The organism is Pseudomonas sp. PAGU 2196 (genome assembly GCF_022179005.1).
Taxonomy (GTDB): domain Bacteria; phylum Pseudomonadota; class Gammaproteobacteria; order Pseudomonadales; family Pseudomonadaceae; genus Aquipseudomonas; species Aquipseudomonas kermanshahensis.
On sequence record NZ_BNTL01000012.1, the window covers coordinates 46018 to 134172 of the forward strand.

Sequence of the window (88155 nt, forward strand, 5' to 3'; positions counted from 1 at the left end):
CAAGGCTGCTCCTACAGGGCGCGTGTTCCGGCGGTGAGGTCAGACCAGCACCGTCCACAACGCAAACGCGGCGTACCACAGCACCGCGCAGCGCAGCAGCAATTCCCAAAGGCTGTCCAGCCGGCTTAGGCCACGCTGGCTGTCTTCTTCCTCGGGGATATCGTCGGCAATGCGCCCAACCCTGGCCACTAGGTGGCCGGCGCTGATGTGCCAGTTAAGGAGCTCGTGCAGCATCACGCGGGTCACCGCGACGAAGTTGCCGACCAGCGCGAAGCTCAAGGCCATCACCCGCACCGGAAGCCAATCCATGATGTGCCGCAGTTGCTCGGCACGCGCTTTGAGCGCGGGCTGCTTGCTGTGCTCGCCGCACAGCGCCAGCAGGCGATAGGCCAAGGCAGCGCCTGGGCCGAGCACGAAATACCAGAAGATCACGGCGAAGAAGCTCTGGTAGGCCTGCCACAGCAGGTAACCCTGCACCCGCACCAGCAGGCTGTGAGGCTCGTCGGCCACCAGGCCCAGGTCGCGCTCGGCCACGTGCAGGGCGGCCTGATCGTCACCCCGCCGCCAGGCATCGCGAAACGGCCCCAGCGCCGCTTTCGCATCGCCGCGGCCCAGGCTGTAGATCAACACCAGCAGGTGCACCGGCAATGCCAGCAGGCCATAGGCGACGGGCTCCAGCACATGCAGCAGCAAGGCCAGCACCGCTACCGGCGCCAGCACCAGAATGGCCAACGTCCACCACGGCTGCACCTTGCCGCTGCGCTCCAGGCGCACCAGTTCACCGAGGAAAAAACCATCGCGCTGTATTCGATGGCGCAGTGCCGAGAACTTCTCGACCCACAGCGCCAGCAGCAAAACCAGAAAACTCATGAGTTGTCCTCGTTATCCTTCACGGTTTGGCGATAGCGGCCCCAGTCGAAGGCCGGACCTGGGTCGGTTTTGCGCACCGGTGCTATGTCGCTGTGGCCCTGGATGCGTTCAAGGCTGATGACCGGCCAGGCGTCGCGGATCTGCCGGGTCAACTGCGCCAGCGTGGTGTACTGGGCATCGGTGTATGGCAGGTCGTCAGTGCCTTCGAGTTCGATGCCGATGGAGAAGTCGTTGCAGCCCTCGCGCCCGTCGAAGCACGAGACACCGGCATGCCAGGCGCGGTCGAGCAACGACACGAACTGGGTGACGGCGCCATCGCGCTCGACGAACAGGTGCGCCGAAACCGTCAGGTGGCAGATGCTCTGGAAATAGGGATGTTCATGGGCGTCCAGGCGGTTCTGGAAGAATGCCTGAACCTTGCCGGTGCCGAAACACGCCGGCGGCAAGCTGATGTTGTGAATCACCAGCAGGGAGATCGACTCGCCCTCGGGGCGCGCGTTGAAGTTCGGCGACGGGCAGTGGGTGATTCCGTGGAACCAGCCGGTGGCACGGTCCAATTGCATGGGGCAGATCCTGAAAAAACGCCGGGTACAGAGCAGCAGTATGCCCTGCGTCCGCGGCCGTTTGCATGTGAATCATTGTAATGATGACTCAATGGACCTGCTGTTGCCGCAGCCCTTCGAGCACCGACTCCAGCGCCCGCTCGAACAGCGCGCCGTCATCGAGCACCCGCACCTCTCCCCGGTGCAGCGCCTGGGCGAGGCTGCCGGTGTTCCACTCACGCACTTTCATGCCCGTGCGATTGGCGAACACCAGCCGATCGTTGCTGTCGATGCGTGCCACCAGCTTGCAGCGCAATGGGTCGTCTTCATCGAACACCTCGACCCAGCTGCCGATACGCAGGCGCTGCACCTGGCGCAATGCCGAGGCATTGCCGTCGACAAGGTGCAGGGGGGCGCAGGCGGGCTCTTCGGCAAGGGCCAGCACGATGTCCTCGTCCACCAGCACCTCGTCGAGCACGGGCGGGCCATCGGCCCTGTGCCCTTCGGACGCCGAGCAAGCGCGCAGGTGCAATTGCTCAAGCTGCTGGAAGAAGTCACGGGTGGCGGTGGAGTCCAGCGCCACGCCTGCCAGGCCTTCGCGCAAGGCCTTGAGCAGGCCGGGCACCTGTTGCAGCAGTTGCTGACAGGCCTGCGGGTCGTGGTGCGGGGCGATACTGGCGAGCAGCGTGTCCAGGGTGGCCAGGGCGTTGCGCCATGCCTCGGACCCTTCGCCCTGCTTGAGCCAAGCCAGCAGCAGCACCTGGCTCCAGGCCTGCACCAGCATCTGCACCACCACGTGCGGCAGCACCCGCCCGCGCAGACGCTGGTTGAGCACCTGCTGCACCTGCTGCCGGGCCTGCAGGGTTCGCGCCCGGCCCTCTTCGGCGTCGCGGGTACGCTGTTCGAGTAATTCGTGGCGGCGCCGCTCGTCCTGGCTGAAGGCGAGAAACTCGTCGAGCAGCTCGGCGAACAGGCAGGCGTCATCGGTGAAGTCGTTGAGCAGACGCTGAACGATACGCTCCACCCGTACATGCAAACTGTCGCGCAGCCCTTCGGCGCTGCTCTGCCAACCGATCGCGGCACCCGCGATCTCGTTGAGCAAGCGCCGGGCCGGGTGGCTGGGGCGGCTGAACAGCCCCTTGTCGAGCAGCGCGACCTTGAGCAGCGGGATGTGCAAACGCGCGATCAATGCCCGTAGGCTGGCGGGCAAGTTGTCGTCGTTGTGGATGAAATCGAACAGCAGGCCGATCAGGTTGATCATGTCTTCGTCGGCCGTAGCAATGCGCCGACGCGTGCCACTGCGCACACTGACGCGCAACAACAGTTGTTCCAGCTGTTGGCCAAGCGCGAAGTCATCCGCCGCCTGCGTGGCGGGCACATAGTGCTGCAGGTGCGAAAGCAGGCGCAGCAGGTCGGCGGTGCTGATCGGCTGGGCAGCAGCCACCCGCTGCAAACGCGGCGCGATTTGCCCGCGCGCGGGGGCCAGAAGCGTTTGCAGTGAAGCAAAATACGCTTGCCCGGCACTGTCCGCACCCAGCGCCCCTTGCGCCTCCAGGCTGGATGGCCGGCGCCCGGCGCTCAGGCACCGATCCTCGGCGCGCCGACGCGGCGCAGGCTGCAGTTCGGGCAGCACACCGGCCGCCGCCAGCAGCTGGTTAGCCTCTGCGTAGAGCACCTCTACATCACGCAACACGTAGCGTTCAAACAGCTTCAAGAGGATCAGCTTGACCCGCAGGCCGACCCCCAGGTTGCGGCCCGCTTCGAGGAAATAGCCGCACAGCGCAGCGGGGCCCAGGGGGTTTTGCTGCTCGCCCACCGGGCGATCGAGCAATGCCTGCAAGCGCAAACCCAGTTGCTGCAGGGCAAGGCCGTCACGCGAGAGCACCCGCGCGACCATGCCGTCGATGGCGGATGCACGCTCGCGCTGCGCCTTGTTGCCTGAACCCTGCGCTTCACCCAGGCCGCCCAGAGGGTCTGCCCGGCCGAGGCTGGCGAAGGTGTGATGGAAGGTGTCGAGAAAACCGCGCTCGATGCTTTTGCGCTTCAGGCGCACGTCGCGCATCGCTTCGAAATACAGGTTCTGGTCGCAGCGCTCAGCGGCCTTGTCGGCCATCTCGAAGAGGGTGACGTCGGTGTTGTCGAACAAGGCCTGCAGGCCTTGGCGCAATTGCAGCGCGGCTTTGTCGCGCACTTGCAGGAGCAATACCGGAAGGCAAGGCAGAGGCGTGCGCGCCCCTCGGTCGATGGCTGCCGCCAGGGGCACCACCTTGCCTTCTTTATGCATCCCTAACTCCTTGCAGGCTTGCTTGCCCCACGGGCAACGAATCGTCAAAGCTATGACGCCAAATACTGGTCACTATTATCGGCAAAAAAACGGACAGCTGCCAGCGCCGTTTCGCTTGCTGGGAAATGACCCTGTATTCGGCCCGATGCTCAGACGGGCCGACCAAAGGTCACCGGCCATGGCCCTGTACACACCGCTCCCCTGCCCTATAATCGCGGGCATCTAGCTTGTGGAGCCGACCATGCCGAACCTACGCCTCGCCGACCTGACCGCTGAAATCGAAGCCAACGTGCGCCGTGCACTGTTGGAGGACATCGGCAGTGGCGATATCACCGCGCAGTTGATCCCGGCCGAACGCCTGGCCAAGGCGACCATCATTACCCGCGAGGACTGCGTGATCGCTGGCACCGCCTGGGTCGACGCCGTGTTCCGCCAGCTCGACCCGCGGGTGGCGGTGCACTGGCAAGTGGCCGATGGCGACCGCGCGCTGGCCAACCAGCCGCTGTTCCACCTGGAAGGCCCGGCACGCTCGCTGCTCAGCGGTGAGCGCAGCGCGCTCAACTTCCTGCAGATGCTGTCGGGCGTCGCCACGCGCGCACGCTTTCTGGCCGACCTGGTCGCAGGTACTCAGGTACGCCTGCTAGACACCCGCAAGACCCTTCCCGGCCTGCGCCTGGCGCAGAAATACGCGGTCACCTGTGGCGGTTGCGACAACCACCGCATCGGCCTTTACGATGCCTTCCTGATCAAGGAAAACCACATCGCCGCCAGCGGTGGCGTGGCCGAGGCAGTGGCGGCAGCGCACCGCATCGCCCCTGGCAAGCCGGTGGAAATCGAGGTGGAGAGCCTGGATGAACTACGCCAAGCCCTGAATGCGGGTGCGGATATCGTCATGCTCGACGAGCTGACCCTGGACGAAATGCGCGAAGCGGTGCACATCACTGCGGGCAAGGCCAAACTCGAGGCCAGCGGCGGCGTTAACGAGAGCACCTTGCGGGTGATTGCCGAGACCGGCGTCGACTACATCTCCATTGGTGCGATGACCAAGGATGTGAAGGCCGTAGACCTTTCGATGCGTTTGAGCCTCTGAGAGGACGCGGTGCTTGTACCGCCCTCTTCGCGGGTAAACCCGCTCCCACAGGATCACCGCAGGCTTGAGTAATGTGCGCCCTCTGTGGGAGCGGGTTTACCCGCGAAGAGGCCCGCACAGGCGCAGCAGATCTCAGGCATAAAAAAACCGGCCAGATGGCCGGTTTTTTTCGGGCGTGGATCAGAACGCGGCGTTGGCCAGGCCGTCCAGGTAGCGCTCGACGTCCAGTGCGGCCATGCAGCCTGCGCCGGCCGAGGTAATGGCCTGACGGTAAACGTGGTCGGCCACGTCGCCCGCAGCGAACACACCTTCGACGTTGGTGGCAGTGGCGTTGCCTTCGCGGCCGCCGTTGACCACCAGGTAGCCGTCCTTGAGGGTCAGCTGGCCTTCGAACAGCGAGGTGTTCGGGGTGTGGCCAATGGCGATGAACACACCGTCGACCTTGATTTCATCGCTGCTGCCATCGTTGTTCTTCAGGCGCGCACCGGTCACGCCCATGTTGTCACCCAGCACCTCGTCCAGGGTGGCATTGAGCTTGAGTTCGATCTTGCCTTCGGCCACACGGGCGTTCAGCTTGTCGACCAGGATCTTCTCGGCGCGGAAGGTCTCGCGGCGGTGAACCAGGGTCACTTTGCTGGCGATGTTGGCCAGGTACAGGGCCTCTTCAACGGCAGTGTTGCCGCCGCCGACGACTGCTACCGGCTTGTTGCGGTAGAAGAAGCCGTCACAGGTAGCGCAGGCCGAAACGCCCTTGCCCATGAAGGTTTCTTCCGACGGCAGGCCCAGGTAACGAGCGCTGGCGCCGGTGGCAACGATCAGTGCGTCGCAGGTGTAGGTGCCACTGTCACCCTGCAGGGTGAACGGCTTGTTGGCCAGGTCGACAGCATTGATGTGGTCGAAGACGATCTCGGTCTCGAAGCGCTCGGCGTGCTCTTGCATGCGCTGCATCAGGGCTGGGCCGGTCAGGCCATGGGGGTCGCCCGGCCAGTTGTCGACTTCGGTGGTGGTGGTCAGCTGGCCACCGGCCTGCATGCCAGTGATCAGCAGCGGCTTGAGGTTGGCACGAGCGGCATAGACTGCGGCGCTGTAACCGGCAGGGCCGGAACCGAGGATGATGACGCGCGAATGACGTACTTCAGACATGTCGAACTCCTGTCGAGCCGGCCGCACGGGGCCAGCATCGGTGTGCCGGCGGTGCCAGCTGGAATTTAAAAAGGACCCACGCAACCTTGGGGAAGGCTACAACGCGTCGATCCAAAACCTAAAAGTTGAGCGCACTGTAGCGAGGTCGCAAAGATTAAGGAAATATCCTTCGACAATCCACCTCATAGGCATCGTCTATCCAGCAATTTCATTCACGAAAAACGCCCTGGCGCTTTTGTTACAGCCGGTTTCGCCAACATCGCCCGCCTTTCGTCGGCGCGACAAACTCGGTAAGGTCAGCGCGTTTTCCTTCTGTTCGGAGTGTCTCGATGCAAGCCCCTGTCCTCTCTGGCCCCCAGTATCTGCGCGAAGGCCTGAAACTGGTGCTGAGCCCGAACCTGCGGTTGTTCGTGCTGTTGCCCCTGGCGGTCAACCTGCTGCTGTTTGGTGGCCTGATCTACTTTGCCGGCCATCAGTTCAGTGTATGGGTCGACGCCCTGATGCCAACCCTGCCCAGCTGGTTGAGCTTCCTCACCTACATTCTGTGGCCATTGTTCGTCGCCTTGGTGGTGCTGATGGTGTTCTTCACCTTCACCCTGGTGGCCAACGTCATTGCGGCGCCGTTCAACGGTTTTCTGGCCGAGAAAGTCGAAGTGGTGGTGCGCGGCCAAGACAACTTCCCTGCCTTCAGCTGGGCCGAGCTGGTGGCCATGGTGCCGCGTACCTTTGGTCGCGAGATGCGCAAGCTGGGCTACTTCCTGCCACGGGCCATCGGCCTGTTCATCCTGTCGCTGATCCCGGTGGTCAACGTGGTCGCCGCGCCGCTGTGGCTGATCTTTGGTGTGTGGATGATGGCTATCCAGTACATCGACTACCCGGCGGACAACAACAAGATGAGCTGGCAGGACATGCTGGCCTGGCTGCGCCAGAAGCGCTGGCAATCGCTGGGCTTTGGCGGCATCACCTACCTGGCGCTGATGGTGCCGGTGGTGAACGTACTGATGATGCCGGCCGCGGTGGCGGGGGCTACGTTGTTCTGGGTGCGTGAACGCGACTAAATCCAAACGCAGCCCTGTGCAGGAGTAGCCTTGCGCTGCGAAGAGGCCAGTACTGACAATACCAATCTGTGGCTAGTACTGGCCTCTTCGCTGCACCAGGCTGCTCCTACCGTTACTGACCTAATCGGCTGGAAAACTGCCCCACTACATCCACCACCCGCTTCGCCCCCTCCTGGATTTCGACGATCACGTTGCCGGTTTCATCGGCCAACGACAGCCCCTGCTCGGCCTGGCGCTTGCTGGTGTCGATGATCGCCACCGCAGCCTGGGCCAATTGCTCGTTCTGCTGCACCACCCGGGCAATCTCCTCGGTGGCCGTGCTGGTACGCGAGGCCAGCTGGCGCACTTCGTCGGCGACCACGGCAAAACCACGCCCCTGCTCGCCCGCTCGGGCCGCCTCGATGGCAGCGTTGAGCGCCAGCAGGTTGGTCTGCCCGGCAATGTCACTGATGGTCTTGATGATCGAGCCGATCACCCGCGACTGGGTGTCCAACGCCTGAATGCCCTCGGCGGCGTTTTGCATCGACGACTCCAGGCCACGCATGACGTTTACCGTCTGCGTGACTACGTCGGTGGCCTTGCGCGCGCTGGCGTCAGTGCTAAGCGAGGTGTTGAAGGCGATGTCTGCCGCCTCGGCAACCGCCTGCTCCTGGTTGACCTGGTCGGTGATCACGGTGGCGAACTTGACCACTTTATACAGCACATCATGGGCGTCGAAGATCGGGTTGTAGGACGCTTCCAGCCAGATTACCCGGCCATGGGCATCGATACGCTTGAAGCGCTCAGCCACGTATTCGCCACGGCGCAGCTTGTCCCAGAACGCCTGATAGCCCGACGAATTGGCCTCTTCGGGTTCGCAGAAAATACGGTGATGCTTGCCGCGGATCTGTTCTAGGCGATAACCGACCGACGTCAGAAACCGTTCATTGGCGGTCAGGATGGTGCCATCAAGGCCAAATTCGATGACTGCGGTCGAGCGCATCAGGGCCTTGATCAGGCTCTCGTGCTCACGGGAGGTCTCGATGGTGCGGGTGAGGTCGCTCGAGTGCAGGGTGAAATACTTGATGCGCCCTTCGCTGTTCTTGACCGGCTGCAGAATCGAGCGCAACCAGGCTTCCTGGCCATTGCCGCGCAGCAGGCGGAACGCCCCGTTGAGGTGCTCGCCCCGGCTGATCGCGCTTTTCATACGCTGGTAGAAGTCGAGCGACTTCACGTGGGCCGGGACAATGTCCTCGAGTTTGCGTCCAAGCAATTGGTCGGCACGGTAGAGCATCTCGCTCTCGAAGTTGCCGTTGACCATCTCGATCCGTCCCTGGGGGTCGAGTTGGAGCACCAGCATCTCGCTGTCGAGGCTGCACTTGACCTGTTCGACCGACAGCAGGTCTTCGCGCAATTGCTGGATTTCTTGCTTGAGCTTGTTGTTGAACATCACCGCTCTCCTGGAGCGCAGCACGTAATCGAATGCATCTTCATCGGCTGCCACTGCCAGGTTCTTGAGCGCCGCCCACGCAAATATTCACACAATTGAAACAGCCGGCAATCAGGCGTCATTTGCACGTCACAAGGCCGTCACATCGGCGCAATGATGCGAGCGGAAACTTTTTGTCATGAATACACCCGCCCTACGCATCACCCTCGTCAGCGAAACCTTCCCCCCCGAGATCAATGGTGTCGCCAACACCCTTGGCCGCCTCAGCGAAGGGTTGCGCCAACGCGGGCATGACATCGAGATCGTCCGCCCCCGCCAAGCCGGCGAGGAGCCTGTGCTCAACGATCAGCAGCTGATGCTGTGCCGCGGTTGGGCCTTGCCCGGCTACCCCGGCCTGCAATGGGGCGAAGTGTCGATGCACCGGCTATTGCGCCGTTGGCGCAGGCAGCGACCGGACGTGCTGTACATCGCCACCGAGGGGCCTTTGGGATTGAGCGCATTGCGTGCGGCACGGCGCCTGGGGGTGCCGGTAGTCAGCGGGTTCCATACCAACTTCCCGCAGTATTCCGGCCAGTACGGCTTGGGCTTGCTGGCACGCCTGCTCACCCATTACCTGCGCTGGTTCCATCGCCGCACGGCAATCACCCTGGTGCCCAGCGTCAGTCAGCGCCTGGAGCTGGAGCGCCGTGGTTTCGAGCGCCTGGACCTGTTGGCCCGCGGCGTCGACGCCTGCCTGTTCAACCCGGCCCGGCGCAGCCAGGCACTGCGCGAAAGCTGGGGGGTCGGCCCGGACGATATCGCCGTGCTGCATGTCGGCCGGCTGGCGGCGGAAAAAAACCTAGGGGTACTGCGCCCGTGCCTGGACGCCCTGCAGAAGACTTATCCACACAAGCGCTTGCGCCTGATCGTGGTCGGTGACGGCCCACAGCGCGCCACCTTGCAGCAGCAGGTGCCTGATGCCGTGTTCTGTGGTGCCCAGCGGGGCGAGGTGCTGGCCGAGCACTATGCCAGCGGTGACCTGTTCCTGTTCCCGAGCCTGACCGAAACCTTTGGCAACGTGGTGCTCGAAGGCATGGCCTCAGGCTTGGCGGTGGTCGCCTATGATGAGGCAGCGGCTGCCCAGCACATTCGGCATGGCCATAGCGGTGCGTTGGCGATGCCCGGCGACCAGGCGGCCTTCATCGATGCCGCTTGCTGGCTACTGGAAGAGGAAGAAACCCTGCGCCGGGTGCGCCTGAACGCACGGCAGCACGCCAGCCGACAGGGCTGGCCGGCGATTGTCGAGCAGTTCGAAACCTACCTGTGCAGTGCTTGCAAACAACGCACAGGCGACACGCAAAAAGCTTCAGATGCTGCACTGGCGATCAAGCCAGGTTCGACAGCGCATCGCGGCTGACCTTCAGCCGCCGCGCGCGCCCATGCTTCAGCCCAGCGCCTTCTCGATGGCCTGAACCACGGCTGGATCATCCGGCGCAGTGCGCGGCGAGAAACGCGCCAGCACGCGCCCATCCTTGCCCACCAGAAACTTCTCGAAGTTCCAGGTGATGTCGCCTGGAAACTCAGCACCTTCCCCCGCCAGCAGGCGATACAGCGAATGGCGGTGCGCCCCGTTGACCTCAAGCTTGGCGCCAAGCGGGAAGCTGACACCATAGTTGAGGCTGCAAAACTCCTGGATCTCTTTCTCGCTGCCGGGCTCCTGGCCGGCAAACTGGTTGCACGGCAGCCCCAAAACGCTGAAGCCTTTGCCCTTGAACTGCTGATGCAGCGTCTCCAGCGAAGCGTATTGCGGCGTCAGGCCACACTTGGAGGCAACATTGACCACCAGCACCACTTGGCCCTTGAACGGTGCGAGGGGCAGTTCCCCGCCGTTCAGCGCCTCCAATTTCAGGTCGTGAAAAGCACTCATGATGTAATCCCCTCTCAGGTTCCCGATGGCCGCAGGGCGAAATCCGCCCAATAAAAAAGCGCTCGTCCAAGCCGTCCACCTCCCGTTGGGAAGGCAAATCGGCTTGCCCGAGCGCCTGGCGACTCTCTGAGCTTAGCGCAGAAAATCAGTGGTGATGGCCACCCTCACCGTGGATGTGACGGTGCGCGATTTCTTCTTCGCTGGCGTCACGCACGTCGACAACCTTGACCTGGAAGGTCAGGCGCTGGCCGGCCAGCGGGTGGTTGCCGTCAACGGTGACGTCGTCGCCGTCGATGTCGCGAATGGTGACGATCTGCATCTGGCCATCCGGCGCCGACGCGTGGAACTGCATGCCGACTTCCAGCTCGTCGACGCCTTCGAACAGGCTGCGGTTCAGGGTGCTGACCAGCTCGGCCAGGTATTCACCGTAGGCATCTTCTGGTTCGATGGAAACGTTCAGCTCGTCACCGGCCTGCTTGCCTTCCAGGGCCTTTTCCAGGCCCGGGATGATGTTGCCGGCACCGTGCAGGTAAACCAGCGGCGCGCCACCGGCGGAGCTGTCGATGGTCTCCCCGGCGTCGTTGGTCAGGGTATAGTCGATGGAGACAGCCTTGTTGGCGGCGATCAGCATGGGGCAAGACCTTTTGCAAAAGTATGTAGAGCGGACAAGTGTAACCAAGCCATCGCCCGATTGCGAACGCGCCTCGGCCGAGGAACAGCCCATCAGTCGGATCACCGGCTTCCATCAGGACGAAGAAGGCCACTGGGTGGTCGAGTTGTCGTGCGGCCACACCCAGCACCTTCGTCACCAACCACCCTGGCAAGCGCGCCCTTGGGTGCTCGATGCCGAGCAGCGCCAACAGCGCATCGGCGAGGCTTTCGCGTGTGGCTGGTGTGCACAGGCAGCCGATAGCGCTACCCTTGGCCGTTGATTCCTTGCACCGCTTTAATTCGAGAAGCACGCATGCAAACTTTTTTCATAGCGCCGACCGACTTTGGTGTCGGCCTGACGTCGATCAGCCTCGGCCTGGTACGCACCCTTGAGCGCGCAGGCCTGAAGGTCGGCTTTTTCAAGCCGATCGCCCAGCCCCACCCAGGTGACACCGGCCCGGAACGCTCCACCGAACTGGTCGCACGCACCCACGGCATCAAACCGCCCATGCCGCTGAGCCTGGCCCACGTCGAGCGCATGCTCGGCGATGGCCAGCTGGACGAGCTGCTGGAGGAAATCATCCGCCTCTACCAGCAAGCCTGCATCGGCAATGACGTGGTCGTGGTCGAAGGCATGGTGCCTACCCGCCACGCCAGCTACGCGGCGCGGGTCAACCTGCACCTGGCCAAGAGCCTGGATGCCGAGGTGATACTGGTTTCGGCGCCCGAAAACGAGGTACTCAGCGAGTTGTCCGGCCGCGTCGAACTGCAGGCCCAGCTGTTCGGCGGCCCCCGCGACCCGAAAGTGCTCGGGGTGATCCTCAACAAAGTACGCACCGACGAAAGCATGGCGGACTTCGCCACACGCCTGCGCGAACACTCGCCACTTCTGCGCGGCAACGACTTCCGCTTGCTCGGCTGCATCCCTTACCAGCCCGAGCTGAATGCCCCACGCACCCGCGACGTGGCCGACCTGCTGGGGGCCCAAGTGCTCAACGCGGGCGATTACGAGCAGCGGCGCATGAGCAAGATCATCATTTGTGCACGCACGGTGGCCAACACCGTGCCGCTGCTCACCCCTGGCACCTTGGTGGTGACCCCGGGTGACCGCGACGACATCATCCTTGCCGTAAGCCTGGCGGCGATCAATGGCGTGCCCCTGGCCGGCCTGCTGCTGACCAGCGACAGCAAGCCCGACGCACGCATCCTCGGCTTGTGCCGCGGCGCCTTGCAGGCCGGCCTGCCGATTCTGTCGGTGAGTACGGGTTCGTACGACACGGCCAACCAGCTCAATTCGCTGAACCGCGAGATCCCGGTGGATGACCGCGAGCGTGCCGAATTCATCACCGACTTTGTCGCCAGCCACCTCGACGCTGCCTGGTTGCACCAGCGCTGCGGCACACCACGCGAGTTGCGCCTGTCGCCTGCGGTGTTCCGCTACCAACTGATCCAGCGCGCGCAACAGGCCAACAAACGCATCGTTCTGCCAGAAGGTGCCGAACCGCTGCTGGTACAGGCGGCGGCGATCTGCCAGGCCCGTGGCATTGCGCGTTGCGTGCTGCTGGCCAAGCCGGAAGAAGTCGAAGCGGTCGCCCGTGCGCAGGGCATTACCTTGCCTGCGGACCTGGAGATACTCGACCCTGAACTGATTCGCGGGCGCTATGTCGAACCGATGGTCAACCTGCGCAAGAGCAAGAACCTCAACGCCCCGATGGCCGAGCAGCAGCTGGAAGACCCGGTGGTGATCGGCACCATGATGTTGGCCCTGGATGAGGTCGACGGCCTGGTGTCGGGCCTGGTGCACTCCACCGCCAACACCATCCGCCCTGCCCTGCAGCTAATCAAGACCGCGCCAGGTGCCAGCCTGGTGTCCTCGGTATTCTTCATGCTGTTCCCCGAGCAGGTGCTGGTGTACGGCGACTGCGTGATGAACCCGCACCCAAGTGCCGCTGAACTGGCAGAAATTGCCCAGCAGAGCGCCGAATCGGCACACACCTTCGGCATCGCGCCGCGGGTGGCGATGATCAGTTATTCAAGCGATTCGGCGAGCGATGAAGAAGTCGACAAGGTGCGTGAAGCGACCCGCTTGGCGCAAGACGCCGCGCACGATCTGCTGATCGATGGGCCCTTGCAGTATGACGCGGCGGCCAACCCGGCCATCGCCCGCGAGCTGGCACCGAACAGCCCGGTTGCCGGGCGTGCCACGGTGTTCGTGTTCCCTGATCTGAATACCGGCAACACCACGCACAAAGCGGTGCAGCGCAGCGCCGATGGGGTCAGCCTGGGGCCGATGCTGCAGGGTTTGCGTAAGCCGGTGAACGATTTGCCGCGGGGGGCTCAGGTGGATGACATCGTCCATACCATCGCCCTGACGGCGATCCAGGCCAGCGTCGTACGCTGAATCCAGGGGCTGCTGTGCAGCCCCTGTTTTATTGCCTTACTGCTGAACTTGGCCCTGGTCATACTGCTGGCCAGGAATCGGCTTCAGGTTGACCTCGACACGACGGTTTTGCGCACGGCCGTTAGCATCGGCATTGCTGGCGATCGGCTGGTCCGGGCCCATGCCACGTGCCGAAATACGCGAAGCATCGACACCCTGCGAAGTCAGGTAGGTGCTGACCGCTTGCGCACGGCGCTGGGACAGGTCCATGTTGTGCTGGCGGCTGCCGGTGCTGTCGGTGAAGCCAACCACTTCGATGGTGTTCTGGTTGAACTGCTTGAACGAGCCGGCCAGGTTGTTCAGCGGCGAGTAGAAGCTTGGCGCGATGTTGGCCGAGTCGGTGGCGAAGGTGATGTTGCCGGGCATGATCAGCTTGATCTGGTCACCCTGGCGCTGCACTTCGACGCCGGTATTGGCCATTTGCGCGCGCAGTTCGGCTTCCTGCTTGTCGGCGTAGTAGCCGTAGCCTGCGGCGGCGGCACCCACTGCGGCAGCGCCGATCAGTGCGCCTTTACCGCGGTTGTTGTGGTCGATGGCGGCGCCGGCGATGGCACCGGCCAGCGCGCCCAGGCCGCCGTACTTGGCGGTCTTGCTCATCCCCGTGGAGCCCTGCGCCTGACCCTGGTTGTCGTACGGGTTCTGGCTGGCGCAGCCCGTCATCAGGGCAGCGGCGGTTGCGACGATAATCAGACGACGCATGGTGAACATGGACAAGCTCCTACTGAAATTCATAAATGCGGCAGACCGCGAATGGATCTATGCCAGCCTTGGATTGCCCAAACGGCAAAAAATTCCATGAACACCTTTTCATGCAGGTTCATGCCCGCACGAACGGGTTCTCGCGCATCTCGTCACCCAGGCGGGTGTCTGGCCCGTGGCCGGTGACCACGATGGCCTCTTCATCCAGCCGGTACAGCCGCTCCTTGATCGAACGAACGATAGCCCGCTGATCGCCACCCCACAAATCGGTGCGGCCAATACCGCGACGGAACAGGGTGTCGCCGGCAATCAGCAGCTTGGCATCGGCAAACCAGAAACTCATCGAACCCGGCGTGTGCCCTGGGGTGTGCAAGGCCACGCCACAACCACAGGCCAGCGCCTCGTCATCACTCAACCAGCGGTCTGGCGGCGGCACCGGGGTGTAGGGCACGCCGAACATCTGGCATTGCATCTCCAGGTTGTCCCACAGCGACTGGTCGTCCTTGTGCAGGTGCAGCGTCGCGCCGGTCAGCTCCTTGAGCTTGCCCGAGGCGAGGAAGTGATCGAAGTGCGCGTGGGTGTGGATGATGCTCACCAGGGTCAAGCCATGGGCCTGCAGGCGCGCGAGGATCTTGTCGGGGTCACCGCCTGGGTCGACGACGATGGCCTTTTTGGTCAATGGGTCGCCGATCAAGGTGCAGTTGCACTGCAGGGGACCTACGGGGAAGGTTTCGCGGATGAGCGCTGACGGTGTCATTTCCATGGGTGAACACAAGAACCAGTTAATCGAAGAGGGTTTGTACCCGAGCCAGCGCATCGAGGACGACGACTTCGGGAACGGTTTCAACATGCTTGGCACTTCTGGCTTCAAGATCCACAGTGCGAATCTGGTTGCAGAGCATCACACCTTGCGTCTGCGTGCCTGCACCGCTGAGGGTAACGGCAAACCCTGCATGCCTTGCGAAATCGCCACCTTGGGAGATAGGAACAATCACCGCAAGGCCCGCAGCGTTGAAGGCTGCCGGCGTGAGCACCAATGCCGGTCGCCCGGCGCCCTGCTGCTCTCGGCCGACGGTGGGGTCGAGGTTGACGCGAACGATGTCGCCTCTAGCGAACTTGGCCCGCTTCACACTTCCCGCCCCACTGGGCGCATTGCGTTCCAGTCGGCCATGTCCGCTGGCTCCGGTGCGGTCAGGTCGCACTGCGCCATCAATTCTTCAAGGGTGTATTTGGGTTTGGTTCTGAGCGGCTTGAGCACCAGCGTTTCGCCGGCCGTGTCCAGGCTCAGCGTCGAGCCGACACCCAGTTGCATCTGCTTGAGCACCGCTGCGGGCAGACGAATCGCCGCGCTGTTGCCCCACTGCTGAATCTTGATCTGCATAAGTATCTCCCAAGGTAGATACATAGTAGAAACCCTCCAAGTGATTGCAAGTGAAATGTAGAAACGTCGTATCTACACTGTCACTCGCCTGGCTTTAACAAAAGCCCTGTAATCACAAGAAGGAAATGCCTCACATCGTCTTGGGAATCGACGCTGAGGCAGCATTATCAGGTAATACCTGATCAGGTGAACTGGCCGCGCAGAAGCTTACGGCAAGAACAACCTGAACAACCCGCCCCCCAGCGCCCCGCCATTGGAAATTTCAATCCGCCCCCTCACCCCATCGCTCTCATGCAGCGCCGCGATCCGCGCAGCGAAATACAGGCCCAGGCCCGTACTGCCACTGTGTGAATCGATACCCTGGATGAACTCTTCCTGGCGCTCGAGCATGCGCTGTGGATAACCCGGGCCGTCATCGTTGACGCAGATGACCAGTTGATTTGCCTCTTCCTCGATGCTGATCAACAACGCATGCCCGGCAAACCGGGTGGCGTTGGTGATCACGTTGGCGATCACCGATGCCACCAGCTCGCGGTCGAAGAAGCCCAGCGGGTTGTCGGTGTCGATGCGCCAGGTGGCGAGGATGTCGTTGTGCTTGAGCACTTCTTGATGGGCGGCCAGTTGGGCTTCGATGAAGTCATCCAGCTCATGGTAGTCCGGGCACACCGGCAGCTGGTTCACGCCCAGTTTGTACAACCCCAGCAGTTGCACCAGCATACCGTTGAGGTGCCGGAACTCATGTTCCATCACCCCTTGCTCGGTACCGCCGCGCAACTCTTCAGGCAAGCGCGCCAGCCACTGGTCATGGGACTGGATCAGCGCGGACAGGGAGTTCTTGAGGTCGTGCACGGTGGAGGCGATCACCGTGGAAAAATCCAGCCCCTGATTGTCTTGATTCATGCGCCGAACACTCGGATGTGCAGTTTGCCATAGCGGTCGTAGCGGTTGTCGCTGGCAGGGATGCCGGCCACGCTGGTCAAGGCGTCGCGGCATTCCTGCATGATCGCAGGCTGTGGGTCATCCCCCCCGATGCGCAGCAGCGCCTGGGCGGTGTTGAGGGCGATGCTGATGTTCTTGGGTTGCAAGGCCAAGGCCTTGCGGAACAACTGCAGCGCTTCGTCGAGCTGACCTCCCTGGTAACTACGCACTCCCTGGCGGTTGAGGGTGACGGCCTCGGTGATCGCATTGAGCACCGCCGGATCATCCGTCAGCTTGGCCACCCTCTGCATCACTTTGGGGTCGTCGCCGTAACTTTCAACGCAGCTTTTGAGCACGCCGAGCGCGGCCGCTTCCTGCCCTGACGCCTGCAGCTGAGCCGCCACCGTCAACGCGGCATCGACCGAGAAAAACTGCTCCATCTTGTCCAGACGCTGCATGGCCTGCTCGGTGAGCTTGGCGGCCGTCTCGGCATCGCCGGCCTGCTGCAGGCTGGCGGCCTTCATCATGCGGGCGCGTACCTGCAGGCCCTGATCTTCAGGGTATTCCTTGGCCACTTCACTGAGCACGGTGTTGATCTCGACGCGGGTACGGGCGTCCAGGCCAAAACCTGCGTTTTTGTTCATCAGCGCCTGAACCAGGCCAAGGTTGTTCTCGGCATCCTTGTAGCGCGAGCTCTGCCCCTGGTTCACGGCATGGCGGAACGCCTTGGAGGCACTTTCGAAATCTTCGTTGCCCAGCGCCAGCTTGCCCAGCGTGGACTGCCGGCGTACCGACAGCGGCGACAGGCGCACCGCTTCTTCCAGCATGTTCTGCGCGCGCTTGGTTTCGCCCTGCGCCACCAGCACTTCAGCCATGCCGTCGTACAGGCCAGGCATGATCGGGAAGGCCTTCAGGGCCTGTTCATACACACCCTGGGCCTGGGCATTCTGGCCACGCTTGTGCATCAAGCTGCCCAGCGCCGAATACACCCACGGCTGCGGGCGGCTGGCGAGGATGGCCTTGAGAAACTTTTCCAGCTCGTCGAAGCGATTGAGCCCGCGCAAGGCATCGGCGCGGTAGCGCAGGCACAGGGGCGCGAAACGCGGGTCCTTCTTGCACAGCTCGGCACACGCTGCCAGGACTTCGGCCGGGCGGCCGCGGTCCAGCGCCTGGAGGATCGGCTTGAGCAAGGTCTTGCGCTGGAACAGCTTCTCGACGCGCTGGGCCAGGCCCACCCGGTTGAACGGCTTGGTCAGGTAGGCATCGGGCTCATGCTCGATGGCACTGAGGACGATGGCCTGGCTGCTCTCGGCGGTCACCATGATGAACACGCATTCATGGCTGATGTGCTTGTCGAGGATCAGGTCCTCGAGCACCTGCTGGCCGTTCTTCTTGCCGTCGCCCAGGTGGAAATCCTGCAGGATGAAGTCATAACGCTTCTGCGCACACATGCGCAGCGCCTGCTCGCCGCTGTCGGCCGTGTCCACGTCGCGCACACCCAGTTCGCGCAACATGGAACGGGTCGACGTACGAAAGTCGGTAAAGTCGTCGACGATCAGAAAGCTCTTTTGCCCGTACTGCAGCATCAACACGACCTGTATTGGGATGATTGAAAAATCGCGCAAGGCGATGCATACCACCGAATGCTGTATCGGCAGCCGGCCGGGAAAGATGAGGATAGAGCACGCAGCGCGCTAAACAACGGCCCAGTAATAGCCTCAAGCCATTACTTTAGCGGTCAAACCCCTGGTGCGGCTACTGTCAGGCCAGCAGGCCCAGCGCCTTCGCTTTGGCCACCGCCTGGGTGCGGCGCTCGACGCCCAGTTTGCTGTTGATATGGCTGGCATGGGTCTTCACGGTGTGCAGCGAGATGAACAGCCGTTCGCTGATCTGCTGGTTGGAACAGCCTTGGGCGATCAGCTCAAGCACAGCCCGCTCCCGCCCACTCAATGCCTCGCCACTGCCACTGCTGACGGCAGGTAACGGAGGCAGGCGCTTGAGCAGTTCGATCTGGACCGGGCAAGCCGAGCGCGCTGCAAGCTGCTCGTGCAGCCACTGCGGGTGTTTTTCGAGCAAGGGTTGGAACGGTTGCAGGACACCGCCTTGGGCGGCCTCGAGTGCCTTTGGCAGCAGCCCGGCAGCCTGCGCGTCTCGGCCTTCAGCGAGCAGCAGGGCGAGCCACTGGCACAGTGCACTGACGGCCAGCAGCATGCCGCCACTGGCCACGCCACGTTCGACCAGCCCTGACAGGCGCTGAACCGACGCCTCGGCGCGCAACTGGATACGCTCGAGCAATGCCTGCTGCAGTTCGATATGCAGGGGTAATAGCGGGTGGAACTCCGGCGCTGCTGCCGGTTGCTCGCCACCGTAGGTCTGCCCCAGCCGCAGCAACCAGGATTCGGCGAGATCGGTGCGCCCCTGTGCCAGCCACAGTTCGCACTTCACCAGGGTAATCATGGCCAGGTAGTAGATCGGTGGAACATCCCAGATGTGCATCAGCCGCTCCGCCTCGGCCAGCTCGGCGAACGCTTCGGCGAAGTGGCCCTCGCGGCCATCGAGCGTGGCAATGACGCAATGGCCGATCAGCACGCTGATGTCCCGGCAGGCACGCGCTTCGCCAAGCCCCGCACGCAAGCGCGCACGGCCTTGGGCTGATTGCAGGCGCGACACCAGCAGGTAACCCTCGTAGAGCGTCAGCCTGGCCCGAACGGCGTACAACCGCTGCCCCGACAGCCCCTGCAGGCGCTGCAGGCCCTGGCGCACTTCGTCCAGCGCCCGCAACACTTCACCCCGGGCATGCAGCACCCGTGCTCGATCGTAATGAGCCAGGGCTTCGAACAGCGGGTTGCCGACGCGCTGGGCCAGCTCCAGGGCTTCGCGGTTCCAGCCGCGTGCATGCCAGAAGTCGGCATCGGTGATGGCCAGGTTGGACAGTGTCGACAGGCACACCAAGCGCTGGCCGTAGCGCTTGCACGGCAAGCTTTGCAAGGCTTCGCCACAGTAGGCCAGGGTACGCGCGCGATCCCCCCGACCCCGCGCGATCACCCCACTCAGGGCCAGCCACTGGGCCAGCATGGACTTCTGTGCGGTCGCCGAGGGCGCAGGCAGAAAACGGCTGAGGTAGCTTGCCAGTTCTTCGGCCGCATCCAGCTGGCACGCCAGCCCCAACGCCCAGCTGTACAGCACGATCAGGCGAGGCGTGCTGATCAGCAAGCTGTCGGGCAGGTCCATCTTCCAGCGCAGCAACATGCCAACGTTCTGCTCGGCCAGCAGTTGCTCCTCGGAGAGGCTCTGCACCAGGTCGGCCGCCACGTCGAGGTGGCCGGCCCGCAGCGCCTGCTCAACCGCCTCGTCCAGCAAACCCTGGGCCTCGAACCAGCGGCACGCCCGCAGGTGCAGGCGCGCTGGCGGTTCGCTGGCCTGGCGGCTTCGCAGCAGGTCGGAGAACAGGTGATGGTAACGAAACCAGTGGCCGTGCTCGTCCAGGGGCACCAGAAACACTTGATGGGCCTGCAGGAAGCGCAGGATATCGGCGCTGTCCTGGCGGTCGCGCAGGGCATCGCAAAGCTGGGCACAGAAGCGCTCCTGGCACGCCGTGTCGTAGAGAAAGGCCTGCACGGCGGCCGGCAGGATCTCGATGACTTCTTCCAGCAAGTAGTCGCGTATCAACCCCTCGCCACCGTGCAGTGCGTGGGGCAAAGCCTGCTCATCACCGGACTCGCTGGCGGCCAACTGCCAGAAGCGCAGCCCGGCCACCCAGCCGTCACTGCGCTGGATCAGGTTATCCAGCGCCTGGCCGCGCAAGCCGGTGGGCTGGCGGCCGATTACCGCCAGTGACTCGTCGGGTGTCAGCCGCAGCTCTTGCTCGTTGAGTTCGACCAGTTGCCGCGACAGGCGCAGGCGCGCCAGGTGCCAGTCCGGGCGCTGGCGGCTGGTGATCAACAGCACCAGGCCACTGGGCAAGTGATTAAGGAAAAACTGCAGGCAGCGGTCGAGTACGGGCCCTTGGGCCAAATGGTAATCGTCCAGCACCAACAGCAGAGGCGTATCGGCTTGCAGGTATTGGGCGAGTTCATCGAGCAGGCCGTCAATCCACTCCTCGAACGCGAAGGGCTGGTGGCGCTGGCGCATTTTCAGCAGGCCCATGGCTTGGCCACCCAATGCAGGGCAGTACTGCTGCAGGCCTTCGAGCAGCCGCTCGAGAAAACGGCCGGGGTCGGCATCGCGCTGGCTCAGGCCAAGCCAAAGGCTACGCCAGTGCTCCGGTAGGGATTCGCAGAATTCGATGGCCAGCGAGCTTTTGCCAAAGCCCGCCGGTGCGTTGACCAGCAGCAACCGCCCATTGAGGCCGGCGTGCAAACGCTGACACAACCGCGCACGCGGCACATGGCCGTCCGGCAGCGGCGGCCGGAAGAAACGCCCGTCCAGCAGGCCTAGGGCCTGGCTGGCGAATCCATGCGTACGGGACAGATCTGTCATGGCCGGCTCGTTCTGAAGGGAAGACAACGGCGGTACGGATGTTTGCGAGACTAGCGGGTAATGCAGCGCATTTGAAGATGATGGGCACAATAGGGCTGTAAAAGACTACGACAAAAAGCAACAACCCTGATGGACTGGGGCTGGAGCGGGGGTTTGGTTGGGTATTCAGCAGTTTTATTGCCCGCGCCCACAGGTATTTCTCAGCTTTCAAGGCCAGTGCAATACCTGTAGGAGCAGCCTTGTGCTGCGAAGAGGCCGCTGATAACAGCCAATATCACTGTGTTATCACCGGCCTCTTCGCAGCACAAGGCTGCTCCTACAGGGCTTGAAACCATCGCCGGAGCCGGAAAAAAGAAACGCCCCGGCAAGCCGGGGCGCTCTAGGGATCACACGGAGTTGGCGTTTAACGGTTCAACGTACACCTGCCTGGCGCAGGGCCGCGGGCTGGAAATCAGCCTTGCTGGCACTGAAGCCGAAGTCGTAGGCACGCTTCTCTTCGTTCTTCATGCCCAGCGCCAAGTAACGACCCGACTGCAGGTCGTAGATGGTTTCCAGGGTGTACCAAGGCACCTCTTTGTTGTAATACGGCTGGGAATGGGCTTCGGAAACGCGCCACAGCTGGCCACGGCCGTCGTACTGGTCGATCACTGCGGCCTGCCAGGTGTCTTCATCGATGTAGAAGTCACGCTTGGCGTAGATGTGCCGCTGGCCCGGTTTGAGGGTTGCGACCACGTGCCAGACGCGGCGCAGCTCGTAGCGCGACAAGTCTTGGTTGATGTGCCCGGCCTTGATGATGTCGGTGTACTTCAGCTTGGGGTCATCCAGCTTGAAGGCGTTGGAGGCGATGTACAGTTCCTTCTTGCCTTCCAGCTTCCAGTCGTAACGGTCTGGCGCACCGTTGAACATGTCCAGGTTGTCCGAGGTACGCAGGCCGTCGGCAGCGGTACCGGGGCCGTCGTACGACACTTGCGGTGCCTGCCGTACACGACGCTGGCCGGCATTGTAGATCCACGCCTTGCGCGGCTCCTTCACCTGGTCGAGGGTTTCGTGCACCAGCAGCACGGTCCCGGCCAGGCGAGCGGGCGCGGTCACTTCCTGCTTGAAGTAGAACAGGATATTACCCGGGTTGCTTGCGTCGTAATCCTTCATCTTGTCGCGGAAGACGAACTGATCGGAGAAATACACCGGGTTGAAAGAGCCGTTCTGCTGTGGCGTAGCCTGAGTAACCAGGCGGCTGACACTGCCCCCTCGGTAGCGTGTGATGTGGTTCCAGATCACTTCCAGGCCGCTTTTCGGGATCGGGAACGGCACGGCCGTATCGAAGTTGTTCAAGCCGTTGCCGCCTTCCACCAGTGTGGTCTGGGTGGCGTTTTTCTTGATGGCGGCGAACACGTCAGCAGGTACCGTGGAGCCGCGGTGGGTCTTGAAAACCGGGATCTTGAAGGTGTCTGGGTAGCGCTTGAACATTGCCACCTGGCCCGGCGAGAGCTTGTCCTTGTACTGGTCGACGTTCTGCGCGGTGATGGTGAACAGCGGCTTTTCGCTGCCATACGGGTCGGAAAGGAACCCCTTGGCATCGGCGCTGCCCGCTGTTTTCGACAGCGGTTGCCAAGCACTGATCGAGCCATCGGCGTTACCGGCCTTTTCGGCGCCCATCGGGGTTAGGGTGCTGCCCAGCTTGGCCGCCTCATCGGCAGACACCGCTGCCATGACACTGGTCGCCAGCAGGGACAGGCCCAGCACACCGGCTTGCAGCAGACTTCTGGTCTTGTTCATGTCGTGTCGTCCTGGATCAGTTTTCTTAGAAGTTCACGCCGAAGCTGAGGGCGACGAAGTCGCGGTCATCCACGGTGCTGTACTTGCCGTCGAAGAAGTTGGTGTACGACAGGCTCGCCGTGTAGGTGTTCTGGTACTCGGCGTCCAGCCCCAGGCTGACAGCCTTGCGGCCTTCTTCAAAGTTGGCGCCAGGGCCGGGCGAGTAGCCTGAAACGTCATGCGACCAGGCCACGCTCGGCTTGAGGTTGACCCCGGCGAAGACGTCGTTGTAGTCCCAGATGACCCGGCCGCGGTAACCCCAGGAAGTGCTGGTGGTGTAGCCGTCGTTCTCGCACTTGCGATTCAGGTTGGTGGTCGATGCACCGGCACCCGCGCCTGCGATGGTGCTGGCGTTGAGCGCCTGGCAGGTGTCCGCGCCACCTGTGGCCGGCAGTGGGCCGGGGCCGAATACCGGGTCGCGGCCGTAGCGGGTTTCGTGGGCGTTTTCCAGGCCGCCGACATGGGTAACCCCCACCTCGCCCACCACGGTCATGCGGCTGGCGCCCATCACCTGGTCGAAGAAGTGCGTCAGGGTGGTCTGGAACTGGGTGATTTCCTTGCGACGGTAGCCGTGCAGGTCCTGGCCAGGGGTACCGGAGAGCAGCGAAGCGTTGCTCAGGGCGCCACCAATCGGGCGTACACCGGAGAACAGGATGTCGGTGGTATTGAGCTGCACAGGCGCGTTGGGGCGGTAGCTGACTTCACCACTCCAAGCGGTACCGGTAGGCAGCGTGGTGGAGAAGCTCAGGCCGTACAGGCGGATGTCCTCTGGGTACTCGACGAAGTACTCGGAGTTACCGGCCACGATCAGCGGTGCGAGCGCGCGCAACTGTGCCGGCAAGGCACTCAGGCCAGCGAACACGGAGGGCGGAGCACCGGTGGCACTGAAGATCGGCGCACGGCTGTGGTAGTTCATGAAGTAGGCACCGAACTCGGTGTCCAGCGGGTCGAACATGTAGCGCAGCGCCACACCGAACTGGCCGCTGTCACGCGCATCACGGTCGGCCCCGCGGCGCACCATCACGCCTTCCTCGTTGATGTTAACGCCCTGGGTGGCGAGGAACTGCTGGGCCGCGCCCGGTACTGTGCGGCTGCTGTTGAGCACGCGCAGGTTGTCGGTACAGCCGTCGGCAATGATGTCCGGCTGCGAGAAGAACGTGCCGCAGTTGTCGACGACGGTCTGGTCCCATTCGATCTGGTAGAAGGCCTCAGCCGACAGGTTGTCTGTCAGGCTCTGGGAGATGTAGAACATGTTGACCGGGATCAGGCCTTCCTTGATCTCGGCCCCAGGGCGGCGGAACGCGGACACGTCGATCGGGTTGATCGAGTTGATACCACCGCCGATGAAGGTACTCTCACCCCAGCTGACAACCTGCTTGCCCAGGCGCACCGAGCCTGGCATGTCGCCAATCGAATAGTTGTGGTAGACGAACGCATCGAGCAGTTCGGCGCCGGACGACTTGGCGCCTTCCTTGCGATTGGAGTCGCTGATGTCCTTGAACTGGCGGCTTTCGTCCTTGAGCTCGAAGTCATACCAGTACTTGCCACGCACGAACACCCCGGTGTCGCCGTACTTGAGCTCCAGGTCGTGGATGCCCTTGAAGATCTTGGAGAACGTCTCGCCACGCTTGAAGTTGAGGTGGCCGTCATCGGAGGTCTGCGACAGCCCCTTGCCGCCATTGTTGACCCCGATCAGGTTCTTGTTCGGGCTGGCGGTCGACCAGCTGGCGCCAACGGAGAGCGACGAGTCGAACTGCCCTTCGATTTCACCTATGTTGAAACTGACAGCGAAAGCAGGACTTGCGAGCGTGGAAGCAAGGCTGACGGCCAAGGGCAACTTGGCCCGGCGCCAGAACAGGTTTGCAGATTTCATCGACGCTACTCCATGTACTTTTTTGTTATGGCAGTGAGTCCTTTCAGAAACGGTCCGTGGGACCGGTGTGCAGGTTTGCACCTGCGGCAACACGGCTTGCGCGTGTCGCCCTCCCCCATTCCTGAAAATCTCCTGGCCTCGACTATAGCCAGCAAGGCACAGGCGCTTGATCCCTCTAAAGTGTGATTTGCGCTCCGTGCCGCCAACTCGCTACGAGGTTTTTCGGGTTACGTGCTGGCCGTGCTGAAGCATGGCGCATTTTTCCTGTTTGGCAAGGCGCCGAGCTCTCTAGCCTGCGGGTCGTGTTCTGTCGTCCACGACCCGCAGGGGGTTTACAGGGTAGAAAGGAACGCACTGTTACTGGCCTGCCACTGGACGATGTCCTGGCGGATGCGTTTCTTGTCGAGTTTGCCGACACTGGTCTTGGGAATTTCAGTAACAACGGCGATCTGGCTTGGAATCGCCCATTTATTGATGTGCCCTTCTTCGACAAAAGGCTTGAGGTGGTCCTTGAGTGACTTGGCATCGATGGCCTGCCCATCACGTACCACCAACAGGGCAAACGGCCGCTCGCCCCACTGCGGGTCGGCGACCCCCACCACCGCCACTTCGCGCACGGCCGAATGACGGCTGATCAAGTCTTCGAGGTCGAGCGAGGATATCCACTCCCCGCCCGTCTTGATCACGTCCTTGATGCGATCGCGGATATCGATGTAGCCCATGCCGTCGAGGGTCGCGACATCACCGGTGTGCAGCCAGCCGCCCTGCCACAGCTCCTCGCTCTTTTGCGCCTCCTTGAAGTAACCCATGGTCAGCCAGGGCGCGCGCAGCACCAATTCCCCCTGGGTCTCGCCATCGGCTGGGAGGAAATTGCCCTCGCCGTCGACGATCGCCGCCTCGACCAACGGCACCGGCACACCGGCCTTGATCCGGTAGGTGACACGCTCGTCCTCGCTGCCCGCCTGCAATTCATCGTTCAGGTGCGCTGCCGAGATCAGCGGGCAGGTCTCGGACATGCCGTACGCGGCAGTCAGCTGGATGCCACGCGCCAGGGCCGCCTGATACAGCGAGCGGTTGAGCGCGCTGCCGCCGATGATGATCTTCCAGCCTGCGAAGTCCTGGCCCTGGGCGGTCGGGCAATTGAGCAACATCTGCAGGATGGTCGGCACGCAATGGGAGAAGGTGACCTGCTCTTCACGCCACAGCTTGACCAGCATGTCCGGCTCGTAACGCCCTGGGTACACCTGCTTCATGCCCAGCATGGTGGCGGCGTATGGGATGCCCCAGGCATGCACGTGAAACATCGGGGTAATAGGCATGTACACATCATCGCTGCCAAGCAGGCGCACGCTGTCGATACTGCCAGTGACCGACGTTTCGGCCAGGGTATGCAGCACCAGCTGGCGATGGGTGAAGTACACCCCTTTTGGGTTGCCGGTGGTGCCGGTGGTGTAGAAGGTGGTGGCCACCGAGTTTTCGTCGAAATCCGGGAAGTCATAGCGCGGGCTGGCGGCGGCGAGCAACTGCTCGTACTCGCCGACCAGGTTGGGCAGCTCGGCGGTCTTGTCCGGGCCGTCGGTCAGCAGCAAGGTCTTGTCGACAGTGGTCAACTGCCCGGCAATCGCCTGGTAGAGGCCGACGAAGTCGCTGTTGACCAACACCACGCGGTCTTCGGCGTGGTTCATGGTGTAGAGGATTTGTTCTGGCGACAGGCGCACGTTGATGGTGTGTACCACCGCGCCGATCATCGGGATGGCGAACATGCATTCCAGGTAGCGATGGCTATCCCAGTCCATCACCGCCACCGTGTCACCGGCCTTGACCCCGGCCTCAGTCAGCACATTGGCCAGGCGCGCGATACGCTCGTTGAGCTGTGGATAAGTCAGGCGCAGCTGATCGCGATAGACGATTTCGCGGGTTTTCTCGTAGCGGCTGCCGGACATCAGCAGGCGTTTGATCAGCAGGGGGTAGGCGTAGGCGCCTTCGGCGGGTTTGATGATGCGGGTCTGCAACATGGGTATCCCTTTTCTGAAAAACGGGCCGGACAAGTCTGGATCTACTGTAGTAGCTGAATGTGACGGTCAAATCAGCCGAAGGAATGATTTGGACCGGCAAGGTATGAGTGGCAGGCGTTGACGCGCGGTAACCGCGGGCTAGACACTGCGCTCAACCGCTTCGGACAGTGCCCCGAAGTTGATGGCCCATTTCCCGTCCCGCCACCGGAGAACCCCATGCCCAGCCCGCGTCGCGCCGTGTTTCTCGATCACCAGTCACTGGACTTGGGTGACCTCGACCTGTCCCCTTTGCGGGACCAGTTCGACGCATTCGAGCTGTTTGCCGCCACCCGTCCGGAGCAGGTCGCCGAACGCCTGCAAGGCGCCGTTGCGGTAATCAGCAACAAGGTCATGCTGGATGCCGCGACCCTTGCCGCCAACCCGCAGCTCAAGCTGATCCTGGTGGCCGCCACCGGCACCAACAATGTCGACCTGGCGGCGGCCCGCGCCCAAGGCATCACCGTGTGCAACTGCCAGGGCTACGGCACGCCGTCGGTGGCCCAGCATACCCTCGCCCTGCTGCTGGCCTTGGCCACGCGGCTGTGCGACTACAACCAGGCAGTGGCCGGCGGCCAATGGGCCAAGGCCAGCCAGTTCTGCCTGCTGGACTTCCCCATCGTCGAGCTGGAGGGCAAGACCCTCGGCCTGCTCGGCCATGGCGAACTGGGCGGCGCAGTGGCGCGGCTGGCCGAAGCCTTCGGCATGCGCGTCTTGAGCGGGCAGATCCCCGGCCGCCCGGAGCGCGCCGACCGCATGCCCCTGGAGGACCTGCTGCCGCAAGTGGACGCGCTGACCCTGCATTGCCCGTTGAACGAGCATACCCGGCACATGATCGGGGCCCGTGAGCTGGCCTTGCTCAAGCCCGGCGCCCTGGTGGTGAATACCGCACGGGGTGGCTTGATCGACGAGCAGGCCTTGGCCGACGCCCTGCGCCAGGGCCGCCTGGGTGGCGCCGCTACTGACGTGCTGAGCGTCGAGCCACCGGTCAACGGCAACCCGCTGCTGGCAGGCGATATCCCGCGCCTGATCATCACCCCGCACAGTGCCTGGGGCGCAGTGGAGTCGCGCCAGCGCATCGTCGGCCAGCTTAGCGAGAATGCCCAGGCCTATTTCGCCGGTCAGCCACGCCGCGTGGTCAGCTGAGCGCAGCGTTAGCCTCTGCTACACTGCGCGACTTTTTTTACAGGAGGCGTCGTCCATGGACCCGCGCAGTGAAGTGTTGCTCCGCCAAGCGGACCTGTTCCAAGGCCCGCTGCTGCTCGCCGGCGCGCCCGCCGACGACTTGCTCGGCCACCTGCCCATGGCCCATGGCTGGACCTGGCATGCCGGTGACCAGGCCATGCTCGAGGGCCGCTTCGCTGGCCGCTGCCATTACGGTGTCGAAGCCCCCCCCGTGGCCTTCGACAGCGCCGTGCTGTTCCTGCCCAAGTCCCGCGAGCTGGCCGCCTACTTGCTCAACGCCCTGGCCTCGCGCCTGGCCGGGCGCGAGCTGTACCTGGTCGGCGAGAAACGCGGCGGTATCGAAGGCGCGGCGAAGCAACTGCAGGCCTTTGGCAAACCGCGCAAGCTCGACAGCGCCCGGCATTGCCAGTTGTGGCAGGTGACCGTTGACCACGCGCCAGCGGCCACGCCGCTGGAAAGCCTGGCCGAGCGCTTCGAACTCGACCTCGAGGATGGCCCACTGCAGGTGGTCAGCCTGCCGGGCGTGTTCAGCCACGGCCGCCTCGATCGCGGCAGCGCCCTGCTACTCAAGCACCTGGATGGCCTGCCAAGCGGGCATGTGCTGGACTTCGGTTGCGGTGCCGGGGTGCTGGGCGCCACGGTGAAACGCCGCTACCCGCAAAGCCGGCTGACCCTGCTCGACGTGGACGCGTTTGCCGTGGCAGCCAGCCGCCTGACATTGGCCGCCAACGGCCTGGAAGGTGAAGTGATCAGCGGTGATGGCATCGACGCGGCCCCTGCCGACCTGAGCGTGATCCTGAGCAACCCGCCGTTTCATACCGGGGTGCACACCAACTACCAGGCTTCAGAGAACTTGCTGAAAAAATCCGGCGTTCATCTGCGAAAAGGTGGCGAAATGCGCCTTGTTGCCAATAGCTTCCTGCGCTACCAGCCACTGATCGAAGGGGCCTTGGGTAACTGCCAGGTACGCGCCGAGGCGGACGGTTTCCGGATCTACCAGGCAACACGCGGTTAAAAACAGCGCTTGCCGAAACCGCTTCGGCTAGGCAGAATCCGCACCGTCCTAGGGGAGTAGTCTCCCGCGAGCACCCAGCTCGCCCGGCACGCGTCAACATACTTGGCCCACAGGCCATGGCGCGTGCGACCCACTATGCAGAGCCTGCATAGAGAGATCCGCACAGACGGATCCGCGGTTTGACAAGACCTATGACACGCACACCTTACCCGGGGCGGGAAGGCTGTACGTGTCATAGCCGTGTCGACCCGCCCCCGTAGGAAACCTGATGCTGGAATCCCTGCTGGTCCCCACCGCCATCGTTGCCCTCGCCGAAATCGGCGACAAGACGCAACTGCTCGCGCTCATTCTCGCCGCTCGCTTCCGCAAGCCTTGGCCGATCATCGCCGGCATCATCGCCGCTACCCTGGCCAACCATGCCGCCGCGGGCGCCGTGGGTGCGTGGGTCGGCGGGTTCTTCAGCGACTCGGCGCTGCACTGGATCCTGGCCGCCAGCTTCACTGCCACGGCGCTGTGGACACTGGTGCCGGACAAGATGGATGACGATGAAAACCCTGCGCGCCGCTTCGGCCCGTTCCTCACCACGCTGATTGCGTTTTTCCTCGCCGAGATCGGCGACAAGACCCAGGTGGCGACAGTCATGCTTGCCGCGCAATACCCGCACCTGATCATGGTCATCATCGGCACCACGCTGGGCATGCTGATTGCCAACGTGCCGGTGGTATTGGCGGGTAACTTTGCGGCAGACAAACTGCCGTTGACCCTGATTCGCCGACTGGCGGCTACCGCCTTCTTCGTGCTGGCGGTGGTGGCGGTGTATTCGGCGATGAAGGCCAGTGGCTGGGTGGGCTGATAGTCGCTGGGTAGGCTGACCTGTAGGAGCAGCCTTGCGCTGCGAAGAGGCCAGTGACAGCACAGTAGACCTTCGGCGCTGTCACCGGCCTCTTCGCAGCACAAGGCTGCGCCTACAGGTGACGCAGATTACTTCTTGGCAGCCTGATACAGCGGCATCACCTTCGGAATCGCGGCCTGCAACGAGGCAATACGGCTTTCGGACGCCGGGTGAGTGCTCATGAACTCAGGCGGCGCGCCTTCGGAAGCCTTGCTCATCTTGTTCCACAAGGTGATCGCGGCATTCGGGTCATAACCGGCACGTGCCGACAGCTCCAGGCCGATCAGGTCCGCCTCGTTCTCATTGGCACGGCTGTTGGGCAAGGTCATGGCGTAGTTCACCACGGTGTCGGCCATGGCCATGCTGCTTTGGCCTAGGCCGAAGATGGCACCCGCACCCTGACGGGCCATTTCCACGCCATAGGCCTTGGACATGGCTTCGCGGCTATGCTCACGCAGGGCGTGGGCGATCTCGTGACCGACCACCGCAGCAATCTCGGCATCGGTCAGCTTGAGTTGGTCGATCAAGCCGGTGTAAACGATGATCTTGCCGCCAGGGCCACAGTTGGCGTTGAGCTCGTCGCTCTTGATCACGTTGACTTCCCAGTTCCACTGGGCGGCATCCGGGCGAAACTTCGGCGCCTGGGCGATCAAGCGGTCAGCGATGACCTGCACGCGCTTGGCATCGGCACTGGACTTGTCCAGCACGCCCTTGTTCGACGCCTCACCGAGGGTCTGCTGGTAGGACTGGGCGTACATCTGGTTGACCTCATCGGTCGAGAGCATGCTGAACATGTACTGCTTGCGCTCGACACCGACGGCTCCGCCGCTGGTGGTATTCACCGCCTGGCAGCCTGCCAGCAAGATACCGGCACTCAACACACTGACAACAAATGACTTACGCATGAAAACACTCCCTTTTACATGCGGCGTATCCTAGGCTTAGTCGCCTGGACCCGCCATAGCCGCAGGGAAGAATTTTACCGGCTGCACGGCCGCGCGTTCTGGCCGGCGTCAGGCCGGCGTCAGGCACTCCGGTGCATCCAGTTTCGGGTCGTTGACAAAGTTTGCCAATGCCCGCTCACGCAGCGTAGCCGGGGGGCTGGCCAGCAGTTCCTGCAGGCGTGTGATCGGCGTATCAGGGTCCAGCCAGGCGGCTTGCCCCGCCTCGTCCAGAATCAACGGCCGGCGCTGGTTCATGGCGGCCTGGGTCACCACTGCGCAGCTCAGCCAAACCTGGTCCTGCACCGGATAGGCCTCCCACACCGCCGCAAAATACAGTGACGACCCCTCCCCTGGGGTCAGCCAATAGGGGCGTTTGCGCACCGTGCCGCGCCATTCATAAAAGCCATTGGCCGGCATCAGGCAGCGGCGCTGGCGAAACGCTTCGCGGAACATCGGCTGTTCGGCAAGGGTTTCTGCTCGGGCATGGGCAGGCGTGCGGGAAAGGTCAGTGAGCCAGGCTGGCGTCAGGCCCCAGCGTGCCTTGGCCAAGCCATGCTCGCCGTCAACCTGGCGCTGGATCAACACCGACGCACCGGGCGAGATATTCCATTGTGCCGGCTGGCCGACGGGAAAGCCCGGCAGACTGGCAAGGGCCTGGGGCCAGCGAAACAGGGCGTAACGTCCACACATGGGCGAATTTTTTACCTAGCAGATCAAGGTACCGGGATAGCTCTCCGGTTCGTCACCAACCAGTGGCTGGGCATCATTGTACGCATCGATCAGCTGCCGTGCGTACTCGGCCTGCTCGTCGGGCACGGCAAGCCCCAGCAAACCCTGCATCGGCAGTTCACCGGCAGCACCCACCAAGTCGCGGCCGACCAGGTGCACCGAGATGCCCTCACTGGCCAGCATGCCCACCAGCATTTCAGCCTCCAGCAGGCTTTCCGGTTCGTAGATCCGCTGCATCAGGCATCGTCCTCGCGTCTGACTTCGAGCATCCATTCGTCACCGTGCACCTGCAGGATGAACACCACTGGCTGGCAACAGACCTGGCAATCCTCGGTATAGACCTGGTCGCCACTGGAGATATCGACAGTGGTTTCCACCCGTTCGCCACAATACGGGCAATCATAGAAGTCAGTTTCCAGCATCGCGGCCTCCACGGTGACTTATGCGTATAATTGCCGGTCTGATTACAGGGCCTGTGCGTGTTCGAGCCGTTTTTCGAACCCCGTCCCTACCTATTACCCTAGCCGTTTCCAACAAGAGAGCATGATGGGCGAATTCGATGCCATCCGACCGTACGACGACGCTGAGGTCCCTGCCGTGTTGGCACGCCTGCTCAGCGACCCGGCATTCCTCGATATCCTCACCCACTTCCGCTTCCCGCGTGCTGCCGCCCCACTCGGCTGGCTGCTCAAGCCACTGATCGCCCGCCGCCTGCGCAAGGAATTCGCCGGCGTCACCTGCGTGTCGACCTTGCAAGACAAAGTCGAATACTACGTCGACCAGACCATCGAGCGCGCCACCGACGGCGTTACCTATTCGGGCGTCGAGCAACTCAAGGCCGGCACCGCGTACTTGTTCCTGGCCAACCACCGCGACATCGTCATGGACCCGGCCTTCGTCAACTACGCCGTGTACCACGCCGGCCTGCCGACCCCGCGCATCGCCATCGGTGACAACCTGCTGCAAAAACCCTTCGTCAGCGACATGATGCGCCTGAACAAGAGCTTCATTGTGCACCGCTCGCTCAGCGGTCGTCGCGAGAAGCTGGCGGCTTACCAACTGCTCTCGGCCTACATCAACCACTCGATCCGCAACGATGGCGCATCGATCTGGATCGCCCAGGCCGAAGGCCGCGCCAAGGACGGCGACGACCGTACCGACTCGGCGATCCTCAAGATGTTCCACATGAGCCGCAAGGACGAGCCGTTCGGCGCGGTCATTCAGAGCCTGAACCTGACGCCGGTTTCGATCAGCTACGAGTACGACCCCTGCGACCAGGCCAAGGCCCGCGAGCTGTACATCCGCGCCACCACCGGCACCTACAAGAAGGCGCCGGGCGAGGACGACAACAGCATCGCCAAGGGCATCACCGGCTACAAAGGCCGGGTGCACATCAACTTTGCCGCGCCGGTGACCGAGTACTTCGAGGACACCAAGCAGCTGGCAGCCGAAATTGACCGGCAGGTCCTCGGTGGCTACCGGTTGTTCCCGGTGCACTACCTGGCCTACGCGATGTGGGACGAGAAAGATGAGGCACTGCAAGTGCCGAGCGCCGAGAAGGTGTTCCCAGGCGAAGAGCTGGCGCGCGCCAAGGAAGAATGGCAGCGTCGCTTGGAGGCTTGCCCTGAAGAGCAGCGGCCGTACCTGGTGTTGCAGTACGCAACGCCGGTGCGCAACCAGTACCAGGTCAAGCAGCAAACGCCAGTTGCCTGATCAACCCGGGGCTGCTTTGCAGCCCCAAGGGTTCACACCCAGGTACTGAACCAGGACAGCAACAGCGCCATGGCCAGGCACGAAAAACCGAGAATATAGAAGTAACGCGGTACCCTCAGGTCAAACGCATCCACCACCCCCTCATCCACCGCCAGGCTTTCCCGCGTGACAGCCTCGCGCCGCCGTGCGCTGTGCAGCAGCATCCCGCCGGGGCACGTCATCAGCAACGCCAGCAGGTTGATCAGCTTGGTGGGATGGGCGGCCAGAAACCCCCAGAGCACTTGCAACGACATTACACAACCTCGGTTTGAAGGACGGCAAAGGCCGGCATTCTACCCAAGTCCGGCGTGGGCGCTCGGGCTCGGCGACAAAGTGTCACTAAATTTCATCTGTCACAGGTTCGTCATCAGAACAGGCCACTCTGTCGGCCTTATCCCGATCCGGAGCTCGTTCATGCTGCACGCCGAAAACCAGGACCGCCTCTATCTCGTAGCCCAGAGCGACGAACAGCAGGCGTTGATCGACGGTTTTGCCATCAATGTGCAGGACCGCCAGTGGCTGGTCTATTGCGCGCTGGGTGGGCACGCGCATGAGGACTTGCCGGAGGTGGATGTGGCTACCGGTTTCAGCCTGCTGGACTTCCATATCCAGGCGGCCTGAAGCCCCCCAAAAAAACAAACCCGCTGCCTGTCAGCCAGGCAGCGGGTTTGTTTTAGCAGGGCTGAACGCTTATTCGCCCAGTACTTGCCCGATGGTCGGGTCTTTGAACAGGCGGGTCAGGGCGTCGCTCAGCACGTCGCTGACCAGCTTGGTGTTGGTTTCCTGGTTCGGCGCCATGCCGAAACGCTGGTCCAGCGAAGCACCGTAACGGCCGCTGTAGCGGCGGTTGGCGTTGGCCACGTCGGCACGGAAGGTGGCACCGATGGTGGCCTCGGTCACGTACAGGTTGTCCTTGGGCGACTGGTACTTAAGCTCGGCCAGGGTCACGGTCAACTGCGGGGCATTGTAGGCATTCGCCGTCGGGGTGAAACCGAGCAGGCGCACAGCGGCTTCGGCCTGGGCCTGCAGCTTGGGCAGCACATCATTGCCACTGACACTGATGGTGCTGGTCTCGGGGTACATGCCACCGCGCGTGCCCAGGGACTGCGAAGCCCGGCCATCAACCACCTTGACCACCACCGGCTGACCGTGGCCGACAGGTGCGAGCTGGGCGGTGAGCTTGGGCTGCGGGCTGAGTTGTTGCGGGCTGTGGGCACATCCGACCAGGCTGAGGCTGGCCACCGCGATCAAACCGAACAACAGACGTTGCAACATGCGCGTTTCTCCAGAAAATGCGGCTAAGGCGCACAGTATACCTAGCGGCAACCTACAAGCGGCAAGCCACAAGAAAAAGCAGTACGCAGCGGTAGCCGGCTTTATATTGCCGGTTGCAGCCAGCCGCCCACTGCCCGCCAGCGCCCGGGTTTGCGCCCGCGCAAACACCCGTTGGCATCAACACAGCCTGCCGGCCTGACAAACGCTGCAATAAAAACCACGAATAACGACCTTTCTGCCTTCGACATCGCTATAATCTCCCCCCGATTATAAGGACGTCTCCTGATCGGGCCCCGCATTTGCCGCTTGACCCCGGCACCTTCACCGCTTCGCCCACAGAGAGCCTTCCACTCAGGTCTTGCATCGGCTGTCGTGCCTGCTTTTCCGGCCCTTCGCACTGCATGAACCTGTGGGTTGCCATCGCGCAGTCCCCTTTTGAGGTTCACGTCTCCAAAAGAGCGTGAAAAAACGGTTTTTCACAACTTCACGAGAGTGTGGCGAGCAAATGAACAGTCTGGCATGTGCAAAAGCGGCAGATGTGTCCCGAACAGCCCTGAACAGGCGGCAACTGCGCTCATCCCGGATGAGTGTCTGAGGCCGTTCCATAACGCACGCACGACACCTTGACCATAAGTCGAATTGCCGCACCCGTGGCAATCGGGGTTCAATACCCGAACCCGAAGACTGATTGGCGGTGTCCGCGGAAGTTGCAAGAACTGCGAAAAGTCGGACATGGCGATCCTGGCGAACCCAGGGATCCTATGCTGTCAATTAGGTAGCTGTAGATTGTGGAGACGCGTTAAATGGCGCAGAACGAATCGGTTGATGTAGTACTGGTAGGCGCGGGCATCATGAGTGCCACCCTGGCCGTACTGCTCAAGGAGCTCGACCCGACCCTCAAGCTGGAGGTCGTCGAGGCGATGGACTCCGGGGCCGCGGAAAGCTCCAACCCCTGGAACAACGCAGGTACCGGCCACGCTGGCCTGTGCGAGCTTAACTACACGCCCCAGGCCGCCGATGGCAGCATCGACATCAAGAAGGCCGTGCACATCAATACCCAGTTCGAGGTCTCGCGCCAGTTCTGGGCTTACCTGAGCAAGAAGGGTAACTTCGGCTCGGCGCGTGCCTTCATCAACCCTGTCCCGCACCTGAGCTACGTCGAAGGTGACAAGGGTGTTTCCTTCCTCAAGAAGCGCTTTGAACTGCTCAAGCAGCATCACGCCTTCTCCGAGATGGAATACACCGAAGACAAGGCCGTGATGAGCGACTGGATGCCGTTGATGATGCCCGGCCGCCCGGCCGACCAGCACATCGCCGCCACCCGCGTGGCGAAAGGCACCGACGTCAACTTCGGCGCATTGACCAACAAGCTGCTCAAGCTGCTGGGCGACTCGCCCGACGCGCAGGTCAAGTACAGCAAGAAAGTCGTCGGCCTGCGCCGTAACGGCAACGGCTGGACCGTGAGCATCAAGGACGTCAACAGCGGCGGCAGCCGTGAAGTCGACGCGCGCTTCGTATTCCTCGGCGCCGGTGGTGCGGCCCTGCCGCTGCTGCAGCTGTCGGGCATCCCCGAGAGCAAAGGCTTCGGCGGCTTCCCGGTCAGCGGCCAATGGCTGCGTTGCGACAACCCGGAAATCGTCAAACAGCACCAGGCCAAGGTTTACAGCCAGGCTGCGGTCGGCGCGCCACCGATGTCGGTGCCGCACCTAGACACCCGCGTGGTAGACGGCAAGACCTCGCTGCTGTTCGGCCCGTACGCAGGCTTTACCACCAAGTTCCTCAAGCATGGTTCGCTGATGGACCTGCCGCTGTCGGTGCGCATGGGCAACATCGGCCCGATGCTGGCCGTGGCCCGCGACAACATGGACCTGACCAAGTACCTGGTCAGCGAAGTGATGCAGTCGATGGAGCAGCGCCTGGAATCGCTGCGCCGCTTCTACCCGCAAGCCAAAGCCGAAGACTGGCGCCTGGAAGTGGCCGGCCAACGTGTGCAAATCATCAAGAAAGACCCGAAAAAGGGCGGCATTCTGCAGTTCGGTACCGAGCTGGTCTCGGCCCAGGACGGCAGCCTGGCCGCGCTGCTCGGCGCATCGCCGGGCGCTTCGGTAACCGTTTCGATCATGCTGGAACTGATCGAGCGTTGCTTCCCCGAGCAGGCCAAAGGTGCCTGGGCTGCCAAGCTCAAGGAAATCTTCCCCGCTCGCGAGAAGGTCCTGGCAACCGATGCCGCGCTGTACAACAAGATCAGTGCCGACAACGATGCCGCGTTGGAACTGGTGGAAGACAGCCCGGCCAAGCATTACGCCTGAGCTGGCTGAAACAAAAAAACGCCCCTCGGGGCGTTTTTTTGTGCCTGCGTTTTGGCCTGTGCCGGCCTCTTCATGGGCAAGCCCACAGGTTTTTCACAGATCTTGAGAGCGGTGCAATACCTGTGGGAGCGGGCTTGCCCGCGAAGAGGCCAGTACAGGCCTAACAATCAGCCGCGGGCTTTATCGATGATCTCGATGTACTCAGGGGCATTGCGCTGGTCGGCGATCTGTTCGACGAAGGTCTTGCCGTGCTCGTCCTTGCCATCCAGGTCCAGGCCCGCTTCGACGAAGAAACCGACGAAACGCTCGAAGTCGTCGACACGCAGGCCACGGTAAGCCTTGACCAGCTTGTGCAGCGACGGCGAAGTCACGCCATCGGCCGGCTCGAACTGAAGGAATGACTTGATGTAGTCGTCGCTGATTTCGTCACCGATTACCTGTTTCTTGTCTTTACGCATTGCCGACTCCAACTGGACCATCACGGAATTTCGAAGGCCGGCAGTTTACCCCCCGCAGGGCGCGCGCCTCAACGCGTACGTACGGTGCCAGTGTGCAGGTCAGCCCAGATATGGCCGTTGCCGTAGGTCAGAAACTGCACGTAGAGGGTTTCGTTGCGCAGCAGGTCCATGATCACGCGGTAATCACTGACCGGGTAGTTGAGGCTCAAGGTGCGGGTTTTCTCGTCATAAACGGGCTTTTTCAAGCTTTTGCCGGCTTCACCATCGAAGGTCAGCAGCACCTGGGCGATGGTGGCGCCCTTGCTCAGCGGCTTGCCCTTGAGGCGCATTTGCAACGATGCGGTGATGGGGATTGGTTGCTGGTCGGACTGGCGCTGGGCACCGACCACCACCGCATAATCGGTCACTTGCAGCAGTTGCTGACCGGTCGGCGCTTCCTGGCGCAGGGACAGGTCGTCAGGCGGCAGAAACTGGCTGTGCAGCGGTGCGGCACAGATCGGCAGGCTGACCGCCAGCAGGAGGGGAAGAATCGCACGCATGTGAGGCTCCTTGGCTTGAACAGGCACTCTAGCATGCTGTGTTCAGCCTGTACCGGGAGCCCGCGATCAATCGAACTGGGCGCGCATCCAGGCCTGGTACTCGGCCACGCCGGCCTCGCCTTCACGCGGCGCCCAGTGGGCATGCTCGCCCTCGCCCACTGGCCGGTACGGCCCGGCCTTGCATTCGAAGAGGATGCTGTCCGGTTCCAGTACCACCAACCCGTGGTAGGTACCGGGCGCTAGGTCTACACCCAGGCAGTCGCCGCCGGCCTGCAGCACCCGCTTTTCAATCACCGCACCGCGCTCATTGAAGATCAGCAGGCCAAGGCACCCCTTGAGCACGATCAGCGCTTCGGCCTTGTCGTCGCTCAGGTGCCGATGGGGTGGGATGTAGGTCGTCGGCTGCAGCCCGACTGCCATGCGGTGGCAAGGCTCTTCCATCTCATGGAAGTTATGGTGCTGCCGCCCGCGAGGGTTGGCGGCAGCCTTCTGCGCCAGCTCGGCGAACAGCGATTGGTCGATGAACGCAGGCTGGCGCATGGTTACAGCCCCTTGACGGCGAAGATGCCGTTAGCGTTGCGCCAGTAGCCCTTGTAGTCCATGCCATAGCCGAAGATGTAGCGATCGACGCAGGGCAGGCCGACGTAGTTGGCTTTAAGGTCTGGGCTGGCTTTGCGGTCGTGGTCCTTGTCGATCAGCACCGCGGTGTGCACCGAGCGCGCACCGGCGTGCTTGCAGAACTCGATGATGGCGCTGAGGGTGTGGCCTTCGTCGAGGATGTCGTCGACGATCAGCACGTCACGGTCGATGAACGAGACTTCTGGCTTGGCTTTCCAGAACAACTCGCCGCCGCTGGTCTGGTTGCGGTAGCGGGTGGCGTGCAGGTACGACGCTTCCAGCGGGAACTGCAGGTGGGTCAGCAGCTTGCCCGAGAAGATAAGGCCGCCGTTCATCACGCAGAAAACCACCGGGTTCTTGTCGTGCAGGTCTTTGCAGATCTGCTCGCCGACTTTGGCGATGGCCGCTTCGACTTCGGCTTCGGTGTACAGACAGTCTGCTTCGCGCATGACTTGACGGATGTGCTCGAGATCGGCGGGCATTGCGCTCTCCAGGGGGGGTATTTTGGAAAAGCGGGCAAAGGTACGCATCCGCTCGCCACAGATCAAGCATTTATGGACTAACGTCCAAAAGGACTACACGACAGCACAGGCTGAATAGATTAATCTAGCGCGGTTTTTTTGCCCGCCTTTCGGAGCCCCCCCTATGCCCACTCGTGAGATCCGCCATCCGCTGATCCGCCACAAGCTCGGCCTCATGCGCCGTGCCGACATCAGCACTAAGAATTTTCGCGAACTTGCCCAGGAAGTCGGCGCGCTTCTGACCTATGAAGCCACCCAGGACCTGCCACTGGAAACCTACGAGATCGACGGGTGGTGTGGCAAGGTGCAGGTCGAAAAAATCGCCGGCAAGAAGATTACCGTCGTCCCGATCCTGCGCGCCGGCATCGGCATGCTCGACGGCGTGCTCAGCCTGATTCCGGGTGCCAAGGTCAGTGCCGTCGGCGTCGCGCGCAACGAAGAAACCCTCGAAGCCCACACCTACCTGGAAAAGCTCGCGCCGGACATCAACCAGCGCCTGGCCCTGATCATCGACCCGATGCTGGCCACCGGCGCCTCGATGGTCGCCACCATCGACCTGCTGAAAAAAGCGGGCTGCAAAGAAATTCGCGCCATGGTGCTGGTCGCCGCCCCCGAAGGCATCAATGTGGTGGAAAAAGCCCACCCGGATGTGCAGATCTACACCGCTTCGATCGACCAGCGCCTGAACGAGCACGGCTACATCGTGCCGGGCTTGGGTGATGCCGGCGACAAGATCTTCGGCACCAAGCAAAAGGACGCCTGACCATGCAGGACGGCTTCAACGACCCGCTTTGGCGCCAGGTCGTTTCGGGCGCGCAGATGCTCTTCGTGGCATTTGGCGCGCTGGTGCTGATGCCACTGATCACCGGCCTCGACCCGAACGTCGCGCTGTTCACCGCCGGTATCGGCACGCTGCTGTTCCAGCTGGTCACCGGCCGTCAGGTCCCGGTGTTCCTGGCATCCAGCTTTGCCTTCATCACCCCGATCATCCTTGCCAAGGGCCAGTTCGGCCTAGCCGAAACCATGGGCGGCGTAATGGCCGCAGGCTTCGTCTACACCTTCATGGGGCTGATGGTAAAAATCAAAGGCACCGGTTTCATCGACCGCATGCTGCCGCCTGTAGTGATTGGCCCAGTGATCATCTCGATTGGCCTGGCCATGGCGCCCATCGCTGCCAACATGGCCATGGGCAAAGGCGGTGACGGTGCTGCGCTGATGCCTTACAAGACCGCCATGCTGATCTCGATGCCGGCACTGCTGACCACATTGATCGTCGCGGTCTTCGGCAAGGGTATCTTCCGCCTGGTGCCGATCATCTCCGGCGTGCTGGTGGGCTTTGCCCTGGCGTTTGCCTTTGGCGTGGTCGACACGGCCAAGATTGCCGCTGCACCATGGTTGGAGATCCCCAACTTCACCGCGCCGGCGTTCAACTGGCAGGCCATCCTGTTCATCGTGCCGGTAGCCCTGGCACCGGCGATCGAGCACATCGGTGGGGTGATTGCGGTGGGCAGCGTCACCGGGCGCGACTACCTGAAAAAGCCTGGCTTGCACCGCACCCTGCTGGGTGACGGCCTGGCGACCACGGCTGCCGGCCTGTTCGGTGGCCCACCCAACACCACCTACGCCGAAGTGACCGGCGCGGTGATGCTGACCAAGAACTACAACCCGAAGATCATGACCTGGGCGGCGGTGTTTGCTATTACCCTGGCCTTCATCGGCAAGTTCGGCGCGCTGCTGCAGAGCATTCCGGTACCGGTCATGGGCGGCATTCTGTGCCTGCTGTTCGGCTCGATTGCGGCGGTGGGCATGAACACCATGATCCGCCACAAGATCGACCTGGCCGAGGCGCGCAACCTGGTGATCGTTTCGGTGACCCTGGTGTTCGGTATTGGCGGCGTGTTGATCGGCAGCGGTGACGGCCCGGACGACTGGGGCCTGAAGGGCATCGCCCTGTGCGCCGTGGTGGCCATTGCCCTGAACCTGATCCTGCCGGGCAATGATGGCTGGAAGAACAAGAAGCTGGATGATCAGCTGCCTTGAGTGACACGGGCTCCTGCCGGAGAACGCCTCTCCTGTAGGAGCAGCCTTGTACTGCGAAGAGGCCGCCCCCACAAGGGCGGACTCATTCAGGCTTTCTCGCACATCCCCGCCAGCACCTTCACCCACTCTGGGTGATCATTCAGGCACGGCACCAGCAGCAATTCCTCGCCCCCGGCTTCGATGAACTGTTCTTTGCCGCGATCGCCGATCTCTTCCAGCGTCTCGATGCAATCGGCAACGAACGCCGGGCACATCACCAGCAGCTTCTTCACCCCCGCCTTGGCCAACTCGTCCAGCCGCGTCTCGGTATAGGGTTCGATCCACTTGGCGCGCCCCAGGCGCGACTGGAACGACACCGACCACTTGCCATCCGGTATGCCCATTTTCTGCGCAAAGGCCTTGGCCGTGGCCAAACACTGCCCGCGATAACACACGGCGCGCATTTCGGCACTGGCGTCCTTGCAGCAATCGGCCGCCTGAAAATCATGCTTACCGGTGGGGTCGAGCTTTTTCAGGTGCCGCTCCGGCAGCCCATGGAAACTCAGCAACAGGTGGTCGTAATCCTGCTGCAGGTAAGGCTTGGCGCTGGCCACCAACGCCTCGATGTACTCGGGATGGTCGTAGAACGGCTGCAGCACGCGCATCTGCAACGGCAACTGGCGCTCGCTGATCGTCTGTTTGGCCAACGCCACCACGGTGGTCACCGTACTGTCGGCGAACTGTGGATAAAGCGGTGCCAGGGTGACCTTGCGCACGCCCTGAGCTGCCAGGCGCTCCAGCACTTCGGGCAACGCCGGCTGGCCGTAGCGCATGGCGATTTCCACCGGGCCATGGGGCCAGTGCTCGACCATCGCAGCCTGCAGGCGGCGGGTCAGCACCACCAGTGGCGAGCCTTCGTCCCACCAGATCGACGCGTAGGCGTGCGCCGACTGTTCCGGGCGCTTGATCAGAATCAACGACACCAGCAAGCGCCGCACCGGCCAAGGCAGGTCGATCACGTACGGGTCCATCAGGAACTGGTTGAGGTAACGGCGCACATCGGCCACCGAAGTGGAGGCCGGGGAACCCAGGTTCACCAGCAGCAGGGCGTGATCGGTCATGCAGCGTCCTATGTCAGAGGCGGCTGGACAAGTCGTCCAGGGCCGATTGCAGATCGTTGAAACGGAAAGCGAAACCTGCCGCCAGCAAGCGCACCGGGCGCGCCCGCTGGCCGCCGAGCAACAGCGTCGACAGCTCGCCGAGCCCTGCCTTCAGCAAAAGCGCAGGCACAGGCAGCAGCGCCGGCCGGTGCATCGCACGGCCCAGCCGCCTGGCGAACTCACGGTTGCGCACAGGCTCTGGGGCGCAGGCATTATAAGGACCGCTGGTGTCCTTATGCTGCAAGAGAAAATCAATCAGGGCGACCTGGTCGTCTATATGGATCCACGGCATCCACTGCCGACCATCGCCCAACGGCCCGCCCAGCCCGAGCTTGAAGGGCAACCGCAGGCGCGACAAAAAGCCGCCATCGCTGGCCAGTACCAACCCGGTGCGCACCAGCACCACGCGGATGCCTTGAGCTTGCGAACGCTGGGCAGTTTCTTCCCAGGCAATACACAACTGGCTGGCAAAATCTTCGCGCACCGGCTGGGACGCCTCGGTGAGTTCACGCTCACCGCCGTCCCCATACCAACCCACCGCAGAACCGGAAATCAACACCTCAGGGCGCTGCTCACGCGCCCCCAGCCATGCCAGCAGTTGCTCGGTGAGGGTGATGCGGCTGGCCCACAACAGGTTGCGCCGGGCTCCGGTCCAGGGCCGGTCAGCGATCGGCGCACCCGCCAGGTTGATGACCGCGTCGAGGTGATCGTCCGCTTGCAGTTCGTCCAACTGGGCGATACCGCGCACCCCGCTACCGCACAGTTTGGGCACCTGCTCCGGTCGGCGGCTCCAGACCGTGAGGCGATGGCCCTGGCCGAGCCAGAACTGGCACAGGTGCTGGCCAATCAAGCCAGTGCCGCCTGTCAGCAATATATGCATGGCTGTGTCCTCGCAGAATGCGGCTGTGGTCTATTTTTAAGATCAAGGCACTTTTTTGACCCGACGCTCTCGGATAAACATAGGCCAACCTGCTCTATAAAGCGGAATAACCTTATACAAAAGTTGTGCATTGTACAGGTTTGCCTGACAGCGTAGTCTGCTCACAGCAAGGTTTGAAGAGGCCATCATGACAGTACCTATTGCCATCATCGGTGCCGGTATCGCCGGTCTGTCCGCCGCCCAGGCACTGCAAAAGGCCGGGCAATCCGTGCACCTGTTCGACAAAGGCCACGGCAGTGGCGGGCGCATGGCCAGCAAGCGCAGCGAGGCTGGCGCGCTGGACCTGGGCGCCCAGTACTTCACTGCCCGTGATCGGCGCTTCGTCGAACAGGTCCAGCAATGGGTAGCCGCCGGTTGGGCCGAGCAGTGGAAGCCGCAGCTGTACAACTACCGCGATGGCGAACTCACCCCCTCCCCAGACGAGCAAACACGCTGGGTTGGCGTGCCCCGCATGAGCGCCATCACCCGTGGCCTGCTCAAGGATGTGACCGTCAACTTTGGCTGCCGCATCGCTGAAGTGTTCCGCGGCAAACAGTACTGGCACCTGCAAGACACCGAAGGCTGCAGCCACGGCCCATTCAGCCGCGTGGTAATCGCCGTGCCGGCGCCACAGGCCACGCCGCTGCTGGCCTCGACCCCCAAACTCGCTGCGGTGGCAGCAGGCGTGCAGATGGAGCCCACCTGGGCGGTTGCCCTGGGCTTCCAGACCCCACTGGACACCCCGATGCAAGGCTGCTTCGTGCAGGACAACCCGCTGGACTGGCTGGCCCGCAACCGCAGCAAGCCAGGGCGGGACGAGCACCTCGATACCTGGGTGCTGCATGCCACGTCGAACTGGAGCCGGCAGCACATCGACCTGTCGAAGGAAGAGGTGATCGAGCAGTTGTGGGGCGAGTTCGCCGAACTGGTCGGCTGCGTGGTACCGGCCCCCACCTTCGCCCTCGCCCACCGCTGGTTGTATGCACGCCCCACCAGCAACCACGAGTGGGGCGCCTTGGCCGATGCCGATCAAGGCCTGTATGCCTGTGGCGACTGGTGCTTGTCCGGGCGTGTCGAAGGCGCGTGGCTGAGCGGCCAGGAAGCGGCCCGACGGCTGCTGGAACACCTCGACTGAGCGGGCGCTGAACCTGTACAAAAAAACTTGTTTGCATAACTCCGTAGCTGTGCTGGAATAAACTTGTACAAATTTGATTTCACGTACAGGTTTTCCGGAGACAGCCATGCAAGCCGCCACCGCCCACAGCAAGCCTCGCATCGCGATCAGCGCCTGCCTGACCGGCCACAGTGTGCGCTACAACGGCGGGCACAAGGCCTCCGACCTGTGCCGCACACAACTGGAAGCGCATTTCGAATGGGTGCCCGTTTGCCCAGAAGTGGCTATCGGCCTCGGCATTCCACGCGATCCTATCCGCCTGGTCGGCAACCCTGAGCAACCCGAAGTGGTCGGCACCCGCAACCCCGGCATGGACCTGACCGGCCCGCTGCGCACCTATGGCGAGCAGATGGCCGGCGAGCTCGATGATATCTGCGGCTACATCTTCATGCAGAAGTCGCCCTCCTGCGGCCTGGAGCGGGTCAAGGTCTACCAGGACAACGGCCACCCCGCCTTCCATGGCGGCCGCGGCGTTTATGCCCACGCTTTCTGCAGCCTGCGCCCGGACCTGCCGGTGGAAGAGGAAGGCCGCCTGCACGATGCCGTGCTGCGCGAAAACTTCATCAGCCGCGTGTACGCCTATGCCGATTGGCAGCGCCTGTTGGCCGAAGGCCTCAGCCGCGGCGCGCTGGTGCGCTTTCATGCGCGCTACAAGTACCTGTTGATGGCCAACAACCCCCAAGCCTACCGCACGCTGGGGCGGCTGCTCGGCACCATGAGCCGCGATGACGACCCACAGGAGATCGGGCCACGTTACTTCAGCGAGCTGATGCAAGCGCTGCGTCGCTGTGCCAGCCGTGGCACGCACTGCAACGTGCTGCAGCACCTGAGTGGCTACTTCAAAGATGCCCTGACCGCACAGGACAAAGCCGAATTGCAAACCCTCATCAGCCAGTACCAACAAGGCGTGGTGCCGCTGGTCGTGCCTCTGACCTTGCTCAAGCATCACCTGCGCAAACACCCAGACCCTTACCTGATGCAGCAAGCCTACCTGCAACCACACCCCGAGAGCCTGGGGCTTCGTAATGCCGTCTGAAAGCCTGCTGCCTATCGGCGAGCTCGCCCGCCGCACCGGCGTCAACCCCGTCACCCTGCGTGCCTGGGAACGTCGATACGGCCTGCTCAAGCCGCAACGCACCGCTAAAGGGCACCGTTTGTATTCCATCGAGCAGGTCGAACGGGTCGAAGCGATCCTGGCCTGGCTGCAGCGCGGCGCGTCGGTGGGCCAGGTGCGCGAGCTGCTCGACAAACCCACCAGCAGCGCCCCGCAAAGCGACTGGCAGGCCCGGCAGGCGCAGTTGATCGAGGCCATCGCCAACCTCTCGCAACGTGCACTCGACCAGCAACTCAACCAGGCCATGGCGCTGTACCCCGCTATCACCCTGTGCGAGCAACTGCTGCTGCCCCTGCTCGACAGCCTGGAGCTGCGCTGGCGCAACTATTTCAATGCCCGGCTTGAACAGGTGTTTTTCCATACCTGGCTGCGCAGCAAGCTCGGCGCTCGGGTGTACCACGACAACCAACTGCTACAAGGCCCAGCGGTGCTGCTGGCCGAAGACAGCGAGCAGGCCGTCGACCCCGCTCTGTGGCTATGCGCCTGGCTGCTGAGCAGCAATGGCATCCCTGTCGAAGTGCTGGAACAGCCGGTTGGCGGCCCGCAGCTGCAACGGGCGATCGCCGCACTGCAGCCGCGCGCCCTCCTGCTGCACCTGGGGCCACGCATCGACAGCAAAGCCTTGCAGCGCCTGTTGCAAGGCATACCTGGGCCAAAACTGCTGGGTGGCGCCACGCTCGCCCTGCATGAGGCCCACTTGAACGCCCTCGACCTTCCCGAGCTCTTCCTGTTCGATACCCCGCAGTCGGCATTGCGCGTGCTTCAAGGCAATGGCCGCCGGCCTGTAGAGATGAATGCGCCATGCAACTGATCTGGCTGCGCAGCGACCTGCGCATCGATGACAACACCGCCTTGAGCGCAGCCTGCGAACGCGGCCCGACACTTGCCCTGTGGCTGGTCAGCCCCGGCCAGTGGCAGGCGCATGACGACGCAGCCTGCAAAGTCGACTTCTGGCTGCGCAACCTGCGCACGCTGCGTCAGTCGCTGGAGGCCCTCAACATCCCGTTGCTGATCCGCACCATCGATACGTGGGATCAGGCGCCACAGGCCGTGTTGGACGCCTGCCGTCAGCACCGGGTCGAGGGCGTGCACTGGAACGAGGAGTACGGCATCAACGAAGAGCGCCGCGACCAGGCTACGCGGGCACTGCTGGAGCAGTCAGCCATCCAGGCGCACAGCTACCTCGACCAGTTGTTCTTCCGCCCAGGCACGGTCCTCACCCGCAGTGGTGACTACTTCCAGGTCTTCAGCCAGTTCAAGAAAAACTGCCTCGAACACTTGCACCGCAGCCTCCCGGCGTTAGCCCCTCGAGTCAAACCGCAGTCGCCCCTGAACATCGCCAGCGACCCCATACCCGAGCAGATAGAGGGCTTCGACACACCGCCGCGCACCTTGAGCGACCACTGGCCAGCAGGGGAAGCCGAGGCGCAGAGCCGCCTGACGCGCTTTCTTGATGAGGCGATTGACGACTACCATCACCTGCGCGACCTCCCCGCCAAGCCGGGCACCAGCCAGCTCTCGGCCTATCTGGCCGCTGGGGTGATCTCACCCCGGCAATGCCTGCACGGCGCCCTCGCCTGCAACCGTGGCGAGTTTGACAGCGGCAGCACGGGCATCCAAACCTGGATCAACGAGTTGCTCTGGCGAGAGTTCTACAAGCACATCCTGACGGGTTATCCACAGGTCTCGCGGCACCGCGCCTTCCGCACCCACACCGAAGCCTTGCCATGGCGCGATGCGCCTGAAGACCTCGCGGCCTGGGAACAGGGGCGCACCGGCTTCCCGATCATCGATGCCGCCATGCGCCAGTTGCTGGACACCGGTTGGATGCACAACCGCCTGCGCATGATCGTCGCCATGTTTCTCAGCAAGAACCTGCTGATCGACTGGCGCAAAGGCGAACGGCATTTCATGCGCCACCTAATAGACGGTGACCTGGCGGCCAACAACGGTGGCTGGCAATGGAGCGCGTCCACCGGGACCGATGCAGTGCCCTACTTCCGCATCTTCAATCCGGTTTCGCAGTCTCAGCGCTTCGACCCGCAAGGGCGATTCATTCGTCACTGGGTACCGGAATTGCAGGGCCTGGATGAGAAAGCCATTCATCAGCCCGTGAAGGTTGCGGATCTTTTTGCTACTAATTCGTATCACAATCCAATCGTCGATCTCGGCAGCAGTCGCCAGCGTGCATTGGAGGCCTTCAAAGGCCTTCCGCGCCGGCAGGATCAGGGGGCAGTATCGTGAACAGCGCTCGCAGTTTCTGGGTAACAGGGGCCAGTAACGGATTAGGGCTGGCATTGGTTGAGCGGTTACTCGAGCAAGGGCATCGGGTGGCCGCCAGTAGCAGGGAATGTGAGGCGCTGGATACCCTGGGCGCGCGGTTCGCCCAGCAGTTGTTGCGCCTGCCGGACCAGTTGCAGGTGCTGGAACAGGTCGATGCAGCCAGCACAGTGTTGTTGAATACTTGGGGTTCGCTGGATTGCCTGATCATCAATGCCGGCACCAGTGATTACCTGGCCGACGACGTGGCCGATGATGAGCTGTTCGAGGCCATCGCCAGCGGCAACCTGGTGGCCAGCGAACGTTGCCTGGCCAGTGCCTTGCCGCTGCTGACGAAGGGTGATGCACCTCAGGTAATGGCCATCCTCAATCGCTACTCGGCCACGCAGCTGTTTGCACCCACCCAGGTTGCCAGCGGCTTCAACAGCACTGCCCAGTGGTTTCGCGAGCAACGCCAAGTACTGGAAAAGCTACAGATCAGCTTGACGGTAGTGGGACCGCAATCGTTGAAAACACCCGTGACAACGGCGCAAGCGATACCCGAGGCCTGGACGCCTGAAAGCGCTGCCGAGGAACTGTTGCGACGGTTGCCGCAACGCGAGCCGGAATTGGTACTGGAGACGCTGGACCTGAGCAGCTTGTGGCCACTACGACCCTGATCTTGTAGGAGCAGCCTTGCGCTGCGAAGAGGTCGGTGAGACCACAAAGAATCTCTGCTGCTATTACCGGCCTCTTCGCAGCGCAAGGCTGCTCCTACAAGGGTGCGGGGCAGCTTAGAGTGCCATGCGGTAATGCAGGCTGTAGCTCTCTACACCGTCGTTAGGTTGCTTGATGCCAGCATTGGAATAGTGAATGGCCCGTACACCAATTTCATGCCCGCCCGCAAAGCGCAGTCCAAAACCGATTCGGTCTTCGAACTGGAACGCCGAGCCCAGCTCATTGCTTTCAAGCTCGGTGCTGGAAAAGGCCGCGACGCCAATCCCGGCCTCGATATAGGGCTTTACCGAATCCCCCGCAAACTCATAAACGAATACCGGTGCGAACGACAGGCTGTGGTTGCTCGCGGTCTTGTCGCCATCCCAGTAGGTGTAAGCCCCATCCCAATACCCGGTCAGGCGGCCAACACTGGTCTGCCACCAGCTCGCGTCCCAGTTCGATTGCAGACCCAGCCGGTAGACCATGGTCGAGTCACCCGTCTGCCCCACCGAAAATGAAACATCGGCCGCCTGCGCCGACACTGCTTGCCCCAAGGTAAAGACGGCAGCCGCCGCCAAGCCGAGCAGTTTCCTCATAAGAAACATCCTTCTTTCTAATGCTGTTGTTAGTGTTTGCCTCGTGTCAGGCAAATCTGTAGAAATCGGCAGTGGTACGATAGTTCAGCTAATTTTCACGTTTTTTTCACAACGTAAAGCGTTGCACACTGTCGGACTTCTGCCACAGCAACGGTAGGATTTTTCTCAGGGATTGTGGGTCGGAACTGGTCCAGAAGCGGGTATCCACTGCCGGGCCCTCAGCCAGCAGGTCGCTGGCGCTCAGCAGACGCTGCAGTTGACGCGCCACGGCGGCGCCGGTATCGATGATGGCTACGTCCGCCGGCACCATGTCGGCCAGCAGCGTGCGCAGGAAGGGGTAATGCGTGCAACCCAGGATCAGCGTGTCGCAGCCAGCCGCCAGCAGCGGCTGCACATAGCCGAGCAACAACTGGCGCAAGGCCGGGCTGCTCAGGTCGCCGGTTTCGATCCGCTCGACCAGGCCGGGGCAAGGCTGGGTGACCACGCGCACATCGCTGGCGAAGCGGTCGAGCAACGCCGCGAACTTGGCGCTCTGCAAGGTGCCGGTCGTGGCCAGCACGCCGACCACGCCGGAGCGGGTGGCTGCGGCAGCCGGCTTTACCGCTGGCTCCATGCCCACCAGCGGCCATTGCGGGTACAGCTCGCGCAGGTCGGCAACGGCCGCCACTGTCGCGGTATTACAGGCCAGGACAAAGGCCTTGGCGCCTTGCTGCTGGAAGAACTCGGCAATACGCCGGCAGCGCTGGCGGATGTAATCCGCCGACTTTTCACCGTAAGGCACGTGCCCGCAATCGGCCACATACAGCAGTGATTCGTTAGGCAGCAGGCGCTGGATCTCGGCCAGTACCGACAAACCGCCGACACCCGAATCCATTACGCCAATCGGCGCCGAACGCTCAGCCATCGCGCTTGCCACAGACCGCGCAACCCGGGTCGCGCTTAACCCGCAGCTCACGAATGCGCGTGCCGAGGGCATCGATCAGCAACAGGCGGCCCACCAGCGGCTCGCCGAACCCAGCCAAGAGTTTCATGGCTTCCAGGGCCTGCAGGCTACCTACCAGCCCCACCAGCGGGCCGATCACGCCGGCTTCGCTGCAGGTCAGTTCAGCCTCGCTGCCATGGCCATACAGGCAGTGGTAGCAAGGGCTGTAGTCACGCCGCGGGTCGAACACCGACAGCTGGCCTTCGAGGCGGATTGCCGCGCCACTGACCAGGGGTTTACCGGCAGCAACGCACGCAGCGTTGACCGCCTCGCGGGTAGAAAAGTTGTCGGAGCAGTCCAGCACCAGGTCGACCGCCGCCACCGCAGCGGCCAGCGAGTCCTCGTCCAACGCCTGGCGATGAGCGACCAGGCTGATCTCTGGGTTGATCGCCTCCAGGCGCTGCAGCGCCGAGTCCACCTTGCTCATGCCGACGCTGGCGCTGTCGTGGATCACCTGGCGTTGCAGGTTGGTCAGGTCAACGGTGTCGAAGTCCGCCAGGTGCAGCTCACCCACGCCCGCCGCAGCCAGGTACAGCGCCACAGGCGAGCCCAAGCCACCGAGGCCGACGATCAGGGCCTTGCTCTGCTTGAGCCGCAGTTGGCCGTCGATATCGATCTGTGCCAGCAAGACCTGCCGGCTGTAGCGCAACAGTTCCTGATCACTCAGCATGGCAGGCGCCCCAGGGTAATGCGTTCATGGCGGCCCAGGTCCGTGCGGCTGGCCACCTCGCTAAAGCCGTGTTCAGCCAGCAAGGCGCGCACCGCTGCGGCCTGATCGTAGCCGTGCTCCAACAACAACCAGCCACCTGGCAGCAGGTGGCGTGGCGCCTGGGCGGCAATCACGCGCAGGTCGTCCAGGCCATCGGCGCCCGCCACCAGCGCGCTGCTGGGCTCGAAGCGCACGTCGCCAGCGACCAAGTGCGGGTCTTCAGTGGCGATGTACGGCGGGTTGCTGACAATCAGGTCAAAGCGCGCATCGCCCAGGCCATCGAACCAGTGGCTGACACGCACCTGGACGTTAGCCAGCCCCAGGCGTTGGCGATTACGCTCGGCCAACGCGACCGCCTCCTCCACCCGGTCTACCGCCGTCACCTGCCAGGCCGGGCGATCGCCGGCCAACGCCAGGGCAATGGCCCCGGTCCCGGTGCCCAGGTCGAGCACCTTGGCCGGGGTTGCTGGCTGAAGCTCAAGGGCAGTCTCGACCAGCAGCTCGGTGTCCGGACGCGGGATCAGTGTATGCGGCGCCACTTCCAGGTCGATGTTCCAGAACCCTTGCTGCCCGAGGATATAGGCGACCGGCTCGCCACTACGGCGGCGCTGCAGGTAACCGGCGTAGGTGTCGGCCGCTTCGCTGCTGACGATGCGCTCGGGCCAGGTATGCAGGTAGCTGCGCGACTTGCCGATGGCCGCAGCCAGCAACAGTTCGGCATCCAGCCGCTCGGTGGGCGATTCGGGCAACTGCGCATTGCGCAGCAAGCTGGCGATGATGGTCATCAGTCCCCCAGGGCGGCCAGTTGATCGGCCTGGTATTCGGCCAACAGCGGTTCGATCACGGCGTCTACGCCACCGGCGAGGATGTCGTCCAGCGAATACAAGGTCAGGTTGATGCGGTGATCGGTGACCCGGCCCTGTGGATAATTGTAGGTGCGGATACGCTCGGAGCGGTCACCGGAGCCCACCAGCAGCTTGCGCTCACTGGCAATGGCGTTCTGTGCGGCGCTGGTCTGCATGTCGTTGAGCTTGGCCGACAGCCAGGACATGGCGCGGGCGCGGTTTTTGTGCTGCGAACGTTCTTCCTGGCACTCGACCACCATACCGGTTGGCAAGTGGGTGATGCGCACCGCCGAGTCGGTTTTGTTGATGTGCTGGCCGCCGGCGCCGGAGGCGCGGTAGGTGTCCACGCGCAAGTCGGCCGGGTTGATTTCGATCGCGGCCTGCTCGTCGGGCTCGGGCAGCACCGCCACGGTGCACGCCGAGGTGTGGATACGGCCTTGGGACTCAGTTTCCGGCACGCGCTGCACGCGGTGTGCGCCCGATTCGAACTTGAGCTTGCCATACACGCTTTCGCCTTCGACGCGGGCAATGATTTCCTTGTAGCCGCCGTGTTCGCCTTCGTTCTCGGAAAGAATCTCCAGGCGCCAGCCACGCTTCTCGGCATAGCGCGAATACATGCGGAACAAGTCGCCCGAAAAGATCGCCGCCTCGTCGCCACCGGTGCCGGCGCGAATTTCGAGGAACACGTTGCGCCCATCGTTAGGGTCCTTGGGCAGCAGCATGCGTTGCAGCTGGGCTTCCAGCGTCAGCAATTGCTCCTTGGCTTCGCGCACTTCTTCCACGGCCATTTCACGCATGTCCGGGTCGCTGTCCTTGAGCAGCGCCTGGGCGCCTTCCAGGTCGTCCTGGACTTTGCGCCACGCTTGATAGGCAGCGTAGACCGGCTCGACTTCGGCGTATTCGCGGGAATAGGCGCGGAAACGCGTCTGGTCGGAGATGACTTCAGCGTCACCGAGCAGTGCGGTCAGTTCTTCGAAGCGGTCCTGGATGATATCCAGTTTGTTCAGCAGCGACGCTTTCATTGCGAGGATTTGTCCGTCGAGCCCTCGTTGAGGGCAAAGAGTTCCTGGGCCATGGCCAGCGCATCGAGGCGGCCCTCGGCCGAGAGCTTTTTCAGCTGCACGCTGGGGGCGTGCAGGAGTTTATTGGTCAGGCCCCGGGCCAGTTGGGCCAGCACGTCTTCGGGGTTGCCGCCGTTGGCCAGCAGACGCTGGGCTTTTTGCAGTTCTTCATCACGCAGCCGCTCGCTTTGCTGGCGGTAGGCCTTGAGCACGTCCACCGCAGCCAGCTCGCGCAGGCGCACCATGAAGTCTTCGGCGCCCACCGACACCAGCTCTTCGGCGGCCTGGGCAGCGCCCTGGCGGCTCTTGAGGTTTTCTGCGACCACATCGTGCAGGTCATCGACGGTGTAGAGGTAAACGTCGTCGAGTTCGCCGACTTCGGGCTCGATATCACGCGGGACGGCGATGTCGACCATGAAGATCGGCTTGTGCCGGCGTTGCTTCAGCGCGCTCTCGACCGCACCCTTGCCGAGGATCGGCAACTGGCTGGCGGTGGAGCTGATGACGATGTCGCTGTTGGCCAGCTCTTGCGGGATATCGGCCAGCAGCACGGCATGGGCGCCAAACTGCTCGGCCAGGGTACTGGCGCGCTCCAGGGTCCGGTTGGCCACGACGATACGCCGCACGCCTTGCTCGTGAAGGTGGCGGGCGACCAGGGTGATGGTCTCGCCGGCGCCAATCAGCAGCGCCTGGCTGCGGCCCAGGTCACTGAAGATCTGCCGCGCCAGGCTCACCGCGGCGAACGCCACCGAGACCGGGTTCTCGCCGATCGCGGTGTCGGTGCGCACCTGCTTGGCGGCACTGAAGGTGGCCTGGAACAGGCGCCCGAGCAGCGGGCCGACAGTGCCGGCCTCACGCGCCACGGCGTAGGCAGACTTCATCTGGCCGAGGATCTGCGGCTCGCCAAGCACCAGCGAGTCAAGGCCCGAGGCCACGCGCATCATGTGCCGTACAGCGTCGTGCTCTTCATGGATGTAGGCGCTGGCGCGCAGTTCATCCAGGCTCAGGCGGTGATAATCGGCCAGCCAATGCAGCACCGCGTCGGCAGACAAGTGGTCCTGCTCTATATAGAGCTCGCTACGGTTGCAGGTCGACAGGATCGCCGCTTCACGGCTGGCGGTCAGTCGGCAGAGCTGCTGCAGGGCGTCCACCAGCTGCTCTGGGGTAAACGCCACGCGCTCGCGTACGTCTACCGAGGCAGTCTTATGGTTGATACCAAGTGCAAGAAAGGCCATGCAAGGTCGCTGGTTATGACGAGAAGCCGATAATTGTCCTCTTTCGCAGGTTCCAGAACAACCACCGTTCGCTATTGTCGTGATAGCGCCGGAATATCCCCTGTCAGCGCTCACCCGGAACCTGCTTGCCCCTGCCATGGTCGCAGTTAACCAAATGCTTCGCAGGTGGGTTTGCCACCGCGCTTGTGTCATCATGCTCCGACCGCCGGTGAGTCCTTTTAAGCCTTTTTATGAACAGACCCTACGCACTGCTGCTTGCCTTCGCCCTGCTCCAGGGTTGCCAGAGCCTGGCCCCGCAAAAAGCCGAGCCTCCCGTTGCCGAGGCCGGCGCAGGCGCAGGCGAGGCCGAAAAACCCGTGGTGTACGGTTCGTTCAAGCAAGACACCCTTTATAGCCTGCTGGTCGCGGAGCTGGCCGGCCAGCGCAACCGCTTCGACATCGCCCTGGCCAACTACACCGACCAGGCCGAAAAGACCCAGGACCCAGGCGTCTCCGAGCGTGCCTACCGTATCGCCGAATACCTCGGCGCCGACGAGCCGGCCTTGGACAACGCCCTGGTCTGGGCCCGCAACGACCCAGACAACCTCGACGCCCAACGCGCCGCCGCCATCCAGCTGGCCCGTGCCGGGCGCTACGACGATGCCATGGTCTACATGGAAAAAGTCCTGCAGGGCCAGGGCGATACCCATTTCGACTTCCTCGCCCTGTCCGCCGCCGAGACCGACCAGAGCACCCGCGACGGCTTGCTGCAGAGCTTCGAACGCCTGCTGGTCAAATACCCGGACAACGGCCAATTGGTGTTCGGCAAGGCGCTGCTGCTGAACCAGGACGGCAAGACCGAAGAAGCGCTTGAGCTGCTCGAGGCGCACCCGCCGCAAGACGGCGAGATCGCCCCGGTCCTGTTGCGCGCCCGCCTGCTGCAGGCCCTCGACCGCGGCAAAGAGGCCCTGCCCTTGCTGCGGGGTGCGATCCGCGACAACCCGGATGACAAACGCCTGCGCCTGACCTACGCCCGTACCCTGGTCGAGCAGGACCGCATGGCCGATGCCAAAAGCGAGTTCATCAGCCTGGTCCAGCAGTACCCCGAAGACGATGAGCTGCGTTACTCGCTGGCCCTGGTATGCCTGGAAAACAAAGACTGGGATGAGGCCGAAGGCTACCTGCAGGAGCTGATCGAGCGTGACAGCAACGTCGATGCCGCCCACCTGAACCTGGGCCGCATCCGCGAAGAGCGCCACGACCCCGAAGCCGCCTTGCGCGAATACGCCCTGGTCGGCCCCGGCCCCGACTACCTGCCGGCGCAACTGCGCCAGGCCGATATCCTGATTGCCAACGGCCGCGGCAGCGAGGCCTCGCGCCTGCTCGCCGAAGCCCGCGAGGCGCAGCCAGACGTCGCCGTGCAGCTGTACCTGATCGAGTCGGAAAGCTACAGCAACAACAACAAGGATGCCCAGGCCAACCAGGTGCTGCAGCAGGCCATCCAACGCTACCCGGACGACCTCAACCTGCTGTACACCCGCGCCATGCTGGCCGAAAAGCGTGACGACCTGCCGCAGATGGAAAAAGACCTGCGCGCCATCATCGCCCGCGAACCCGAAAACGCCATGGCGCTGAACGCCCTGGGTTATACCCTGGCCGACCGCACCACCCGCTACGCCGAAGCCAAGGCGCTGATCGACAAAGCCCACCAGCTGACGCCGGACGACCCGGCCGTGCTCGACAGCCTGGGCTGGGTCGCCTACCGCCAGGGCAAACTCGACGAAGCCGAAGGCTACCTGCGCCAGGCCCTGGCGCGCTTCCCCGACCATGAAGTGGCCGCTCACCTGGGCGAAGTCCTGTGGGCCAACGGCAAGCGCCGTGAAGCCCGCCAGGTCTGGGCCAAGGCCTTCGAAGCCCAGCCCGACAGCCCTATCCTGCGCAAGACCGTACTGCGCCTGACCGGATCAGAGACCCTTTAACGCCATGTTCCTGCGCCATTTAATCACCTTCACCCTGATCGCCCTGCTCGCGGGCTGTGCCGGCTTCGGTAGCCGCGAAGCCCTGCAGGGCCAAGGCGACCCGCAGCAGTGGCGCCAGCACAAGGCGCAACTAAGCACCCTGGATGGCTGGCAGATCAACGGCAAGGTCGGCATCCGCGCCCCGCGCGACTCCGGCAGCGGCACGTTGTTCTGGCTGCAACGCCAGGACTACTACGACATCCGCCTGGCTGGCCCATTGGGCCGTGGCGCCGCCCGCCTGACCGGCCGCCCCGGTGGCGTGGTGCTGGAAGTGGCCAACCAGGGCCGCTACGAAGCGACCAGCCCCGAGGCCCTGCTGGAAGAACAGCTGGGCTGGCAACTGCCGGTATCGCACCTGGTCTGGTGGGTGCGTGGCCTGCCCGCGCCCGACAGCAAGAGCAAGCTGACCCTGGACGGCGACAGCCGCCTGGCCAGCCTCGACCAGGATGGCTGGCAGGTCCAGTACCTGAGCTACACCGAGCAGAATGGCTACTGGCTGCCCGAGCGCCTGAAACTGCACGGCAAGGACCTCGACGTGACCCTGGTGGTCAAGGATTGGCAGCCACGCCAGCTGGGGCACTGATCGATGAACACGCTCACCCTGCCGGCCCCGGCCAAGCTCAACCTGTGGCTGCACATCATCGGCCGCCGCCCTGACGGTTACCACGAGCTGGAAACCGTCTTCCAGTTCCTCGACCACGCCGACGAATTGACCTTCGCCCTGCGTGAAGACGGCGTAATCCGCCTGCACACCGACATCGAGGCGGTGCCCCACGACAGCAACCTGATCGTACGCGCCGCACGCAAACTGCAAGCGCAATCCGGCACAACGCTTGGCGCCGACATCTGGCTGACCAAGGTCTTGCCCATGGGCGGTGGCATCGGTGGCGGCAGCTCGGATGCCGCGACCACCCTGCTGGCGCTGGCGCACTTATGGCAACTGGGCTGGGATGAAGACCGCCTGGCGGCCCTGGGCCTAAGCCTGGGCGCCGACGTGCCGGTATTCGTTCGCGGCCACGCGGCATTCGCCCAGGGTGTCGGCGAACAACTGACCCCGGTCGACCCCGACGAACCCTGGTATGTCGTGCTGGTGCCGCAAGTGTCTGTCAGTACTGTAGAAATTTTTTCACATCCGCAGTTGACACGTGATTCCCTCCCCCTTAAGATGCGCCCCGTTCCCGAGGGAAACAGTCGAAATGACTGCCAGCGGGTGGTTGAGCAGCGGTATCCAGAAGTTCGAAACGCATTGAATTCTCTGGGTAAATTCACCGAAGCTAGACTAACCGGAACTGGAAGTTGTGTGTTTGGGGCCTTCCCAAGCAAAGCCGAAGCTGATAAAGTTCTGGCCCTTCTTTCAGCGACCCAAACAGGGTTTGTGGCGAAAGGAAGCAATATTTCGATGTTGCATCGCAAGCTACAAAGTCTGGTCAAGAAGTCGAGTGCATAGCGCTCGCAGCAACAGATACAGGGGCGTCGCCAAGCGGTAAGGCAGCAGGTTTTGATCCTGCCATGCGTTGGTTCGAATCCAGCCGCCCCTGCCATTTTCCTTATACTCATCCAGGTATACCCTCAGCCTTCAGGTACTGCGCGTGTCCAAGATGATGGTCTTTACGGGGAACGCTAACCCCGATCTGGCTCGGCGTGTCGTACGTCAGCTGCATATCCCTCTCGGTGACGTCTCTGTCGGTAAATTCTCCGACGGCGAGATCAGCACTGAGATCAATGAAAATGTCCGCGGTAAAGACGTCTTCATTATTCAGCCGACCTGTGCCCCGACCAACGATAACCTGATGGAACTGGTAGTGATGGCCGACGCCTTCCGCCGCTCCTCAGCATCCCGAATCACCGCCGTGATTCCTTACTTCGGATACGCCCGCCAGGACCGCCGTCCGCGTTCGGCACGTGTTGCTATCAGCGCCAAAGTCGTCGCTGACATGCTCACTGTCGTAGGTATCGACCGTGTACTCACCGTCGACCTGCACGCTGACCAGATCCAGGGTTTCTTCGATATTCCTGTCGACAACATTTACGGCTCGCCCGTATTGGTCGACGATATCGAAGACCAGCGTTTCGAGAACCTGATGATCGTCTCCCCGGACATCGGTGGTGTCGTGCGCGCACGCGCCGTCGCCAAGTCCCTGGGTGTCGATCTGGGTATCATCGATAAACGCCGCGAAAAGGCTAACCACTCCGAGGTTATGCACATCATCGGCGACGTCGAAGGGCGCACTTGCATCCTGGTAGACGACATGGTCGACACCGCCGGCACCCTGTGCCACGCGGCCAAAGCCCTGAAAGAACACGGCGCTGCCAAGGTTTACGCCTACTGCACGCACCCTGTCCTGTCGGGCCGCGCGATCGAGAACATCGAGAAGTCGGTACTGGACGAGCTGGTGGTGACCAACACCGTTCCGCTGTCCGCCGCTGCTCAAGCCTGTGACCGTATCCGCCAGTTGGATATCGCACCGGTTGTCGCTGAAGCGGTACGCCGCATCAGCAATGAAGAATCGATCAGTGCGATGTTCCGCTAAGCGGAACACGTGTTGATGTGAAGCGCCCCGCCCCAGCATGTGTTGGGGCGGGGCTTTTTTGCCCACCCCGTTTGGCGCTGGTCGCAAACGCCTGCGGGAGATGGCTATTTTGGAGAAGCAAAATGACTGATTTCATCCTGAACGCCCAAAAGCGTACTGACCTGGGGAAAGGTGCGAGCCGCCGCCTGCGTCACTCGCTGAGCATCCCTGCCGTTGTCTACGGTGGCGGTAAAGACGCCGAGTCCCTGACCATCGTGTCGAAGGAAATCGCCAAACTGTTCGAAAACGAAGCTGCCTACAGCCACGTGATCGAGCTGAACGTTGACGGCGTCAAGCAAAACGTCATCGTCAAGGCCATGCAGCGCCACCCAGCCAAGCAATTCATCATGCACGCTGACTTCGTTCGCGTCGTTGCTGGCCAGAAGCTGACCGCCAAGGTTCCGGTTCACTTCATCGGCGAAGAAGCCCCGATCAAGAAAGGCGGCGAGATCTCGCACGTTGTTTCCGAGATCGAAGTTTCTTGCGAAGCCAAAGACCTGCCTGAGTTCATCGAAGTTGACCTGGCCAACGCCGAAGTCGGCAGCATCATCCACCTGTCGGACCTGAAAGCTCCGAAAGGCGTAGAGTTCGTCGCTCTGGCCCACGGTGATGACAAAGCTGTTGCCAACGTTCACGCGCCACGCGTTGCTCCAGAAGCTGAAGGCGCTGCCGAGTAATCCACTCGCACGCCGGTGTTGATCGGGTTACAGTGCCCCGCGCCCTGTAACCCACCAACTCCAAGGAAGAGCCCCTGACGTGACCGCCATCCAGTTGATCGTTGGCCTGGGTAACCCCGGCCCCGAATACGAACAGACCCGGCATAACGCAGGGGCTCTTTTCGTTGAACGCATTGCCAGCGCCCAGCGCGTCTCCTTGACCGCTGACCGCAAGTATTTCGGCCTGACGGCTAAATTCAGCCATCAGGGCAACGACGTTCGTCTGCTCATTCCCACCACCTACATGAACCGTAGCGGCCAGTCCGTGGCGGCCTTGGCCAATTTCTTCCGCATCAAGCCGGAAGCGATCCTGGTGGCGCATGACGAACTCGACCTGCCTCCAGGCGTCGCCAAGCTCAAACGCGGCGGCGGCCATGGTGGGCACAACGGCCTGCGCGACATCATCGCGCAGCTCGGCAACCAGAACGACTTCCACCGCCTGCGGCTTGGCATTGGCCACCCGGGCGACGCCAAACTGGTCTCCAACTTCGTCCTGGGCCGCGCGCCGCGCGCCGAGCAGGAGAAGCTCGATGCCAGCATCGATTTTGCCCTCGGCGTGCTGCCAGATGTCCTCGCTGGCGATTTCGCCAAGGCGATGCGCGAACTGCACAGCCAGAAGGCCTGATTTCCTAGAGAGGGAATACCCATGGGTTTCAATTGCGGCATCGTCGGCCTGCCCAACGTCGGCAAGTCCACCCTGTTCAACGCCCTGACCAAGTCTGGCATCGCGGCGGAGAACTTCCCTTTCTGCACCATCGAGCCGAACAGCGGCATCGTGCCGATGCCCGACGCGCGCCTGGCTGCACTGGCGGAAATCGTCAAGCCTAACCGCATCCTGCCGACCACCATGGAATTCGTCGACATCGCAGGCCTGGTGGCGGGCGCTTCGAAAGGTGAAGGCCTGGGCAACAAGTTCCTCGCCAACATCCGCGAGACCGATGCCATCGCCCACGTGGTGCGCTGCTTCGAAGACGAGAACGTGATTCACGTTTCCAACAGCGTCGACCCCAAGCGTGACATCGAGATCATCGACCTCGAGCTGATCTTCGCCGACCTCGACAGCTGCGAGAAGCAACTGCAGAAGGTTGCCCGCAACGCCAAGGGCGGCGACAAGGAAGCCCTGGCGCAAAAGGCCATCCTGGAAAAGCTGATCCCGCACTTCACCGAAGGCAAGCCCGCGCGCAGCCTGATGAAGCACATGGCTGACGACGAAAAGGCCGTCATCCGTGGCTTCCACCTGCTGACCAGCAAGCCGGTGATGTACATCGCCAACGTCGCTGAAGACGGCTTCGACAACAACCCGCACCTGGACGTAGTCCGTGCCATCGCCGAAGAAGAAGGCGCGGTCGTGGTGCCGGTCTGCAACAAGATCGAAGCCGAAATCGCCGAGCTGGACGACGGTGAAGAGAAAGACATGTTCCTCGAGGCCCTGGGCCTGGAAGAGCCTGGCCTGAACCGCGTGATCCGTGCCGGTTACGAGCTGCTGAACCTGCAGACCTACTTCACTGCCGGTGTGCAGGAAGTCCGCGCCTGGACCGTCCGCGTCGGCGCCACCGCGCCACAGGCCGCCGGTGTTATCCACACCGACTTCGAAAAAGGCTTCATCCGCGCCGAAGTGGTAGCGTATGACGACTTCATCCAGTTCAAGGGTGAAAGCGGCGCCAAGGAAGCCGGTAAATGGCGCCTGGAAGGTAAAGACTACATCGTCAAAGACGGTGACGTGATGCACTTCCGCTTCAACGTCTGATGGGCGCCGTGGGATTCCACGGTACTTGAAAGACTTCAAAACCCCCGTGATCGCCAAGCGATACGGGGGTTTTGTGTTTTTGGGCCACCATTTTCATCCATTGAGATCCGAGCGTTCCTTGACTAGTCTTCCGGGTACGACGCCCATAACCCGATTTCAAAAACCGGGTATGGCGAAAACCGGAGATCAGACGATGCTTACTGATACCCAATGCCGCACCGCGAAGCCCAAGGACAAGCCTTACAAACTCACGGATGGAAAAGGCCTGTATCTCGAGGTCAAACCCAACGGCACCAAAGCGTGGCGTTACCGCTTCAGCATCCGTATCACAGACACCGCCAAGGAAAGCACCTTCGCGGTGGGTGACTATGCCATTGCGCCCCGTGGTGAGAGTGATGAGGACGCCTTGGCACGTCGTAAAGGTCGACGCTTCACACTGGCAGAAGCACGCGAAGAACGCCTCAAAGCCCGAGACCTAGTGAAACAAGGTATCAATCCCGCCAGACATCGACAACTGCTGCGCATCAAGCAGCAGCAAGACAACGCCACTACATTCGAGGCGGTCGCGCGGGAGTGGCTGGCACTCTAAAGACTGGGAAGACATCACAAAGGTCAAGCGCCTAGAAATGCTCGAACGCGTAGTGTTTCCGAAGATTGGTCCGTGGTCGATCAAAAGCATCACCCCCGCCCACATCCTGGACGCGCTCACCACCTCAGTGAAGAAAAACGGTCTGACGGTCGCTGCGGCGGCCAAACGGAACATGTCCGGTATTTTTGAACTCGCCGTCTCGACGCTGCGAGCAGATACAGACCCGGTCTATCCAGTGCGCCGCGCCCTGCCCGCTAACAAAACGCAGCACAAACGTCCGCTGACGACCGATGAAATTGGCCAGCTTTTACGCGACGTGGAAGGCCACTGCGGGCGCCATGAAACCGAAGTCGCCTTTCGCCTGATGTGGCTAACGTTATGCCGCCCAAATGAAGCGGTCGAAGCCCGCTGGGAAGAGTTCGACCTAGACGCGGCTCGCTGGCGTATCCCGGCTGAGCGAATGAAGAAGCGTAAAGAGCACAACGTGCCCCTGCCAACTCAGGCTGTCGCAGTGTTACGAGGCTTGCAAACCGTCACTGGCAAATACGAGCACCTCTTCCCCCATCGAGATGAACGCTCGAAACCCATGGTCGCGGCGTCGTTTCGCCAGATGCTGAAATCCCTGGGCTGGAGTGGGAAGTACAGCCCTCATGCCACCAGGACCACGGGGAGCACCCGCCTCAATGAATTGGGCTATCCGGGAGACTGGATTGAGCGTTAACTTGCCCATGCTGAACCGAACGCGGTGCGACGCACCTACAATCAGGCGGAATACTTGGCAGATCGCACAGTCATGATGCAGCAGTGGGCAGATATGCTCGACGCATGGATGCGCGGGGCAACGAATATTACGCCGATCACCAAGAGCATGGCCCGATAATGACGCGTCCACGGTGTGGCGACAGCGGCGACACTGGCGACATCCCACGTGCGACTTGGCCGGCAGCAGGCGACATCGGTGGCGACTGTCGCCGTGGTACGACGTGAACGACGGCTTTTCAGTCAAAGTCCCTGCGCATAGAAAGGCTCCGCATTCCCATGCACAGGGGCTCGCATCAAGAAGGCGACAAACGGCCCATCGTCCACTCACCACCACTCACGGTTACCTCTTTCCGCTATTGAATTTTGGCGCAATGAGCAATGCCTAACTTGATTGACCCAGCCATCCCACCGGCGCTAGAAAGAAGCCTCGAAGCGCTGCCGCTGGCAGCACCCAGGTGACCCGAACCTTCAAGGTCACGCCGCGTTATGCGGTGATTCTCCCAAGGGCGATTAGCATCCGGCAGCTCGCCCGGTCACCTTCCAGGTGATGGGTGCTCGCCCTCGTGCGCCAGCTACACCGTACTGCGCTGTCCTGCAGCAACCTAATCGCTTGGCCGATTCTTGCGCCAACTTGCGCCCGTTTATTTTTCCAGAAAAGAGACGGGCGCTCCTGACACCGCTGCAGCCCTGATCGCACATGGCTTTGCGGCAATCCACCTCGTGACAATCGGCGTGACAAACGCCGATGTCACCAGCAACAGCGCTGTAGATGATGGCGCCGCAGCCCAAGGAATGGACTGCACCTGACTGACAGTCAGGCATGCCCCGGTCATCGCATTGCTGCTTGCTTGTGGCTCAGGATCTCGCGGCGCTGGTCTCGTCAGTCAGTGCAGCCTCCACCCGCCCACCGCTATCGGTGATCAGGAGGCCAGATCATGAGATGCCCTTGCTCTTGGTCGTAAAGAGCCGCCAGTCCCGCGTCAGTGGACACCCTCACAGGTCGCAGGGGCCTTGATCCCTGATAACACTCAGCATTCTTGGCGGGATGACGTGAGGATGGACTTCAGGCTAGCTAAGAGAGGACACAGATCATGGCTGTAGTTGAAACGCGAGGTGGGTGGAAGGTCAGTCCCAAAACTAGCGAAGCCGGCCCCGTTCAAGCTTCACGAAAACCTGAAGTTGGACACCTCGTCATCGCAAGGGCTATTGTTTGGTAACCTCTACGCTTACCGGTTCACTGAGGATTGTAGCGAGAGGCTACAAGCTTCACCTGGGACGTAGAGGCTGAAGACGGTGATAGATACTAGCCTGGTGGCGAAGCTAAAGGCTGAGAACGCAAGATTGGTCGCCTTGCTGGATGCGCATGGCATCGATTGGCGTCTGCCGGCCGAGCCAGTCAAGATTGAGGTTGTTCAAGCAGAACACACACAACAATTTGGCACAGAAGCAAAGCTTGCCCTATTCCGGAGCTTGTTTCGTGGTAGGACAGACGTTTATCCAATTCGCTGGGAAAGCAAGGCAGGCAAATCAGGATACACTCCCGCCTGCGCAAATGAATGGAAACCTGGCGTTTGTGAAAAGCCCCGAATTAAATGCGGGGACTGCGGTAATCGTCAGCTACTTCCTCTCACCGATGAGGTCGTTTATCGCCATCTCGCTGGTGAAGTGGTTATTGGCATCTACCCTCTACTCCCGGATGACACCTGCTATCTTCTGGCGGTCGACTTTGATGAAGCCGAATGGCGTGATGATGCACGAGCCTTCGCTCAGTCGTGTCATGAACTGAACGTACCAATGGCACTGGAAATATCCCGTTCAGGTAAAGGCGCTCATTGCTGGATTTTCTTCAAGCAAAGTGTTCCCGCTCATGATGCCCGACGTCTTGGTGCGGCAATCATCAGCCATGCATGTGAACGTACACGCCAATTGGCACTCACTTCTTATGATCGGTTGCTCCCAAATCAGGACTACATGCCTAAAGGCGGCTTCGGAAATCTCATCGCACTTCCATTGCAAAAGCGAGCCAGAGCTCACAACAACAGCGTTTTTGTCGACAGCGAGCTTGAACCTTATCTCGATCAGTGGGCCTTCTTAGCATCGGTTCAGAAAATGCCTCCGGAGGATATTCCGTTCGTTGTCACCCAAGCGATGGGGAAGCAGGACCCTACAGGAGTCATGTATGTTGACGACGACGGCGATGCAGAACCTTGGAAGGCTCGTGAGTCTAAGTCACCAAAATTGACGTGCCCATTGCCAGCCTCTATCAACGTCACGCTGGCTAACATGATTTACTTTGAAAAGTCGGCGTTGCCGCAACCATTAGCAAACCAGCTTGTCCGGCTAGCCGCGTTTCAAAATCCCGAATTCTACAAAGCTCAAGCCATGCGCATGTCGGTGTGGAACAAGCCGAGAATAATCGGTTGCGCCCAGAACTTCCCCAAATATATTGCGCTGCCACGTGGCTGCCTGGATGTTGCACTGGAGCTGCTAGGGGTAAATGGCATCTCCCCTGAGTTTCAAGATGAACGCTTCGCCGGTGACCCGATTGACGTGAGTTTCCTCGGGACCTTGCGTCCAGACCAGGAAGATGCCATCGGCAAAATGCTGAATTATGATACCGGAATTCTTTGCGCACCTACGGCGTTCGGCAAAACGGTCAGCGCAGCTGCATTGATTGCTAGACGTGGCGTTAACACATTAATACTTGTGCATCGGACCGAATTATTAAGACAGTGGCAAGAACGCGTGCAAGCGTTCTTGGGTGTTGGCAAGGGTGTGGTTGGAACGATTGGGGGCGGAAAAGCAAAACCTACAGGCATCATCGATATTGCCGTAATGCAATCGTTATCGCGAAAAGGTGAGATCAGCGATCACGTAAAAAACTACGGGCAAATTATCGTCGATGAGTGTCATCACCTGTCAGCAGTGTCATTCGAGGCACTACTGAGAACCGCGACTGCGCGATACGTGCTGGGCCTTACGGCAACCCCAGTGCGACGAGATGGGCAACAGCCAATCATTTTCATGCAATGCGGACCGATCCGACACTCTGCCGCTCGACCGGCGAGCGCACCTCATGATCTATCTGTCGTACCTCGACTGCTGCCAAAGCCTGTGGTGGTCCCCGACGGTTCTGGAATCCAAGACGTTTTTCGGAAGTTAGCAGGCGACTCTGAGCGCACAGCCAAAATCGTCTCGGAGATCGAGCTGGCGTACAGCCAAGGTAGAAAAATTCTGGTGCTAACAGAGCGGACGGAGCATGTGGATACCTTGGAGTTGGAGTTGAAGCAGCGCGTGAACAACCTTTTCACACTTCATGGGCGAGTGCCTAAGAAACAACGAATTGCCCGTATGCATGAGCTTGAGTGCCTCCCCCCTGATGCACCACGAGTACTCTTGGCGACGGGAAAACTAGTGGGTGAAGGCTTCGATCATCCGCCATTGGACACGCTGGTGCTGGCAATGCCTATCTCATGGAAGGGAATCCTCCAGCAGTATGCAGGACGGTTGCATCGATCACATGCCGACAAAGCTGACGTGCGAGTGATCGACTTCGTTGACGAGGGGAATGCCGCGCTGGTGAGAATGTGGGATAAGCGCCAAGCAGGTTACAAAGCGATGGGCTACCGCATGACCGACCCCTTGATTACCATGGACTTACTTTGAATACGGTTTGACGGTTCATACGCCACTACTCCGCTGCAATCGCGAAACCATAGTTATCCTCAATATCCGGTTCGTTAGCCGCTTACACTCGAAACCCAATATCAGTCAGGTACTGCTCGGCAGTAGTGCCCAGACAAAAGCGAATGGTGGTAAAAAAACCCGGCCAACGTTGACGGTAATAGCGCTCCGCAAGTGAGCGCAAGGCTTCCTCAGGGCGAATGTTCTGAAGGCGCAAGCTCTTCTTATTGCGTTCTATATCCCAGTGAACACGTAAGCGCGCCTCACACAAGCGAACGCAATTGAGATTGAGCATATCGATTGTGTGCTGCACCAACTCCTGGGTACTAGGGTGCTTGTTCCCCGGCAGCGCCGTGCGGGCACAGGCCTGCTCATCGGGAAGCAATCGTCCTGTACTTCTCTCCAGGAAAAACAGGCTTGGGAAAGAAGGTAAATTTATTGGATTGATGACCCAGCCCTCGCAGCTTTCAGCAAGCTTGCCAGTTCCAATCATCTGATCCTTGTAGGCATCACAACTGAGGTTGGACGGTAACGGATCTAGCGCATAGGGCGCCGGCACATGGCGCTGAGATCCGCCCATGCAGACTGCGATCATGTTCTGCCAATCAAGTGCCCAGTTATGGGCCATCGCGGTATCCGATTTGGGATGAAAATGCTCCACTCGACACTTAAGTGAATCATTGTCGCGGATGTCAATTTCACAGTAGCCACACAGTCCGCCCTGCCCATTGACTAAGCGAAACCGGATAGCCTCGTACGCAGTTCGACCAGTTGCGTCGCCCCGCATCTGATCCCAAGTACTCCGCAAATTCCCTGCACGATACCCCGCCAGCTCATCGGGTTCATCAAGCCTAATGACTTGCTTCATTCACCCAACTCCCACTTACGATTCTCAATCTGAAGATCAGCATCAAGCAGTGCTGGCTCCTGCCCCTGATAGCGCTCATCTAGCTTTTTGCGCAGTTCCAGAGCTCGCGGACTACTCCACTGGTCTCTATCAACCAACGCCAGGTACTCCTTCAACTCTTGAGTCGCAAGGCTGGCTGGAGGACGTACTTCATCAAGACCCAGCACCTGCCGAAGCATACGCTCCGGCTCCGAGCCTTCGGTGCCTGGTGGCGCGGAATATACCTTATTGTCCTTCAGTATGCGGATGCACTCGGAAGGCACGGACGTCAACACTTGCGGGCTATGAGTGGTTATAACGAACTGGATTTGCGGGAATACTTCTCGCAATTGGGTAAGGATGATTTGCTGCCAACGCGGGTGCAGGTGCATGTCCACTTCGTCGATCAGCACCACGCCGCGTGTTTGCCTTGCTGCATCGCCCCCCAGATGAGGGTTGAGTTTGATACAGCGATAGGCGATATCACCGATCATGGCTAGCACACTTCGGATGCCATCGCTGAGTTGGTCAACATCCAAGGTGCCATGTAGGTCATGGCTGAGTACCAACGAGCTTTCCTGAGTTACGCTGAACTCCAACTGGTGCCATCCGGTCGTCGTACTGAGAAAGCTATCGATGGCTTGCTGAACAACACGAACACGATCTTCTGCAGCCTGCAGTTCCTCAACACGTGCGCGCCTTTCAAGCTGGCGAATTTGCTGTTCGCGCAGACTCTGAAATGCCCAGATGAACCATTCCTTGAAGTGCTTGTAGGATGAGGCCGGATCCAGGCAGTTCAGGTAGGCGAATGTGCGGACATAAAAGTCGGTTTCGCGAGTGTCATCTTTGCCTTTCAAATTTTCAGTCAGGCGCTTCTGCGCCCAGAGCCGCCCAGTACCGTAGTAGCCAAATACCGGCAGATCCAAAGTCGGCTTTTCCGGGTCTCGGATTTGATCCTGGACAGCACCAGCCCACTGCCGCATAAACCCAGTATCTCCGTCATCCTTGGTCTTGGTAGCTCTGGCTTCTTTATCTCGATAGCGAACCCATGTAGAGACTGCCCCGCTACCAAAGTCTCCAGACATAGTTACCCGAGCTGGTAACTGCCGGGCCATATCTCCACTGGTCAAACGCAACAGGCGCACGTCATCAATAGCGATAGCGTTACCAGGGTCATTGAATGCATTACGTGCGAGGTCGAAGCTATTGACAAAGGGCCAGAGCGCGATACGAATAGCATCCAACAGGGTTGATTTGCCCTGGCCATTTTCAGCCACCAATACGGTTAGCTGTGAATGCAAGGGGACTTCCAGATCTGCGTAACAGCGGAAGTTTTCCAGACGCAACAGATCCAGCTTCACAGGCTTTCCTCCGGCTTAATCACTAGGGATAACATCTCACTCAAGTAGCATTTGACTCTGGCAATGTCGAACTCCAGCTCGCCCTTGAATGGATGCTTAATGTAATAAAGGCTACTCACCTATCGGCCATCCACCAGTAAATTGGCAAGAATGTATTTTTCGTCCGGATTGTAGCGGGAGAAGATCTCGTTCTTGGTGTGCTCCGCGATCATCGGATCGAATAGATGCGCCAGTTGGATACACCACGCCTCCAAGGCCAGCTTGAATTCGCTAGCTGGGGCATCAACCGCCAGAGCTTTACTAGCCTGGGCCAGCTCAAGGCGGGGCTCGTCGCTGCGAAGCAGTATCTGGTCACCGTGACCACCGGCACATTTCTGGTAGCCGACGCGGACCGCCGAGTCACCAGCCTTGTCGACACTTGTGCCTTTAACCACCTCGTCGCCATGCAGGCCGCGAATCTGAGCGTCTTTTGCGATGTCCTCCAGACTGGCCATTCGAGTTTCTACAAATTGTCAACTTTATCAGTCTACTTGAATGCCGCCGACCTCGTCACTCGACCCTCTCAGAAAGAAAGCCTCTATACACGACGGCTTGGGCATCTGCTTGACGAGACGTCGGCTCCACCGAGGCAAATTCACCTGGCTTGGCCCGCGCCACGGTTCACAAATGAAGCTGAGCACCGAACTGCTACACACCTTGATACCGGGCTCACCATAGCAGAGAGGTTTGGTCAAATGCCTCAGCGTGCGGAGAAAAACGCAACCGCAGTGACAGCAAAGTCACACGCCACTCAAACCGGGCGCTAAACCGGGTATGACACATATCGACCCGTACTAAAACCCAGACCTTATGAGGCCTAAGCGCTCTGACTTCTGGTTTAACGTCTGACGTTCAGCGTTTGCCCGCCGACAAAAGCCTCCGAACGGGGGCTTTTGTGTTTCTGCAGCGTTACAGACGCTGTGGGCACGGGCTTGCCCGCGAAGCATGCAACGTGGTTTATGGCACCGGCTTCGCCGGTGTTCGCGGGTAAACCCGCTCCCACAGGGCCCGCGTTCGCGACCACCAACTAAGCTTTCTCCAACGGGACCTCAAGCGGTTCATGCCCCCGCCCCCTGGAGCCTGCACCATGCCCGAAACACCCCCTCCCCCACGCTTCGACTGGCAACGCTGGCTGCCCGGCGTGGTCACCCTGCTTCACTATCAGCGTGCCTGGCTGCCCAGGGACATCGCTGCCGGGCTGGTGCTCACCAGCATGCTGGTGCCCGTGGGCATCGCCTACGCCGAAGCCTCGGGCGTACCCGGCATCTACGGCCTCTACGCCACCATCATTCCGCTGCTGGCCTATGCGCTGTTCGGCCCCAGCCGCATCCTGGTATTGGGCCCAGATTCGGCACTGGCCGCGCCCATCCTGGCGGTAGTGGTGCAGTACGCCGCCAGCGACCCGCTGCGCGCCATCACCATCGCCAGCATGATGGCCTTGGTCGCTGGGGTGTTCTGCATGGTCGCCGGCCTGCTGCGCCTGGGCTTCATCACCGAATTGCTGTCCAAGCCGATCCGCTATGGCTACATGAACGGCATCGCCTTGACCGTGCTGATCAGTCAACTGCCCAAACTGTTTGGCTTATCCATCGACAGCCAAGGCCCGCTGCGTGACATCTGGGGCCTGATCCAGGCCCTGCTTGCAGGCCAGGGCCACTGGCCCAGCTTCGTCATCGGCGCTGGCAGCCTGGCGCTGATCCTGCTGCTCAAACCCTTCAAGCGCTTGCCCGGCATCCTGATCGCTGTGGTGCTGGCGACACTAGCAGTGAGCCTGCTCGACCTGGACCAGAGCGGCGTCAAAGTCCTCGGCCAGTTACCCCAGGGCCTGCCGGACCTGGTCTTCCCCTGGTTGAGCGATATCGACCTGGTGGAAGTGCTGCTCGGCGGCATCGCGGTGGCGCTGGTGTCATTCGCCGACACCAGCGTGCTGTCGCGCTCCTACGCGGCCCGCCTGAAGATGCCGGTCAACCCGAACCAGGAAATGTTTGGCCTGGGGGTGGCCAACCTGGCCAGCGGGCTGTTCCAGGGCATCCCGATCAGCAGCAGTTCGTCACGCACCCCTGTCGCTGAAGCTGCCGGGGCCAAGACCCAACTCACCGGCATCATCGGGGCGCTGGCCGTGACCGTTCTGCTGCTGGTGGCGCCCAACCTGATGCATTACCTGCCCAACAGTGCCCTCGCTGCCGTGGTGATCGCCGCCGCACTGGGGCTGTTCGAATTCGCTGACCTCAAACGCATCTTCCACATGCAGCAATGGGAGTTCTGGCTGTCGTTTACCTGTTTTGTCGGCGTGGCAGTGTTTGGTGCCATTCCGGGTATCTGCATTGCCGTAGCGATTTCGATCATCGAATTTCTCTGGGATGGCTGGCGGCCGCATTTTGCAGTGCTCGGCCGGGTGGACGGCACCCGCGGCTACCATGATGTGCAGCGCTACCCGCAAGCGCGGCGCATCCCGGGCCTGGTGCTGCTGCGGTGGGATGCGCCGCTGTTTTTTGCCAATGCCGAGCAGTTCCAGAGCACCGTGCTGGCGGCTGTGGAACAGTCCCCTACCCCCGTGCAACGTTTGGTAATTGCCGCGGAACCTGTGACCAGCATCGACGTGACCTCTGCAGACATGCTCGCTGAGCTGGACCGGGCACTGGAGGCGCGCGGCGTGGAGTTGCAGTTCGCGGAGATGAAAGACCCGGTGAAAGACAAGATGAAGCGCTTTGAGTTGTTCCAGCACATGGGGGAAAAAGCCTTTCACCCCACCGTCGGCGCTGCGGTGGATGCCTACCTGGAGGACACCGGGGTCGACTGGCACCCCTAATGCACCCACTGCCGTGCCCTGCGCCGGTCGATCCAGATCAGCAGGGCACTGGCATACACCGACACCGCCAAGAACAGCGCCATGCGCACGGCGAACGCGCGGTAGACATCCTGCCCGGCCGCGCTGTCCTGCACCGACTGCCCCAGCAGTATCAACATCGTAGTCAGGCAACTGACCCAATAGGCCGGGCTGTGCCGCGTCGCCACCGCGTGGTACAGCCGCCGGGCCTGCCAAAGCGTGAACAGCAGCACCCACAGGAAAAACATCCACAGGTGCACGAACAGGCTCAATGCCCCCCACAGCAGGATCGCCAGCAGCCCGGCTAGCAAGGTCGAGCCAATCAGTTCTCGGCTGGCATTGCGGGCATGGGTCTCGCTGGCCTGCTGACCGAGGCTTACTGACTTCATGATCAGCGGCATGAACGCGTCCGGTGCGATCAGCGCCAGCAAAAAGGCCGGCATGACGATCAGCGTGGCGCGCAGTGCGACCCAACTGGCCCGTTCAGCGGCGAGCGGTGGCGGTGTCGGTTGCACAGGTGCGTCAACCGGTTCGGGGAACATCACATGCGCCAGCGCCGTGCCCAAGGTTGCCAGGAGCATGCCTTTGGACAAGGCCTCGACCACCGACAGCGCCAAGGTGAAATCGCTGGTGCCGGCTGCGGCGATCATGGTCAGGCCGATCACCAGCAAGTTGGCCAACAGGCCGTTGCCGCCCTTCAGGGCATAACGCAGCACTAGAAACACGCCAACGCCGACCAGCAGCACACCACTTACCGGTGCATGGCGCAGCAAAGGAATCAGCAACAGGCCACTGCCACAACTCAGCAGCACCAGCACGGCCAACGCCGGTGCCGCGCGCAACGGCAGTGGCTGGCTACGCATGGCCAACAGCAGCACCGCGAACACCGGTGCCAAAATCGGCACCGGCAGGCCAAAACCGAAGCTGACCGCCAGGCACAGCGCCACGCCCCAGGCCAGGCGAAGCGCACGCTGGCGCCGCAGCTCAATAGGCATACGAGAGCCAGCTCATCAGCCACATGAACACCCGGCCAAGCACGTTCAGCGGGTTGCCCTCGCTGGGCAGCGCCATCACCTCGGCTTGGCCACCCACCCGCAAGCCGGACTTGTCTTCCAGCTGGTCTCGCTCAAGCTCGACAATCACCGGAAAGCGTTGAGCCGAGCGCAGCCATTCACGGCTGTTCTGCACGCTCGGCAGCGTGCCCGGTGGGTTGCTCTGGCCCACGCTGACACCATAACCGATGCTGCGTATGCGCCCCTTCAGTACCGTGCCAGGCAGCGCATCGAGCACCACCAGCACCGGTGTGCCGGGGCGCAGGCGGCCGAGGTTGTTCTCGGTCAGGTCGGCGCTGATCCACACGTCATGGATCGCAATCAGGGTCATCATCGGGCTGCCGGCGCCCACGTAGTGGCCCACGTCGGTGCGCAAGTCGGTGATCAACCCGTTGGTGTCGGCGCGCACCACCGTTCGCTCCAGGTCCAGGCGGGCCTTTTGCACATTCGCCGCCGCGCTGCGCACCTGCGCATTGTCCGCCTGCGCCCCACCCTGCTGCTCACGTGCCCGCACCACTTCGGCACGGGCTGCCGCGACTTGGCTGATGGCCTGGTCGCGCGTGGCCTGCGCGCCTTCCAGGCGGCGCTGCGAAACCGTGCCGGGGTCTTCCTCGATCAGCCGCTTCAGCCGCTCGGCGTCTTGCCGGGCCTTGCGCTCGTTGGCTTGGGCCGCCATCAACGCCGCCTGTGCCGAGTCGATGCCGGCAGTGTGGGCACCGATCTGCCGGCCCACCGTGTCGAAGTCGGCTTCGGCGCGAGCCAGGGCAATGCGGTATTGCTCCTGGTCCAGTTCGAACAACACTTCGCCCTTGCGCACTTCCTGGTTATTACCCACGGCCACGCGCTTGACCTGGCCGGCCACCTCAGCGCTCACCGGCACCACGTAGGCTTGCAGGCGAGCCTGCTGGGTGTACGGTGTAAAACGGTCGGCCAGCAGGTACCAGAGCAGGCTCACGGCAATCAGCAGCAATACCCAGCGCAGGCCACGGTCGGGCGCTTGCGCAGGCGGTGTTTGCGGGGTGTCGGTCATTTTTGCTCACCTGGTGGCTGTGCGCTGGGGGCTGGTTCATCCAGCAAGTCTCCCCAATCGGTGCGTTGCTGCATCTGACGACGCGTGACCGGGTCGATCGGCGCACGGCCTGGGTCCCAACCACCCCCCAGGGCCTTGTACAAGGTCACCAGGCTGCTGACGGCATTGCCGCGGCTGACCAGGTAGCCATCCTGTTGTTGCAGCAGCAACTGTTGGGCGTCGAGCACCCGCTGGAAATCAGCGAACCCTTCGCGGTATTGCGACATGGCCAGGCTCAACGAGCGCTGCGCGGCTTGCGAGGCTTGATCGCGAATGCCTGCACTTTGCAGCGAGCGCACCAGGCCACTGGCAGCATCGTCAGCCTCACGGGCGGCTTCGCGCACACTTTGCTGATACAGCTCGATCAATTGCTGCAAGCGCGCGTCCTCGACACGCACGGCGTTCTTGCGCCGGCCGTAGTCGAACGGGTTCCAGATCAGGCTTGGGCCGGCGGCGAGGTCGAGCGTGTTAGGCAGGTGGCTGGCCGAGACGAACGTCCAGCCGAGGCTGCCCAACAGGCTCAGCTGTGGATAAAGGTCAGCTTCGGCCACCCCGACCAGTGCCGATTGTGCCGCCACGGCCTGTTCGGCAGCGCGGATGTCTGGGCGCCGCTGCAACAGGCGAGCAGGCACGTCCTGCAACAGTGCGCGGTCCGGCAGTGGCAACTGGCCGTAATGCGACTGCAACTCCGGCAGTGGACCGGGGGGGCGCCCGAGCAGCGAGCAGAGCACGTTGCGCAGGGCGTTGAGCTGGTTCTCGAACTCGGGGATGGTCGCCTGGGTCGCCAAGTACTGCGTGCGGGCCTGCTGCCAATCGAGTTCGTCATGCTCGCCATGGCGGAACAGCCGCTCGGTGATCTCCAGGCTGCGCGCCTGGCGCTTGGCGTTTTCTTCGGCAATGGCAAGACGCGCCTCGGCGGTACGCAATGCAAAGTAGGTGTCGGCTACCTGGGCACGCAATAGCAACATGGCATCGGCGTAGTTGGCCTGCGAGGCGAAATAGAGGGCATCGGCAGACTCGATGGCACGGCTGAAGCGCCCCCAGAAATCAATTTCCCAGGCGATGTCGAACCCTGCGCTGGACTGCCAGAACACCGAATCGCGAGCAGTGTCGGTGCCGGACTGGTCCTGCTTGAGGTAGAGGCTTTGCGCCCGCACCTGCTGCAACTGCGGGTAACGCCCAGTCTGCACGATGGCCAGCTGTGCACGTGCCTCGGCGATACGCAGGCCGGCCACGCGCAGGTTGCTGTTGTGGGCGTCGGCTTCGGCGATCAGCGCATCCAGTGTCGGGTCGGCGAACACCTGCCACCACTGGCGAAAGTCCACCGTTGCATCGCGCCGCCCGGCCTGCTCCAGCAGGGGTGTGCTCCACGGGTCCAGCCAGGCCGTTTGCTGGGGGTGAAAGTCTGGCCCGACCTGGGTGCAGCCTGACAGCAAGGCAACCAGGCCCAAGGCGCGACGCCAGGAAGGTGCAGGCATGCCAGGCCCCGGCTCAGGCCGACGGTTCGACAGGGTTTTCGGGTACCTGCAGCGCGACCCATTGCCAGAACAACACGTAGGTCACGCCAAGAATCACCGGGCCGATGAACAGGCCGATAATGCCTTTGACCACCATGCCGCCCAGCGCGCCGATCAGCACCACAGGCATCGGCACATCGACCCCGCGCCCCAGCAGCAGGGGCTTGAGCACATTGTCAGCGAGGCCGGCGACGAAGGTGTAGACGGCAAACACGATGGTCGCCAGGGTGAAGCCCTCGGCATGGAACACGTAGGCGATCACCGGCAACGTGATCAGCGTGGCCGGCGCCTGGGCAATACCCAGCATGAGGATGGCAATTGCCAACATCCCCGCCCCCGGCACGCCCTTGATGACAAAGCCAACGCCGATCAGCAGCATCTGGATGAAGGCGATGCCGATTACGCCCTGGGCAACGGCGCGAATGGTGGCGGTACACAGTTTGGCAATCGACCTGCCGCGCTGCTCGCCGGATACGCGCATGGCAATGCGCTGCGCCGCCAGCTCGCCACGCGCGCCGAAGGCCATGATCACCCCCGAGATGATGATCGCCGCGATGAACATCAAAAACGCCCCCCCGGCACTGGCCGCGGCCCCCAGCAGCACACGCCCGGCGTCCTTGAGCTGCGGCATCATGCTGTTGAGCACCTCGCTCAGGCTCTCGGATGCTGCCAGCCACAAGGCATACAGGCGCGGCCCGATCAACGGCCAGGAAGCCACCGACTCGGGGGGTGTCGGCACGCTCCAGGCGCCGCTCTTGAGCAGCGTCAGCATGCTGTCCACCGACTCGGTGATCGACACCAGCACCAGGTAGATCGGCACCAGCAACACCACCAGCACCAGCAGCACCACCAGTGTCGCCGCATAGCCGTCCTTGAGCCCCCAGCGCCGCGTGATGCGGCCGTGCAGCGGGTACAGCGTGACGGACAGGATCACCGCCCACAGCATCAGCTCGAGGAAGGGCTGGAACACCTGGAAGGAGAAGATCACCAGGGCAGCCACCAAGCCTGCCTTGATCAAGACATCGAGCAAGCCCTGCGACAGGGCACTGTCCAGCTTGAAACTCGGCTGCATGCTTCACCTCCGAACAGTCGTACGCCGTCTTGGCGCGAATCAGTGGTCGGTTTCAGGCGTGGGGCGGGTGGCGTCGGGGTCGCGCAACTGTCGGCTCAGGGCCATCATCACCAACGGCACCACCGCCATCGACAGGGTGATGGCCAGCACCAACAGGTCATGCACCTGCTGCTCGAGCACTTGGTGCGCAAGCGCGAGCTTGAACACCACGAACGCAAACTCACCGCCAGACGCTAACACCACCCCCAGGCACAATGCCTGGGGCCGGTTCAGCCCACCGGCCGTACGACCCAAAGCCACCAACAGCGGCAGCTTGACGCCCACCAGCAACAGCGTGAGCCCCAACACCGCCAAGGGCATGCCGAACAACAGGCGCAAGTCGGCGCTCATGCCCACGCCGACGAAGAACAGCCCAAGCAACAGGCCTTTGAGGGGTTCGATCTGGGTTTCAAGCTCGTGACGGAACGGCGACTCGGCCATCAACACGCCAGCGAGAAACGCACCAAGCGCCATCGAGATGCCGACATGCTCCATCACCCAAGCGGTACCCAGTACCACCAGCAACGCGGTAGCGGTGGACAGCTCCGGCAACCCAGAGCCGACCGTCCATTTGAATATCGGGGTCATCAGGTAGCGGCCACCCACAATGATCACACCGATGCCGACCGCCACGCCCACCAGCGGCCACGTCCCTTCATCGGCGCGGCTGACATCCCCGCCCAGCAAGGGCACCACGGCAATCAGGGGGATGGCGGCAATGTCCTGGAACAGCAGAATCGCCACCGCCAGGCGCCCGTGCGGCTTGCCCAGGTCCTTGCGCTCGGCCAGCACCTGCAAGCCAAACGCCGTCGACGATAGGGCCAGTCCCAGCCCCAGCACGACGGCCGCCGCCTTCGATTGGCCGAACAGCCAAAAGGCGAGCAGGCCCAGCACCGCGGCGGTCAGCCCGACCTGCAACGAGCCAACGCCGAACAACGCCCGGCGCATGGTCCACAGGCGGCGTGGCGAAAGCTCAAGGCCAATGACGAACAGCAGCATCACCACGCCCATCTCTGACAGGCGTGCGACGTTATCAGGGTTACCCAGCAAACCCAGCACCGAAGGGCCGATGAGGATGCCGGCCAGCAGATACCCCGGCACAGCCCCCAGTTTCAAACGCTGCGCCAGTGGCACCAGCAGTACCACGGCCAGGAGGAACACCACCGTTGCCTGGAGCAAGCTGCCGTCATGTGGCATAGGTCTACACCCTGTAGGCTCCCCGAGGGGATGGGGTCAGTAACGCGCTTCGACAACCTTGAACGGGTAGTTCACCGCCTTGTACTTGCCGACCTTACCGCGCTTGGGCAATTTCACGACCTGGTCGCGGGTGATGTCCTTGTAAGGAATGCGGCCGAGCAGGTGGCTGATGATGTTCAGCCGTGCGCGCCGCTTGTCGTTGGAGTGGGCCATGAACCATGGCGCCCAGGAAGAATCCGACGCGGCGAACATGTCATCGCGGGCTTTGGTGTAGTCATCCCAGCGGGTATACGACTTCAAGTCCATCGGGGACAGCTTCCACAGCTTGCGGCCGTCATTGATGCGGTCCTGCAGGCGGCGGGTCTGCTCTTCGGCGCTGACCTCCAGCCAGTATTTGATGAGGATGATCCCCGACTCGACCATCATCTTCTCGAACAACGGCACCACAGTGAGAAACTTGTTGGCCTGTTCATCGCTGCAAAACCCCATCACCCGCTCGACACCGGCGCGGTTGTACCAACTGCGGTCGAAGATCACCACCTCGCCTGCAGCAGGCAGATGGCCCAGGTAGCGTTGCACGTACATCTGGGTTTTTTCCCGCTCGGTCGGCGCCGGCAGCGCCACCACACGGAACACCCGAGGGCTGACCCGCTCGGTGAGGGCCTTGATGGTCCCGCCCTTGCCCGCCCCATCGCGGCCTTCAAAGACGATGCACACCTTCAGGCCCTTGGCCACGACCCATTCCTGCAGCTTTACCAACTCGACGTGAAGGTGCTTGAGCGCCTTCTCGTAGGCCTTGCCGCCCAATTTTTCGGGCTGTGCCTGAGGGTCCTTCTTCTTGGCTGACTTCGACATGGCTCGCTCCCGCTGGCGAATGAAGACTCAGTATGGTCGATCCATGGCGGTTTGCCGCTTCGCTTATTACTCCCGCGCCGAGCCTTACTGGTGAATGGTTTGCTCGGTCTGTGCGCTGCGAAGAGGCCGGTGACTGCCTGAAAGATTCTCTGTGCTACACCGGCCTCTTCGCAGCGCAAGGCTGCTCCTACACAGAGCCGTCCGCCGTGCGAGGCAGGGCGCTACTTGGCCAGCTTGTCGTAACTGGTCATCAGGTTGCGGTAATCGGGAAGGTGGTTGGAGAACAGCGTCCCCAGCCCTTCGACATCGTTACGCCAGTCCCGGTGCAGCTCGCAGGCCACGCCGAACCAGGTCATCAGTTGTGCCCCGGCAGCCTCCATGCGCCGCCAGGCCGAGTCGCGGGTCAATTCGTTGAAGGTGCCAGAGGCGTCGGTGACGACGAACACCTCGAAGCCCTCCTCCAGTGCCGACAGTGCCGGGAACGCGACGCAGACCTCAGTCACTACACCGGCGATCAACAGTTGCTTCTTGCCCGTGGCCTTGACGGCCTTGACGAAGTCTTCGTTGTCCCAGGCGTTGATGTTGCCGGGGCGAGCGATGTAGGGGGCATCGGGGAACTGCGCCTTGAGCTCGGGGACCAACGGGCCGTTGGGGCCGGTTTCGAAGCTGGTGGTGAGAATGGTCGGCAGCTTGAAGTACTGGGCTAGGTCTGCCAGGGCCAGGACGTTGTTCTTGAAGCGGTCCGGGTCGATGTCACGCACCAGCGAAAGCAAACCCGCCTGGTGATCGACCAGCAGGACTGCGGCGTTGTTCTTGTCCAGACGCTTGTATTGGAAGGCCATGGTGAAGCTCCTTGCATCAGCAGATGGGGAGTATCAGCGTAGGCAAGGATCAGGCATGGCGGAGACCGTCAGTCGGGGCGCATGCCGCCGTCAGTATTCACGCCGCTTGCGAAACGCCCAACGCCCCACCAGCACGGTGAAGGTCGCCACCAGTGCCACCAGCACCCAGAAGCCATGTGGGTCGTCCGACAGCGGCACGCCACCGACATTCATGCCGAAGAAGCCGGCGATGATGTTGATGGGCAGCGCCAGCACGGTCACCACCGTCAGGGTGAACAGGGTGCGGTTGGTCTGTTCGTTGAGCTTGGCGGCGATCTCCTCCTGCAGCAGCTTGATCCGCTCACCCAGGGCTGTGAGGTCGCTGATCACCAGGGTGAACTCTTCGGTCGCCGCGCGCAGCTGGCGCATGTCCTGTTCCTGCAGCCAGTCTGGTGGGCGGTTGAGCAGGCGCAGCAGGGCCCCAGGCTCGAGCGCCAGCAGGCGCTGCAAGCGCACCAGTACCCGACGCATGCTGCTGAGTTCGGCGCGGTTGTCACTCAGGCGCTGGGACAGCAACTGGTCTTCGATGCGATCGACGCTGGTGGTGGTTTCGCGCACGATCTGGGTCAACACATCGCCCTGGTCGCGCAGCAGATGCACCAGCAGTTCGATGGACGAATGGAAGCGCTCGCCACGCTTGACCGACGAGCGCAGCTTGTCCACCGAATGCAACGGCTGCAAACGCGCGCTGACCAGCAGCTGGCTGCTGGCGCAGGCCCACAGCGTGGAAATGTCCGACGACACCAGGCCGAAGTTGAACACCACATCGTTGACCACCGCCAACAGGGCCGAATCGGCATGTTCGATACGGGTCGACCGGGAGCCCTCCCGCAAGGTTTCGAAAAACGCCTCGGGCAGCGTCAGGTGGGCGCGCAGCCAGCGCTCGCAAGCGGCATGGGCCAGGTTCAGGTGCAGCCATAAAAACTCGTCGGGCTCAGGCGGTTCGCCGAGCTTGCGCAGCAACTGCGCCGAATCGATCTCGCGACCGGGCTGGCCTGGGCGGAAGGCAAAAGCATAAAGCAGGCCGAACAGGTCATGGTCCTGTTGCGGATGCAGCGCGGGATGACCCATTCGAACTCGCAATGAGGCATTGAGGTTGATGGCAGAAAGGTTGCGGGATGTACGTTGCAGTTCGATGACAGCGGGTTTGGATTTGAAGTGCATGACGCACCTCTTTTGGTGCTGTTGAGATCGAGCGCCGCCCGCGCGGCGCTTCGCAGCACAAGGCTGCTCCTACATCTGTTTCGGGCCAATTATTCCTGAGCCATGGGCGCGCGGCTCCTTGGCGCCCGCCTTGATATCGAGACGTACAAACAAGGTAGTCGCGCGCGCAGGCACAGCCGTGACTGGCCGGAAACAAATGGAGCGAGCTTGCTCGCGATGCGCCGCGCGGGCGGCGCTCGATCTCAAAAACGCCAAATGAGCTAAGGCGAGCACCCGCCACTCACTTCACACTTTCCTGAACTGATTATTTGCCCCCAGCGATTTTTCCCCCCGCCAAGCGCCACCAGAATCGCTCACCACAATCACAAAAAGCGTGAGGCCACTCCCGTGGACCAGACACTCCAGGTACGGCAAGCCGCCGCCCACCTCATCGATGCCTTTGCCAGCAACGACACCGCCCGCTACTTCGCCTGCTTCAGCGAAGACGCCACCTTCCTCTTCCACACCTTGGCGCAGCCGCTGTTGTCGCGTGGCGCTTATGAAGCCGTGTGGGCCCAGTGGCAGGCCGACGGTTTTGCCGTGCTGGCGTGTGAGTCGGGCAATGCGCAAGTGAGCCTGCAAGGTGACGTGGCGATCTTCATGCACGATGTGGCCACGCACATCCGCATCGCCGGTGAAGAGCACCAGCTGGCCGAGCGTGAAACCATCGTGTTTCGCCGCGAGGGCGAGCGCTGGTTGGCCTGCCATGAACACCTGTCGGTCGTCACCACCGCCTGATCCTCTTTTACGCGGCCTTGCCGCTCTGCCATCGCACCCACAATAAGGCCCGCGCACTGCGCCGGGCGACAACAACCGCGCTGGAGTATCACCATGAGCCACTCGACCGGTATCGAGACCAACGGCGTCGAACAGATTCCCGACGACCAACGCCACGCCTCCCCGCTTGACCTGTTCCGCCTGATTTTCGGCGGTGCCAACACCTTTGCCACGGCCGTGCTGGGCAGCTTCCCGGTGCTGTTCGGGTTGTCGTTCCAGGCCGGGGTCTGGGCGATTGTGCTCGGGGTCGGCATCGGCGCCATCATCCTCGCCCCCATGGGCCTGTTCGGTGCGCTCAACGGCACCAACAACGCGGTGTCGTCGGGCGCGCACTTCGGCGTGCACGGGCGCATCGTCGGCTCGTTCCTGTCGCTGCTCACCGCCGTGGCGTTCTTCTCACTGTCGGTGTGGAGCTCGGGCGATGCCCTGGTGGGTGGCGCCAAACGCCTGGCCGGCCTACCGGAAACAGACCTCACCCTGGGCCTGGCCTATGGCCTGTTCGCGGTGTTGGTCCTGGTGGTGTGCATCTTCGGCTTCCGCTTCATGCTGTGGGTCAACAAGATTGCCGTGTGGGCGTCGAGCTTGCTGTTCTTGCTGGGCATCGCGGCCTTCGCCGGGCCGTTCGATGCGGGCTATGCCGGCAGCGTCAACCTTGGCCAAGCGGGTTTCTGGGCAGCCTTCGTCGGTGCGGCGATCCTGGCCATGAGCAACCCGGTGTCGTTCGGTGCGTTCCTGGGCGACTGGTCGCGCTACATTCCGCGGACCACGCCCAAGTCGCGCATCATGCTGGCAGTGATCGGCGCCCAGGCCGCGACCTTGATCCCGTTCCTGTTCGGCCTGTGCACCGCCACCTTGGTCGCCAGCCAGGCACCTGACTACATCGCGGCCAACAACTATGTCGGCGGCCTGCTGGCGATCTCGCCGAGCTGGTTCTTCCTGCCGGTGTGCTTGATTGCGGTGATCGGCGGCATGTCCACCGGTACCACCGCGCTGTATGGCACGGGCCTGGACATGTCCAGCGTGTTCCCGCGCTTGCTCAGCCGCGCCGCCGCCACCTTGCTGATCGGCGTGCTGGCGATCGGCTTCATCTTCATCGGCCGCTTCACCTTCAACCTGGTGCAGAGCGTGTCGACCTTCGCCGTGCTGATCATCACCTGCACCAGCCCATGGATGGTGATCATGATCCTCGGCCTGATCACCCGTCGCGGCTTCTACCATGCCGATGACCTGCAGGTGTTCACCCGTGGCCAGCGCGGCGGCCACTACTGGTTCACGCACGGCTGGAACTGGCGCGGCATGGGGGCGTGGATCCCCAGCGCGGCAGTCGGCCTGTGCTTCGTCAACCTGCCGGGTCAGTTCGTCGGCCCGCTGGGCGACCTGGCCGGCGGCATCGACCTGAGCCTGCCAGTAACCCTGGGGCTGGCGGGAGTACTGTACCTCGCCCTGCTCAACCTGTTCCCTGAACCTGCTGGCGTGTATGGGCCCAATGGCCCGCGCTGGGTGCGCTGCAAAAGCACCTCGCATGCGCCGGTAATCACTGCCGAAATGGCCTGACTGGAATTTGCCCATGACCACTTCTCACTACATCGCCGGCCGCTGGGTCGAAGGCCAAGGCAGCGACTGCATCAGCGTCAATGACCCTGCTCTGGGCCAGCCTTTCGCCGAATTGATGGCCGCCAGCGTTGCCCAGGTCGACCAAGCCGTAGCCGCCGCACGCGCAGCCCTGCCGGCCTGGAAGCAGACCTGCGCCAGCGAACGTGCAGCGTACCTGCGCGGTTTCGCCGAGCAGCTCGGGCAGCGCCGTGAAGCGTTGATCACCCTGCAGATGCGCAACAACGGCAAGCCGCGCCACGAGGCCGAAATCGACCTGGACGACGCGATTGCCACCTTCAACTACTACGCCGACCTGGCGGAGCAGTTGCCGCAAAAGAACCGCGACGTGCCCCTGGCCGCGCCCGGCTTCACCGCCCGCACCCGCCTGGAACCGGTCGGCGTGGTCGGCCTGATCGTGCCGTGGAACTTCCCGCTGGTGACCAGCGCCTGGAAGCTCGCCCCCGCCTTGGCCGCAGGCTGCACCGTGGTGCTCAAGCCTTCGGAAATCACCCCGCTGATCGAGCAGGCTTACGGCCAGATCGCCGAGGCACTCGGCCTGCCCGCCGGCGTGCTGAACATCGTCAACGGCAAGGCCGAAACCGGCGCGGCGCTGAGCAACCACGCAGGCCTGGACAAGCTGTCGTTCACCGGCAGCAACAGTGTCGGCAGCCAGGTGATGCGCAGCGCTTCTGCCCAATGCCGGCCCGTGACGCTGGAGCTGGGCGGCAAGTCGGCGATCGTGGTGTTCGATGATTGCGACATCGACCAGGCCGTGGAATGGATTGTCGCCGGTATCAGCTGGAACGCCGGGCAGATGTGCTCGGCCACCTCACGCCTGCTGGTGCAGGACGGTATCGCCGATGCGCTGCTGCCGCGCTTGCAGGCGGCACTGGAGAACCTGCGGGTGGGCAACCCGTTGAGCGAAGAAGTGGACATGGGCCCGCTGACCAGCCAGGCGCAATGGCTGAAGGTTGCCAGCTACTTCGCCACCGCACGCGAAGAGGGCCTGCAATGCCTGGCCGGCGGCAAAGCGCTGGACCGTGACGGCTGGTTCGTCAGCCCCACGCTGTATGTGGACGTCCCTGCCCACAGCCGCCTGTGGACCGAAGAGATCTTCGGCCCGGTGCTGTGTGCACGGCGCTTCACCACTGAAGCGCAGGCGATCGCCGAAGCCAACGACAGCCGCTTCGGCCTGGTGGCCACGGTCTGCTCTGCCGACCTGGAACGCGCCGAACGCGTTGCCGATGCGCTGGAAGTTGGCCACGTGTGGATCAACTCGGTGCAGGCGGTGTTCGTCGAAACTTCGTGGGGCGGGACCAAAGGCAGCGGCATCGGCCGCGAGCTCGGGCCCTGGGGGTTGTCGGGGTACCTCTCGGTGAAGCATGTGACGCGCTGCCTGGGTTAACCCCAGCGGCTGGTCAAGAAGCCCCTTGCTGACGGATGTCACAAGGGGCTTTTGCTTGGCGCTTGATTCCGTTTCACACAGGCCCTCATGGCCACGTGACTTTTCAGTCATCGCGCAAAGTCCCACTTCCTGGTACCCCCACAATCACAACACCAGGCCGGACCACCATGCACCCTCAACGCACCGCCTTGCACAACGAACTGCACGCTCGCCCGTCGCTGTATTTCGACGGCCCGGCCCATGTCTTCCACCTCGCCTTGCTCGGCGGCGATGCAGCGTGTGCGGCGCTGCTGCAACGCTGCTGCCCAGAGGCGCAGGACATCAACGCAGCGCAGGGCATCACCCGGCTGGACGGGCACCCGTTCAAATGGGAACGGCACACCGAGTTCTTCACCCTGACCCTGGTGGTGCCCTGCCCCACCGCCAACACCGAGTGGCAAGCCCTGCCACAGGTGCTGGCCGAAGCCATTGCCCCGCAAACGGCGCAGGTGATCAATGCGGTGCAAGTACTGGTCCGCGATGAACAGGACCTCGACCTGAGCCACTATGGCTTCAAAGACCCCTGCGGCTCCTGTGTGGGCGGTGGCGATGCGTCGGTGTGGAGCGATTTTCGCCTGACCGAGGACGGTACCAACCGCTTCCTGTTCATCAATCGCCGCCTCAATGCCTACCGCCAGGGCCGCATGATCCGGCGCCTGCTGGAGATCGAAACCTACCGCATGATGGCCTCGCTGACCCTGACCACGGCCAAGGCCCTGAGCCAGGAGCTGGACGCCTTCGACAAGACCCTGGTGAGCCTGTCCGAACGCAGCACCGGCGGCGATGGCCACGACTCCAAGGGGCTGCTTGATGCCATCGCCCTGCTCTCGCGACAGGTGGTCAGCCACACGGTGAAGACCCGCCACCGCTTCGGCGCCACCCAGGCGTATGCGCAACTGGTGTTCGAGCGGTTGGCTGAACTGCGCGAAAGCCACGTGGGCGATTGCCAGCGGTTGGGCGTGTTCATCGAACGCCGGTTCAAGCCTACGGTGCGTTACTGCGCAGCCACCGAGCAACGGCTGGAGCAGTTGGCGAAGAATGTCGCCAACCTGGGGGACCTGCTGCAGGCCCGGGTGCAGGTGGAGATGGAAGAGCAGAACGCAGAGATCCTGCGCAGCCTCAATGCCCGGGCCGACGCCCAGGTGAAGATTCAGCGGGCGGTGGAAGGGCTGTCGATCATCGCCATCACCTATTACCTGTTGAACCTGTTCAAGCTGCTGTATGGCGGGCTGAATGTGCTGGGGGTGGGGCTGACGGCGCGGGATGGGTTGTTGGCGATGGCGCCGCCAGTGCTGTTAGTGCTGCTGGTGATCCTGGTGAGGATCAGGCAGGCCAAGCAGCATTGAAGCCCAATCGCCGGCGAGCCCGCGCCTACAGGCCCCTGCTAGCGCAGAACCTGTGGGAGCGGGCTCGCCCGCGAATGGGCCGCACAGCGGCCCCCGGCTTCACGCCGGCTCGTCAGCCGGGCGCGCGCCCTCTTGCAACAACACCATGCTTTGCGGCGACGACAGCGGGATGCCCTCATCGCGTAACCGGCCAAGAATGGTGAACAGCAGGTCACTGCGCGTGCCCGACACCTGCCGCGGTCCCGCCACGTAACCACTGACGCCAATGACCATGCCGCTGGTGGTCAGGTCCTTGAACGACACCGAACAGGCGGGGGCATCCAGAATCGCTTCGTGCTCCTGGTACGCCGCCAGCAGTAATTCCCGCACACGATTGGCATCGGTTTCCAGCGGCAAGGTCAGGGTAATGCTGACCACCCCAAGGGCATTGCCCATGGTCACGTTGCGCACGTTTTGCGAGATAAACTGCGAGTTGGGCACGATCACCGTCGAGCGGTCGGGCATCTGAATCTCGGTGGCGCGCACGTTGATGCGGCGGATATCACCCTCGACACCGGCCAGGCTGACCCAGTCACCTACCTTTACCGGGCGCTCGGTAAGCAGGATCAGGCCGGAGATGAAGTTCTGCACGATCTGCTGCAGACCAAAACCGATACCGACCGACAGCGCACTCACCACCCAGGTCAGGCTGGTCAGGTTGATGCGCAGGGTCGACATCACCAGCATGGCCAGGAACAGGAAGCCCAGGTAACCCACCAGCGTCACCAGCGAGGCGCGCATGCCGGCGTCCATGTCGGTTTCCGGCAGCAGGCGCTCGCTCAACCAGCGCTTGAGCACACGAATACCGAACATGCCGCCGAAGAACATCACCACCGCCAACAGGATGTCCTGCGGCACGATGTTCATGTTGCCGAGCATCTTGCCGCCAGTGTCGTCCCAATCCCCCAGGCTGAGCAGCAATTCGCCGGGGCTGGTGCCCGACGGCGTCAAGGCCAGCAGTACCGCCAGGAACAGCAACACAGTGCGACCAATGCCGGCGAGAATCGTGCTGGCCTGGGCCTGATGACGCGGCGCCAGGCCCAGTGTCGACGCCAAGGCCAGGCCACCGGGCTGACGAGGCGACAGCAAGGTCTCGCACAGGTCACCGAGGAAGGTGGTCAACAGGTAGGCACAGGTGGCCACCACGCTGATCCACAGCAACTTGGCGGTCAGGAAGTAGGCCAGGGTCAGGAAGCCGGCCAGCAGTGCCAGCACGATCAACCCCACCCACACCACGATGACGAAGGGGATCAGCCCCGCCAGGCCAGTCGGGCGCTCCAGCTCATGCTTGCGCAAGGTGCGGCGGTAGCGCAGCAAGGCCACCGAGAAAATCACCGCCACCACCAGCGCGGTCAGGCCGTTGGTGGCCACGGTCAGTGCCAGGCTGGTGCCGATCACGCTGTTGATGCGCTCCTGGGTCAGCAGCACCATCAACGCCAGGGCCAGTAGTTTGGGGAACCAGCCCAGGGCGCTGGCCACTTCATCGTGGATCGGCGGCAGGCGCCAGGACGGGCGCTGCAGCATCAACATGGCGCGGCCCAGGCCCGAAATGAAGGCGCTGAACACCACCAGGGTAAGGATATGGTTGGTCAGGCTGGCGATGTCCGAACCCAGCTCGGCGCTGCTTTCCAGGCCCCAGCGCAGCAGCGACACGGAGCCAGCGATGGTACCCAGCGTCGCCAGGCTGACGCTCAGGGCCAAGGCGCTGCGGCGCAGGCGGCCTTCCGGCAGCCAGCGGATCATGGCGTCTGCCAGCAGGCGTTCGAGCAGGCGACGGACCAAGGTCCAGACCAGGATTGCCGCCACCAGGCTGGTCAGGAACAACCAGCGATGCTCGGCACTGAACGCGCTGGCCACGGCATCGGCCGCCTCACCGCGCAGGTCTCGCAGGCGACTCAGGTCTTCAGCGGTAGGGCGGATCAGCGATTGCCAGAACGCCGGGGTCAGCGGGCTGGTCGCGCGGCTGGTGACCTGCGAGTTGAACTGGCTGCGGCGCAGGTTGACGATCTGCGTGGACAGGTCGCGGGCCGACTGGGTCAGCTTGGTCGCCTGTTCCTGCTCGGCCAATACGGACTTTTTCTGCGCCTCGAGGTCCTTGCGCTGAAGCGTGATGGTCGCGGTCTCGTCCGGCTGGGGCGGGCCAAGCACCTTGAGCTTGTCGTCCAGGCCCTCAACGTCGGTAGTCCGCAGCGCACTGAGTGCATCGGCCTGACGCTGAACCTGGATGGCGGCCTGGCGCAACTGCGAGAGCACGTCGTCATTGGCGTTGCTGGTTACGCCCTGGCGGATCTCGTCGAGTCGGTCATTCAGTTGCTCAAGGCTCGCGTTTTCTTCGAGCACCGGCAGTTCGGCAGCGGCCAGGCTGGAGACTGGTGTGGCCGGTGCGGACCAGGCCGGGGTGGCCAACGCCACCATCAGGGCCAATACGCCTAGGCAATAACGGGCAAGGCTGACACGCCTCATCGAACATTCCTCTATACATTTCGATTTGGCGGGGGATTCTACGCGGCTTGAGGCGATCAGGAGAGTGCCGTTTCTCGCTTGAGCAGTTGCTGCTTGCGCTCGACGCCCCAGCGGTAGCCGCTGATATCGCCATCGCGGCGAACCACCCGGTGGCACGGGATAGCCACGGCAATGCGGTTGGCGGCGCAGGCCATGGCCACCGCGCGCACCGCCTTGGGTGCGCCGATACGCTCGGCGATGTCGGTGTAACTGACCCGACAGCCGGCCGGCACCTCGCGCAGGGCCTGCCAGACCCGCTCCTGAAAAGCCGTGCCTTGTACATCCAAAGGCAGCGCCAGGCCCAGTGCCGGTGCCTCGACAAAGCCCACCACCTCGGCGACCACGCGTTCATATTCGTTGTCGCCGCCTATCAGCCGGGCATTGGGGAACTGATCCTGCAACGCGTGCAGCAGTGGCTCGGGGTCATCACCCAGCAGGATCGCGCAAATGCCCTTCTCGCTCTGCGCCACCAATATCGCCCCCAGCGAACACTGGCCCAGCGCAAAGCGAATGGTCGCCCCCTGCCCGCCGGCACGGTAGGCCTTGGGGCGCATGCCTAGGCGTTGCTCGGCACTTTCGTAGAAGCGGCTGTTGGAGTTGTAGCCGGCGTCGTAAATGGCATCGGTGACTGAGCGCTGGTCATTTTCCAGGTGCTCGCGCAGGCGCCTGGCGCGAAATGCCGAAGCGTAGGCCTTGGGGGTCAAGCCGGTTTCGGCCTTGAACAGGCGGTGCAGG

At 62.4% G+C, this 88155-nt stretch carries 80 protein-coding genes, 1 tRNA gene, 2 pseudogenes and 1 riboswitch; of the genes and pseudogenes, 34 read left to right on the plus strand and 49 right to left on the minus strand.

Annotated elements, in window-relative coordinates:
- Positions 1-39: 39 nt before the first annotated feature.
- The 3 genes from ampE to MFF34_RS13090 form a co-directional block, all read right to left on the minus strand.
- Positions 40-870 (minus strand): regulatory signaling modulator protein AmpE, encoded by an 831-nt coding sequence (gene ampE, locus MFF34_RS13080; protein WP_027594426.1) that lies wholly within the window; start codon positions 868-870, stop codon positions 40-42.
- A complete protein-coding gene (gene ampD / locus MFF34_RS13085) occupies positions 867-1433 on the minus strand; it encodes a 1,6-anhydro-N-acetylmuramyl-L-alanine amidase AmpD (protein WP_085274092.1) in 567 nt (188 codons plus the stop codon). The genes ampE and ampD overlap by 4 nt, the downstream gene beginning before the upstream one ends.
- An 88-nt stretch (positions 1434-1521) precedes the next feature.
- Positions 1522-3696 carry a DUF1631 domain-containing protein gene (locus MFF34_RS13090; RefSeq protein ID WP_238214471.1) on the minus strand — a complete coding sequence of 725 codons (2175 nt, stop codon included), beginning with the start codon at positions 3694-3696 and terminating at the stop codon, positions 1522-1524.
- 241 nt (positions 3697-3937) lie between these two features.
- Between MFF34_RS13090 and nadC the strand changes: the two genes are divergently transcribed.
- On the plus strand, positions 3938-4786 hold the full coding sequence (gene nadC, locus MFF34_RS13095) for a carboxylating nicotinate-nucleotide diphosphorylase (protein WP_027594429.1): 849 nt from the start codon (positions 3938-3940) through the stop codon (positions 4784-4786).
- 180 nt (positions 4787-4966) lie between these two features.
- Here nadC and trxB read toward each other — a convergent pair whose 3' ends face one another.
- A complete protein-coding gene (gene trxB / locus MFF34_RS13100) occupies positions 4967-5929 on the minus strand; it encodes a thioredoxin-disulfide reductase (protein ID WP_099428332.1) in 963 nt (320 codons plus the stop codon).
- Positions 5930-6258: 329 nt separating this feature from the next.
- Here trxB and cysZ point away from each other — a divergent pair, with 329 nt between their 5' ends.
- Complete coding sequence (gene cysZ / locus MFF34_RS13105) at positions 6259-6987, plus strand: sulfate transporter CysZ (RefSeq protein ID WP_027594431.1); 729 nt, start codon at positions 6259-6261, stop codon at positions 6985-6987.
- A 112-nt stretch (positions 6988-7099) separates the two neighbouring features.
- Here the strand turns inward: cysZ and MFF34_RS28300 are convergent, their stop codons facing one another.
- Both MFF34_RS28300 and MFF34_RS28305 read right to left on the minus strand, forming a co-directional pair.
- The gene (locus MFF34_RS28300; RefSeq protein WP_374707398.1) at positions 7100-7531 is read right to left on the minus strand and encodes a methyl-accepting chemotaxis protein; all 432 of its coding nucleotides are present in this window, start codon (positions 7529-7531) and stop codon (positions 7100-7102) included.
- 108 nt (positions 7532-7639) lie between these two features.
- Positions 7640-8416: pseudogene (locus tag MFF34_RS28305) on the minus strand (PAS domain-containing protein); the annotation flags it as partial.
- 178 nt (positions 8417-8594) lie between these two features.
- Here MFF34_RS28305 and MFF34_RS13115 point away from each other — a divergent pair.
- Positions 8595-9812 carry a glycosyltransferase family 1 protein gene (locus MFF34_RS13115; RefSeq protein ID WP_238214474.1) on the plus strand — a complete coding sequence of 406 codons (1218 nt, stop codon included), beginning with the start codon at positions 8595-8597 and terminating at the stop codon, positions 9810-9812.
- Between the two features lie 27 nt (positions 9813-9839).
- Here the strand turns inward: MFF34_RS13115 and MFF34_RS13120 are convergent, their stop codons facing one another.
- Positions 9840-10322 carry a glutathione peroxidase gene (locus MFF34_RS13120; protein ID WP_027594434.1) on the minus strand — a complete coding sequence of 161 codons (483 nt, stop codon included), beginning with the start codon at positions 10320-10322 and terminating at the stop codon, positions 9840-9842.
- A gap of 145 nt (positions 10323-10467) precedes the next feature.
- The gene (locus MFF34_RS13125) at positions 10468-10953 is read right to left on the minus strand and encodes a peptidylprolyl isomerase (protein WP_085274095.1); all 486 of its coding nucleotides are present in this window, start codon (positions 10951-10953) and stop codon (positions 10468-10470) included.
- Here MFF34_RS13125 and MFF34_RS13130 point away from each other — a divergent pair.
- A complete protein-coding gene (locus tag MFF34_RS13130) occupies positions 10952-11254 on the plus strand; it encodes a DUF3565 domain-containing protein (RefSeq protein ID WP_027594436.1) in 303 nt (100 codons plus the stop codon). The genes MFF34_RS13125 and MFF34_RS13130 overlap by 2 nt on opposite strands.
- A 32-nt stretch (positions 11255-11286) precedes the next feature.
- Positions 11287-13374, plus strand: coding sequence for a phosphate acetyltransferase (pta, locus tag MFF34_RS13135; protein WP_238214476.1), 2088 nt, complete (start codon positions 11287-11289; stop codon positions 13372-13374).
- Between the two features lie 36 nt (positions 13375-13410).
- On the opposite strand, the gene MFF34_RS13140 is transcribed toward pta, so the two are convergent.
- From MFF34_RS13140 to MFF34_RS13185, 10 genes are all read right to left on the minus strand, one after another.
- On the minus strand, positions 13411-14121 hold the full coding sequence (locus MFF34_RS13140) for an OmpA family protein (protein WP_027594438.1): 711 nt from the start codon (positions 14119-14121) through the stop codon (positions 13411-13413).
- 109 nt (positions 14122-14230) lie between these two features.
- Positions 14231-14875: an MBL fold metallo-hydrolase gene (locus tag MFF34_RS13145; RefSeq protein WP_099452920.1), complete on the minus strand. Its 645-nt coding sequence runs from the start codon at positions 14873-14875 to the stop codon at positions 14231-14233.
- A 19-nt stretch (positions 14876-14894) separates the two neighbouring features.
- Positions 14895-15242, minus strand: a complete 348-nt coding sequence (locus MFF34_RS13150; protein ID WP_099452919.1) for a type II toxin-antitoxin system ChpB family toxin — start codon at positions 15240-15242, stop codon at positions 14895-14897.
- Positions 15239-15517, minus strand: coding sequence for an AbrB/MazE/SpoVT family DNA-binding domain-containing protein (locus MFF34_RS13155; protein WP_238214478.1), 279 nt, complete (start codon positions 15515-15517; stop codon positions 15239-15241). The genes MFF34_RS13150 and MFF34_RS13155 overlap by 4 nt, the downstream gene beginning before the upstream one ends.
- A 183-nt stretch (positions 15518-15700) precedes the next feature.
- Positions 15701-16393, minus strand: a complete 693-nt coding sequence (locus MFF34_RS13160) for a sensor histidine kinase KdpD (protein WP_027594440.1) — start codon at positions 16391-16393, stop codon at positions 15701-15703.
- Positions 16390-17997, minus strand: coding sequence for a tetratricopeptide repeat-containing response regulator (locus MFF34_RS13165; RefSeq protein ID WP_027594441.1), 1608 nt, complete (start codon positions 17995-17997; stop codon positions 16390-16392). The genes MFF34_RS13160 and MFF34_RS13165 overlap by 4 nt, the downstream gene beginning before the upstream one ends.
- Before the next feature lie 175 nt (positions 17998-18172).
- Positions 18173-20890, minus strand: coding sequence for a LuxR C-terminal-related transcriptional regulator (locus MFF34_RS13170; protein ID WP_238214481.1), 2718 nt, complete (start codon positions 20888-20890; stop codon positions 18173-18175).
- 411 nt (positions 20891-21301) lie between these two features.
- Positions 21302-22666, minus strand: coding sequence for a DUF1329 domain-containing protein (locus MFF34_RS13175; protein ID WP_099428326.1), 1365 nt, complete (start codon positions 22664-22666; stop codon positions 21302-21304).
- Between the two features lie 25 nt (positions 22667-22691).
- Positions 22692-24578 carry a DUF1302 domain-containing protein gene (locus MFF34_RS13180; protein WP_027594444.1) on the minus strand — a complete coding sequence of 629 codons (1887 nt, stop codon included), beginning with the start codon at positions 24576-24578 and terminating at the stop codon, positions 22692-22694.
- 332 nt (positions 24579-24910) lie between these two features.
- Entirely contained in the window at positions 24911-26593 is a 1683-nt protein-coding gene (locus MFF34_RS13185) for a fatty acid--CoA ligase (RefSeq protein ID WP_238214489.1), read from the minus strand.
- Positions 26594-26809: 216 nt separating this feature from the next.
- On the opposite strand from MFF34_RS13185, the gene MFF34_RS13190 reads away from it, so the two are divergent.
- The 3 genes from MFF34_RS13190 (at position 26810) to MFF34_RS13200 (ending at position 29682) form a co-directional block, all read left to right on the plus strand.
- Positions 26810-27775 carry a 2-hydroxyacid dehydrogenase gene (locus tag MFF34_RS13190; RefSeq protein WP_238214492.1) on the plus strand — a complete coding sequence of 322 codons (966 nt, stop codon included), beginning with the start codon at positions 26810-26812 and terminating at the stop codon, positions 27773-27775.
- Positions 27776-27830: 55 nt separating this feature from the next.
- Complete coding sequence (locus tag MFF34_RS13195) at positions 27831-28829, plus strand: class I SAM-dependent methyltransferase (RefSeq protein WP_238214494.1); 999 nt, start codon at positions 27831-27833, stop codon at positions 28827-28829.
- Between the two features lie 39 nt (positions 28830-28868).
- A riboswitch (yybP-ykoY riboswitch) is annotated at positions 28869-29001 on the plus strand.
- 96 nt (positions 29002-29097) lie between these two features.
- Positions 29098-29682, plus strand: coding sequence for a TMEM165/GDT1 family protein (locus MFF34_RS13200; RefSeq protein WP_027594448.1), 585 nt, complete (start codon positions 29098-29100; stop codon positions 29680-29682).
- A gap of 128 nt (positions 29683-29810) precedes the next feature.
- Here MFF34_RS13200 and MFF34_RS13205 read toward each other — a convergent pair whose 3' ends face one another.
- From MFF34_RS13205 to MFF34_RS13220, 4 genes are all read right to left on the minus strand, one after another.
- A complete protein-coding gene (locus MFF34_RS13205) occupies positions 29811-30626 on the minus strand; it encodes a M48 family metallopeptidase (protein ID WP_027594449.1) in 816 nt (271 codons plus the stop codon).
- A 108-nt stretch (positions 30627-30734) separates the two neighbouring features.
- Positions 30735-31355 carry an SOS response-associated peptidase gene (locus tag MFF34_RS13210; protein ID WP_085274099.1) on the minus strand — a complete coding sequence of 207 codons (621 nt, stop codon included), beginning with the start codon at positions 31353-31355 and terminating at the stop codon, positions 30735-30737.
- Positions 31356-31370: 15 nt separating this feature from the next.
- Complete coding sequence (locus tag MFF34_RS13215; RefSeq protein ID WP_027594451.1) at positions 31371-31631, minus strand: putative signal transducing protein; 261 nt, start codon at positions 31629-31631, stop codon at positions 31371-31373.
- On the minus strand, positions 31631-31816 hold the full coding sequence (locus MFF34_RS13220; RefSeq protein WP_027594452.1) for a CPXCG motif-containing cysteine-rich protein: 186 nt from the start codon (positions 31814-31816) through the stop codon (positions 31631-31633). The genes MFF34_RS13215 and MFF34_RS13220 overlap by 1 nt, the downstream gene beginning before the upstream one ends.
- A 121-nt stretch (positions 31817-31937) precedes the next feature.
- On the opposite strand from MFF34_RS13220, the gene MFF34_RS13225 reads away from it, so the two are divergent.
- Positions 31938-33107, plus strand: coding sequence for a 1-acyl-sn-glycerol-3-phosphate acyltransferase (locus MFF34_RS13225; protein WP_033694199.1), 1170 nt, complete (start codon positions 31938-31940; stop codon positions 33105-33107).
- 32 nt (positions 33108-33139) lie between these two features.
- Here MFF34_RS13225 and MFF34_RS13230 read toward each other — a convergent pair whose 3' ends face one another.
- Entirely contained in the window at positions 33140-33400 is a 261-nt protein-coding gene (locus MFF34_RS13230; protein ID WP_027594454.1) for a hypothetical protein, read from the minus strand.
- A gap of 160 nt (positions 33401-33560) precedes the next feature.
- Here MFF34_RS13230 and MFF34_RS13235 point away from each other — a divergent pair, with 160 nt between their 5' ends.
- The gene (locus MFF34_RS13235) at positions 33561-33767 is read left to right on the plus strand and encodes a hypothetical protein (RefSeq protein ID WP_238214496.1); all 207 of its coding nucleotides are present in this window, start codon (positions 33561-33563) and stop codon (positions 33765-33767) included.
- A 69-nt stretch (positions 33768-33836) separates the two neighbouring features.
- On the opposite strand, the gene MFF34_RS13240 is transcribed toward MFF34_RS13235, so the two are convergent.
- Complete coding sequence (locus tag MFF34_RS13240; protein ID WP_085274100.1) at positions 33837-34421, minus strand: YajG family lipoprotein; 585 nt, start codon at positions 34419-34421, stop codon at positions 33837-33839.
- Positions 34422-35224: 803 nt separating this feature from the next.
- Between MFF34_RS13240 and mqo the strand changes: the two genes are divergently transcribed.
- Entirely contained in the window at positions 35225-36730 is a 1506-nt protein-coding gene (mqo, locus tag MFF34_RS13245) for a malate dehydrogenase (quinone) (RefSeq protein ID WP_027594457.1), read from the plus strand.
- Between the two features lie 167 nt (positions 36731-36897).
- Here mqo and MFF34_RS13250 read toward each other — a convergent pair whose 3' ends face one another.
- From MFF34_RS13250 to MFF34_RS13265, 4 genes are all read right to left on the minus strand, one after another.
- A complete protein-coding gene (locus tag MFF34_RS13250) occupies positions 36898-37188 on the minus strand; it encodes a PA4642 family protein (RefSeq protein ID WP_003247360.1) in 291 nt (96 codons plus the stop codon).
- Positions 37189-37256: 68 nt separating this feature from the next.
- Positions 37257-37727 carry a hypothetical protein gene (locus MFF34_RS13255; protein WP_027594458.1) on the minus strand — a complete coding sequence of 157 codons (471 nt, stop codon included), beginning with the start codon at positions 37725-37727 and terminating at the stop codon, positions 37257-37259.
- A gap of 66 nt (positions 37728-37793) precedes the next feature.
- Entirely contained in the window at positions 37794-38267 is a 474-nt protein-coding gene (locus MFF34_RS13260) for a WbuC family cupin fold metalloprotein (protein ID WP_238214498.1), read from the minus strand.
- Between the two features lie 2 nt (positions 38268-38269).
- A complete protein-coding gene (locus MFF34_RS13265) occupies positions 38270-38827 on the minus strand; it encodes a hypoxanthine-guanine phosphoribosyltransferase (protein WP_027594460.1) in 558 nt (185 codons plus the stop codon).
- Positions 38828-38990: 163 nt separating this feature from the next.
- Here MFF34_RS13265 and upp point away from each other — a divergent pair, with 163 nt between their 5' ends.
- The gene (gene upp / locus MFF34_RS13270; RefSeq protein WP_027594461.1) at positions 38991-39629 is read left to right on the plus strand and encodes a uracil phosphoribosyltransferase; all 639 of its coding nucleotides are present in this window, start codon (positions 38991-38993) and stop codon (positions 39627-39629) included.
- Positions 39630-39631: 2 nt separating this feature from the next.
- Positions 39632-40906 (plus strand): uracil-xanthine permease family protein, encoded by a 1275-nt coding sequence (locus MFF34_RS13275; protein WP_027594462.1) that lies wholly within the window; start codon positions 39632-39634, stop codon positions 40904-40906.
- 86 nt (positions 40907-40992) lie between these two features.
- Here MFF34_RS13275 and hemH read toward each other — a convergent pair whose 3' ends face one another.
- Together hemH and MFF34_RS13285 are read right to left on the minus strand one after the other, a co-directional pair.
- Positions 40993-42006: a ferrochelatase gene (gene hemH / locus MFF34_RS13280; protein WP_238214500.1), complete on the minus strand. Its 1014-nt coding sequence runs from the start codon at positions 42004-42006 to the stop codon at positions 40993-40995.
- 13 nt (positions 42007-42019) lie between these two features.
- Complete coding sequence (locus MFF34_RS13285; RefSeq protein WP_238214510.1) at positions 42020-42925, minus strand: TIGR01777 family oxidoreductase; 906 nt, start codon at positions 42923-42925, stop codon at positions 42020-42022.
- Between the two features lie 187 nt (positions 42926-43112).
- Between MFF34_RS13285 and MFF34_RS13290 the strand changes: the two genes are divergently transcribed.
- The 5 genes from MFF34_RS13290 to MFF34_RS13310 all read left to right on the plus strand — a co-directional run bounded on the left by MFF34_RS13290 (position 43113) and on the right by MFF34_RS13310 (position 48191).
- Entirely contained in the window at positions 43113-44099 is a 987-nt protein-coding gene (locus MFF34_RS13290; protein ID WP_099428317.1) for an NAD(P)/FAD-dependent oxidoreductase, read from the plus strand.
- Between the two features lie 106 nt (positions 44100-44205).
- Entirely contained in the window at positions 44206-45174 is a 969-nt protein-coding gene (locus tag MFF34_RS13295; protein ID WP_027594466.1) for a DUF523 and DUF1722 domain-containing protein, read from the plus strand.
- Positions 45164-46063: a MerR family transcriptional regulator gene (locus MFF34_RS13300; protein WP_238214523.1), complete on the plus strand. Its 900-nt coding sequence runs from the start codon at positions 45164-45166 to the stop codon at positions 46061-46063. The genes MFF34_RS13295 and MFF34_RS13300 overlap by 11 nt, the downstream gene beginning before the upstream one ends.
- Positions 46054-47496, plus strand: a complete 1443-nt coding sequence (gene phrB, locus MFF34_RS13305) for a deoxyribodipyrimidine photo-lyase (protein ID WP_238214525.1) — start codon at positions 46054-46056, stop codon at positions 47494-47496. The genes MFF34_RS13300 and phrB overlap by 10 nt, the downstream gene beginning before the upstream one ends.
- On the plus strand, positions 47490-48191 hold the full coding sequence (locus MFF34_RS13310; protein WP_238214567.1) for an SDR family oxidoreductase: 702 nt from the start codon (positions 47490-47492) through the stop codon (positions 48189-48191). The genes phrB and MFF34_RS13310 overlap by 7 nt, the downstream gene beginning before the upstream one ends.
- Before the next feature lie 114 nt (positions 48192-48305).
- On the opposite strand, the gene MFF34_RS13315 is transcribed toward MFF34_RS13310, so the two are convergent.
- The 6 genes from MFF34_RS13315 to hemA all read right to left on the minus strand — a co-directional run bounded on the left by MFF34_RS13315 (position 48306) and on the right by hemA (position 53656).
- The gene (locus MFF34_RS13315) at positions 48306-48824 is read right to left on the minus strand and encodes an acyloxyacyl hydrolase (RefSeq protein ID WP_099428312.1); all 519 of its coding nucleotides are present in this window, start codon (positions 48822-48824) and stop codon (positions 48306-48308) included.
- Between the two features lie 106 nt (positions 48825-48930).
- Positions 48931-49728, minus strand: coding sequence for a glutamate racemase (gene murI / locus MFF34_RS13320; RefSeq protein WP_238214527.1), 798 nt, complete (start codon positions 49726-49728; stop codon positions 48931-48933).
- Complete coding sequence (locus MFF34_RS13325) at positions 49721-50476, minus strand: molybdopterin-synthase adenylyltransferase MoeB (RefSeq protein WP_238214529.1); 756 nt, start codon at positions 50474-50476, stop codon at positions 49721-49723. Before MFF34_RS13325 ends, murI begins: the two co-directional genes overlap by 8 nt.
- Complete coding sequence (prmC, locus tag MFF34_RS13330; RefSeq protein ID WP_238214531.1) at positions 50470-51300, minus strand: peptide chain release factor N(5)-glutamine methyltransferase; 831 nt, start codon at positions 51298-51300, stop codon at positions 50470-50472. The genes MFF34_RS13325 and prmC overlap by 7 nt, the downstream gene beginning before the upstream one ends.
- A complete protein-coding gene (gene prfA / locus MFF34_RS13335) occupies positions 51300-52382 on the minus strand; it encodes a peptide chain release factor 1 (RefSeq protein WP_027594474.1) in 1083 nt (360 codons plus the stop codon). Before prfA ends, prmC begins: the two co-directional genes overlap by 1 nt.
- Positions 52379-53656 carry a glutamyl-tRNA reductase gene (hemA, locus tag MFF34_RS13340; RefSeq protein ID WP_027594475.1) on the minus strand — a complete coding sequence of 426 codons (1278 nt, stop codon included), beginning with the start codon at positions 53654-53656 and terminating at the stop codon, positions 52379-52381. The genes prfA and hemA overlap by 4 nt, the downstream gene beginning before the upstream one ends.
- A gap of 230 nt (positions 53657-53886) precedes the next feature.
- On the opposite strand from hemA, the gene MFF34_RS13345 reads away from it, so the two are divergent.
- The 10 genes and pseudogenes from MFF34_RS13345 to MFF34_RS13390 all read left to right on the plus strand — a co-directional run bounded on the left by MFF34_RS13345 (position 53887) and on the right by MFF34_RS13390 (position 65703).
- The gene (locus MFF34_RS13345; protein ID WP_238214533.1) at positions 53887-55614 is read left to right on the plus strand and encodes a tetratricopeptide repeat protein; all 1728 of its coding nucleotides are present in this window, start codon (positions 53887-53889) and stop codon (positions 55612-55614) included.
- A gap of 4 nt (positions 55615-55618) precedes the next feature.
- Positions 55619-56236, plus strand: a complete 618-nt coding sequence (lolB, locus tag MFF34_RS13350) for a lipoprotein insertase outer membrane protein LolB (RefSeq protein WP_099452894.1) — start codon at positions 55619-55621, stop codon at positions 56234-56236.
- Between the two features lie 3 nt (positions 56237-56239).
- Positions 56240-57100, plus strand: a complete 861-nt coding sequence (gene ispE / locus MFF34_RS13355; RefSeq protein ID WP_085274109.1) for a 4-(cytidine 5'-diphospho)-2-C-methyl-D-erythritol kinase — start codon at positions 56240-56242, stop codon at positions 57098-57100.
- 19 nt (positions 57101-57119) lie between these two features.
- Positions 57120-57194 (plus strand) — tRNA-Gln (locus tag MFF34_RS13360).
- A 48-nt stretch (positions 57195-57242) separates the two neighbouring features.
- Complete coding sequence (locus tag MFF34_RS13365) at positions 57243-58184, plus strand: ribose-phosphate pyrophosphokinase (RefSeq protein WP_003247410.1); 942 nt, start codon at positions 57243-57245, stop codon at positions 58182-58184.
- Between the two features lie 122 nt (positions 58185-58306).
- The gene (locus MFF34_RS13370; protein ID WP_027594479.1) at positions 58307-58900 is read left to right on the plus strand and encodes a 50S ribosomal protein L25/general stress protein Ctc; all 594 of its coding nucleotides are present in this window, start codon (positions 58307-58309) and stop codon (positions 58898-58900) included.
- A gap of 79 nt (positions 58901-58979) precedes the next feature.
- Positions 58980-59564 carry an aminoacyl-tRNA hydrolase gene (gene pth / locus MFF34_RS13375; RefSeq protein WP_008099045.1) on the plus strand — a complete coding sequence of 195 codons (585 nt, stop codon included), beginning with the start codon at positions 58980-58982 and terminating at the stop codon, positions 59562-59564.
- A 21-nt stretch (positions 59565-59585) separates the two neighbouring features.
- Positions 59586-60686, plus strand: a complete 1101-nt coding sequence (ychF, locus tag MFF34_RS13380; RefSeq protein ID WP_027594480.1) for a redox-regulated ATPase YchF — start codon at positions 59586-59588, stop codon at positions 60684-60686.
- Positions 60687-60879: 193 nt separating this feature from the next.
- Positions 60880-62155, plus strand: a pseudogene (locus MFF34_RS13385) (tyrosine-type recombinase/integrase).
- 1175 nt (positions 62156-63330) lie between these two features.
- On the plus strand, positions 63331-65703 hold the full coding sequence (locus MFF34_RS13390; protein ID WP_238214535.1) for a DEAD/DEAH box helicase family protein: 2373 nt from the start codon (positions 63331-63333) through the stop codon (positions 65701-65703).
- Between the two features lie 82 nt (positions 65704-65785).
- Here MFF34_RS13390 and MFF34_RS13395 read toward each other — a convergent pair whose 3' ends face one another.
- The 3 genes from MFF34_RS13395 to MFF34_RS13405 all read right to left on the minus strand — a co-directional run bounded on the left by MFF34_RS13395 (position 65786) and on the right by MFF34_RS13405 (position 68462).
- Positions 65786-66589 carry a retron system putative HNH endonuclease gene (locus MFF34_RS13395; RefSeq protein WP_027594482.1) on the minus strand — a complete coding sequence of 268 codons (804 nt, stop codon included), beginning with the start codon at positions 66587-66589 and terminating at the stop codon, positions 65786-65788.
- On the minus strand, positions 66586-67968 hold the full coding sequence (locus MFF34_RS13400; RefSeq protein WP_054912439.1) for an AAA family ATPase: 1383 nt from the start codon (positions 67966-67968) through the stop codon (positions 66586-66588). The genes MFF34_RS13395 and MFF34_RS13400 overlap by 4 nt, the downstream gene beginning before the upstream one ends.
- Before the next feature lie 119 nt (positions 67969-68087).
- Entirely contained in the window at positions 68088-68462 is a 375-nt protein-coding gene (locus MFF34_RS13405; RefSeq protein WP_238214537.1) for a hypothetical protein, read from the minus strand.
- A gap of 40 nt (positions 68463-68502) precedes the next feature.
- On the opposite strand from MFF34_RS13405, the gene tnpB reads away from it, so the two are divergent.
- Together tnpB and MFF34_RS13410 are read left to right on the plus strand one after the other, a co-directional pair.
- Positions 68503-68685 carry a transposase gene (gene tnpB, locus MFF34_RS28310; protein ID WP_225876682.1) on the plus strand — a complete coding sequence of 61 codons (183 nt, stop codon included), beginning with the start codon at positions 68503-68505 and terminating at the stop codon, positions 68683-68685.
- 409 nt (positions 68686-69094) lie between these two features.
- Positions 69095-70816, plus strand: a complete 1722-nt coding sequence (locus MFF34_RS13410) for a SulP family inorganic anion transporter (RefSeq protein ID WP_238214539.1) — start codon at positions 69095-69097, stop codon at positions 70814-70816.
- On the opposite strand, the gene MFF34_RS13415 is transcribed toward MFF34_RS13410, so the two are convergent.
- From MFF34_RS13415 to MFF34_RS13450, 8 genes are all read right to left on the minus strand, one after another.
- The gene (locus MFF34_RS13415; protein WP_238214545.1) at positions 70813-71829 is read right to left on the minus strand and encodes a DUF2955 domain-containing protein; all 1017 of its coding nucleotides are present in this window, start codon (positions 71827-71829) and stop codon (positions 70813-70815) included. The two genes, MFF34_RS13410 and MFF34_RS13415, sit on opposite strands and share 4 nt — an antisense overlap.
- The gene (locus tag MFF34_RS13420; protein WP_099452890.1) at positions 71819-72916 is read right to left on the minus strand and encodes an HlyD family secretion protein; all 1098 of its coding nucleotides are present in this window, start codon (positions 72914-72916) and stop codon (positions 71819-71821) included. Before MFF34_RS13420 ends, MFF34_RS13415 begins: the two co-directional genes overlap by 11 nt.
- Positions 72913-74433: an efflux transporter outer membrane subunit gene (locus MFF34_RS13425; protein ID WP_238214547.1), complete on the minus strand. Its 1521-nt coding sequence runs from the start codon at positions 74431-74433 to the stop codon at positions 72913-72915. The genes MFF34_RS13420 and MFF34_RS13425 overlap by 4 nt, the downstream gene beginning before the upstream one ends.
- A 13-nt stretch (positions 74434-74446) precedes the next feature.
- The gene (locus MFF34_RS13430) at positions 74447-75544 is read right to left on the minus strand and encodes an AI-2E family transporter (RefSeq protein ID WP_238214549.1); all 1098 of its coding nucleotides are present in this window, start codon (positions 75542-75544) and stop codon (positions 74447-74449) included.
- Between the two features lie 39 nt (positions 75545-75583).
- A complete protein-coding gene (locus MFF34_RS13435) occupies positions 75584-76780 on the minus strand; it encodes a monovalent cation:proton antiporter-2 (CPA2) family protein (RefSeq protein WP_238214551.1) in 1197 nt (398 codons plus the stop codon).
- Positions 76781-76816: 36 nt separating this feature from the next.
- On the minus strand, positions 76817-77635 hold the full coding sequence (gene ppk2 / locus MFF34_RS13440; RefSeq protein WP_186681703.1) for a polyphosphate kinase 2: 819 nt from the start codon (positions 77633-77635) through the stop codon (positions 76817-76819).
- Positions 77636-77856: 221 nt separating this feature from the next.
- The gene (gene ycaC / locus MFF34_RS13445) at positions 77857-78477 is read right to left on the minus strand and encodes an isochorismate family cysteine hydrolase YcaC (RefSeq protein WP_027594492.1); all 621 of its coding nucleotides are present in this window, start codon (positions 78475-78477) and stop codon (positions 77857-77859) included.
- Positions 78478-78567: 90 nt separating this feature from the next.
- On the minus strand, positions 78568-79587 hold the full coding sequence (locus MFF34_RS13450) for a transporter (RefSeq protein WP_027594493.1): 1020 nt from the start codon (positions 79585-79587) through the stop codon (positions 78568-78570).
- A 480-nt stretch (positions 79588-80067) separates the two neighbouring features.
- Here MFF34_RS13450 and MFF34_RS13455 point away from each other — a divergent pair, with 480 nt between their 5' ends.
- The 4 genes from MFF34_RS13455 to MFF34_RS13470 all read left to right on the plus strand — a co-directional run bounded on the left by MFF34_RS13455 (position 80068) and on the right by MFF34_RS13470 (position 84879).
- Positions 80068-80457: a nuclear transport factor 2 family protein gene (locus MFF34_RS13455; RefSeq protein WP_238214553.1), complete on the plus strand. Its 390-nt coding sequence runs from the start codon at positions 80068-80070 to the stop codon at positions 80455-80457.
- Between the two features lie 93 nt (positions 80458-80550).
- Complete coding sequence (locus MFF34_RS13460) at positions 80551-82050, plus strand: cytosine permease (RefSeq protein WP_085274116.1); 1500 nt, start codon at positions 80551-80553, stop codon at positions 82048-82050.
- Positions 82051-82063: 13 nt separating this feature from the next.
- The gene (locus MFF34_RS13465) at positions 82064-83494 is read left to right on the plus strand and encodes an aldehyde dehydrogenase family protein (protein ID WP_238214555.1); all 1431 of its coding nucleotides are present in this window, start codon (positions 82064-82066) and stop codon (positions 83492-83494) included.
- Between the two features lie 167 nt (positions 83495-83661).
- Positions 83662-84879 carry a DUF3422 domain-containing protein gene (locus tag MFF34_RS13470; RefSeq protein WP_238214557.1) on the plus strand — a complete coding sequence of 406 codons (1218 nt, stop codon included), beginning with the start codon at positions 83662-83664 and terminating at the stop codon, positions 84877-84879.
- A 99-nt stretch (positions 84880-84978) separates the two neighbouring features.
- On the opposite strand, the gene MFF34_RS13475 is transcribed toward MFF34_RS13470, so the two are convergent.
- Both MFF34_RS13475 and MFF34_RS13480 read right to left on the minus strand, forming a co-directional pair.
- On the minus strand, positions 84979-87381 hold the full coding sequence (locus MFF34_RS13475; RefSeq protein ID WP_238214559.1) for a DUF3772 domain-containing protein: 2403 nt from the start codon (positions 87379-87381) through the stop codon (positions 84979-84981).
- 56 nt (positions 87382-87437) lie between these two features.
- The coding region (locus MFF34_RS13480; RefSeq protein ID WP_238214565.1) for a methylated-DNA--[protein]-cysteine S-methyltransferase at positions 87438-88155 on the minus strand (718 nt) is incomplete at its 5' end.

Coding starts and splice junctions, on each gene's coding strand:
- ampE (WP_027594426.1), bottom strand. CDS start 870: ATGAGTTTTCTGGTTTTGCTGCTGGCGCTGTGGGTCGAGAAGTTCTCG.
- ampD (WP_085274092.1), bottom strand. CDS start 1,433: ATGCAATTGGACCGTGCCACCGGCTGGTTCCACGGAATCACCCACTGC.
- MFF34_RS13090 (WP_238214471.1), bottom strand. CDS start 3,696: ATGCATAAAGAAGGCAAGGTGGTGCCCCTGGCGGCAGCCATCGACCGA.
- nadC (WP_027594429.1), top strand. CDS start 3,938: ATGCCGAACCTACGCCTCGCCGACCTGACCGCTGAAATCGAAGCCAAC.
- trxB (WP_099428332.1), bottom strand. CDS start 5,929: ATGTCTGAAGTACGTCATTCGCGCGTCATCATCCTCGGTTCCGGCCCT.
- cysZ (WP_027594431.1), top strand. CDS start 6,259: ATGCAAGCCCCTGTCCTCTCTGGCCCCCAGTATCTGCGCGAAGGCCTG.
- MFF34_RS28300 (WP_374707398.1), bottom strand. CDS start 7,531: ATGCGTGGCCTGGAGTCGTCGATGCAAAACGCCGCCGAGGGCATTCAG.
- MFF34_RS13115 (WP_238214474.1), top strand. CDS start 8,595: ATGAATACACCCGCCCTACGCATCACCCTCGTCAGCGAAACCTTCCCC.
- MFF34_RS13120 (WP_027594434.1), bottom strand. CDS start 10,322: ATGAGTGCTTTTCACGACCTGAAATTGGAGGCGCTGAACGGCGGGGAA.
- MFF34_RS13130 (WP_027594436.1), top strand. CDS start 10,952: ATGGGGCAAGACCTTTTGCAAAAGTATGTAGAGCGGACAAGTGTAACC.
- MFF34_RS13125 (WP_085274095.1), bottom strand. CDS start 10,953: ATGCTGATCGCCGCCAACAAGGCTGTCTCCATCGACTATACCCTGACC.
- pta (WP_238214476.1), top strand. CDS start 11,287: ATGCAAACTTTTTTCATAGCGCCGACCGACTTTGGTGTCGGCCTGACG.
- MFF34_RS13140 (WP_027594438.1), bottom strand. CDS start 14,121: ATGTTCACCATGCGTCGTCTGATTATCGTCGCAACCGCCGCTGCCCTG.
- MFF34_RS13145 (WP_099452920.1), bottom strand. CDS start 14,875: ATGGAAATGACACCGTCAGCGCTCATCCGCGAAACCTTCCCCGTAGGT.
- MFF34_RS13155 (WP_238214478.1), bottom strand. CDS start 15,517: ATGTATCTACCTTGGGAGATACTTATGCAGATCAAGATTCAGCAGTGG.
- MFF34_RS13160 (WP_027594440.1), bottom strand. CDS start 16,393: ATGAATCAAGACAATCAGGGGCTGGATTTTTCCACGGTGATCGCCTCC.
- MFF34_RS13165 (WP_027594441.1), bottom strand. CDS start 17,997: ATGCTGCAGTACGGGCAAAAGAGCTTTCTGATCGTCGACGACTTTACC.
- MFF34_RS13170 (WP_238214481.1), bottom strand. CDS start 20,890: ATGACAGATCTGTCCCGTACGCATGGATTCGCCAGCCAGGCCCTAGGC.
- MFF34_RS13175 (WP_099428326.1), bottom strand. CDS start 22,666: ATGAACAAGACCAGAAGTCTGCTGCAAGCCGGTGTGCTGGGCCTGTCC.
- MFF34_RS13180 (WP_027594444.1), bottom strand. CDS start 24,578: ATGAAATCTGCAAACCTGTTCTGGCGCCGGGCCAAGTTGCCCTTGGCC.
- MFF34_RS13185 (WP_238214489.1), bottom strand. CDS start 26,593: ATGTTGCAGACCCGCATCATCAAACCCGCCGAAGGCGCCTACGCCTAC.
- MFF34_RS13190 (WP_238214492.1), top strand. CDS start 26,810: ATGCCCAGCCCGCGTCGCGCCGTGTTTCTCGATCACCAGTCACTGGAC.
- MFF34_RS13195 (WP_238214494.1), top strand. CDS start 27,831: ATGGACCCGCGCAGTGAAGTGTTGCTCCGCCAAGCGGACCTGTTCCAA.
- MFF34_RS13200 (WP_027594448.1), top strand. CDS start 29,098: ATGCTGGAATCCCTGCTGGTCCCCACCGCCATCGTTGCCCTCGCCGAA.
- MFF34_RS13205 (WP_027594449.1), bottom strand. CDS start 30,626: ATGCGTAAGTCATTTGTTGTCAGTGTGTTGAGTGCCGGTATCTTGCTG.
- MFF34_RS13210 (WP_085274099.1), bottom strand. CDS start 31,355: ATGTGTGGACGTTACGCCCTGTTTCGCTGGCCCCAGGCCCTTGCCAGT.
- MFF34_RS13215 (WP_027594451.1), bottom strand. CDS start 31,631: ATGCAGCGGATCTACGAACCGGAAAGCCTGCTGGAGGCTGAAATGCTG.
- MFF34_RS13220 (WP_027594452.1), bottom strand. CDS start 31,816: ATGCTGGAAACTGACTTCTATGATTGCCCGTATTGTGGCGAACGGGTG.
- MFF34_RS13225 (WP_033694199.1), top strand. CDS start 31,938: ATGATGGGCGAATTCGATGCCATCCGACCGTACGACGACGCTGAGGTC.
- MFF34_RS13230 (WP_027594454.1), bottom strand. CDS start 33,400: ATGTCGTTGCAAGTGCTCTGGGGGTTTCTGGCCGCCCATCCCACCAAG.
- MFF34_RS13235 (WP_238214496.1), top strand. CDS start 33,561: ATGCTGCACGCCGAAAACCAGGACCGCCTCTATCTCGTAGCCCAGAGC.
- MFF34_RS13240 (WP_085274100.1), bottom strand. CDS start 34,421: ATGTTGCAACGTCTGTTGTTCGGTTTGATCGCGGTGGCCAGCCTCAGC.
- mqo (WP_027594457.1), top strand. CDS start 35,225: ATGGCGCAGAACGAATCGGTTGATGTAGTACTGGTAGGCGCGGGCATC.
- MFF34_RS13250 (WP_003247360.1), bottom strand. CDS start 37,188: ATGCGTAAAGACAAGAAACAGGTAATCGGTGACGAAATCAGCGACGAC.
- MFF34_RS13255 (WP_027594458.1), bottom strand. CDS start 37,727: ATGCGTGCGATTCTTCCCCTCCTGCTGGCGGTCAGCCTGCCGATCTGT.
- MFF34_RS13260 (WP_238214498.1), bottom strand. CDS start 38,267: ATGCGCCAGCCTGCGTTCATCGACCAATCGCTGTTCGCCGAGCTGGCG.
- MFF34_RS13265 (WP_027594460.1), bottom strand. CDS start 38,827: ATGCCCGCCGATCTCGAGCACATCCGTCAAGTCATGCGCGAAGCAGAC.
- upp (WP_027594461.1), top strand. CDS start 38,991: ATGCCCACTCGTGAGATCCGCCATCCGCTGATCCGCCACAAGCTCGGC.
- MFF34_RS13275 (WP_027594462.1), top strand. CDS start 39,632: ATGCAGGACGGCTTCAACGACCCGCTTTGGCGCCAGGTCGTTTCGGGC.
- hemH (WP_238214500.1), bottom strand. CDS start 42,006: ATGACCGATCACGCCCTGCTGCTGGTGAACCTGGGTTCCCCGGCCTCC.
- MFF34_RS13285 (WP_238214510.1), bottom strand. CDS start 42,925: ATGCATATATTGCTGACAGGCGGCACTGGCTTGATTGGCCAGCACCTG.
- MFF34_RS13290 (WP_099428317.1), top strand. CDS start 43,113: ATGACAGTACCTATTGCCATCATCGGTGCCGGTATCGCCGGTCTGTCC.
- MFF34_RS13295 (WP_027594466.1), top strand. CDS start 44,206: ATGCAAGCCGCCACCGCCCACAGCAAGCCTCGCATCGCGATCAGCGCC.
- MFF34_RS13300 (WP_238214523.1), top strand. CDS start 45,164: ATGCCGTCTGAAAGCCTGCTGCCTATCGGCGAGCTCGCCCGCCGCACC.
- phrB (WP_238214525.1), top strand. CDS start 46,054: ATGCAACTGATCTGGCTGCGCAGCGACCTGCGCATCGATGACAACACC.
- MFF34_RS13315 (WP_099428312.1), bottom strand. CDS start 48,824: ATGAGGAAACTGCTCGGCTTGGCGGCGGCTGCCGTCTTTACCTTGGGG.
- murI (WP_238214527.1), bottom strand. CDS start 49,728: ATGGCTGAGCGTTCGGCGCCGATTGGCGTAATGGATTCGGGTGTCGGC.
- MFF34_RS13325 (WP_238214529.1), bottom strand. CDS start 50,476: ATGCTGAGTGATCAGGAACTGTTGCGCTACAGCCGGCAGGTCTTGCTG.
- prmC (WP_238214531.1), bottom strand. CDS start 51,300: ATGACCATCATCGCCAGCTTGCTGCGCAATGCGCAGTTGCCCGAATCG.
- prfA (WP_027594474.1), bottom strand. CDS start 52,382: ATGAAAGCGTCGCTGCTGAACAAACTGGATATCATCCAGGACCGCTTC.
- hemA (WP_027594475.1), bottom strand. CDS start 53,656: ATGGCCTTTCTTGCACTTGGTATCAACCATAAGACTGCCTCGGTAGAC.
- MFF34_RS13345 (WP_238214533.1), top strand. CDS start 53,887: ATGAACAGACCCTACGCACTGCTGCTTGCCTTCGCCCTGCTCCAGGGT.
- lolB (WP_099452894.1), top strand. CDS start 55,619: ATGTTCCTGCGCCATTTAATCACCTTCACCCTGATCGCCCTGCTCGCG.
- ispE (WP_085274109.1), top strand. CDS start 56,240: ATGAACACGCTCACCCTGCCGGCCCCGGCCAAGCTCAACCTGTGGCTG.
- MFF34_RS13370 (WP_027594479.1), top strand. CDS start 58,307: ATGACTGATTTCATCCTGAACGCCCAAAAGCGTACTGACCTGGGGAAA.
- ychF (WP_027594480.1), top strand. CDS start 59,586: ATGGGTTTCAATTGCGGCATCGTCGGCCTGCCCAACGTCGGCAAGTCC.
- MFF34_RS13395 (WP_027594482.1), bottom strand. CDS start 66,589: ATGAAGCAAGTCATTAGGCTTGATGAACCCGATGAGCTGGCGGGGTAT.
- MFF34_RS13405 (WP_238214537.1), bottom strand. CDS start 68,462: ATGGCCAGTCTGGAGGACATCGCAAAAGACGCTCAGATTCGCGGCCTG.
- tnpB (WP_225876682.1), top strand. CDS start 68,503: ATGCCGCCGACCTCGTCACTCGACCCTCTCAGAAAGAAAGCCTCTATA.
- MFF34_RS13410 (WP_238214539.1), top strand. CDS start 69,095: ATGCCCGAAACACCCCCTCCCCCACGCTTCGACTGGCAACGCTGGCTG.
- MFF34_RS13415 (WP_238214545.1), bottom strand. CDS start 71,829: ATGCCTATTGAGCTGCGGCGCCAGCGTGCGCTTCGCCTGGCCTGGGGC.
- MFF34_RS13420 (WP_099452890.1), bottom strand. CDS start 72,916: ATGACCGACACCCCGCAAACACCGCCTGCGCAAGCGCCCGACCGTGGC.
- MFF34_RS13425 (WP_238214547.1), bottom strand. CDS start 74,433: ATGCCTGCACCTTCCTGGCGTCGCGCCTTGGGCCTGGTTGCCTTGCTG.
- MFF34_RS13430 (WP_238214549.1), bottom strand. CDS start 75,544: ATGCAGCCGAGTTTCAAGCTGGACAGTGCCCTGTCGCAGGGCTTGCTC.
- MFF34_RS13435 (WP_238214551.1), bottom strand. CDS start 76,780: ATGCCACATGACGGCAGCTTGCTCCAGGCAACGGTGGTGTTCCTCCTG.
- ppk2 (WP_186681703.1), bottom strand. CDS start 77,635: ATGTCGAAGTCAGCCAAGAAGAAGGACCCTCAGGCACAGCCCGAAAAA.
- ycaC (WP_027594492.1), bottom strand. CDS start 78,477: ATGGCCTTCCAATACAAGCGTCTGGACAAGAACAACGCCGCAGTCCTG.
- MFF34_RS13450 (WP_027594493.1), bottom strand. CDS start 79,587: ATGGGTCATCCCGCGCTGCATCCGCAACAGGACCATGACCTGTTCGGC.
- MFF34_RS13460 (WP_085274116.1), top strand. CDS start 80,551: ATGAGCCACTCGACCGGTATCGAGACCAACGGCGTCGAACAGATTCCC.
- MFF34_RS13465 (WP_238214555.1), top strand. CDS start 82,064: ATGACCACTTCTCACTACATCGCCGGCCGCTGGGTCGAAGGCCAAGGC.
- MFF34_RS13470 (WP_238214557.1), top strand. CDS start 83,662: ATGCACCCTCAACGCACCGCCTTGCACAACGAACTGCACGCTCGCCCG.
- MFF34_RS13475 (WP_238214559.1), bottom strand. CDS start 87,381: ATGAGGCGTGTCAGCCTTGCCCGTTATTGCCTAGGCGTATTGGCCCTG.